This window comes from Syntrophotalea acetylenica (genome assembly GCF_001888165.1).
Lineage (GTDB): Bacteria > Desulfobacterota > Desulfuromonadia > Desulfuromonadales > Syntrophotaleaceae > Syntrophotalea > Syntrophotalea acetylenica.
This window is the reverse complement of the sequence record NZ_CP015455.1, coordinates 2,980,064-3,095,406: the sequence shown is the minus strand read 5'-3', so window position 1 is coordinate 3,095,406 and position 115,343 is coordinate 2,980,064. Positions and strand designations below refer to the sequence as shown.

Genomic DNA, 115,343 nt, shown 5'->3' with positions numbered 1-115,343 from the left:
CCGATGGAAACCAGCACAATCGGGCAGCCACAGACCTCCTCGATTTTGCGCAGGTAGTCCTGCGCCTTGGCCGGCAGGGTTTCAAAAGAAGTCGCTGTCCCCAGATCCGCCTGCCATCCGTCCATTTGTTCGTAAACCGGCTTGCATTCTTTGAGGATATCGAGATCGTGGGGGAAATCTTCCAGCAACTGGCCCTGGTAGGCGTAGGCTGTGCAGATGTGGATGTTGTCCAGATTGTTGAGCACGTCCATCTTGGTGATGGCAAGGCCCGTCATGCCGCTGATGCGTACCGCTTCCCGCAGTGCCACGGCGTCGAACCATCCGGTGCGGCGGGGGCGTCCGGTTGTTGACCCGAACTCAGAGCCTTCCCGGCGCAACTGCTCGCCCATTTCATCGTTCAGTTCGGTAGGGAAGGGCCCTTCGCCGACGCGGGTGACATACGCCTTGACGATGCCGATAACTTCGTCGATGGTGGTGGGGCCGACGCCGCTGCCGGTGCAGGCTCCGCCCGCTACCGTCGATGACGAGGTCACGTAGGGATAGGTGCCATGGTCGATGTCGAGCAGGGTGCCCTGTGCTCCCTCGAAGAGAACGTTGCGTCCCGCGGCGATGCTTCGGTTCAGCAGCAGGGATGCACGGTCCACGTATTTCTCCAACTGCCTGGCGTAGCCGTTGTATTCATCCAGAATAGCGTCCTCTGACAGAGGCTTGCCTCCCAGGTACTGCTCCAGGTAGAAGTTTTTTTCCGGCAGCATTTCCCTGACCTTGCGTGCAAAGGTGTCGGGGCGGATCAGGTCCATGACCCGGATGCCGCGCCGGGCTACCTTGTCTTCGTAGGTCGGACCGATGCCCCGGCCGGTGGTGCCGATTTTACGGGCGCCGGATTTCTGTTCGCGGGCGATGTCAATGGCCTTGTGGTAGGGCATGATGATATGGGCGTTGCCGTCGATGACCAGCTGTCGGTCATCCTTCATGTAGCCGCGTTTTTTAAGTTTGTCGATTTCCTCCAGGAACACCTTGGGGTCCAGCACGACGCCGTTGCCGATGATGCAGCGTTTGCCTTCATGCAGGATGCCCGAGGGGATGAGATGCAATATGGTTGTCTCGTCTCCCACCACAAGGGTGTGTCCGGCATTGTTGCCACCCTGGAAGCGCACCACGTCATCGGCATGCTCGGTATAGATATCGACAACCTTGCCTTTCCCTTCATCGCCCCACTGGGCACCGACAATAACAACATTTGCCATATGTATATCTCCTGATCGCTGTTACAGGCGAAAGTCTCCGGCGAGAATCGCTTGCAGTGAAATCATCTGTTCGCTGTTGTCCGCAAGCTTGATCAACCGCACCTCACCGGTTTGGGCCGTCACGATCATGACATGACGGAAATTCATTTTGCGGCCGTAATCAAGGCTGTCCTGCAGGGGGCGCTCGATGATGTCGCGGGCACAGGCGTACCCGCGGCCACGCAGGGTGCGTGCCAGCTGCTGGGCGGTTCGCTTGTCCGGCCCGCTCTGCAGGATCAGCACATCGAGCTTCTGCGTGGCGGTCTGCTCCAGGTCCCGATCGAGGGCGGTCAGCAGATTGAGCAGGTTGAAGGCGAATCCTGTTGCGGGGGCGGACATGCCGTATCGCTCCGTGAGCGTGTCGTATCTGCCGCCGGAGCAGACGTCGCTGCCCATGCCGCTGAGAAACCCCTGAAAGGTTACGCCGGTATGATAACCGAGCCCGCGCAGTTCGCCCAGGTCGAAAGTGACGTGCTGCTCGACGCCGTAGGCTTCAAGCACCGCAAGAATCTGGCGCAGGTTTTCCAGTGCCTGGCGTGAGCGGTCGTTGGCGACGATGTCCGCCGCCCGGTCCAGTACTTCCGGTCCTCCGAACAGGCGTGGCAGGGCCATGATTTCCGCGTATTTGCGCTCTTCGAGATGCAGATCGGCGAGCACCTCCGCCAGCCCCGAGGCGTCCTTGCGGGCAATGGCCTGCTGCACGGCCATGGCCCGGTCGGCGGGCAGGTCGAGGTTGCCCATTACGCCATGGAAAAATTCCACCTGTCCGATATCCACGGTGAATTCGGTGGCTCCGAGGGATTGCAGGCACTCGATGGCCATGGCAATCATTTCCGCATCGGCTTCCGGTCCCCGCAGGCCGATCAGTTCGACCCCTGCCTGAATGATCTCCCGGTCCTTGCCTGCCTGCTGCTCGGTGTGCCGCAGTACCTTGCCGCTATAGCAGAGGCGCAGAGGCAGGGGCGCGCCCTGCATCCGAGTGGCAACAATGCGGGCGACCTGCGGTGTAATGTCGGGCGTGAAAGCGACAAGTTTGCCGTTCTGCCGGTCGTCGAAGCGGAAGGTTTTCTCCCGCAGGTCCGCGCCCAGGCCGCGCTCGAGAACATCGAGATATTCCAGGGTCGGAGGGATGATGGGGCGGAAGGCCCAGCGGTGAAAAACCCGTTTGAGGGAGTGCTGCAGAAACTCTATCTTGGCAGCCTTGTTGGGCAGAAAGTCCTTGACCCCCCTCGGCAGCGTTGCATCCGGGACGGTTGATTGGCGGTTCATGGGCAATGGGCATTCCTTTCCGGGAAGATCGGGTCCGGCGACGGGTCTGGACAATTGACGAAAATCACCAAACTGTGAAACTATCAATCCCCCGGAGAAAGTCAAGATGCAGGGCAGGGTGGTTGTGAATCGGCAGGCATGAAAAAAGGGTTCCACGGCAGGCGTGGAACCCTGGAGATCGTTTTGCGAAAGGATCAGACCTTGGCGACGCTGGAAGCCTGGGGCCTTTGCTGCCTTGCGTCACTTCGAAGCTGACCCGGTCGCCTTCAGCAAGGGATTTGTAACCGTCGGCCAGGATGGCGGAGTAGTGGACAAACACGTCAGGCCCGTCATCCGGAGTGATAAAACCGTAACCTTTGGCATCGTTGAACCATTTTACCGTACCCTGCGTCATACCTGTTTACTCCTTGTGTTGTTCCGGCCCTGCCGGAGTCATGCGGACCTTCCATTGCGCGTTGGCCACGCTGCTGGCGCCACCGCCGAGGTCCTGATTCGCGGTCGCGCTCCGCTGCATAGGCGTGGCATAATCAGCCAAACCTAATAACACAGGCTCCGGGGGTGTGCAAACGGCTGGCGTCATTTTTTCGGGTTTTCCGTAAAATTTTCGCATGCGGGCCTGCTCGGTTACGCAAGGGCCCTTATCCGTTCCGCATCAAGAACGCGATCAGCAGCCGGACCCCAACCCCTGTGGCCCCCTTGGGACGTAAGGCGGTGCCTTTTTCTTCCCATGCGGTGCCGGCGATATCGATATGGGCCCAGGGACAATCGGGGACGAACTGCTGCAGGAATGCCGCGGCGGTGATGGTGCCGGCAGGGCGTCCGCCGGTGTTTTTCACGTCGGCGATATCGCTTCGGATCTGCCTGGCGTAGTCTTCCCACAGGGGCAGTTGCCAGACTCGTTCCGCGCTGTCTTCTCCGGCGGCGATCAGTTGCCGGGCCAATTCATCCCGATTGCTGAGAACGGCTGACGCTTCGTGCCCCAGGGCGATGATACAGGCACCGGTAAGGGTGGCCAGGTCGATGATGGCGCGGGGTTCGAAACGTGCGGCATAGCTCAGAGCGTCGGCGAGAATCAGCCGGCCCTCGGCGTCGGTGTTGAGTATTTCGATGGTGCGCCCGGACAGCGCGGTGACGATGTCGCCGGGTCGGTATGCCGTGGCCGACGGCAGGTTTTCCACTGCCGGAATGATGCCAACCAGATTTACCGGCAGTCGCAGCGCGGCCGCGGCATCCAGGGTGCCGAGCACGGCGGCGGCGCCGGCCATGTCCATTTTCATTTCATCCATTTTTTCTCCGGGTTTCAGGGAGATCCCTCCGGAGTCAAAGACCACGCCCTTGCCGATCAGCGCCAGAGGTTTGTCGGACGGGTTGCCGCCAGTGTATTCCATGATAATCAGGCGTGGCGGCCGGGCGCTACCCCCGGCTACGGCGAGCAGGGCGCCAAACTTCTCGCGAGACAGATCCTGCTGATCCAGCACAGTGCATCTAAGGCCGTGTTTCGCGGCCAGTTGCCGAGACTGTTCCGCAAGGAATTCCGGGGACTTGACGTTTCCCGGTTCATTGACCAGGTCGCGGGCCAGGGTCACGCCGGCGCAGATCCGCCGCGCCCTGTCGAGACCTTTTGCGGAGGGTTCCAGGAACTCCTTTTCCGCAACGAGCAGACGCAGGCTTTCCCATCGGGGCGGCAATTCATCGCGTTTTTGAGTGCGGTAGCGATCAAACCGGTAGCCTGCGAGTATCAATCCCTCCACCAGAGCCTGCATTGCCAGGTCCGCGGCGAGGTCGGCGGGCGGCGGTTCGGACAGCGCCACGCAGGCTTCGGAGAGCCGCTGCTGCTGCAGGATGAGGGCGGCTTCGGCGGTTGCCCGGCGCAAGGCTGCCGCGGATGCTTTGGCGCGAAATCCCAGGCCAACCAGCAGCACCCGTGCGGCAGGGAGCGTGTCACCAGTCGGGAACAGCAGGGTCTCGCCCTCTTTGCCGGAAAAAGCCTTGCTGTCCAGGGCTTGACGCAAGGCGCCTCGCAGAGACACGTCGAGCTCCCTGAGCGGCAGGGCATCGGTGTGTTCCTGCCAGACGCCGAGGATCAGACAGTCGGTTTCCAGGGTCAGGGCAGGAGCACAGACAGCGGCGATTTGCATGATATTTCCTTTCGTGAAAGTCGGTAATGTTTTTCCCGCCAGGGCGGAAAAGAGCCGTTTCCGGGTGAAAACGAGTCTAATGCCCTTTGCCGAAGGATGCAACGCCATGCTGAAGCAAGGTCTCCGGCAACGCCGGGTCGCCGATTTTATGCTACTGCCCCCTGGTGTTTAGCGGCGCCGTCTTCTGTGCCCCTTCATGAAAAGGCAAGTGGTTGTTGCCTCATCCGCGGGAAAAATGCTATTTTGCCTGCGCACTACAATGTATTCACGCCGCATCGAAAGGATCTTTCTGTCAGCCCGGTATGCAATTCGGGACCGGGACCGTTTCGGAGTCCATCGTGGCAAGCCCTCAAACCATGAACATTGTGCTGCTCGGCACAGGCACCAGCACCGGGGTCCCCATGCTCGGGTGCTGCTGTGATGTCTGCCGTTCGTGCGATCCCCGCGACCGGCGCACACGCTGCAGTGCCCTGATTTCCTGGGGCGATCGCAATATCCTGATCGATACCGGCGCCGACCTGTATCACCAGGCTCTGCGCGAGGGAGTTGCCCGGGTGGACGCGGTGCTTTATACCCATGCTCACGCCGACCATGTGCATGGCATCGATGATTTGCGGGCCTTCAACATGGTCAGCAGACAATCCATTCCGATTTTCGGCTCCGCCGCCACCATGGCGGTGATCCGGCGCAATTTCAGCTACATATTTGACCGCGGGATTCAGGAGGGGTTCCGTCCCCGGCTCGACCCCTGGGACATTCATGGTCCTTTCAGTCTGTTCGGCCTTCCCGTCGAGCCGATCCCGTTGCGGCACGGCTCAGGCGCATCCAGCGGCTATCGCATTGGTCCTTTCGCTTATCTGACCGATTGCAACGGGGTGCCCGAAACTTCCATGGAGCGCCTCGGAGGACTTGAGCTGCTGGTGCTTGACGGCTTGCGGTTTCGTTCCCATCCGAGCCATTTCTCCATTGGTGAAGCCATCGAAGTGGCGAGCCGTATCGGCGCCCGTCGCACCCTGCTGACTCATTTGTGTCACGAGGTCAGCCACGCACGACACAATCGGGAACTGCCCCCGGGAATCGAGCTGGCTTATGACGGCCAGTGTTTCCATCTTTTTGTCGAGGCCGCCGGGAGAACCGGCTGTCTTCCCAAACCCGAGCCGCGTTTGCCGCGCGAGGCCGCCGACCGGATCCGACTATGAAGCATCAGGAAGTGCGCCTGCACGGCCAGGCCACCGACAGCATCGAATACTACGTTACCGTCGCCTCGGCCGAAGCTTACCGCAGTTATTTTTACGAGGTGTCCGGAGCGTCTCTGCGCATCTTCTCGCCGGGCAATGAGCTGATTATCGATGCCGAGGGCCTTTCTCACCGGGGCAACGGCGGCTCCTTCTGCGAATACATGTTCGGCGTCGAGCAGCCTCTTGCCGACCTCATCAAGGAAGAGGTGCGCAACCGGCTGGTCATGTTCGGCGCCAGCAGCCGCAATGACGGATCGCTGCTGTTTTCCAACCGCACCGATGGTTATGAGGAATACGACCGCGTCTTTCTTGAAGGCAATGCGGTGCATAACTACTTCTTTTTCATTTTCGGCTCTGTGTCGGGCCCGCTGCAGGACCAGCAGGAAGAGATTCTGCGCCTCGCCGGCAAGGACCTGAAGCGCTTTCCGTTTGTTGGCGAGGGGGATGACGGCCGCCTGGTTGAGGAGCTGCTGCCACTGCTCGGACACCGCAGCGCCCTGTACCTGATCAAACTGATCAACACCAAGCACAAGCGCTACCGCGACACCTTTCGCGAGCTTTACCACGCCCACCAGAACATTCCGGATCCGGAATTCGCACGGCTGGTGCAGCTGGCCGAAGACCTCGGCATCGACAGTTACCAGCAGGAGCGCATCCGCATCGATGTCATGTACAAGCATGCCGCCAACCGTCCTATCGTCGATGAATACAAGAACATCCTTGTTGACTGCAAGCTCAAGGGCCGCATGGGCGCCACCGAAAGCGCCCGCCTGACCCGGCTCAAAACCCTGTCCGTGCGCAGCAAGATCCCCTCGGCCCTGTTCTATGCCCTTGATGAGGTGCTCAAGCCGGAATTGCTGGTCAGTACCCAGGAGCAGGACTATCTTTCGGAGACCCGCCAGATACTCGAAGGCATCTTTTTGCATGAACGGCAGATCGACGCCCGTATCGATCGTGAAGATCTGGTACAGTTGCTGAAAGCCAAGCGCCGCGCCGTGGAAAACCGGGATTACGCTTTTGAGCAGATGCTGCTGGAGGCGGCCAAAGCCTGCGACGAAAAGGTGCGCGACGGAGCCGACGTTTTTCTGGTGGAGAATTTCTCGCGCATCATTACTTATTTCGATCTGTTCGACAGCACTTCGGAGCATATCAATCAGCTTGCCTTCATGGACAAGATCCGGTTTTCCGAAGAGCTGGTGCGCAGCCTTCTCAACAACAAGAAAGAATTCGATACCCTTGGCAAGGACCTGTTTGACGACCTGTTTTTCACCGGCATCCTGCAGAACCGTTATCTCGGCCAGTTCGGCCGGCGCAAGCTCCTGGCGCTGCGCAAGGGGTTGACCGCCATCGAAGAGGGACGCTTGACCCTGCAGGGGATGCAACGTCTGATCAGCGATATCTGTCGGCAGGAAGAACAGTTCAATATGCTGCTGACCCACACTAAGGAACGCATCCGCAATTTTTATTCCCGCTACGGCACTCCCTCGGAGCAGCAGATGCTGCTGGCGGAGGTGGTGCGGGAGACGGGACTCAACGGTACCGTCGACGATGAGCTGCTGAACAAGCTTTTCCGCCGCGTTGTCCATCATGTGCAGATGGAGGAACTGTATCTGCACAATCTTCTGCCCCGCGTTGTCGCCGGAAACAACCGTGCTCTGCGCGACGATTTTCTCAACAACAGCGGCCTGGACCGCTTTTACGTTGAAGAGCTCGAGCGGGAATATTTCGAGTACAACGGCCTGGACATGGAACTTTTGTCCCGGTTAAACGAGAATTGAAACCAACTCCGCTGGCGTGAGGTGTCATGGCCCGGCAAAAACTCCAGAACCTGCGCAACATGGGAATCATCTCCCACATCGATGCCGGCAAGACCACCGTTTCCGAACGGATTCTGTTTTATACCGGTGAAAGTCATCGTCTCGGCGAAGTGCATGACGGTACGGCTATCATGGACTGGATGCAGCAGGAGCAGGAGCGCGGCATAACCATCACCGCCACCACGACCTGTTGCTACTGGCGGGATGTGCGGATCAATCTTGTCGATACTCCCGGTCATATCGACTTTACCATCGAAGTTGAACGATCGTTGCGGGTGCTCGACGGGGCATTGGTGATTTTCAGTGCCGTCGAGGGAGTGCAGGCCCAGACCGAATCGGTATGGCGCCAGGCCGACCGCTATGCGGTGCCGCGCATCTGCATGATCAACAAGATGGATCGCGTAGGCTGTGACCACCGGCGGGTGCTCGACCAGGTGCGCAAGCGTTTTGCCGCCCAGCCGGTGCTGATGCAGCTGCCTTTGGGGCTGGAGGGCGAATTCGCCGGGGTCGTCGATCTGCTGGAGGAGCGCTGTCTCATTTTCACTGAAGCCGATCTCGGGGTTACGATGGAGGTTTCCGCTATTCCCGCAGCGTTGCGCGAGGAGGCGGACAGGGCCCGCGAACGGGTTGTGGAAGCCGCCGCCGATTTCGACGAGGCAATACTGGCCGATTTCCTCGAGGGGCGGCCAATCTCCGCCGAACGCCTGCGAAGTGCCCTGCGCCTTGGCACCCTTGCCTGTCGCCTGTTTCCCGTATTCCTCGGTTCGGCACTGCGCAACAAAGGGATTCAGCCGATTCTCGATGCCGTTGTCGACTATCTACCTTCACCCCTCGATGTTCCTCCGGTGACGGCCCGCTCGCTGGATGGGGAGGATGCCGGGATACCGCTGCCCTGTGATCCCGCTGGGCCGGTCTGTGCCATGGCTTTCAAGGTCTTGTCCGACGAGGGCCGCAAGCTGACCTATGTCCGGGTTTATTCCGGGACCGTGCATGCCGGAGACGATCTGTTCAACGGCACCCGCCGGGTACCCGAGAAGGTGGCCCGGCTGTTTCGCATGCACGCCCACAAACGCGAACGGATCGAGGAGATTCAGGCCGGCGACATCGGGGCGGCGGTGGGTCTCAAGCACGCCCTGACCGGCGATACCCTGTGCCGCGCGGAACAGCCCTTGCAACTGGAGGGGCTGCGTATTCCGGAGCCGGTGGTGTCGCTGGCCGTGGAACCCTGTCGTGTTGACGATCGGGACAGGCTGCCGGCCGCTCTGGAAAAATTGCTATGGGAGGATCCGACCTTCCGGGTACGGGAGGATGCCGATACCGGCCAGACCATTCTTACCGGCATGGGACAGCTGCATCTTGAAATCATTACCGACCGCCTGCGGCGGGAATTCGGCGTCGAGGTGCGTACCGGCCGTCCGCAGGTGGTTTATCGCGAAACCGTTCGCGGCAGGGCGCGGCATCACGAAACATTTCATCGGGAAACCGAAGGGCGGGTGCAGTCGGGCGATGTCACTCTGGAAATCGCGCCGCTGCAGCGCGGCAAGGGGGCGCGGGTTGTTTTGCCGGAAGGAGGCGACGCCCTGCCCGGGCTTTTGGGGGAGGAATTGCGCAAATGTCTGCTGCAGGCCTGTGCGACAGGCCTGCGTACCGGCTATCCGTTGACCGACGTCGAGGTGACGGTGACCGAGGCGCCCTATCAGCCAGGCATCACCACCGAAATCGGCCTGCGGGCCGCCGCTCAGCGCGGTCTGAGCCTGGCTGCTGAACAGGCCCGGCTGATGTTGCTCGAACCGGTCATGGCGCTGGAGTTGACGGTGCCCGCCGAGTGCGCCGGCCAGGTCATCAGCTCCCTGCAGCAGAAGCGCGGCCGCATCGACGGCCTCGAACCGCGGGCCGAATCCGAACTGATCCAGGGCCGGGTTCCCTTGTCCGAACTGTTCGATTATATGGGCGAGTTGCGTGGCGTTACCCGGGGCGGGGCACCTTTGTCATGGAATTCTCCCATTACGATCAGGCCCCCGAGGAGATCCAGAAACTCTTCGGCCTTGGCTGAAAAGGCCCCCGGTTTTCAGGATTCGCCGTGGCCCATACCGGTCAGGGCGTGGAATCCGCCGGTTGCAGCCCCCGTCGCGCCAGTTCGAGCCGCACCCGGTTGCGCTGCTGGCGCAGGGCCTCCGTCGGATCTTCAATGTAGGTTCCCTGGCTGGCTCCCACCGAGAAGGAGCCGCTGCCCACTCCCAGCCCCACCCCAAAGCCGAAACCGCCCGCGCCGCCTTCCTGTTTCGCGATCGCGGCGTTGAGCTGGTCGTAGTAAATCAGCAATTCCTGGTTGTTCATGGCGGCGTAATCCTCCTGCAGCAAGGCGCGGGCGGAAGATCCTGCCGCGCAGGCACTTGCCAGCAATAGCAGTGCCAGCAATCCCATCGTCCATAAAAACCGTTTGTCAGGCATGGCATCCTCCTGGTCCGGGGGTTTTGATCCATTCTATCAGGTTGCGGCCATCGGACACCTGCGCTGAAATCACACAACCTTAAATTGGTGGGTCGTTAATACGGCGAGCCTGTAAACGCAAAATGATCTAAACTTAAAAAAATTTTACTTGTATTGCGTTATTCATGTTGCTATACAGCGAGAACTGGGAGATTTTTTGCGAGGGCTTGCGGTCGCTCCACCTCCCCGGGGCGGCCGCAGGTTTGCTTCCATTCTTCCACACTCATGACTTATTCAATGCTATGACGATCTGAATTCTCTCCCTTGGCTGTTAGACACCGTTGGATTTGGCATTATCGATGCTTATCGTTATGTATTGACCGTGACAACCAAAAATTAACTCCCAGGGATTTGTCGCTTGGCGCGGAGCCAGCGTTCCTCGGGATATTTCCATGTGCTGCATTTCGACTGAAAAGCGTTTGAAGCATTTTCAGCATCTTACAAGGAGGAGTTATGAGAAAAAGTCGAGTCTGGATGGCGGCTTGGGTGCTATCCGTCTGCCTGATGCCGCTTTTCCCGGCGGCGGCGGAAACGGTCGCCAGCGATGAGGTGTTTACTCTCGGTGAGGTTATTGTCAGCGGCGAGGAGCAGGTCGTCAACCTGGCGACGACGGTCACCGAAGTCACCGCGGAGGACATCAAGCAGCGCGGTGCGCAGACCGTGGCCGAGGCCCTTGAGCAGCTGCCGGGCGTGGATGTGCAAAAAGGGGGTAAATCGCAGAACTACGTGAGCATCCGCGGCTTTGACCAGAGCGACGTCAAGGTGCTGGTCGACGGCGTGCCGGTTCATGAACAGTACTACCGGACCCTCGACCTCGACCAGATTCCCGTCGATTCAATCGCTAAAATAACGGTCACCAAAGGTGCGTCCTCGGTGCTGTACGGTTCCAATACCATGGGCGGGGTTATCAACATCATCACCAAAAAAGCGGGCGCCAAGCCAAGTGCGACCGTTTCCGGGGCCTGGGGCGATTACGGAACGGAGCGTTACAGTGCCAGCGTCAGCGGGCCGGCCGGCAAGTTCAACTACTGGTTGGGCTATACCTACCGCCATTCCAACGGCTGGCGCCTGTCCGATGATTACGACGAGGACTACTGGGCGGCTCAATACAGCACCTACACCAAGGATGACGGCGGCCTGCGGGACGACAGCGGCTATCTCCAGCATACCTTCAACACCAAGTTCGGCTTTGAGCCGAACAATGATACCAAGCTGTACCTCACCTTCGATTACCACGACAACGAAAAAGGCATCCCTTCCGACGGCTGGTATTTTGACGAGTGGCGCCAATGGCAGATCAGCCTGGTCGGCGAACACCGCTTCAATGACATGCTGCGCGTCAAGGCGCGCGGCTTTTACGTCGATCACAAGGACACCCTGCTGGAAACGGAGTGGGATGACCGTGATTGGTTTTATAAATCCAGCTATGACGGCTACTCCGTTGGTGGCGAGCTGCAGGCCTTCATGGATTTCGGCAAGTGGAGCTTTCTCAAAGTCGGCGTGAGCTATCTGAGGGACAATACCAAACAGGAGGAGATTCTGGCGCCGGGTGGCTCCTGGGAAGATGCCGGTGAATACGAGTCCGACACCTACTCCTTCGGTGTGGAGGATGAAATCAGGGTCAGCGACTGGCTGGCATTCACGGTCGGCGCCAGCTACGACTATTTCGATCCCCGCAAGGCCAGCGGCCAGCCGGTACCTGACAGCGTCGACGCCTTCAACCCGCAGCTTGGCGTAATCGTCAACCTTACCGACAGCACCATGCTGCACGGCTCGGTCGGCAAAAAGATCCGTTTCCCGCATCTCAAGGAACTTTTCAGTGAATCCGTCGGCGGCAATCCGGATCTCGATCCCCAGGAAACCATCGCCTATGAAGTTGGCGTAAGTCATGCCTTCAACGATGCGGTCAGCGGCTCGGTGGCTTTTTTCTATAACGACATCAAGGACCTGATCGTGCGGGATTACGTAGCCGGGTATGACGACAGGGTCTACTACAACGTCGGCAAGGCCAACATCCTGGGCGTGGAATTCTCTCTGGGCGCCGATATCACCGAGCGCTTCTGGGTTGGGGTCAACTATACTTATCTCAATACCGAAGACGAAGAGCTGGATCGCGAACTGGCCGAACGCGCCCGTCACCGCGCCAACCTCGACATGCGTTACCGCTTCCCCTTCGGCCTGGCGGTCTCGACGCAGCTGTCCTATGTAAATCGCTACTACTATGAGAAAGAGGTCGCCCGCAGGACCTATGAATGGACCAAAGGAACCGATTTTCTGCTGTTGAATGCCCGTGCCGAGCAGTCCCTTGGCGAGCTCTGGGGAGTCAGCGGCAAGGCCTTTGTTGAAGTGACCAACCTTACCGACCGTGATTACGAAGAAAGTGGCGAATTGATGCCCGGGCGCAATTTCCTGGCGGGACTTTCTTTTACTTACTGATAAATTGCGGCAAGTTTGACTGTCCTCCGCAAGGAGTTTCTGCATGACCATTGCTACGACCTCCATCATGTCATTCAATGCGGCTGCCGGCGTTTACGCCGGCAGCCTTCTCTTTTACCTTTTAAAGCGTTACAGGTGCAGCTGCTGGCTGCTTGGCGTCGCCTTCGCCTTGCACACCGCCAGCCTGGTCGCCAGTAGCTGGCGCTGGGGGATATTTTCCCTCGACGGGGTTTTCAACGGAGCGTATTTCCTGCCCTGGTGTCTGGCTGCGCTGGGCTTGCTCCTGTGGTGGCGGGGTCGTGCGGAGGACGCGGCTTCCATGAGCTGGCTGGCGACCCTGGCGATGCTGGTCACCCTGGCGCTGCCGGTCGATCTCCCGCCGCCGGGCCCTTTTACGGCCACCTGGTCCTCCCCCATGTTTTTCTTCTTCGAGGTGCTGGCCATCGGTTGTTTTCTGGCGGCGGGCTGGTTTGCCTGGCGGCAGCTGCGCATTCGTGGCGGCGACCAGCTGTTCAACCTTCTGGCCATCTGGGGATTCATCCTTTACAGCCTGGCTCAGGTGATCGGCGCGGTCTGGAGTTATCTGGGGTGGGGCGGTCCCTTCCACTGGGGGGAACGGCATCTGCAGTCCGCCGCTATCTGGTGTCTGTACTGCGGCTATCTGCATACGCACTTCGACCGCTCTTTCCACCTGCGCAACAAGGCCCGCTGGGCCGTGACCGGCGCGCTGGTGGTGCTGGTGGTCGCCTATGCCCTGCAGATCGCGGCGCACCTGACCATACTCAATCCGGGAGCCGGCTCCGGCAAAGGCGCGGCCCGCGCTACGGCCCAGCAGCAGGTGCACGGTGCGGAGCCGAACGCCTGCCGCAATCCCGAACTGATGGAGGCTGGTCATGATTGATCGCATATGGAACGCGCTGTCGAGTATCCGGCTCACGCTGTGGTTGCTGGTGCTGCTCACCGTCAACCTGTTTATCGGCAGTTTTTACGCCAAATACATGGCCGTGTTCGGCGAACTCAACAGCACCCTGTTCCCGACCTGGTTTCTGACCCGCAGCAATCTGCACAGCTGGTGGCTTTTTACCCTGTTCGGTCTGCTGTTTCTGCTGTTTGCCAATACCCTGGCCTGTACTCTGCAGCGCGTGACTTTTCTCTGGAGCCGCCGTGGCGGTTACCGGCGTGCGATGTTCGTGTTGCTGCTGGCCCCTTCACTGATGCACTTCTGTTTTCTGTTCATTGTCGGCGGGCACGCTTTGACCGAATTTACCGGCACCAAGACGCGTCTGCCGGCGGTAGTGGGGGAAAAGATCGCGGTGGGGGATCGGCAGATCACTCTTGTCGATCGCCATTACGATTACTGGCAGGCGCCGGCCCTGCAGGGGGTCATGCGGCAATGCACGGCGATCCTGGAGCTGCAAAGCGATGCCGGAGTCGAGCAGCGCCGAATCGGCATTCTGGAACCGGTCTACTGGCAGGGCTATACCCTGCATCTGGGCATGGCGGGCAAGCCGGGTACCGATACCTTGCCGCCGCTGGAAATCATGGTCAAGAAGGATCCCGGCCTGCTTCTGATTCTGCTTGGAAACACGGTGCTGTGTCTGCTGATGCTCTGGTACTTCCCTCAGATCCGCAAGATCCGCAATGGAGGACAGAAATCATGAAATACATCCTGTCGACGGTTTTCATGCTGATGGCATTGTGCTTCGGCAACAACCCGGCTCTGGCCGACAGTATGGCCGCGCCTGCCAAGCCGGCCATGACCATTTCCGGCGAGGTGAAGCGTCCCCTCAAGTTGACCGTGGATGATCTGGCCCGTTTCCAGTCGGTGGAAATCCAGCTTAACGAGGTCAGCCGCGACGGCAGTTTTCACGGTGTTTATCTGCACAAGGCCGTGCCGTTGCGCGTCCTTCTGGACATGGCGGAAATCATCAAGCAGGATCAGGCCTTTACCAAGCAAACCGACCTGGCTATCCGGGTAACCGATGCCGCCGGCAAGCAGGTAGTCCTGTCGTGGGCGGAAGTTTACTACAGCAACGCCGCCGAAGTGGCCATCGCCTATGCCGCGCAGTCCGTAAAACCCATGATGAGCGAGGAGCGGTGCCTGAAATGCCACGGCCCGGAAATCTACCGCCAGTCCCTGGAGCAGTACGAACGGCCAGCGACGATGCCGAAACTGGTGATTCGCAGCGATTTTTATACCGACCGCTATCTGGAAAATGTGACCCGCATCGAAGTCATCGATCTTTATCCGGACATCAAGGTTGATCGCAACGTCAAACTCGAGTCCAGGCAGATTCTGGTGACCGGCGCGGTGGCCCGGGAGTTGAAGCTGTCCGACCTGAGGGACTATCCGCGCATGGAGATGTCCAAGAAAGTGGTCGGGGTGCATATGGGTTACCACGGCCTGCACCGCTATAAAGGGGTGTCCCTGGTCAGGATCCTGGAAAAAGCCGGTGTCGATGACTCCTTGACCAAGGCCGTGATGATTTCCGCGCCGGACGGGTACCGGGCACTGTTTTCCTTTGGCGAACTGTTTTTGTCCCACGCCGGCAGGCGCATCATGCTTGCCGAAAGCGACAACGGCAAACCGTTGCTGGGACAGCGCGGCGGCAGATACCGGCTGATCGTCCCCGAGGAACTGGTGGATGACCGGGACGTGCTGGCGGTGCAGCGCATCGAGGTGGTGGATCTTAAAGCAATCCCCAAAATATCCATCATCGGCGTCGGCCCCGGCGATACCGATCTTGTCACCCTCGAGGCGGTAAGCGCTTTGGCCCGAGCCGACGTGGTGGTGGCCCCGGAGGATATCGTCAAGCGCTTCGCCACCTACCTGCAGGGCAAGCCGGTCTTGTTCGATCCCCTCAAGCTCATCAAGCACATGTTCCGCAAGGAACACCCCGACCTGGCGCCGGCCGAGGCGGAGCGGCTCTGCAACCAGCAGCGCGAGGCCGGTGTGGCCAAAATCCGACAGGCTCTGGAGCGGGGCCAGACTGTGGCATTTCTCGACTGGGGCGATCCGATGGTCTACGGCAGCACCCGCTGGATCCGGGCCTTTTTCAGTGACGACCAGCTGGAAACCATTCCCGCCCTGAGCGCCTTCAATGCAGCCAACGCCATGATCCAGCGCGATGTCGGCGCCGGTGGTTCGATCGTCATCACGGTGCCGAGCGGCCTCAAGGAACATCCGCAACTGCTGGCTTCCGTGGCTAAAAGCGGCGACACCCTGGCCATTTTCATGGGATTGAAGGAATTCAGCGAAATGCGGCCCCTGTTCGATCGCTATTATCCCGGTGAGACGCCGGTCAATCTGGTCTACAGTGCCGGCATTGCCGGCAGCGAACGCCTGGTGCGCAGCACGCTCAAGGACGCGGTCACCCGGCTGAATGCCGATCCGGAAAAATTTCTCGGCCTCATCTACATGGGTCCGCGTCTGGATGTGCGCTTCGGCGAGTGTCCCTGATCCGGCAGGATTGATAAAGACTTCGGACGAACAGGATGCATAACACAGGGCAGGCTTGAGCCGTTCACGATCGAACCACGGCGGGGCCTGCCCTTTTTATCGGCACAATATCGGTGCATCGGGTGCCCGAGCCCGGCCGCCATCGAAGCGGGCTTCCTCGGGACGGAGGGTTTCCCCGCCGCGGTGCCGAAAAGGCAGGTGACCTGTGCAACTCAACCGACAACTCAGTCTGACGGATGCGGTGCTGCTGATCATCGGCAATGTTATCGGTGCCGGGATCTTTACCACCAGCGGCTTCCTGGCCGAACAGCTTTCGCACCCCTGGCTGTTTCTGGGCATCTGGGGGTTGGGCGGTCTGCTGACCCTGTGCGGAGCATTGACTTATGCCGAACTGGCGGGCATGTTTCCGCTGGCCGGCGGCGATTATCAGTTCCTCAAGGCCGCCTACGGGCCCTGGGCCGGTTTTCTTCTGGGGTGGCTGGCCGTCTGGGTGATCAATCCCGGCTCCATCGCCGCCATGTCCATCGCTCTGGCCAGCTACCTGCAGGGGTTTCTTCCCATTCTCGGCGCGATTTCCGGCAAGCTGCTGGCGGCAGCCTTCATTCTGGTGTTTTCCTGGATCAATTATCGAGGTATCCGCCCGGGGGGGACCACTCAGAATCTGTTTACCTTCGGCACCATTGTTTTGCTGGTGGTCGTGATCCTTGCCGGTCTGCTGTCCGCCAACGGCGACTGGAACCGGCTGAGCGCTCCGGGACCGATGCCGAAGATAGCCTGGAGCCATCTGTTCGGCGGTCCCATGATCGCGGTGATTTTCACCTTCAGCGGCTGGTTTGCGTCGGCCTATATCGGTGGTGAAATCCGTGATGCGCGACGCAATCTGCCCCGTTCCCTGATTCTTGGCACCTTGTGTGTGACGGTTCTTTATCTGGCTATCAATCTTGTCTATCTCTACGCCCGGCCGCTGCACGAACTGGCCGGGGCGGAGAATGTCGGGCAGCTCGCTCTTGAAGGACTGTATGGTTCAGGCGCCGCCCGCTGGATCTCCGTGCCCATCATGCTGGCGATCGCCGCCGGGATCAACGCCACCGTCATGACCGGCGCGCGCGTCGCCTGGGCGCTGGGCGAGAACGGCGGCGTCTGCCGCGCCCTGCGGCGTGTCCACGCCGGTTATCGTACCCCCGCGGTGGCTATTGCCTGCCAGGCGCTGCTGGCCATTCTGCTGGTGACGTTCGGTACCTTTGGTCAGCTGCTGAGCTGCGTGGTGTTCGTCATGGTGCTGACATCCATCGCCAGTGGCGTGGCCCTGATGTTGCTGCGCTGGCGCCGGCCGGGTCTGGCACGCTCCTACCGCACGCCGTGCTACCCCCTGGTACCACTGCTGTTCGTGGGCAGTTATCTGCTGGTACTGGTGCAGATCGGCCGCGGCCAGCCATGGTCTTCGCTATGGGGGTTCTGATGACCCTGACCGGTGTACCGTTTTATCTTTGGGGGCGCCGTCATCCCCGGCCGGCAGAGTGCTCCGGGCATGACGCCGATGGTTGTGGCGCCAAACCTGTTTCGAAATCAACTCTCTGATCCGGTCGGAAGCTGGCGGGCTGGATCCGGAGAAAAGGCATGACGAGGATACAATGAGACACCTGTTGAACCATGCGGCAATACTGTTGCTGCTTGTCATGGCGGTCGCCTGCGATTCACATTCCGCGCTGGCGGAGGATGATCTGTTGCTGTGGTGGGACCTGCAGAACCCCGGCTGGTATATCAACGGCTACAACGATCCGGATCGCGATATCTGGGAAATCCGAAACGATGCCGAACTGTTGCGGCAGCGCCTTGGCCAGCCCCGGCGTCTGGCGCTGCGCTACGGGCAATTTCCCGCCGGTACGCGGTCGCGCGGCGAAGAAGCGTTGTTGCGACTGGCCCGCGTCTGGCTGCAAAGGCCTGACGGCGGCATCGAAGAAGGGCCTTTTTGCGCGGCGCCGGGAAAAACCGTCAGCGAAGTACCCGCCGGAAACGCCCCGCAGGGCATCTACCTGCTCGGCAGCCATGTCGCGGCGGGACGCCGGGATGTGGACGGGGACGGCCGGGTCGAGTCGGTGCATCTGTACGGCAAGTTTCTGCTGCGTCACGTGCGTGACAGTCTGTCCCACGGCGGGGAGCAGAATACCTTTTTCCATTCGCCGCGCATGCCCCTTGAAATCGGGCCGGTGCAGGCAGGTCGTTACAGCGGCATTATTCAGATTGCCCACCGGCCCAGCGAGATGGCGGTCTTTTACCGCGGGAAACCGCTGGCGGGCGCGGAGGTCACGGCTCTCACCGAGCGCGGCTGGCGCAATAAGGTGCGCACCGACGCGGCGGGCCGGTTTGTGGCGGTGCCGCATGAAAGTCGCGGTGCAAAGCATAATTGGGAAATATGCCTTTACACGGTCCGTCACCTTGACCGGCAGCGTGGAGAATACCACTGTGCCAGCATGCCGATGATTGTCGATCCGCCCTGGCCCGAGTGGACCCACTGCATAACCAGTTTCGTGTTGTGGGCCTTCGCCGGAACCGCCTTCGCCGCCGGTTTTATCGCCTTGCTGGTTGCGCGCCGCCGTCGCCGCCAACGTTTGCAGCTGGCCCGTTTCGAAGCGGCAAGACAGCCGGGAGGTGCGTCATGCCCGTGAGTCGCTGGCGCTGGCTGGTATTGACCCTGTCTTTTGTGTTGCTGACTTTTGGTGGCCTTGCGGGGGTGCATCTTGGTTCCTATCTGCCGACTTTTGCCTGTTATTTCGTGGGCTCCGATACCTACGGGGGCGCCTGTTTTGTTGCAACCCTGCAGATGGCTCTGGCTGAAGGCAACCTGGCGGGGCTGTTCGCGGCCCTGACCATTCTGGTGGTGGCGGTGCTGCTGATCATCCCTTTGGGTGGCGCCTGGTGCGGCTGGATCTGTCCCTTTGCCTTTATTCAGGATGTCCTGGATGTGCTACGCCGCAAGCTGGGCATAGGCTATGTGCGTTTCCCTGAAACGCTGCGCAGAAATTTGCGGCCTTTGCGCTGGATCTTTCTTGTCATTTTGTTTGTGCTGCCTTTGTGGGCCGCTTTTCCGCTGCTGGTACCGGCGGTTGCCCGCCACCTCGGCATCCCTTTCTGCGAACTCTGCCCGGTACGGTACATAATGCCGCTGTTCACGGAAAGAGCCGGGTATATGGGGGTCTCTTTCGGCAGTATCACCACTTTTGTTCTGAGTGCTCTTGGGGTGCTGTTTGCCGGTTTCACATTGGTCGGGGCCTTTTTCAAGCGGCGCTTCTGGTGTGCCTATTGTCCGATGGTCTTGCTGCTGTCCTTTTTCAGGCGTATCAGCCTGCCGAAACTGAAGAAGGATGTGACCCGCTGTACCCGTTGCGAGATCTGCTATAACGTCTGTCCCATGGATATCGAACAGGTGTTTCTGGAGAGGCAGCGGGAGGACGTCACCTTTCCTGACTGCGTTTTGTGCATGGAGTGTGTCGAACACTGTCCGGAGAACGATGCCCTGCGCCTGACTTACGGCGGTATAACCCTGTTGCGTTCGAGTCGTGCCGCCTTTTCCCGCCGGCGCGGCATCGATGCTAGCCAAACCGGTCCCCGGGAGGAGAGCCATGAGTAAACGCAAGCAACGATTTCTGCGCGCCCTGGGGCGCTCCTCCGAGGCGGTGCTGCGCGGTATGGAAGCCGCTGCCGAACGTCCGGCGCGGCTTGGTTATTTCATCGACCTGATGCGTTCCGTTTACGTGGAGGATTGTCTGCCACAGCTTCCGGAAGAACCTGCCGGGCGCCCCGGGGTGGTCGGTTTGTACTGTGTCATGGCGCCCGAGGAGCTCGTTTATGCGGCGGGCGCCTTGCCGCTGCGTTTGTGCGGTGGCAGCTACGAGGCTTCCTGCGCGGGTGACGAGCTGGCCCCGCGCGATGCCTGCCCGGTGGTCAAGGCGTCCCTGGGAAGCACCGTCCTTGGCGCGCCATCGCTCTATGCGCTGTGCGATATGGTGGTGGTGCCGACCACCTGCGACGCCAAGCGCAAGATGGCCGAGGAACTGTCCCGCCATCAGAATGTGCGGGTGCTGGAGGTGCCTCATGTCAAGGAAAGCGAGGGGGCGCGGCGCCAGTGGCTCGAGCAGCTGTATGGCTTCAAGAGTGATCTGGAACGCCTCACCGGAAACCGCATCGGCCGCCGCGGTCTGGCGCAGGCCATCGCTCTGCTCGGCCGTGCCCGGCACCAGGCCCGGCGTCTCTACGAACTGCGCCAGGGGGATTTGCCGGCGGTGCGGGGCAGCGAAGCCGCGTTGGCGCTGCATGCTTTTGCCTACGACCGGGCCGAAAGCTGGTGCGAGGCCATGACTTTGCTGAATGATGAAATTGCGCAGCGTCAGGCCGATGGCCGCTCGGCTTTCGACCGGCGCGCGCCGCGTATCATGCTGGCTGGTGCGCCGCCGGTATTTCCCAACTGGAAACTGCCGCTTCTGATCGAAGAGATGGGCGGCATGCTGGTGACCGATGAGTCCTGTATCGGTGACCGCTATCTGTACGATCCGGTGGGGGCGGTGGAAAACACCATGGAGGACATGATGGTGGCCCTGGCGTCGCGTTATCTGATGCCCTGCACCTGTCCCAGTTTCGCTCCCAACGAGGACCGGCTGTTTCGCTTGCGCCAGGCAGTTGCCGATTTCCGTATTGAAGGGGTGCTCTACCATGTCCTGAAGGGCTGTGTCATTTACGATTTTGAACTGCTGCGGGTGGAGGCGCTGATGGCGGAACTGGGGGTGCCGGTGCTGCGCATCGAAACCGATTATAACCCCGAGGATATCGAGCAGCTGCGTACCCGGGTCGAGGCCTTTGTCGAGATGATCCGGGAAAAAAAACGGAAGGGAGTCGGCCGATGAGCCTGTTCGCAGGGATTGATGCCGGATCCACCTATCTCAAGGTGGCGCTGGTGGACGCAGGGGGCAATCTGTGTGGCACGAAAACCGCACCGACCGGAATCGATGCGCGGGAAACCGCGCGCCAGGTTCTGCAGGAGTCGTGTCGGGAGAAAGATTGTGCCGTCGAAGCCGTGACCGGCATTTTCGCCACCGGCTACAGCCGCCGGCAGATCGATATCGCCCATGACCACGTGACGGAGATTCGCGCCCATGCCGCCGGTGCGCGGTGGGCGGCACCGGCCGGAGTCGATATCCGCACGGTGATCGACGTCGGCGGCCAGGACAGCAAGGTGATTGTGCTTGAAGAGGATGGCGGTATCAAAAATTTTGTCATGAATGACAAGTGCGCCGCCGGTACGGGGCGTTTTCTGGAGGCGCTGGCGCGGGTGCTCGATTTGCCGGTGCGGGATATCGGCCCCATGGCCCTGCGTTCCAGACTGCCGTGCCAGATCAACAGCATGTGCGTGGTATTTGCTGAATCGGAGGTGATATCGCTGCTGGCAAGGCGGCAGGACCCGGTTGACATCGTGGCGGGTATTCACGTGGCCATGGCCAAACGCATTGCGGTCATGGCCCGCAAGGCCGGTTTGTACGGCGAGGTGCTGCTGACCGGCGGCGGCGGTCTCAACCCAGGACTGGTAGCCGCTTTCGAAGATGAGCTGCAGCGCGACGTGCATACTGCCGCGCATCCCCAGCTCAACGGTGCCATCGGCGCCGCCCTCATCGCCGGCGACCTGGCCTGAAACAACAGACAGGGCGGAGGTTGCGGCATCCGCCCTGTCTGTTTGTGTGAAAAAGGACCTTCAGGCCATGGCGATAGGCGGCTCTGCCTCCGCATCGATCATGACCTCAAGCACTGTCGGCCCTTGGCGTTCGGCGAGGGCCTGCCAGTCGAGCCGGTCAAAATCCTGCAGGGAGCGGATGGTGAAAGCCTCCGCGCCCGCGGCACGTCCCAGCATGGCGAAATCGACCGGCGGTATGGAGAAATCGGCGTCTTCCTTGCCGGCGATGCGGTGGCCATGCCGGATCAGTCCATAGGCCCGGTCGTTGAGGATCACGAACAGCACCGGCAGCCGCCGTTCCACCGCGACGGTGATTTCCTGGCCGCTCATAAGGTAGCAGCCGTCTCCGGCAATGCAGACCGAGGGCGCGTCCGGGTTGCCGAAAGCGCCGCCGACCGCGGCACCCACCGCCCAGGCCATGGTGGCGAACTCGATGGACAGGTGGTAATGGCGCGGACGGGGATGGAAGAAATAATGGATGGACCAGGGCACGCTGTTGCTGTTGTCGATAAAATAGCGGGTTGCCTGCGGCAACCGTCTGAGCAGTTCGGCATAGACCTGTGGCGCCTTGATCGGGGTGTCGCCTCGGTCCGTAGCGCAACAGGCCGGATCGGCGACCTCGATGCCGGCAGGAATGTAAGCGGCGGGTGCGGCCGTGCCGCTTTGTGCGGGTTTTTCCGGCACCGGCAGGCGACCTTCGCTCTGCCATTGTTCAATGCGGTTGTTGAGCTCGCGGAACAGGGTGACCAGATCGCCTTCCACCTGCAGCCGGGCCATGGGCGAACGCTCGAACCAGCGGCGCTCGCTGTGCAGGTGCACCAGCCTGTCGTTCATGAGCACCGCATCCCATTTGCCGGTTGACCATTCTCCGAGATTGCTGCCGGCAGCCAGGATCAGCTCGACTTTCGGGTCGGTCAGGGCGGCGCGGGACGAAGCGTGTCCGGACATGCCGAACACTCCCCGTGCCTGGCCATGGTAGGGATTGATGACCGACTTGCCACGGGGCGTGGTGATCAGGGTCGCGCCGGTCAGTTCGGCGAAGCGCTCGATATCGTGCCCGGCATCGGCAGCGCCGTGTCCCACCAGTACGCAGAGTCCTGCTCCGCGACCGAGCGTTGCGGAGATCTCCGCGCACAGGTTTTCCAGCCCCGCGATATCCAGTGTCGCGTGCGGCCTGGCCAGGAGTTGTGGCAGCAGGGAAAACCGGGGCGGCCAATCGGCTTCGGCGGCGAATATATCGATGGGGATGCTCAGGTGTGCGGGGCCGCCGGGGTTGCCGAGGGCCGCGGTCAAGGCCGCCGCCAGCTTTCTTTCCAACTGATCGGGATGGGTTACGGTTGCATTGTAGACCGTGCATGGTTCGAGCATGCTCACCACGTCGATGCCGTTGCGCGACGAGTCCTGAAAACATCCGGACCCGAGATCACGCAGGCGCGTCTGGGGGGTGAGGACCAGCATGGGAACCTGTTCGGCACAGGCCGACGCCACGCCGGTAATCAGGTTGGTAACGCCGGGACCGGTGGTGGCACAGCAGACGCCGAGTTTGCCGCTCTCTCGGGCATAGCCGTCGGCAATGAAGGCGGCGCCGGCCTCATGGCGGGTCAGTACCATGCGCGGCCCGCCGCGTTGCTCGCTGCGCCTGAGGGCGTCGAACAAGGGGCCCAGGGGGCTGCCCGGGATGCCGAAGACATATTCGACGCCAAGTTTTTCGAGATAATGGACGATAAGATCGCTTAAAGTCATTCGCGCCTCCTTGAAGCTTTTCGCCAGGAGGGACCGCTGCCGGTATGTCCGGGTACCAGCTATCCATCCCGCACGCAAAAACAAGCAGCCATTCTAGCACGATTTTTCATACCGCAAAGGGGATTTTTTTCCATAATAACCATTGCCGAAAGGGGCGGCGCCACGGGGCCGAAAATCCTGCTCGCGGCTCTACATGTTGGACGTTTTTTGCGATATCATCGGTAATAAACACCTGTGCCGCGGCAAGGTTTTCCAAAAAGTGATGTGATATATCAAATGCTTATGGACGCGGGGCTGGCATTGGTGCATGATGGCGTTTTTCAGGGCAGTTTCTGCGGTCTGCAGAATAAATGTGATCCCACGATGCTGTGACGGCGGGCAAAGATGCGGCAAGCAAGGCGACATGGAATCTCCGTGAAATTTGCGGCGGCCGCGGGCGGGCTGCTGTTGCTGTTTTTCGTTGTTGCGGGATGGGCCCATGCTGCCGAACCGTTGCGTTTGCAGCTAGCGGGACTTGAAGGTGCGGTGCGTGCCAATGTGGAAGCGGCGCTGGCTCTGCCGCCGGGACTGGTCCGCGATGGCCAGATCGATCGGCGCTGGATGGAACGGTATATGGCGCAAATTCCGCAGCAGGTCGCGCTGGCCATGCAGCCTTTCGGATATTTCACCCCACAGGTCGAAAGCCATCTGGAAGAAGCCGCCGACGGCCAGTTGATCAAGGTGAACATTTCTCCCGGTGAGCCGGTGCGGGTGACGAAACGGCGGGTGGCTGTTGTCGGCCCGGGTAGCGCACGGGGCGCCTTGACCAGGCTGGCGGATTCTTTTCCGCTGAAGGTTGGTGATCCTCTGGATCAGGCCGTTTATGAAGAATTCAAGAAGGAATTACTCGATAAGGCGCTGGAACTCGGCTATTTGGACGCGGCTTTTTCGGTACATGAAATTCGTGTCGATGTCGCTGCCCTTGCGACGGAAATCGCCCTGGAGATGGATACCGGGCCTCGATACTATTTCGGTGAGGGGCGTTTTGTCGGCGCGCAGGATTACCCCGAGGCTTTCTTGCGGCGGTTTCTGACATTCGAGCCCGGCGATATCTTCTCCCATGCCAGTCTTGGCGAAACGCAGCTGCAACTGCTCGATTCCGACCGTTTCAGCGACATCCGGCTGGTTGCCGATCGCGAGAATGCCAAGGATCGGCGCATCCCCGTGAATGTACTGCTTGAACCGTCGCCGTCGCGGCGGCTGCGTCCCGGTATCGGGTACGGCACCGATACCGGCGCACGCATGTCGCTGCTATATCGGGACCTGAACATTTTCAATCGCGGCCACGAACTGAATCTCAAGGCCAATCTGGCCCAAAAGGCGCAGACGGTCGGCGCTTCCTATGTCTGGCCCGATGCGGAGAGTCTCAACAGTTTTACCGCCCTGCGGCTCACCTATGAGCGGGAGGATGCCGACACCTTTCTGTCCAGCAAGCTCGGCGTTGAGGCGGAACGAATGTGGGATCTTAAAAACGGCCGAAAATTCTCCACCTATCTGCAGATTTTCCACGAAGATTACACCGTGGGTGAGGCCTCCGATGGCATGCGCATGGTGCTGCCGGGGGCGCGCTTTTCCCACCGTCACTATCGCAGCCTGATCCGGCCAAAAAACGGTTACCATTACAGCATCGAGGTGCGTGGCGGGCATCCTTATCTCGGTTCCGATATCGGGCTGCTGCAGTTTATGGCTTCCGGCAACATTCTGCTGGGACTGCCGGGGCAGTTGTCGCTGCTGTCCCGTATCAATGCCGGATGGTCCCTGCAGAACGAGCCGCTGGAAAAGATACCGGCATCGCTGCGCTTTTTCGCCGGCGGTGACCAGAGCGTGCGCGGTTATGCCTACCAGTCCCTCGGTCCCAGGGACGACAACGGCGACGTTGTCGGCGGCGAATATCTGTTGGTTGGCAGTCTTGAGCTGGAACGGGCTCTTGGTGAAAAATGGGGATTGGCGGTATTTTACGATGTCGGCAACGCTTTTGACGATCCCGGCCACATCCGGCTGGCCCAGGGTGCGGGGCTGGGGGTGCGTTATTATACGCCGGTTGGCCCGGTGCGACTGGACATCGCCCGGCAGGTCGGGGAAGACGACCCGTCCTGCCGCATTCATCTGAGTATCGGTTATGGCTGGTAAGCGGAATATCCTTTATCTTCTCGTCGGCCTGGGGTTGCTGGTTTTTCTTGGTCTGACGGCCGGAAGTTACTGGGTCATGGCCACCTCCCGGGGATCGGCGTGGCTGGTTCGTACCCTGGTGGGTCGCATGCCAGAGACGGTCGCGGTGCAGTCCATCGAGGGCCGGCTTTCTGATGCCATGGTGCTGTCGGGGGTGACGGTGCGCTGGGAGGGCGGGCAGGCCTCCATCAAGCGACTGGCATGGCGCTGGCGTGCAACCGGCCTGCTGCCCCGTCATTTGCGGATCCGTGCTTTGCATCTGGAAGAAGTACACCTTGTCACCGCCGCCGAACAGGACCAGCCGCTGCAACCGCTTAATCTGAGCTGGCCGGCGCTGCCCGACTGGTTGGGCCGGGTGCGCATAACCCTGGAAGATCTGCAAATACGGCGCCTCTCCTGGAAATTTTCGGATACGCAGAGCTTTTATCTGGAAGGCCTGGCGGCCAGGGCCAAATGGGCCCGGCGTCGGCTGCATATCCCTTTGCTTGTCGGTTTGTGCGAGGCCGGAGCCCTGACCGCCAGGGCGCGGATCGACTGGCGCGAACCCGGCCTGTGGCTGCAGGCTGCAAGCCTGGCCAGGCCGGATTCAAGGACCGACCTCCCCGTGCTGCTGGCCCTGGGGGCTCGTCCCGGAGATTTTGGAAAGCTGACCGGAAGCTTGCGGCTCGGCGGGCATGCGCCGGTAGCCGGCGGCGTGCTGCTTACAACGCCTTTCGTCCTGGCGCCGACCGCTCTGAGCTTTGACAACGTGGATTTGAGCCTGTTGTCGGCACGCGGGTCCCTGCATGGCAAGGCGACCATCGACTGGGCGGAGACCAGACCGCGAGCGGACTTTACCGGCGATTTCAAGGATATGGATCTGGCGTACATCGCGGGCCAACAAACCCGTCTGAGCGGCAGCCTCGCTTTGCACGCCGATCCGGAGGCCTTCGGCGGTAGGCTGGCGTTGAGCAATAACGGCGCCGACTGGCGCAACCTGCGCCTGGAAACGGCTTTCAGTGGTGATCGGGAAACCCTGAGCCTCACCAGCCTCCGTCTGTCCGGTCTGGAAGGCGTTATCGAAGGAAGCGGCGTCCTGCGCTGGACGCCGCAGCTGGAGGCAAGGGGTACATTCAACGGCCGGAATCTGAATCCCGAGGCGGCCGGCCTGGCCTGGCCGGGCGATATCAACCTGCAGGGGCAAGCCTCATGGAGCCGCCGCGACGCCGGGCAGGACGTCGCCGCGGTCCAGGTTCGGTTGTTGCCAAGCACGCTGCGCGGCTATCCGCTGCGAGGTCGCATCGAAGCCAGCATGCAGGATGGCGATGTCGATGTCGCGTCGCTGGAACTGAAAAGTCGCGGAGTCGATCTCGCTGCACGGGGACGGTTGCGGCAGCGCATCGATTTTCGTGCTGCCGTGGAGGACCTGGCGGGACTGCTGCCGGGTGTGAGAGGGGCGCTGCAGGGGCGGGGCTGGCTGCGCTGGCGCGACGGGCAAGTGGAAGGAAAGCTCGATGCAACGGCACGCGCGCTGCAACGCCAGGAGCTGGCGATTCAGCAGATGCAGCTTGCTGCCAGCCTTGCGCAACAGCGCGCCGGCCAGGTCGATATCCGCGTGCAGGGTTTGAACCATGGGGGCTTTCTCGTCCCCTCGCTGGCCCTGAGCGGACAGGGCAGCCTGGAGCGGCACAACCTGACGGCGCGACTGGCGCTCCCGCGTCAGGCAGAGCTGGCGCTGGCTCTGGACGGGGGCTACGCGTCATCCCGCTGGCAGGGACGGCTGACCGATCTGACTCTGCGGGACGCCGTCGGGGTCCTGCGGTTGGCCACCCCTGCGGCACTGGCCTTGTCCGGAAAGGATCTGAGCCTTGCCCCCATGCAACTGGAAGGGGGGGGGCAGGAACAGCTGTCGGCTTCGGCAAAGATCCATTTTACGCCCCTGACCGGTCAGGCCCAGCTGGATTGGCGGAACCTGCGGCTGGCCCATGCGCAGGACTGGCTTCCGGCAAGCCGGATTGCAGGCCGCACCAGCGGCAGGGCCTCCTGGCGGCAACGAAGCGCTACGGATTTCGAGGCGCGCGCCGAGCTGCAGGCCGTCGGCAGCTTCGAAGGCGAGGGTCTGCGTCTGGAATGGACCGCTGCCGAAACCAGCCTGTCCTGGACGCCCGCCCGCCTGCAAGCCGCCATGGAGGCGGTTTTCAAGCAGGGGGGGCGGCTTGAGGGAACCCTTCAGGGTGGTCCCGGCAAGGCTTTTTCCCTGCCCGGACAGGCCCGTTGGCAGGTCTCCTGGCAGGATCTGAACCTGCAGCCGTTTGCGTCCCTGCTGCCCGCCGGGACTGTCGTCAAAGGAAGGCTGACGGGCCGTTTGCAGGGGGACCTGTCCGGCGGTCGTCAGCTGGCCGCGGACGGAGAGCTGGCCATCGCCGACGGTGAGATTGTCGGTCGCGGCGACCACGGGCAGATTCGCATCCCGGTGCAGAACGCCACCATCGCCCTGCACTGGCGCGAGGCCTGGTTGCGTGGCCGCACCGATCTGCAACTGGGGGAATACGGCCGGCTGCACGGCACCTTCCGTTTGCCGGTGCCGGCACGGCTGCCGGTACGAATTTCACCGGAGGGTGAACTGGATATCGCCGTTGACGGTCGCAGCAGCGAGCTGGGGCTGCTTACGGCCTTGCTGCCGGGAGCGGTGCAGGAAAGCCGCGGCCGCCTGGAACTTGAACTGCGTGGCCGGGGGACCTGGGCACAGCCGCAGCTGAGCGGTACCGCACGTCTGCTCGATGCTGGTGCCTATCTGCCCGTCGCCGGCATCGAACTGAGGAAGGTGGCGTTGCTGGCACGACTTGACAAAGATCGTGTCCTGATCGATAACCTGGCGCTGCAGTCGGGTGAAGGAACCCTGCAGGGGCAGGGTTCCCTGCAGTTGCGCGACTGGAAGCCGGCTGATTATGACCTGACCCTGAAGGGCCACCGCGTGCAGCTGATCAATCTGCCGGAACTGCAGGTCATGGCCGATCCCGATCTGCAACTGCATGGCACCGCTTCGGGACTCCGGCTCACCGGCACGGTGAAGCTGCCCGAGGTGCTGATCCGGGACAACAAGAAACCCTCGGTCATCACCCCCAGCGATGATGTGGTGCTGGTAGGGCAGCCGGTTCCGGAAAAAACCGCCGGTGATTTTCATATCCGGAGCGATATCCGGCTGCTGCTGGGGGACCATGTGCTGGTCAAGGCCTACGGGCTCGATGCCCGTCTGACCGGCGAGCTGCGCCTGACCGATATCGGCGCCGAGGCGATGACTGCCGAAGGGCGCATCAGCGTGGCCGAGGGTCTGTATGCCGCCTACGGCACCCGTCTCGATATTACCCGCGGCAATCTGCTTTTCCATGGACCTCTCGATCAACCCGCCCTGGATATCGTTGCCTTGCGCACGGTTGGCAAGGTCAAGGCCGGCGTCCAGGTCAGCGGCACCCCCCGCGCGCCGGTGGTCAAGCTCACTTCCGATCCGGCCATGTCCGACAGCGACCGGCTGGCCTACATCATCCTCGGGCGTGCCTCGGCCCGCAACGCCGGGGAAGCCGACCTGCTGATGACCGCCGGCGGTCTGCTGCTGTCGCAGGGGGAGTCGGTGGTGATGCGCGACCGCCTCAAACGCCAGCTGGGGGTCGATGTGCTGGGATTTGAAGCCGGCGGCGGTTCCGGCGTGGACGATGTTGCCGGCTCCATGCTGACCATCGGAAAATACCTCAGTCCCAGTCTGTATGTCAGCATCGGGCAGTCGCTGTTCAGCAATACACAGGAGTTCCGCCTGCGCTACAGTCTCGGCAAGCACTGGGAACTGGAGTCGGCCACCGGTGAGGAAAGTGGTGTCGATCTGTTTTACAAGATCGAATTCCGCTGATGCGCGGCGAATCAGAAAAAGGTCCGCAACCAGCCCTCCGCACCCTGCATAATCATTTCCAGCGCAAAGGTCCCCACCACAAGGGCGGTAATCCGGCCCGCGACTTCGATATAACGCTCCAGCATCGGTTCGTTGTGGGATCGCACCACATCATGTATACGCTTGAGAAGGATCATGACCGCCGCGCTCAGCAGTACCGTGAGAAAAATGGACAACACGGCCAGCCCCGGTCCCAGGCGCTTGCCGATCAGGATGCTGGCGCCGATAGTGCCGGGACCGATCATCAGCGGCATGGCAATGGCGCCGGCAATGTACCGGGATTCACCGCGCAGTGCCTCGATGGCGGCATTGCCATGGAACACGAAGCGCAAGCCGATCAGCAAAAAAACGATCCCTCCGAAGATCTGAAACGCCGCGAAGCGGGCCTGCAGGATGTCCCGAAAAACCATCTCCCCCAGCAGTGCGGAAAATGTGAATACCCCGATGCTGATGCAACCGGCGCGCAGGATAACCCGCGCGAAAATGGCGGTGGACAATTTCTGGAACACATCGATGAGGTAAACCACCAGTAAAAACGGGTTCAGCAACATGAACAACAGTGTCGAAGCGCTTAAAAATTCGAGCATCATTCCTCTCTGGCCAGGGGCTCTGGTCTGAATTTCTTATGGTCAAGGCGGTTCCATCCGGCGCTTCCGGATGAGCACATGCCCTTGAGGCCTAACATATTTCCCCCTCCGGAATCAAGTTGAGGCCCGCAAGGCAGACACGGCCGAATGGCTTCCGGGAAAAAGCACTGTACAATTGAAAGCGGAAGGTCGAGATGCATGGGTCCGAGACTCTGATGCAAGGAGGCGGCAAATGATTCTGGTGGAACCTTTGCAGTGCCCGGCGGTGGCCGATCAGGCTTTCGAAATCGTGGAACGCAAGGGGCTGGGTCATCCCGACAGCATGTGCGATGCCATGCTGGAGGAAGTGTCCCTGCAACTGTCGCGCTATTATCTGGAAGAATTCGGGGCGGTGTTGCACCACAATATCGATAAGGGGTTGCTGACTGCCGGCAGCACCGAAAAATGGTTTGGCGGCGGCCGAATTCTCAAACCGATGGAGTTGACGATCGGTGATCGCGCCACCGTCCTGGCAAAAGGCAAGAGGATTCCCGTTAACGAAATCGCAACGACCGCGGCCAAAGACTGGCTGAGAGGCCACATGCGGTTCGTCGATCCGGAGCGGCATCTCGACTGTCGGGTGGTTCTGTCCCCGGGATCGGAAGAACTGACCGATATTTTTGCCAGGTCCGAAGCCCTAAGGTGCGCCAACGACAGCTCAGCGGCCGTCGGCTATTATCCCTTGAGCCCGACGGAACAGGCCGTGCTGGATCTGGAACGGTATGTCAACGGTGTCGATTTCAAGACCCGGTTTCCCGACACCGGCGAGGATGTCAAGGTCATGGGGGTGCGCCGCGGCCGGCAGGTCGACTTTACCGTCGCCATGCCATTGCTGGCCCTGCAGGTTGCCAGCGAGGGGAGCTATTTCGAACGCAAACGGATGCTGCTGGCGGATCTGCAACATTACGCGGCAAGGTGGCCGGGGTTCGAGGCGGTTCGCGTCCGTCTCAATGCCCTGGATGTCCCCGGCCGCGGTCTTGGGGGTGTTTATCTGAGCCTGCTCGGGACTTCAGCGGAAGATGCCGATTCCGGCCAGGTCGGCAGGGGCAATCGCGTCAACGGACTGATCCCCGTCGGCCGCCCCATCGGAACCGAAGCGGTGGCGGGCAAAAATCCGGTAAGCCATGTCGGAAAAATCTACAACGTGCTGGCGCATCAGGCGGCGCGGGCGATTTACGAACAGATTCCGGCATTGCAGGAGGTTTACGTGTTTCTGGTCAGCCGGATCGGTATGCCCGTCGATCGTCCGCAGATGATGGCGGCCCGGATCCTGCCCGCTCCGGGGCAGCCGTTTGACATGGTCAGCCGGACAGCGCGGACTATCCTGGAAGATGCGCTGGCGAAGGTGGGTAGGCTGTGCGGGGAGTTGATCGAGGGCAAGTACCCGGTGTGTTGATTGTCGTCGGCACCTGTCCGGGGGGCGACGGCCTTGACGGCCGAAGGCCCCCGGCACAAAAATGATTGCCGACGAAGAGCCGTTTCAGGACAGATACTTTTTTAACTCGTCCGGTTTGGGTATCTTGCCAGAGACCTTGACTTCGCCGTCGACGGCCAGCGCCGGCGTCATCATGACACCAAACGCGGTGATTTCCTTGATATCGGTGACTTTGACCATCTCGTATTCGATGCCGAGCGCATCGGCGACCGCCTGGGCCTGCTCGTAAAGGGTCTGGCATTTTTTGCAGCCGCTGCCGAGAATCTGAATCTTTTTCATCATGATTTCCTTTCTATAGGTAACACATCCGTTGCTTTGGCCCGATTCCGGTCAGCCCCAGAACGTGCCGAAAATCAAACCGCTTGCGGTGGCCATGATCACCACCAGCGTGACAAATGCCAGGGTTTTTTTGGTCCCCATCACGCTGCGGATTACAAGCATGTTCGGCAGGCTCAGTGCCGGACCGGCCAGCAGCAGGGCCAGGGCCGGACCCTTGCCCATGCCGGAGCCGAGCAATCCTTCCAGAATCGGGACCTCCGTCAGGGTGGCGAAATACATGAAGGCACCGGCCACGGACGCGAACAAATTGGCGCTCAGCGAGTTGCCGCCGACCGAGCGCGCAACCCATTCCGAGGGGATCAGGCCTTCGGATCCCGGTTGTCCGAGCAGCGCCCCGGCGATGACCACTCCGATCAGCAGCAGGGGCAGAATCTGCTTGGCGAATCCCCAGGAAACATCGAACCACTCCCGCATTTCCTCTCCTTCGGTCTGCAGGATGAACGATAATTCGAGGATGCCGACCACGAAGGCAATGCCCGGGGTTTCCGGAAAAGCCAGGGCCAGAAGCGCCACCGGCAATGCTGCGAGTGCGATTTTCCACCAGCGAAGCTGGAACCAGCGCACCAGGATCAGTCCCAGCAGTGCGGCAAAACCCGCCGTGATCATCCATTTGGACGCATAGATGCTATGCCACAGGCCGGTTTCGGAGGACGGTCGCCCCCAGTTTGCAAATACCAGGATACCGACCATCGCAGCGAAGTAGACTGCATTCTGCCACAGCGGCCGGGTCACTTCCGGTTCCGGCATGGCCATGTTCGCAGGGTTTTTTTCCAGTTCTTCGTGGCGGAACAGCAGATGCATGCACAGACCGATGATAATACTGAACAGCACCGCTCCGATGGCGCGGGCAATGCCGAGTTCCGGCCCAAGGATCCGCGCCGTCAGAATGACGGCCAGGATATTGATGGCGGGGCCGGAGTAGAGAAAGGCGCAGGCCGGTCCAAGCCCGGCGCCCATGCGGTAAATGCCGGCAAACAGCGGCAGGATGGTGCAGGAGCAAACCGCCAGTATTGCACCGGAGACGGAGGCGACACCATAGGCGAGCACCTTGTTGGCGCGGGCGCCGAGATATTTCATGACCGAGGCCTGGCTGACAAAAACGCCGACGGCGCCGGCGATAAAAAAAGCCGGCACCAGGCACAGCAGCACATGCTCCCGGGCATACCAGCGAACCAGGTACAGGGATTCCCATACTGCGTTCTGCAGGCGCTCAAGACCCCGCAGCCAGTCGACAGGCAGATAGTAGCAGAGCACGAACCCGCCAACGATCCAGGCCAGCGGTTTCCATTCCTTTTTCCAATCCATGGTCAGACTCCTTGTCTGCGGCCTGATGCGGGCTGTTGGCCGAGTCTGCACAGGCACTGCAGGAAATTGAGGATGCAGGGGGCGCGCAGGCGGTAAAAAACCTGATTGCCGCGTTTTTCGCAGGCGACAATACCGACATTGCGCAGTTCGCGCAGGTGGCGTGACACGGTTGAAATATCCGCGTCGATTTTCGCGGCCAGGTCGCAGACGCATTTTTCGCCTTCCGCCAGATCTTCAACAAGATGAATGCGGGTGGGATGCGCGAGGGCCTTGAAAAAATCGCTGAAAAACAGCAGCCTTTCACTTTCGCTAGGCAAATCGTTCTCCTTTCTGGAACTTGTGTATTTGTACAATTAACCAAATACCAGCTGTTGTCAAGAGTTGTTTTGTCGGAGGGCGCGTCGGGCCGGCGTGGTGCTTGTGTGAAGCCCGCCCCGAGGATATACTGGTCGGCAGAGGCTGTTTTCCGACATGACATCCAACGGAGGTGAGTCCGGTGACTCTGGAAAATCGAAAAACTTCTGGCGATCTTCGGATTCCCGGCGGCGCGCGCCGCCTGGTGCTGCACTGCTGTTGCGCGCCCTGTGCCGGGGGCATCCTGGAAACACTGACCGGGTCCGGCGTCGAGGTGTTTCTGTTTTTCTACAACCCGAACATTCATCCGCGCGACGAGTATCTCAGGCGCAAGGAGGAGATGAAGGCCTTTGCGGCCAGACTCGGCGTGGTGGTTGTGGATGCCGATTATGCTCCGGAGGCCTGGTTCGGTGCGGTGGATGGTCTTGAGGATACACCCGAGCGCGGCGAGCGCTGCCAGACCTGTTTCCGGATGCGCCTGGAGGCCACGGCCGAATATGCGGAGTTTCACGGTTTTGAGGTTTTTGCCACAACCCTGGGCATTTCCCGCTGGAAGGATCTGGAGCAGGTCAATGCCGCCGGCCATGCGGTTGCCGCCCGGCATGCCGGAGTGAGCTTCTGGCCGGTGAATTGGCGAAAACAGGGTGGCGCGCAGCGCATGCTCGAAGTGACGCGCCGTGAAGGATTTTACCAGCAGCCATACTGCGGATGTGTCTTCAGCCTGCGCGACGCCAACCGCCGACGCGTGGAAAAGGGTCAGGAGATTATCGACCGCGATATCAGCGAATGCGATGCCTGACAAAAACAATAAGCTGTGATTTGCTGTTTCCCTGAAAAAACCGCCTGGATGTATTTAGGCGGTTTTTTTTGAAAGGTGAAACCGAAAAGGGGTTCAGCCCAGGATTTCCCGGACTTTCAGCCCGAGGGAAACGGGCGTGAAGGGCTTGGCCAGAAAGGCGCCCTTTTGCGTGTCGAGATCCCGGATGGCATGGGTATCCTGGGGGTAGCCGGAAACATAGAGCACCTTTAGGTCCTGCTGGCGGTTGCGCAGTTCCTCGGCCAGGGTGGGGCCGCTCCCGCCGGGCATGACCACGTCGGTCAGCAGCAGGTGAACGTGACCGTCGTGACCGTCGAAGACTTTCAGGGCTTCCTGGGGGCCGGATGCCTCGAGGATTCTGTAGCCGTTGCCTTTCAGTACCATGTGGGCGAGATCGCGCACCGATTCGTTGTCTTCCACCAGCAGGATGGTTTCGGTGCCCCTCTGAACCGGGCTTGCGGCCGTTTCGCGGGTCGTGTCATGTAAGGGGCTGTCGATGCGGGGCAGGTAGATCTTGAAGGTGGTGCCCAGTCCCGGCTCGCTGTAGACATGAATATGCCCGCCGCTCTGCTGCACAATGCCGTAGACCGTGGACAAACCCAGTCCGGTGCCTTTGCCCGTTTCCTTGGTGGTAAAGAACGGCTCGAAGATCTGGTTTATGGTTTCGGTATCCATGCCGCAGCCGGTATCGGTAACCGACATCATGACGTAATAGCCCGGAGCCAGTCCGGCATGCCAGCTGGAGTAGATTTCATCGAGTTCGATATTGATGGTCTCGATGGTCAGTTTACCGCCGTTGGGCATGGCATCCCTTGCATTGACGGCCAGGTTGACAATCACCTGCTCGATCTGGCCGCGGTCGGCATTGATCAGCCCGAGCCGAGGGTCGCGCATCACCACCAGTTCGACATCCGCCCCGAGGATGCGGCGCAGCATTTTCTGCATGTCGGCGGTGACCGCATTGAGATCCATTTCCCTGGTCTGCATCACCTGCCGGCGGCTGAAAGCCAGCAGTTGGCTGGTCAGGGAGGCTGCCTGTTCCCCGGCCTTGACAATCTGCTCCAGACAGCCCTGCAGGGTTTCATCGGGGTATTTCTGAAGCAGGTACTGGCTGTAGCCGCTGATCACCGTCAGCAGATTGTTGAAGTCATGCGCCACACCGCCGGCAAGTCGGCCCATGGCTTCCATCTTCTGGGCATGCAGAAACTGCTTCTGCAGGTTTTTGAGATCGGTGTTGTCGAAAAGAAACCCCTCGACGGCTTTAAGTTGTCCATCCCCGTCGTACTCACCGACCAGATTGGCAATCAGGTGCAAAGGGGTTCCATCGCATTTGCAGGTGGTAATATCGATGTATTCCATTTTTCCCTGCTGCTGCAGCGTGTCGAAAAATTCGGCAGGCCTGTCATCCTGAAAAAACAGTTCCAGCAGGTTTTTTTTCATCGCCTGTTCACGGGAGGGGAAGCCGAAGATGCGCAAAAAGGCGGGATTGCAGTCGACGAGATAGCCGTCGGTGGTTGCGATGAAATCTCCGGTCAGGTCGTTTTCGAAAAAATTTCGGTACCGGGTCTGACTTTCACGCACGCGCTCAAGGGCGTGTTTTTCCTGGGTGATGTCCCTTCCCACCGACTGAAACTCCAGGAGTTGGCCCTGTTCGTCAAAAATGGGGCAGTCGGTCCAGCTCTGCCAGCGCACCTCGCCCTCGGGGTTGCAGATTTCGATCTCGACCGTTGTCACACGCGGGTTTTCCATCTGCGACACGGCATGAGCCTCGACGGGAGGGCGCATCTTCGGGGGGGTGATATCCAGAAATTTTGCGCCAATCAGCTGCTCGCGAGTTTTCCCGAAAAAACGGCAATAGGCGGCGTTGACGAAGGTCAGGGTGGTGTCGGGTCGCCAGCGGCAGATCAGATCGACCTGGCTTTCCACCAGGGTGCGGTACTGCGCTTCACGGGTGGCCAGGTTTTCCAGCGCGGCTTTGCGTTGGTTGATATCGCAGAGTTGTTCCGCCACCATGGTCAGCTTGCCGTGCTCATCGTGGATCGGAAAGCAGCGTACTTCAAGGTGGCCGACACGGGCGTTGTATTTTTCGGTGACCAGCGGCTTGCCGCTGCGGAACACCTCCATGGCATGGCAAGGATCACAGGGCCTGCCCTGGCCGGGGTAAAAAACTTCATAGCAGCGCGGCCGCCCCTGCCGCTGTTCTTCGGGGACATAATCGTAGCCGCTGCGCCAATTGCACATGATCAGGCGATGATCGCGGTCGATGACGGCCAGCATGTCGGGAAGATGGCAAAAGAGCCGTTGAAAAATGGATGGTTTGGTCATGGTAATAAGTCATCCCTTTGTCGGCGGATCAGGCGGAAGGTGTCGGCGGCAAACGATTTATTACTTATACGCCTGATTTCCGACATTAGAAAGACATAAAAATCTACCATTTGTGGTAAAGGGTACTTGCTCGTTCGTCTCTGGTATTTTATAGGCAGCCAAAGCGGCTGGAGGGGCGGCGGAACCGGCAGGAAAGAGCCTTCGGAGTCCGGCGGGACACGTTTAAACGGATCCCGCCGGGGTACTGTTTGCCATCAACCGACGGCAGGGGGCTCAGTCAGAGGGGGGCACCACTGCTCCGACAGGCGCGCTTCGAGAAATGCGCGCAACAGGCTGTCAAACAGTTGCAGGCCTTCTTCCAGGACATACATGCGTTCAAAAAAGACCGCCAGGCGTTCACTGCTTTCGTCTGTCAACGCATCCTTTTCCAGTTTGACCGCAGGGCAGCGGTAGCCGCCGAACTGGAACAATTCTCCCTTGAGAGTCAGTTTCCATTGCAGTTCGCCTTTTTCGAGGTACAGGGTTCCCTCTCCGATGTCCTTGCCCGTTTCGAGCGCCGCCAGGGTTTCGTCAAAATGGTCCTGGGGGCCGGCGACGGTAATTTTCTGGGTGCCTTCATCGTTGCCGCCGCTCAGGACCAGCCGGTCGTTGAGATAGGCGGTGAAACCCTCTCCGTCGAGGGCCGGTCCCGGCTGGCTGACGCGGTATTCGGACCCGGAGTGGAGGGTGCGGTCGACCAGCCAGCGAAGAAAATCCCACCCCAGCCACAGGTTGTCCCTGATCTGGTCGAGCACGGCATCGTTCACTGCCCGGTTGAGGTTCTGGAATGCCGGCTTGAGGCTTTCGTCAAGCACCGCTTCTGCCCGGGCCATGGGATGTACCGCGACCAGGCGCAAGCCTTCGAAGGAGGTTTTGAACAAATTTTCGAACAGTTCGATGACCTGACCATTGAGGGTGGTCAGCGTCAGGCGGCCGTTGCGTGTATCCCAGACCGCGTCGAAGGTGGCCGGCGACGGCAGGGTGCGGGAAAGCAGGGTGCCGCGTACCGCTTCGCGCAATTCCTCGCGCTTGTTTTTGGGAACCCGCTGCAGGCCGGGATGGTCGGCAAGAAATTTCTGCTCGGCCCGTTCCAGGTGGGCCTTGAGCAGCCCGCCGGGAATGCGCCGGCGATCGCGTCGCAGACTGAAGGTGAGATAGTGGTCCCGCGCATACGCCTCGGGGGAAGTGAAATCGCAGGATTCGAAGTCGTCCAGATGGACCCATCCCACGGATTGCTCCTCGCTGCTGCCCTCGATACTCTGGAAAGCCTGTCCGGCCAGGCAGCGGCCGGCCCACTCGATGAAATCCTCCGGCGGTGTTTCGCCGACCACATTGAACTGACAGATACTTACCGTATTGGATAACAGACCCATGGGATCCTCCTTTGTCGATGAATCGTGTGCCATTTTCCGGCCAGGATGTCGAAAAAGATCCTCCATGACCGAACCGGGCTATAGGGAATACAATGTTTACCTGTCCGGAGCAAGGCTTTTCTGTCCGATGCGGGAGCTCCGGGCGGTTACCGTCCGCGCCGCGTCTTTGCAATGAGGCTTTTGACACGGAGATGCTCGAAAAGATATACTCCCCGAGTAAAAACCTTACTCAATCGCTGCCGGAGATATCATGGACCCCTTTGTAAACGCCCAGTTGAAGCTGCTCACCGATAAAATTCTCATCTACGGCAAGGAGGACCTTGACGATATCCTGCATGCGCTGGCCAAGGCGGTGCACCTTGTTACGGGCCGCAATACCATTCGCATCTATCTCGAAGACCTTACCAGGGGGGCGCTGAGTTGCGCCATGGCCACCGGCCGCCAGGCCGAGCGTATCCGGGCAAGGTTTTTCCCCATCAACAATACCGAGTTTCCCGTATCCCTGGTCTACCACACCCACGAAGAGCTGCACATGCCGGATATGTCCGCAGCCGACAACATTACGGTCCGCGAGTTGGGTGACCTGTTCGATATTCGCGCCACCTTTCACCTGCCTCTGATGCATCACGGTCGCGCCGTAGGCGTTCTGGCGGTCGACTCCAGCCGCCCCGGAGCGGTGCTCAATGACGCTCAGGCCCGTCAGCTGCGCGGTTTTCTTGACGGTGCGGTGGCGGCCGCCATCGACCAGGCCCGCCTTTATCATCAACAACTGGCGCTGTCGCGCTGGGTCGACGAAGCGAAAAAGAAAGAAGCGGCATTGTGCATGGTCAAATCGGCCGTCAAGCTCATCGACAAGCTGGCCCTTGCCGCGGTGCTGGTGCCGACCCCCCTTGGCCCCGACAGCAGCGAGGAATGTCTTCAGATTCTGGCTTCCTACGCCGATGTTCTGGAGGACAAGCGGGCCTATGAAAACCAGCCGATGGTCAACCTCGGTCCCGGCACTTCCCTGTTGTCCCGCTACATCAGCAGTGCCGGCGTTATCGTGGACGAAACTCTTCTTGAACCACTCTATTTCCCGACCCTGTCTTCGGAAATGCTGCAGAAGCGCTATCTGACCGAACAGCTCGGACTAAAATCGCTTTACGTGGTGCCGCGTTATGATGCCCGTACCCGCCGTGTCATTTGCCTGGTCAACTACTATACCCGCGGAGCCCACCGTTTCAGCGATTTTGAGAAGGGACTGCTCGAAGCCCACGCGGAGATGGCCCAGCGGGTCATCCAGGAAATCGGCGACGAGCATGTGGAAATCAAGGTTCTGTCGGAAATCAACGATCTGCTGCACGAGAAGTTCCAGGGTCTGCCTTCCTTCCTGAATCGGGTGCTGTCCAAGGCGACCGAGCTTATCGGCGCCGATACCGGCAGCATCGCCCTGGTGCGAAAGGATCAGAGCCAGCGCTGGCTTGTGGTGGAAGACCCGGATGGCAAGCTGATAGGCGCCAAGAGCAAACAACGCCTCAAAAAATACATTCCGCCGCTGCGCATCGGCAGCACCGATCTGCCCCCGGAGCAGCGCAGCCTGACAGGCTATGTCGCCCATAGCGGCCGGCCGTACATGGTCGCCGATACCATGGAGGAAAAACATGCCGGCGGCTTCTACCACGAGGTCACCAACATCATCAAAAGCGAACTTGGCGTTCCGGTGGTGTGTGACGACGAGGTCATTGCCGTCATCTGCATGGACAGCCTGCGCCCGTATTATTTCACCGACGAGCACAAGCGTATTCTGCAGATCATCAGTCGCATGATCGCGCGCCATGTTTCGGATCTGCTCTACATCGAAAAACTGACCGGGGAAGTCAGCCGCCTGGGCGGGGATTACGGCTATCGGGATCCCAATGTGTCATCCTACAAGCTTGGCAATATTATCGGCAATTCTGCCAAGGCGAGCGATATCGTCGAATTCATCCAGAAGGTTACGCCACCACTGTTCAATCGTATCACCATGTGGTTCAACAGCGAAGTGCAGGAGGCGACCCTGGGGCTGCCTTCCATCCTCATCACCGGGGACACCGGCAGTGGCAAGGAGTTTCTGTTCAACAATATCTATTCTCGCCTCAACCAGATGTATCAGCAGAATATCGGCGGCAAGAATGAGCTGCCGGTAAAAAAGACCAATATCGCCGCCTACAGCGGGGAGTTGACCTATTCCGAGCTGTTCGGGCACAAACGCGGCGCTTTTACCGGCGCCCACGCCGACCGCAGGGGGATCCTCGAAGAAGCGCATGGCGGCCTGGTATTTCTCGATGAGATCGGCGACGCCGACCCCAAAACCCAGGTGCAGCTGCTGCGCTTTCTGGACAATGGCGGTTTTGTGCGCCTTGGGGAGAATCATACCCGTTATGCGCGGGTACTGCTGGTGGCGGCCACCAACAAGGATCTCGGCCAGCTGATTCGGGAAGGGCGGTTCCGCGAGGATCTTTATCACCGGCTTTCGGAGCTATCCGTGGAGGTGCCCTCCCTCAACGAGCGCCGCGAGGATATTCCCGACCTGGCCCTGCACTTTCTGGGCAAATTGCACCAGGTTTACAAAAAAACCGACGAGTCCGAACAGGAAACTCCGGCGCTGAGCCGCGCCGCCCAGCAGTTGCTGGCACGGCATCACTTTGTCGGCAACATCCGCGAACTGCGCACCATCCTGGTGCGGGCCCTGTTTTTCCGCAAGGGGCGCAACATCGAAGAGGCGGATATCGCCCGCGTGCTGGCTTCGTTGGGACGGCATGTTGACGAACCAGCCGCCCGCAAGCTGACCAGTCAGGTGGCACAGGATGTTTTCGACCGCATCAAAAGTGGCAAGGAGGACTTCTGGACCGGTCTGCACGGCCCTTTTACGGAAAAACGCATTTCCCGCGACGTTGTCACCGAGGTTGTCGAACTGGCGAAAAAACAAGGCGCCGCCAGCATGCCGCAAATCGCGGAAATGCTAGGAGCCTGTGAGCATGCCAACGGCGAGGGTGATGACCGCCGGCTGTTCTACAAGTTCAAGAACTTTTTGTACAAGACCATCAAGATCGCCTGACCTGCCTAATCCATTCCGGCCATGCCGACCCCCGCCACGGTTTCGCCGCAGGCCGGGCAACACCCATTCCGCGGGATGGCGTTTTCCGCTACCTGGAACCCGAGGCGGCGGATCAGCTCCCTGCCGCAGCCGGGGCACAAGGTGTCGGCGCTTTCCGCCACGTTGCCCAGGTAGATGTAGCGCAGGCCCGCGGTGCGGCCGATTTCCTCCGCCTGGCGCAAGGTGGCGACCGGCGTTGGCGGTACATCGCGCATCCGGTATCCGGGGAAAAAGCGGCTGATGTGCCAGGGAGTGTCGCAACCCAGCTCCCGGACAATGTACTCGACCAGCTCCCTGAGTTCCGCCGGATCGTCGTTAAGCCCCGGCATGACCAGGGTAGTCACTTCGAGCCAGATGCCGAGATCCTTCATTTTTTTCAGACTGTCGAGTACCGGCTGCAGTCTGGCGCCGATGTGGCGGCGGTAGGTCGCGTCCCGGAACGCTTTCAGGTCAACATTGGCGGCATCGAGCCAGGAGGCGGCGATATCCAGTGTTTCGCAGGTCATGTAGCCATTGGTGACAAAAACATTGCCCAGGCCGGCGGCCCTGGCCAGGCGGGCGGTATCCTGGGCGTACTCGAAGAAGACCGTCGGTTCGGTGTAGGTATAGGCGATGGAACGGCAGCCGGTGCGCCTGGCTTCTTCGACGAGTTGGTCCGGCGTGGCGGGATGTCCACCGATGAGGTGCCGTTCGCGGGGCATCTGGGAGATCTCCCAGTTCTGGCACCAGGCGCAGCGGAAATTGCACCCCGGGGTAGCGATGGAAAAAGACCGGGACCCCGGATAAAAGTGAAACAGCGGTTTTTTTTCTATCGGGTCGACCGACTGACTGATGGTGCGGCCGTACACCAGGGTGCAGAGAACTCCTTCGCGATTTTCCCGGACCTGGCAGATTCCCCGGTGGCCGTCGTCTATGATGCAGCGGTGCGCGCACAGGCGGCAGCGTACCCGGTTATCCGGCATTTTGTCGTAAAGCATCGCCTCATGCATCGTTAAGCCTCCTTCCGTGGATTCAGGGGTGCCGGTTTGGCGTTCAGCCGGAAAATTCCAATGGGCACAACGCAATTTTCGTATGGAAAAAGAACCGTTTCCGGATAAAAACCAGTTTAGCAGTTGAACGCCGGTTTGGGAAAGGCGCGCCGCCATTCCGAAGGATAAAGCGCCGCATGATGGTCGGCGGCTTTTTGGTCTTGACAATTGTTTGCGGCTGCCACAGGAAAAAATTGACAATTTTCATGGTTGCGCGGAATAATTGGCCGGCAGCGGGTCTGATCAGGATTGATATGTCATATTCAGGGAGGGTGTAATGCAAGTAGTTTTTATAGCTGTTTTCGGTGCGTGTGGCTGCATATCGCGGTATCTGGTTTCCGGCTGGGTTTATGCGCTGGTGGGGAGGGGGCTGCCCTACGGAACGCTGGCTGTCAATATGATCGGTTCGCTGCTGCTTGGCCTGATCATGGAGGGTGGCTTGCGCAGTGCGGTGCTTCCGGCTGAGCTGCGCATGGGCATTACCACGGGCTTTATGGGCGGATTCACAACTTTTTCAACCTTTTCCTACGAAACAGTGCGTTTGCTCGAAGATGGCAGTGTTATTGCCGCCGGTGCGAATATCCTGTTGAATGTTATTGTATCTGTGCTGTTTGCCGCGCTCGGAATATGGCTGGCGCGGCAGATATGATGCTTACGAAAAGCAATGAGGGGAGATTGGCATATGAAGCTCGAAGGAGAACAGACGTTAATGCGGGTTTTCATCGGTGAGAGTGATCGCTGGAAATCCCAGCCCCTGCATGAGGCGCTTGTCGAGATGTTGCGCCGCGAGGGTTTTGCCGGCGCGACGGTGATCAAGGGCATTATGGGGTTTGGCTGCCACAGCGTAACCCATACCGACAAGCTGCTGCGCTTTTCCGCCGATCTTCCGGTGATTGTCGAGGTGGTCGACACCCCGGAGAAAATCAAGGCTATCATGCCTCGTATCGACGATATGATGTCCGGCGGCATGGTCACCCTGGAGAATGTGCACGTGATCCGTTACCGCAAAAATGAAAATTCCTGTAGCTGATCAGACAAACCCCCTGGTTTGCCGTCGAATACCTTACGCTGTTTGGTTTTGGAACGGGCCTCGGTAATAAAGGGCTGTCTGGAGTTTGTCTGCCGGTTAAAACGGGCGGAAGAGGGCTGACCTCTCCGCCCGTTTTTTTGTCGGGGATTGTAAACCGATCGGTGGAAAATGCGTCTTAAAGAAAAGAGCAAAGCATCAGGGGCGTTTTTCGCGAACCGGGACAGGCCCTGCGCGGGAAATCACCCGTCATCAACAGGCTCGGGCAAGGTTGGATAGTTCAGGGGCGCCGGGGAGGTCGGTTATGTTAAGGAAGGCATCACTATTGGCTATTGTGCTGGCGATTGCAGGCAGCGCCACCGCAAGTTTCGGCCAGCCCGCCGAAGGTCTTCACCAGTCGGAGCAGCTGGCCATGTCGGACACTCTGCAGTATTCTCTGGAAAACAATCCCGCCAACGAGGTCGCGCAGTGGGTCAACCCGGATACGGGGCATTCCGGTTCGGTGGTGCCGTTGCAGACTTATACCAACGAAGCAGGACAGCCGTGCCGTGAATTCGTTACCACCATCGTGATTGGGGGCCGAGAGGAGCAGGGCTTCGGAACAGCTTGCCGCCAGGCCGACGGTTCATGGCAGATTGTCGCGGACAGCAATGACGGTGTTCAGGACCCGCCCCCGCAAACCGACGTTTATGTAGTTTCGCCTCCGGCGTCTTATGCCTATGGGTACTATCCTTATTACCCGAGTGCCTATTACTACTATCCGTCGAGTTTTTACTATCCCTTCAATATCTATCTGAGCTTCAGTTACATTTATCGAAGCGGACATCTGCACTACGGGCTCTATTATCTGGATGGTCCACGCTTCCGCTATCGTCACCCGGTGCATATCCGTTCCCGGGTTTATATGGGGTCGCGTTTTTTCGAGCGTCACCGCTGGTATTACCGGCCGACCGAACATTACCGTCATCGCGTTTCCGTGCCGGCGCCGGCGCACAGGGAACGCTATGACCGGCGCCGGACATACCACAGGCAGGAGCCTGTAAGGCAGGCACCCCGCAGGTCCCCGGAGTTACGCCAGCCTGTTCAGCGTCGTGAGCCGAACATATACCGCTCGCCGGAGAGGCAGCAACGATCCGAGCAGCACCGCACTTCTTACCGCCGACCGGTCATCGCCCCGGATCAGGCGGGCACGGATAGGCATTATCGTACCCCGGTCAGGCAGCAGAACCAGGGCTCCCGCCAGAGCGGAATCGAGCAGCGTCAGCAAGGTTTCAAAGCCGAGCGGCGCAGCCCCCGAACCGATCAGCGTTCCCCTTCTGCCGGGCAGGAGCGCGCAACCCGGCAGGCAGAGCGTTCCGTCAACCGGACGCGTCAGCAGGGATCGGGCTCTCAGCCTGGTGGGTTTGGCGCCCGGCAGCGCAGCCGCTGAGAAAAAGGGGATGTCCCAGGATTTTTGCTTGTCATTTGTTGCGGCCGGCTGACCATCAGCCGGCCGTGCCGGTTTTTGTGCTTGTGTTGACATGCGATGGATAGATCAACATCAAAAAATCATCACCCCGTTTTTGCACGCTTTATCTGCCTGAAAAAACGTCACGGCCTGTCATTTTATCCGCATTTTATCTCTTTTGTTCATTGGTAACGGCCTGAATGTGGGGGTTTCATGCTGGCAGGGATATTGCTGTTTGCTTCCCTGAAGACGTCCAACGACCCCTTCCGGTTTTTTCTGTGTTACGAAAAGGAATCAGGCCTTGGCAACCAAACCCAAAATTCGTGAACTGCTCGACGAGAGCGCCTGCGCGCATAACAGCACCAGAAAGGCCGGTTGCCATGTGACGGTGCCCGGCGCCACCAGCGGCGGCTGCGCTTTTGAAGGGGCGCAGATAACGCTATTCCCCTATGCCGACGCCGCCCATCTGGTGCACGGCCCGATAACCTGCATCGGCGCTTCCTGGCAGACCCGCCTCAGCCATACGAGCTGGCCGGGGCGGGACATGACGCAGATGGGTCTCACCACCGGTGTCTGCAGCAACGACGTGGTTTTCGGCGGCGAGGCGAAGCTGCGGGCATCGATCGATTACATCGTAGCGCAGTACGCGCCTCAGGCGGTGTTTGTCTACAGTACCTGCGTTACGGCGATGATCGGCGACGACATTGACGCGGTCTGCCGACAGGCGCAGCAGGACCATGGCATACCCATGATACCGGTGCATGCTCCGGGCTTTGTCGGCAGCAAGAACCTTGGCAGCCGGCTGGCCGGCGAAGCGGTGCTGACCCATCTTGTCGGCACCCTTGAACCGGCGGAAATCACCCCTTTCGATATCAACCTGATCGGCGAATACAACGTCACCGGCGATATGTGGCAATATACTCCGCTGCTCGAAAAGCTCGGGATCCGGGTGCTTTCCACCCTCAGCGGTGACGGGCGGATAGCCCGTATCCGCACCGCCCATCGTGCTCGCCTCAATGTGCTGGTGTGTGCCAAGTCGCTGGTTTCGATGCCGCGCAAGATGCAGGAGCGTTACGGCATTCCTTTTATCTCCGTTTCGTTTTACGGCAAGCGCGACACAAGCGCCGCGATCCTGGCCATAGCCGAAGCGCTGGGGGATGCGGATCTGATCACCCGTACCAGGCAGCTCATTGCATGCGAAGAGGCCCGGTTGCAGGCGCGGCTGGCGCCCTTCCGGAAGATTTTTCATGGCAGAAAGGCTGTGTTGAATACCGGTGGCAACAAATCCTGGTCTATCGCTTCGGCTCTGCAGGACCTGGGTTTCGAAGTAGTGGCGACCTCGGTTCGCAAATCCACCGAGGCGGACAAGGAAAAGGCACGTCGGTATCTGGGAGAACAGGCGGTGCTGATGACTGATCCGGGCTCTCAGCAGGCCAGGATCATCGACGAAACCGGTGCCGACCTGCTGCTGGCCGGCGGGCGCAGCCTTTATACGGCTATCAAGAAAAAAATTGCCTTCGCCGATGTCAACCAGGAGAAAAAGAAAAGTTACGGCGGTTACCAAGGCTTGCTCAACCTTGCCGAGGATCTGAAGAACGCACTGGAAAATCCAGTGTTTAAAAATGTCGCACGGAGGGCCCCATGGGAGAACTGAACCGCCACAGAGAAAAACCGTTGGAAATCAACCCGATCCGCCTGTCACAGCCCATGGGTGCCGCCCTCGCGTTTCTCGGGGTCGACCGTTGCATGCCGCTGATGCACGGTGGCATGGGTTGCACTTCTTTTACGAAGGTGTTCTTTACACGCCATTTCTGTGAGCCGATCGCTATTCAGACCACCGCCGTCACCGACGTTGCCGCGGTGCTCGATGGCGGTGATGGCAGCATCGTCGAGGCGGTGCACAATATCACCAGAAAGGTCACCCCCAGCCTCATCGGGCTGCATTCCACCGGCATCACCGAAACCAAGGGGGACGATATCCGTGGCGCCGCCAAGCAGATCAAATTCCCCATCGTTCATGTGCACACTGCCGACTTTGAAGGCGGACTGGAGAGTGGATGGGGTAAAACCGTCACAGCCATGATCGAGCAGCTGGTGGAAGACCGGTCGGAGCTCCGGTCCGACAAAGTGGTATTGTTGCCGCATATTTCCATGCAGCCGATCGAGGTGGAAAAACTCAAGGAGTTTATCGGATCGTTCGGCCTGCAGGTCGTCGCTCTGCCGGATCTGTCCACCGCCCTGGATGGCCACCTGGGCCATAAACAGGGCGCCTTGAGCAGCGGCGGTGTCACCGTCGACGAGATCTTCTCCCTGGCGGAGGCCGGGGCGGTTATCTCTATCGGCGAGTCAGTGAAATTCAGCGCCGCGGCCCTGTTGAAGAAAAACCCCGCTATGCGGCATATGCACCTCGATCATGTGCAGGGGCTGGTGGCAACAGATAACCTGGTGGAAAAATTGATGGATTATGCCGGATTGCAACAGCCGTCACCAACGGTGGTACGCTGGCGCAAGCGTCTGCAGGACGTCATGCTCGACAGCCATTTTGCCCTGGGGCAGACCCGGATCATGGTCACTGGAGAACCTGATTTTCTGGCCGGTGCCTGTCAGTCCCTGACCGAGGCCGGGGCGCGTATCGGCCTCGTTCTGTCAAGCGTCGATTCGCCGCAGCTTGGTCGCATCGAAGCGGAACGGGTCGTGGTCGGAGATCTGGAGGACGCGGAAAAACTGCAGTCCGAATACGATCTTATCATCGGCAACTTCCACGCCGAAGCCCTTGCTCGCCGGTACGGCAAGGCTCTGGTGCCGCGGGGTTTCCCCTGCTGGGAGATGATCGGCAATCAATTGAAAAACGATCTTCTGTACGAAGGAGGTGCCTATTTTCTCTGCGAGGCGGCCAATGCCGCCGAGGCGATGCGAATGCAGCATCATGCCGTTTAGCTGATGTAATAATCGGCGTGCAGGTAATCGATAAGTGCCCGCGTTTGTTTGTTGACGTCTGTATCTGAAGCGCTTGCCCCTTGCCCTTTATCTTTCCCCTCCTGCGGGGTATAATCCGCTCCTCGAGTCATGATATCCGTCCGGAGGGGGGCGCTGCTTGCAAATTTTCCGAAAAAAACTGGGTTATATCCATGCCCTGCTGGAAATGATCGCATTTTCCCACTCGGTTTTTGCCTTTCCCTTTGCGTTGCTGGGCGCTCTGCTGGCGGTATTGGCCAGCGATCAATGGCCGACTCCCGGGCAACTGGGCTGGATTTGCGTGGCCATGGTCGGGGCCCGCTCCGGCGCCATGGGTCTCAACCGCATCATCGATGCCCGGCTCGATGCCGAAAACCCGCGCACCCGCGGACGCCATATCCCTGCCGGAAGGGTTTCGCGCCGCAGCGCCTGGTTGTTGGTCGCGGGATCCTTCGCCGCGTTTTTGGTAGCGGCCGGCATGCTCAATCCACTCTGTCTGACGCTGGCTCCGGCTGTTATCGCCCTGTTCGTTCTTTACCCCTACTGCAAACGATTTACCAGTCTGTGCCATGCGGTGCTGGGGATGTGCCTCGGCGCGGCCCCGGTCGGGGCGTGGATCGCCTTGCGTGGCGATGTGCGCTGGCCGGTAGTGCTGTTGGGGGGCGCCGTTTTGCTGTGGGTGGCGGGTTTCGATATTCTTTACGCGTTGCAGGACGAAGGGCACGATCGCCAGGTTGGTCTGCATTCGCTGCCGGTGCGCCTCGGCACGCGCCGCGCCCTGCAGCTGGCGCGTCTGCTCCATGCCCTGGTGCTGCCGCTGTTGCTCGGAGTCGCTGCCGGTGGCGGTTTGGGGGGATTTTTCTGTGCGGTGTGCTGGTGACGGCCGTTCTGCTGGCATGGGAACATTGTCTGGTGCGGGCGGATGATCTGAGCCGATTGAATCAGGCTTTTTTCACCATGAACGGGCTGATCAGCGTGTTGTTGTTTGTTTTTGCTCTTGGGGATGTTTTGATGCAGGTATGGAGGGCATAAGCCTCAATGTGGGGGCGCTGCCCGCGGTTTTTTCAGGGGCGCTGGGCGAGTGCCGGGGGCTTCTTGTGTCAGCCGGGCAGACAGGCCGTAAAATTGTTGGCAATCACAGGCCGCAGATGAGATGCGTGGTCGTTATTAAGGATTTTTGGCAGCACGGATGTTTCCATGGAAGGGGTTGTTTATATGCGGCAGATCCTTGTGGCCATAACCGGTGCTTCCGGCGCAGTGTACGGACTGCGGCTGGTTGAAGAACTGCTGGCGTCGCAATACCGTGTAACCCTGCTTTTGAGCCGCTCGGGAAGGCAGGTGGTGAAGCATGAAACCGGTCTCGATTGGCAGGGCAGCGTTGAAGAACGGCGGGAAAAAATGCGCAGGCATTTCGGTTGCGGCGAAGCCCTTGAGCATTACGATGAAAACGACATGTTCGCACCGCCTGCCAGCGGCTCCGCCGCACCGATGGCGATGGTGGTCATGCCCTGTTCCATGGGGACGGTCGGACGCCTGGCGGCCGGTATCAGCGGCAACCTCATCGAGCGTTCTGCCGACGTCGCTCTCAAGGAGGGGCACACGCTGCTGCTGGTGCCTCGCGAAACGCCGCTGTCGACCATCCATCTGCGTAACCTGCTGCACCTGTCCCGTGCCGGGGCGCGTATTGTGCCGGCGATGCCGGCCTTTTACGGGCAACCGCAAAGTATGGCGGAGCTGATCGATTTTATGGTCGGCAAGGTGCTCGACGGTCTCGGCATCGGTCACCGGTTGTTCCGGCGCTGGGGGATGACGCATCATGATGTCTCTGCCCGAAATCGCGGCAAAAGTCGATGCCGGCATGCGTCTCGGTGAAGCCGAGGCCGGTTTTTTGTTGCAGTGCCCGGATTTGCTGGCCGTTGGCCGATTGGCGGCTCTGGCCAACCATCGAATGCACGGCAACAGGGTGTACTTCAATGTCAACCGGCATATCAATTACACCAACCTGTGCGTGAACCGCTGTGCTTTCTGTGCCTTCCGGCGCGATGAAGGGGACGTGGACGGTTATAGTCTTGACCTCGAGGAAGTTGCGGCGCGGGCCGCAGCCGCAGCGGCCGCAGGAGCGACCGAGGTGCACGTGGTGGGAGGGCTGCATCCGCACCTGCCGCTGGAATTTTACGAAGAGATGCTGCGTACCATTCACAAGTCCGGCCCGGGTCTGCATATCAAGGCCTTTACCGCTGTGGAACTCGCGCATTTCGCTACCGTTGCGCAATTGCCGCTGGAAGAGGTTATCGACCGTCTGCGGGCGGCGGGGCTGCAATCCCTGCCCGGCGGCGGTGCCGAGATCTTTGCCGAACGGGCCAGGTTGCAACTCTGTCCGGAAAAAATTTCAGGCGATCGCTGGCTGGAGGTTATGGGCATGGTCCATCGGTCCGGCCTGCGTTCCAATGCCACCATGCTGTTTGGTCACCTGGAGACACCCGCCGAACGCATCGGGCATATGGCCCGCCTGCGCGCCCTGCAGGACGAAACGGGCGGATTCCAGGCCTTTGTGGCTTTGCCGTTTCAGGACAGGGCGACGCGGCTCGACGGGGTGCGGGGTCCGGGCGGGGTGGATATCCTCAAAACCCTGGCGGTGGCACGGCTGTTTCTCGACAATATTCCTCATATCAAGGCGTACTGGGTGATGCTTGGTGTCAAACTGGCCCAGGTGTCCCTCGCGTTTGGCGTCAACGATCTGGACGGCACGGTAGTGGAGGAGCAGATCGGCCACCGGGCCGGCGCCGTTTCGCCCCAGGCCTTGAGCCGGGAGGGCCTGGTGCGGCTGATCCGCAAAGCCGGCCGTATCCCGGTGGAGCGCGACAGCCTGTACCGGGAACTGAAGCGGGAGCCGGACGCATGTTGAAGACCATTGCCGGGAAGCTCGAAAGCGGCCGGGAACTCAATTGCCAGGACGCCCTGTTTCTGTTGCGCCGGGCCGACTTGTTGGAGGCAGGGCGGCTGGCCGCCGCCATGCGCCGCCGGTTGCATCCGCAGGGTCGCGTAACTTTTGTTGTCGACCGCAATGTCAATTACACCAACATTTGCGTGACCGGCTGCCGCTTCTGCGCCTTTTACCGGAAACCGGATCATGCCGATGCCTATCTGCTTTCCCACCAGGAGATACTCGACAAGGTTGCCGAACTGGCGGCCTCTGGCGGTACCCAGTTGCTGTTGCAGGGCGGCCTGCATCCCGAGTTGCGTATCGCGTGGTTCGAGGAGCTGTTTCGCAGCCTGCGGCGACATTTTCCGCAGGTGCAGATCCATTCCCTGTCCCCCGCGGAGGTAGTTCACCTGGCGGCGCAGTCGGAGTTGTCGGTGGAGACCTGCCTGCTGCGGCTGAAGGCGGCTGGCCTGGCCTCTCTGCCGGGCGGCGGCGCCGAGATTCTGGTCGACCGGGTGCGCCGGCGCGTCTCGCCGGACAAGATCAGCTGGCGCGTCTGGGTCGGGGTTATGGAAACGGCCCACCGTCTGGGCCTGCCGGGAACCGCGACCATGGTGTTCGGTATTGGAGAAACGGATGAAGACCTTGTTACTCACCTGTTGCGGGTTCGCGCTCTGCAGCAGCGTACCGGCGGCTTCAGCGCTTTTATCCCCTGGTCCTACCAGCCCGGCAATACCGAGCTCGGCGGCGAGCAAGCCACCGGCATGGACTACCTGCGGGTGCTGGCCGTTTCCCGTCTGGTGCTGCACAACATCCCCAATCTCCAGGCCAGCTGGGTCACCCAGGGCGGCAAAATGGCGCAGGTGGCGCTGTTCTTCGGCGCCAACGACCTGGGCGGCACCATGCTTGAGGAGAACGTCGTTGCCGCCGCTGGCGCCCGTTTTCGCCTCGACCGGGAGGAATTGCTCGCCCTGATACGGGAGGCCGGATTTATCCCGGCCCGGCGCACCACGGGCTACGACATTCTCGAAGAATACTTCTGAGGTCCGAGGTCCGAGGCCCGAGGCCCGAGGCCTGAGGTTCAAGGTTCAAGGTTCGAGGTTCGAGGTTCAAGGTTCAAGGTTCAAGGTTCAAGGTTCAAGGTTCAAGGTTCAAGGTTCAAGGTTCGAGGTTCGAGGTTCGAGGTTCGAGGTTCGAGGTTCGAGGTTCGAGGTTCGAGGTTCGAGGTTCGCGTAATGCGGGAGTGCAAAGTGGAAGGTTGAAAACTATCCTGATCTGCAAGTGACGGATGACAACGTCATTCTTGCACCCTCCCGCATTTTCCTATAGGTTATCGGTTTCGGATACTCATCTTACCCGGCAGGAGACCTCATGATTCCCTTGCGCAGAAATATCGCTGAAATGGCCGGCTACGTGCCCGGGTTTCAGCCCCGTGACGAGCATCGGTATATCAAGCTCAATACCAATGAAAATCCTTATCCGCCGTCGCCGAAGGTCATCGAAGCGATTCTCGCCGAAGTCGGCGACAATCTGCGCAAGTACCCCGATGCGGCCAGCCGCGCCGGTTGCGAGCAGGCTGCGCGCCTGTATGGTTTTGACCCCGATTGGGTCATCATGGCCAACGGTTCGGATGAGGTGCTCAATAATCTGATTCGTGCGTTTGCCAGCGAGGGAGACGAGATAGCCTACGTTCATCCGTCTTATTCCTATTACAGCACGCTGGCTGAAGTGCAGGGCGCCAGGGTGCGGACTTTTTTGCTCGATGAGGGATGGGCGCTGAAGGATTTCCCCGCGCGCTATGCCGGCAAACTGTTCTTTCTGGCCAATCCAAACGCGCCGCTGGGTTTCTGTTACCCTCAGGAGTTCATCGAGGCGTTGGCCGGGCGGATCGACGGGGTTCTGGTGATCGATGAAGCTTATGCCGATTTTGCCAGAGAGAATTCTCTGGACCTGGTGCGGCGTCTGCCCAACGTGGTGGTGACGCGTACCTTTTCCAAGAGCTATTCGCTGGCCGGCATGCGGCTGGGGATGGCCATCGCCCGACCGGAAGTGATCGCCGCACTGAACAAGATCCGCGACCACTACAATCTCGACCGGCTGGCGCAGGCGGCCTGTGTGGCGGCCCTCGCCGACCAGGACTATTTCCGCCAGTGTGTAACCAGAATCCGCGAAACCCGCGATTGGTTCTCCGCCGAGCTGCGGGTGCTGGGCTGGGAAGTGATTCCGTCCCATGGCAACTTCGTCTTTGCCACGCCGCCGGACCGCGATGCCAAGCGGATTTATGACAGCCTGTTCGAGCGGCGCATTCTGGTGCGTTATTTCAGCGATCCGATACTGTCCCACGGGCTGCGTATTTCCATCGGAACCCGCGAGGATATGGAAAAGACCCTGACGGCACTGGCCGAAATCGGTTGAGAAGGGCCGCTATGCAGCAATTGCCCTGGGCCGCGGAGGAGGTGGGCCAGCGTCTGCTGGCCTGGTACGGGACCCATGGCCGCCATCTGCCATGGCGCAGCACCCGCGATCCGTACCGCATCTGGCTGTCGGAAATCATGCTGCAGCAGACCGGGGTGACGACGGTAGTTCCCTACTACGAGAAATTTCTGGCGGCTTTCCCGGAGGTGCAGGCACTGGCTGCCGCATCCTTCGATCAGGTGCTGGAACTGTGGGCCGGGCTTGGCTATTACCGTCGCGCCCGGCACCTGCACGAGGCCGCGCGCAAGGTGGTCGCCGATTTCGGTGGACGGTTTCCGGAACAGCTCGAAGCCGTCATGGCTTTGCCAGGCGTTGGGCGCTCGACCGCTGGTGCCATCGTTTCCATCGCTTTTGATCGCAAGGCGCCGATTCTGGATGGCAATGTGCGGCGCGTGCTGTGCCGGTTGCTGGCCCTGCGGGGAAATCCCCGCTCCGGCCCGGTGGAAAAACAGCTCTGGCACTGGGCCGAAGTCTTCACCCCCGAGCACCATCCCCATGATTACGCTCAGGCCATCATGGACCTGGGGGCAACGGTCTGCATGCCGCGTTATCCCCGTTGCGAGACCTGCCCGCTGTCCGGCTTGTGCCAGGCTTTCTGGCGGGGTGAGCAGGATAACTTCCCCGAACGGGGAGAACGCAGAACCGTGCCGCTGGTGCAACAGGTGGCCCTGCTGATCGATTGCGGCGGGCGCTATCTGGTGCAGAAACGCCCCCTTGACGGAATGCTCGGCGGATTGTGGGAATTTCCGTCGGCCGCCGTGCCCGAGGGACGCACGGCCGACGAGGCGGCCCGACGGCTGATGGCTACTGAGGGGCTGGCTGGCGAGCCGGAACCGGCGGGAGCGATACGCCATGCCTACAGTCACTTTCGCGTGGAATTGTCTGTGTTTGCCTGTCGGGGGAGCGTCGGGACAATGGTTGCCGATGCGGAGCGCCGTTGGGTTACGCCGCGGCAACTTGCCGACCTGCCGCTGCACGGTTCACATAAAAAGGCCCTTGGTTTGCTTTGAGGGAAAAGCCTCTGGCATTATCGATTTCGCAGGATCCCCATGCCGCGCAAGTTTTGCCGGGCATCTGACCCATGGGGCCGGCAGGGCCGTCTGGCGCACAGCGCTGATTCACACAAACTACCAAGGAGTTTTCATGTCGTTGCCCCCCATCCTGACGGATGACGCGGCCATAGTCCGGCTGGTGCGGGACCTGCGGTCGGAACCTGTCATAGCCGTCGATCTCGAAGCGGACTCCCTGCATTCCTACCAGGAAAAGGTCTGTCTGCTGCAGATCTCCACCCCGACGCGGACGGTGCTGGTCGACCCGTTGGCCGTAAAAGACCTGTCGCCTTTGGCGCCGGTTCTTGCCGATCCCGCCATTGGCAAGATTTTCCACGCCGCGGATTACGATATTCGCTGCCTGTACCGCGATTTCGGCATGGAGGTTCGCGGTCTCTTCGACACCATGATCGCCAGCCAGATGCTCGGCGAGGAGCGTGTCGGCCTGGCCGACGTGCTGGCCAAACACCTCGACATTCATCTGGACAAGCGTTATCAGCGTGCCGACTGGTCCCAGCGCCCTCTCGAGGAAGGCATGGTCCGCTATGCCATGGAGGATACCTGTCATCTGCATCGTTTGGCGGCAATCCTCGAACAGCGGCTGCGGCAGATGGGGCGACTGAACTGGGCCGAGGAGGAATTTGCCCTGCTCGAACAGGTACGCCCTTCCGAAAACAGCGGCCCGCTGTTTTTACGGGTCAAGGGGGCGGGGTTGCTGGATCGCAGGCAACTCGCCGCGCTGGAGGAGCTGCTGCAGTGGCGCGACGGGGAAGCCTGCCGCCGCGACCGTCCCCCATTCAAAATCATCGGCAACAAGACACTGCTCGGATTTGCCCAGCGGCTGCCGCGCAATCTGCAGGATGCGGAAGGAATCGAAGGCTTTTCGGCCCGGCTGGCGGAGCGTTACGGTCGGGTGCTGCTGGGGGCGGTAGGCAAGGCCCTGGATATGCCCAGGGAACAGTGGCCGGTTTATCCGCGGGGCGAGCGCCGTGAGCGTGACCCTGCCCTGGAGGAGCGGCTCAAAAAACTGAAAACCGTGCGTGCCGACATGGCCGGCCAGCTTGCCATGGATCCCGGCATTCTGGTTAACAATGCACAGCTGGAAGCCCTGGCAAAAGAATGCCCGGTCAATGCGGCGCAGCTCGGTGAGTTGGGGATTCTCAAAAACTGGCAGCGGGAAGCTCTCGGCGATCAGCTTCTGGGAGCACTGATCACGACATGACAGGGGGGCAGGCGGCCGCTCTTGCCGCGGCGCTGTCCACAGCTGTTGAAAAGCCTGATGTGCCGGATTGAAGGCGTTTGGCGGGTTTTTCGAAGGTCGCGCGCGCGACGATTCACAGGCAATCCACAGGTTGCGGCGCGGCGTCGAGAACGGCCGGACAGGAAAGCCGCGGCCGCCCTCGACGTGGGGTCGAAAAGACCGGTCAGCGGGTCTTGCCCGGGATGCCTGCCTCGGTCATGGGGCGCGGGTCGAGGATGCGGGCCAGTTTCTCTTCTGGCAGCACCTGCTGCTCCATGGCGATTTCCCGCACCGTGCGGCCGCTGGCATAAGCCTGCTTGGCGATGTCCGCCGCCCGGTCGTAGCCGATGACCGGGGCCAGCGCCGTGCACATGGCCAGGCTCTGCTCCACCAGCGATTCGCAACGCCCGCGGTCGGCTTCCAGTCCGGTCAGGCAGCGCTTCGTGAACTCGGTGGCGGCGGCGGCCAGCAGGGCAATGGATTGCAGCAGGTTGTGGGCCATGAGGGGCATCATGACATTCAGCTCGAAGTTGCCGGACAAACCTCCCAGGGTGATGGCCGCATCGTTGCCGACCACCTGACCGCAGACCTGCATCAGGCTTTCGGCCATGACCGGGTTGACCTTGCCCGGCATGATCGAGCTGCCCGGCTGCACCGGTGGCAGCAACAGCTCACCGATGCCGCAGCGCGGTCCGCTGCCGAGCAGGCGGATGTCGTTGGCGATCTTGAACAGGGCGCAGGCGGTGCGTTTCAGGGCGCCGCTGGCTTCAACCAGCGCATCCTTGGCTGCCTGAGCCTCGAAGTGGTTGCTAGCTTCACGGAAGGCAAGTCCGGTTTCGTCCGCGATAGCCGCGATGACGCGAGAGGCGAATCGCGGGTGCGTGTTGAGGCCGGTGCCGACGGCGGTGCCGCCCAGGGCCAGCTCCAGCAGGTTCTCTGCGGCGTTTTCGATGCTGCGGATGGCCAGCGCCAGTTGCCGGGCATAGCCTGAAAAGACCTGGCCCAGCCGCACCGGCGTGGCATCCTGCAGGTGGGTGCGGCCGATTTTGATAATGTCGTTGAAGGCCAGGGCTTTTTCACCGAGGGCTTCCTGCATGCTGAACAGTGCCTTGACCAGGGTGGCGCGGGTTTCCAGCGCCGTGGCAATGTGGATGGCGGTCGGGATGACGTCATTGCTCGACTGGCCGAGGTTAACATGATCGTTGGGGTGTACCGCCCTTGATCCGACCGCCTTGCCCAGAATCTGCGCGGCGCGGTTGGCAATGACTTCGTTGGCATTCATGTTGGTGCTGGTGCCCGATCCGGTCTGAAAGATATCCAGCACGAAGTGTTCATCCAGTTCGCCGTTTATGACCTCGTCGGCGGCCTGCATGATGGCTTTGGCGCGTTGTTCGTCGAGCATGCCCAGTTCCAGATTGGCCTGGGCGGCATAGCGTTTGATGAGGCCCAGGGCGCGGATAAAAGGGCGCGAAAAACGCTGGCCGGAAATGGGGAAATTCACCAGTGCCCGTGCCGTCTGCGCACCGTAGAGGGCCGACGCGGGAACTTCCATGGTGCCCATGGAATCCTTTTCAATTCTCGTCGCAGTCATTATTATTGTCTCCATTGCAAGGCAGTCGTAACCGTAGCAGAACGGGATAGTGGCAATTTTGATGTTGAGAATAGACAACCGTTCGCAGTCTGTCAACGCTTGCGCCGCATCGCACACGGCTGCGTCCCGGTACCTGAAAAGCCATTTCAAGACAGGACCCCTATGAAGAATCTGGCACATTTCTTTTTTGAAGTCGGCATGCTCAAACGAACCCCCCGCACCGGATTTCAGTTTCTCGGTTCCGGCGCCGAATCGGTTGCAGAACATTCCTTTCGCACCGCGGTGATCGGATTCAGTCTGGCGCGTCTCGACGGACAGGCGGATGTCGGGCGGGTATTGCAGTTGTGCCTGTTTCACGATGTCCCCGAAGCGCGCCTCGGTGATCTCAATTATGTAAACAAGAAATATGTCCAGGCCAACGAGCAGGCCGCTGTCGATGATCTGGCGGCGAACCTGCCTTTTGGTGAAGAATACCGCCGGACCCTGGCGGAATTTTCCAATTGCCAGACGCGCGAGGCCCTTCTGGCTCATGATGCCGATCAGCTAGAAATGATCCTGGCCCTCAAAGAGTACAAGGATCTCGGCAATCGATACGCCGATGAATGGTACCCGTTTGCCGTGCGGCGCCTCAAAACCGACCTGGCGCGCAAACTGGCCGGGGATATCTGGTGCACCGATTCGACGCGCTGGTGGTTCGACGGCGATAGCGACTGGTGGGTCAATGGCCGCCACGGCGCAAATGCGGTTGACTGCCCTGATGATAAGTGCTAGATAAAAAGGCCCTTGCCGGGTGTTTTATCCGGAGCCTCCGGATGCACACTACCTTCGCCGATAGCGGGAGAGTCCCATGCTGGATCTGAAATTTGTGCGTGAAAATTTTGCTGAAGCCGAAACTCGGCTCGCAACCCGGGGCGGTGCCGTCGATCTGTCCACCTTTTCCGATCTGGATGCCCGTCGGCGCAATCTGCTGGGAGAGAGCGAAGCCCTCAAGGCCGAGAAGAACCAGGTATCGGCTCTTATCGGCAAAACCAGGGACAAGAGCCAGGTGCAGGGCGAGATCGCGCGCATGAAGGACGTGTCGGTGCGCATCAAGGATCTGGATGACGAGCTCAAACAGGTCGAAGACGAGTTGCGCAATCTGCTCATGACCCTGCCCAACCTGCCCCATGAGGAATGTCCCGTAGGGGCTTCCGAGGATGACAACGTCGAGGTCAGACGCTGGGGACAGTTGCCCGTATTCGATTTCGAGCCCCAGGCTCACTGGGATATCGGCGAACGGCTCGGCATTCTCGATTTCGAGCGGGCCGGCAAACTGACCGGCGCCCGCTTTGCTCTGTACAAAGGAGCCGGAGCGCGCCTGGAACGGGCGCTGATCAATTTCATGCTCGACCTGCACACCTGCGAGCACAAATATGTTGAAATTCTGCCGCCCTTTATGGTAAACAGGGACACCATGACGGGGACGGGACAACTCCCCAAGTTTGAGAGCGATCTTTTTCATCTGGACGATCCCGATTTTTTCCTGATCCCGACCGCCGAAGTGCCGGTGACCAATATTCACCGCGACGAGATTCTGGCGGATGGCGAACTGCCCCTGTGCTACGCGGCCTACACGCCCTGTTTCCGCAAGGAGGCCGGTTCCCACGGTCGCGATACCCGCGGACTGATCCGCCAGCACCAGTTCAACAAGGTCGAGCTGGTCAAGTTTGTACGCCCCGAAGACTCGGATCGGGAGCTGCTCAAGTTGCTGGACAATGCCGAAGAAGTCTTGCGCCGTCTGAATCTGCCCTATCGGGTGGTTGACCTGTGCACTGGCGATATCGGATTCTCTGCAGCGCGGACCTTCGATATCGAAGTGTGGTTGCCGGGCCAGCAGACTTACAGGGAGATATCTTCCTGTTCGAATTTTCGTGAATTTCAGGCCCGTCGCGCGGCAATTCGCTTCCGTCGCGAAGAAAAGGGCAAGCCTGAGTTGGTGCACACCCTCAACGGTTCCGGCTTGGCCGTGGGTCGCACGGTGGTAGCGATACTGGAAAATTACCAGCAACAGGACGGTTCGGTGCTTATACCCGAGGCGTTGCGCCCCTACATGGGCGGCATGGAAAGAATTGCCGGATAAGGTTGGACTCGATCCACGGAGGAGTGGCCGAGTGGTTTAAGGCGGCGGTCTTGAAAACCGTTGTGCGAAAGCACCGTGGGTTCGAATCCTACCTCCTCCGCCAAAACAATACCGCAAAGAATTACAAGGATTCGAAGCGGAGCGAGCGCTGACCCAATGTCAGAAAAGCGGACAGGACGTCCGCGTCAGCGAGTGCAGGGGAGCCTACGCAGGAGCCCGCGTGATGTGGGTGACAGAGTGGGCGAATCCTACCTCCTCCGCCATATAAACATAGTATAAGATCGTTGTATGGGATGGCATATCCCACACGGCAGCTCAATAGAGCGTAATCGAAGAAGCAATACGGAGAGGTGGCCGAGTCGGCTGAAGGCGCTCGCCTGCTAAGCGAGTGTACGGGGTAAACCCGTACCGAGGGTTCGAATCCCTCCCTCTCCGCCATTTAATATGCCAAAAAAATAATGCCGACATGGTAAAAAAAGTTGACAAACAAAGCCAAATCGGCGATAAAAGCACCTCTTGAACACGCGCCACTAGCTCAGCTGGATAGAGCGTCTGACTACGGATCAGAAGGCCGGGAGTTCGAATCTCTCGTGGCGCGCCATTTAACAAATACCGACCCCGTGGATCTTGATCACGAGCAAGACAGGGGCTTTATGCAAGAGGCCCTGGTGGAGGCCTCAACCGCCGCAAGGCTGGGTGAGGTTCCCGTCGGGGCTGTTGTCGTTAAGGACGGCGAAATTATCGGGCGCGGGCACAACCTGCGGGAAACCAGCAACGATCCCACCACCCACGCCGAGATGATCGCCATCCGGCAGGCGGCCGCGGCGCTCGGCTCCTGGCGGCTGATTGGTTGTACCATGTATGTAACACTGGAACCCTGTGTTATGTGCATGGGAGCCATCATCCTGGCCCGCATTCCGCGATTGGTGTTCGGCTGTCGCGACCCGCGCGTCGGCGCCGTCGGTTCGGTTTTCGATTTTTCGCAGGACGAGCGTTTCAATCATCGGGTCGCGGTTACCGAAGGCGTACTTAAACAGCAATGCGGCGAGATGCTGAGCGGTTTTTTTCGGCAATTGCGGGCCGAAAAAAAGCAGCGCAGGCAACAGGACGCCGAAGGCGATCCGTTCAATCCCGAAAAGTAGCAACAAATAGCGGAGGGGTGTCCGAGAGGTCGAAGGTGACAGACTCGAAATCTGTTGTACCGCAAGGTACCGTGGGTTCGAATCCCACCCCCTCCGCCATTTTTATAGCAAAGGCCCGGCCGTTAACGGCTGGGCCTTTGCTTTTTTTGTTCCTGGAATTGCCGCTCAAGCTTTACGACAATCTGCACTTCTTCCTCACTCTGGTCAAGCACGGGGTGGCCGACAAACTCAACCCTCATCCATCCCGCTTCGCAGCTTTTTCCGCATAAACCCGTCTACAAGTGATAATCCCCCGCTGCTTCCGGCTGATAAATTATCTCCTCGATTCGAATGGTTTTATTGCCGGCACGAACTTTCCATTCAATAACATCTCCCACGGTGTAGCCGAGCAACGCTGTTCCTATTTGCGAGGTTACTGAAATTCGGCCTTCGGAAAAATTGGCCTTATTGGGAAAAACCAGGGTTGTAATCGTCTCCTGGCCGGTGTCCAGGTCCCTGAATCTGATCCGGGAGTTGAGGGTGACGACATTGGACGGGACCTCCCTTTGGTCGACGATTTTGCATTTGTCCAACTCCTCCTCAAGGCTGTTCAAATCGTCTCGGTCACGGACGCCACTGCGTTTCATGCCATCGATCAGTTCTTCGAGTTTCTCGTAGTCTGTTTCGGTGATATAGATCATTCTCTTTTTCATGATGGTTTCTCCATAAGTAAAAGTGTTTTGCTGGTTACTGAAAATTTGATTGGAGGCCAGGATCCAGATGAACGATTCGACAAAACCTGAAGGGACTTCAGTCCCCGGAGACGAAAATAATCCGCAGGATGCCGATGCTGGCCGCGAGAATGCGAGCAAGAAAAACCAGAATTGGAGCCACCAACATGGACAGAAGCCCCTGTTCCGGCGTTGGTTCGGCCAACATTGCGCTTTCCTTTATAAAGTGCAGACACAAAGAAAAAGGCCACAGACTGTGAAAGTCTGTGGCCTGGCGAAAATGAGTCTTGGGAAAAATGAACGCTAGATCAAAATAATGCAGCGCGCCCCAAGTTGCCCACTGCCGGCCTGCAGTGCGCTAAGGGGGTGGATGTAAATATAAGTTTCTTTTTCCGCATAATATTCAGTTTCATGCTACAATGATATCAGAACCGCATGGTGTTTTCAATATGATTAAAATGAAGGAAAGGGGGTCCGTTTAATACAGGACCTTCCGAGTTTACATCGCACGGTACCGTGGGAATCCTCCCGCTCTGTTTTTTCCGATCTTCTTTTCTGGAACGGATTTCGAAGACGCATCGAGACTCGATTTCGAGATGGCACTGGACCGGTTGCTTATCGCTTTTATTCTGATAGTTTTAATGGCAGCAAGCCCCTGTCAACCGTTGACTGTCAACAGTCCCTTGTCTTCTCTTCGCGGCGGATTCCGACCACCGGCAGAGTGAGAGTGGTGGTTGACTGGTGATGTTTATAGCGGCGAATGATTGCCCGGGGCGCGGGATGGTGTTGATGACGTCTTGGAAATATTGAAGATAAATTCTGCCAGCACCACACTGCATAAACTCAAAGGAGAATGCCATGAAAATTAATGGAACGGTTATTTTTCTTGTCTTTGGTTTTTTAATTGTAACGACTGCATTGGCAGCGCAATCCAGCGACTCTCAAGCCACGGCAAAAAAAGAAGAGACCCCCTTGACCTTGATAACAAAAACACCTGAAGAAGGATTTCAACTTGCTGTGAAACTTTCCAGGAAAGGAGTAACCACAACACAAAAAGACAAAAATGTTCTATTTATGCTTAGAGAGGTCTATTCACGAGATCCTGATGCCTTGATCGCATGTTCGCAGGTAATAGCTATCAATTTTCAGACGGTTGCGGCAGCAAACAACTATTGGCGTGATCAAAAATAAAGAATATTTACAAAAAATAACTTTTTTAGTCCGCTTCAGGTCATCTTGAATCTTGGGGCGTAGTTTATGAAAAGAGATAGACTCGTATCCATCCGGAAACTCCGGATGGATACATCGTGGTTTTCATATGGGAAACGAGCTATTTTTCGTTGTGGCAAGGAAATCAAGGGGTTGCGAGGAGGCGTACATCGGTACGCCGCACAAGCAAGCCTGCGGATTGACGCCGCCACGGCGGAAAAAAGCCGTTTCCGGATGAAAACTAGACTCGATAAACTTTTTCCAGTTTATCAGGGGAATGGCTGCTGGCGGGATGCAGGCATTCTGCACTGACATCGGTCGTAGCAGCTCAACAAAGGAGAAAAGGCATGTTTTGTTTTCAATGTCAGGAAACGGCAAAAAATCAGGGCTGCACCATAAAGGGTGTTTGCGGCAAGCCTGAAACAACTGCCGATCTTCAGGACCTGCTTATTTTTGTCTGTAAAGGCATTGCGGTTTATGCGGAGGCGTTGAAACAGCAGGGCCCTGTGGATAAGGATGCGGGACGTTTTTTGTGTCAGGCTCTTTTCACGACCATTACCAATGTAGCCTGGGCCGATGACGCCATTATTGCTCGCATCGAGGAAGCGCTAGAGGTTCGAGGCCGTCTCAAGTCCAGGCTCGGTGACAACGTGCCCGACAATCTGCCTGAATGTGCCACCTGGACGCCGCGGGACCGGTCCGACCTGCAGTCCAAGGCTCAATCCGAAACGGTACGGATCACCGCGGCGCAGAACCAGGATGTGCGCTCCTTGCGGGAACTGTTAATCATCGGCTGTAAAGGCATTGCAGCCTATGCCGATCATGCGGCTGTTCTGGGTCATGAAAAGGAAGAGATTTACGGTTTTTTGATGGAGGCTCTGGCCTCTACCACCAGCGACCTTTCCACCGATGACATGGTGGCCATGGTCCTGAAAGCAGGGGAATTCGCTGTTACCACCATGGCGCTTCTGGACGAGGCCAATACCAAAGCCTACGGCAATCCGGAAATTACCGAGGTCAACATCGGAGTTCGAGGCAACCCCGGGATTCTCATCTCAGGGCATGATCTGAAGGATATGGAGGAGTTGCTAAAGCAGACGGAAGGCACTGGTGTGGATGTCTACACCCATGGCGAAATGCTTCCCGCCAATTACTATCCTGCCTTCAAGAAATACGAACATTTCGTGGGCAATTATGGTGGTTCCTGGTGGCAGCAGGCCAGCGAATTCGAATCCTTCAATGGCCCCATTCTGATGACTACCAACTGTTTGGTACCCCTGAAAGCCGACAGCACCTATCTGGGGCGGCTTTATACCACCGGCGTTGTCAGTTATCCGGGTGCGGCGCATATCCCGGAGCGTGTCGCAGGGGGCGCCAAGGATTTTTCCGCCCTGGTTGCACAGGCGAAGAATTGCTCGGCTCCGGTTGAAATCGAAACCGGCTCCATTGTCGGCGGCTTCGCTCACAATCAGGTGCTGGCTCTTGCCGACAAGGTGGTGGAGGCTGTCAAGTCGGGCGCCATCAAGCGATTTGTGGTTATGGCCGGCTGTGACGGTCGCCAGAAGTCGCGTAGCTACTACACGGAAGTAGCGGAGAATTTGCCGAAGGATACCATCATTCTCACCGCTGGCTGCGCCAAATACCGTTACAATAAACTCAATCTTGGTGACATTGGTGGTATTCCACGCGTTCTGGATGCCGGGCAGTGCAACGACTCTTACTCTCTGGCGGTGATCGCGCTGAAACTCAAGGAGGTTTTCGGCCTGGACGATATCAATGAACTGCCTGTCTCCTACGATATCGCCTGGTACGAGCAGAAGGCTGTCGCGGTGCTGTTGGCTTTGCTGGCGCTTGGTGTGAAGGGGATTCGTCTCGGACCGACGTTGCCGGCCTTCCTTTCACCCAACGTCGCCAAGGTGTTGGTGGAGAATTTTGGCATTAAACCCATTGGCACTGTTGAGGACGATATCAATGCCATGCTGGCAGGTCAATAAGCCTCTGCAGGTAGCGCCGGGGGCGGCCCTAGCTCCGCGGGCCGCCCCCGGCGCGAAAAGGCGCATCACACAGGCGCTGCAATCGATCGAAACGGTGTGCTTTTTCGAAAAACCCGGCCTTTCTTGTTCCCCATATCGATAGCTATTCGGTAGCACCAAAATTGGTAAGCGCATTCAGTCAGGAGACGGGAAATGTCCGAATCGCAAGATGTTTTCGAGCAGAGTTTGTTGTCTGAAACCATAGGCAGCATCGTCGCTGATGATTATCGTGCCGCCAACATTTTTGACAGGTACAGGATCGATTTCTGTTGCGGTGGCAATGTGCCCCTGGCGGAAGCCTGCCGGAACCAGGGGATTGATCCGGATTTAATCATTAAGGAAATTGCCGCACTGGGGAAATCTATGGCCGACCGTGGTAAAAACCATGGTCAATGGCCCCTTCCCCTGCTCATCGACTATATTGTGAATATCCATCATGTCTACATCAATGAGCATGGTCCGCAGCTTCTCGTCCACACACAAAAAATTGTTGAAGTCCACGGTGAGCGTCATCCGGAATTAAAGCAGATCGCCACTATTTTCAAAGGATTAATGGACGACCTGAAGAAGCACCTGCGCGATGAGGAAGAACGTTTTTTCCCGGCTTTCAAAAACCTTTACGGAGCACAAAAGGACGAGATCGCCTCCTTAAAGCTGAATGATGTTCGCACCGGTCTTGCGAGATTGCGCAGCGAACATGAAACCGCCGGCGATGCAATCCATGCCATTCGCCGTCTTTCGGGCGATTTTCTACTGCCGGGCGACGCTTGCAATACCTACGCCGTCGCCTATCAGGGGCTGGAAGCCTTCGAGAAGGACCTCCACCAGCATGTGCATCTGGAAAACAATATAGTTTTTCCGAAAGTGGATCAGTTTCTTAAGGACAGCGGTTGAAAAACGACCGCCAGAAAATGTTTTTGATTGCGCATAACGAAAAATCCGCGTCCAGATGACGATAACCGTGATTTAAGGGAGGCATCATCATGCAAAAGAGAAGGATCAAAGATCGGATTTTCTGGCTGGGGGCCGTGGATTGGGACCGGCGCCTGTTCGATTCTCTCATCCCCCTCCCGGACGGCACCAGTTATAACGCCTACCTCATTGAAGGAAGTGAGAAAACCGTCCTTCTGGACACGGTCGATCCGCCCATGGCCGACGAACTCATGGCGCAGCTTGAAGGGGTTGCCAGAATCGACTACATCATCTCCCACCACGCGGAGCAGGATCATTCCGGAACGATCCCCCGGGTTCTCGAAAAGTATCCCGAGGCCAGGCTCGTCTCGACGCCAAAGGCCAAAGAGCTGCTTAGCGATCTTCTGCAGATATCCGATGCCTCCTTCAAGACGGTCGAAGACGGTGAGACCCTGTCCCTCGGCGACAAGACGCTGAAGTTTATGCATACCCCCTGGGTCCACTGGCCGGAGACGATGGTCACTTATCTGGAAGAGGACAGGATCCTGTTCAGTTGCGATTTCCTGGGGTCCCACATCGCCACGAACGAGCTTTTTGTGACGGATGAATGCCGTGTCTACGAGGCTGCCAAGCGGTATTTCGCCGAGATCATGATGCCTTTCAGGAGCATGATCCAGAAAAACCTGGAAAAACTCGCCCCTCTCGACATCGAGATGATCGCTCCCAGCCATGGTCAGATCTACTCGCGCCCGGCATTCATTATGGATGCCTACCATGATTGGGTATCGGGGGCTCCCAAAAATATGGTGGTTCTGCCTTATGTATCCATGCACGAGAGCACCAGGCGGATGGCAGAACATCTTACCGCGGCACTTTCGGAGCAAGGCGTCAAGGTCGAACTGTTCAACCTGGCGATTGCGGACATCGGAAAGCTGGCCATGACGCTGGTGGATGCAGGCACCATTGTGGTCGGAACCCCGACCGTTCTGGCCGGACCGCATCCTTATGCAGCGTATGCCACGTTTTTGGCCAACGCCCTGAAACCCAGGGCAAAGCTTCTGTCCATCATCGGATCCTACAGCTGGGGAGGGAAGACCGTGGAGGTTCTTGCGGGGATGATTCCCAATCTCAAGGTCGAAGTGCTGGATCCTGTCCTCTGCAAGGGGCTTCCGACACCTGCCACTTTCAAGGCGCTGGATGAAATGGCCGTCACGATTGCCCGGAAACATAAAGACCTCGGCTTTGCCTGACGGCAAAAGGGGGGGAGCTTTCGCCGGATGGCATGGTTGCCGCTCCAGGTCTGGCGGATATGGTTCCGCACAACATCCGCCCGTCCCGGGGGGATAACAGGCCAGGGTTTTTCCCGAAAGGGGTCGCCTCCTTTTGGCCCATGATTTGTTCTGAAGAAGCAAAAAGGCTCCTCGAAGAAAGGAGCCTTTTTGCTCGAAACTGGAAATAAGGGAGATGCCATCCGGAAATTCCGGATCAAACCAGGATTATCTGGCGAGTTCCGGCTCCATTCTGGCCCAGTTCTCATTGGCCTTGCGGAGGTTTTCGGCCTTGTTCTCCTCGAACATCTGTTTGACCTCATTGGTGTATTGGAGCACCAGTCGGCCGTCGATAATTTCCCAGGTGTCGATTTCCACGGGAAACAGAACACCGATGGAAACGCCGAAAGCGCAGTAGCCACCGAAGGCGGGCATATATTTTTCCGGCTGTTTTTCGAACGCCGTCCTGTTTTCTTCCGAGGAGAAGGCGAATTTGTAGCCGCTGTTCTCGGCCAGGATCGCGGGATTGCCTTTCACGGCTTTGCCGGCCGTATGAAAGGCTACCGGATCGTAACCCTGAAGCGCGATTTTGCCATGGGGGTCAGCGTTGAGAATTCGGGACATAGCACAATCCTTTCCTTGCGAAATAGAACGTCCGGGAACATTTCCTCCCGCCACGTCAGTGGATGAGGCGTGGGTGGGGAGCCGACTTTGCCAGCATTGTGGCAGAATGCGTTATGTTGTTCAATAAATTTCGGGTCGCGTAAAATAGGGTCGTGGCCCCATTTTATTCGGCGGGTCGTTGTCGGGGACTGGCCAGCGACGGCAAACCGGTTAAAATTAAAGCCAGCAGGTGATTCATGAAAAGTATGCCCCGTGTTTTCCTTTTGTCGAGGTCGCGATGAATATCCTGATGGTCACCAATACCTTTACCCCCCATGTCGGCGGTGTGGCTCGCAGCGTGCAGAGTTATTGCGACGCTTTCCGTCAGCAGGGACACCGGGTTCTCGTCATCGCGCCGCAATTTGCAGGCGCCCCGGCAGAGGAAACGGATGTGTTGCGATTCCCCGCAGTCGAACATTTTCATGGCAGCGATTTTTCGGTTCCCCTGCCGGCACCGGTCGGCCTGCAACGTACCCTCGACGCCTTCGCTCCCGACATCGTTCATTCGCATCATCCGTTCCTGCTGGGCGATACGGCCCTGCGCACAGCTGCCCAGCGGCACTTGCCGATTCTGTTTACCCACCACACCATGTATGAACGCTATACCCATTATCTGCCCCTCGACTCCGAGCGGGTGCGCCGCTTTGTCATGGAACTGGCGGTCGGCTATTGCAATCTGTGCGACGCCGTGGTGGCGCCAAGCACCACCCTGGCCGACTGCCTGCGCCATCGAGGAGTGCAGCGTCCTGTCGAGGTTATTCCAACCGGCATCGACCCCGAACCCTTTGCCGCCGCCGATGGCATGGCATTTCGCCGTGCCGTGGGGATCCCGGAGGATGCCTTTGTCGTCGGGTATGTGGGGCGGCTGTCCGCGGAAAAGAACCTCGGTTTTCTGGCGCAGGCGGTTGCCCGTTTTTTGCGGAAGCACCATCGGGCCAGGTTTCTTATAGCCGGTGAAGGGGCTTGCAAGCAGCAGATCGAAGGGATGTTCTCCGAGCAAGGCCTGCGCGATCGGCTGCACATGCTCGGTGTGCTGGATCGTTCGCAGCTGACTGCTGCCTACCGGGCTTTGGATGTTTTCGTATTCGCCTCCCAGAGCGAGACGCAGGGCATGGTTCTGGCGGAAGCGATGGCGGCCGCCACGCCGGTGGTTGCCGTGGCCGCATCCGGCGTGCGGGATATCGTGCGGGATGGTTTCAATGGACGGTTGCTGCCCAGGGAGAATCTCGGGGATTTTGTCGGGGCATTACAGGGGGTGCTGGAGCTTTCCGCGGTGGAGCGGCTAGAACTGCAGCAGGGGGCACTTGAGACCTCCCGGGAATTCAGCATGGCCCGCAGCGCCGACCGCATGCTGGCTCTTTACCAACGCCTGCTGCAACATCACGGCAAGGCTTCGCCGGAGCAAAGTCGCTGGGGCGCCGCCTGTCATCGCCTGGAAGAGGAATGGAAGATCCTGTCGAATATTACCCGTGCCCTGGGCGAGGCTCTGAGCGCGGAGGCCGAATTGCAGGTAAGAGAAACCAGCGAATGATGCCATCTGCTACCTGGCGGGCTCGCCTGCTGGGCGCCGCCGGTGCTGTGTTGCTGCGCCTCTGGTGTTGTACCTGGCGGCGCCGCGCCATCGGCGTGGAGCATCTCGATGGCTGCATCGTCGGCAGGCGGCGCACGCTGGTGCTGTTCTGGCACGGCAGTTATGTTCCGCTGTTCGCCCTGTTGCGGGGCAAAAATGCCTGCATTCTGACCAATCGTTCGCTGCGTGGTCAGGTGATAGCGCAGATAAGCCGCAGGTTCGGTTTCGCCACCGTGGAGTTGCCTGATGAGCATGGCCGGCGTTTCCTGGCGGCATTGCGCAACGCCCTGGAAGAACATGCCGTATGGGGAACGGCCGCCGATGGTCCGCTGGGTCCCCTGTATCAGATCAAGCCGGCATTGCTGAGTCTGGCGGCGCACTTCGGCTTTTCTATTCAGCTGGTCGGAGTGGCCGCCCGCCCGGCATGGTGCCTTAACCATCGCTGGGACCGCATGCTGCTGCCGCTGCCCTTTGCCCGGATCGGCCTGGTGATCAGTGAACCGATGTGTCTGCCGGCGACGCTCGACAAGGACGGCGCGGCACGTCAGGCCGCATTGCTGGATGAGGCCATGCAAAGGTACGCACGACAGGCCATGGACCTGATCGGATGAGGTATGAACCCGACAGCATCTGCCTGGAGGAGTCAAGATGGAAACCCAGCCGAAAACCGTCAGCGAGTATCTGATCCGCCGGTTGGCCGATTACGGCGTTGAGCACATCTTCGGCGTACCGGGTGATTACGTTCTGCAGTTTTTCCAGCAACTTGAAAACAGCCCATTGCGGGTGATCAATACCTGTGACGAGCAGGGGGCCGGCTTTGCCGCCGATGCCTATGCCCGCCTGCGCGGTCTCGGTGTGGTCTGCGTTACTTATTGCGTTGGCGGGCTCAAGATCGTCAACAGTACCGCCCAGGCATTTGCCGAGAAGTCACCATTGGTGGTGATCAGCGGCGCGCCAGGGCTCAGTGAACGCTGGCGCAACCCCTTGCTGCACCACAAGGTGCGCGATTTCGATACGCAACTGCAGATTTTCCGGCAACTCACCGTGGCCGCAACCGATCTTACCGAGGTGGAGAACGGCTGTTGCGAGATCGATCGGGTGCTGGCCGCCGCAGTGCGCTACAAGCGGCCGGTCTACATCGAGTTGCCACGCGACCTCACCACGGCGACTTGCAGTTGCCCGCGAGACCCGATGCCGCCACCAGAAGCAAGTGACCCGCAGGCATTGCGCGAAGCTCTTGACGAAGCCGTCAGGCGCATAACCCGGGCTTGCCGTCCGGTTCTGATTGCCGGCATCGAGATTCAGCGTTTTGGCCTGCAGCAGTCTTTTTTAGAGTTTGTCCATAAGACAGGCATCCCCTTTGCCACCACTCCCCTGAGCAAATCGACTTTGTCCGAAGACCATCCTCTGTTTCTCGGGGTCTATGCAGGGGCCGTCGGCAAGGAAGAGACCCGCCAGGCGGTGGAAAACAGCGACTGCCTGATCATGCTCGGCGCCTTCATGACCGATGTAAACCTGGGCATCTTCACTGCCAGGCTCGATCAGGCCCTGACAATTTCCTCTGCCAGTGACGGCAGTTGCATGGCGTTTCATCGCTATCCGGATGTTTTTCTGACAGATTTTCTACAGGGACTGTGCGATGCCGACATTGTTGCGCTGAGCGGGAGAGTGCCGGTCGATCGGCCGAAACTGGAGCCTTCGCCGGCATTCGAAACGCGGGATGAGCCCATCACCATCCGTCGTCTGTTCGTCTGCCTGGAAACCGTTATCGACGGCCGCATGGTGTTGCTGGCCGATCCCGGTGAGGCGATGTTCGCGGCCATCGACCTGACCATTCGCCATCCGGCCGTTTTTCTCGCTCCGGCCTACTACACCTCCATGGGATTCGCCGTGCCGGGTGCCATCGGTGCACAGTTGGCCCGACCCGATCTGCGACCGCTGGTGCTGGTTGGCGACGGCGCTTTCCAGATGACTGGCATGGAGATCTCCACCGCCGCCCGCTTCGGCCTGTCGCCTATCGTGGTGGTGCTGAACAATAGCGGCTACGGCACCGAGCGGCCGATGACCGATGGCGGATTCAACGACATCCCCGCCTGGCGTTACAGCCGGCTTCCAGAAGCGATCGGATCCGGGCTGGGTTTTGAGGTTTTCACCGAAACCCAATTTGCAGAGGCTCTCAAAGCGGCTCTGGACAACAGTCTGGTGCCTACTGTCATTGATGTGCATCTCGATGCAAACGATCACTCGCCGGCGTTAAAACGCCTGACCGATGCCTTGGGTGCGAAGGTCAGGGCTTCGGCGAAGCTTTCAGAATAGCCTTATTGCGGCGTGTCGCGGGTGAAGCGCAACAAAGGGGCAACCGGCGCTGCCGGGTTGCCCCTTTGTTCAGCATGATGTGCCGGGTATGACGGGCGGGGGTTACAGGCCCTTTTTTTCGAACCAGCGGAACAGGGCCAGCGCGCCGAGCGCCAGCACCACGATAATGACCCAGGGATGGATGCCGGTTACATCGGCAAGGGTGATCTTACCCAGGTCGCCCCAGCTCAGGACGGTTTTTTTCATGGCAGGGTAGGCTTCGGCGTAAAGTCCGGCGCCGGCCAGCATGCCGAGAATGCCCCACAGGGCATCCCAGCGGCCTTCGCCCAGGGCCCCCAGCGAGGTGCCGGGACAATAGCCGACCATCCCCCAGCCGATGCCGAAGATCAGGCCGCCAATGATGTTGGCGCCCAGCACGGCGCCCTTGATGTTGAAGGCTACCAGGCCGAAATCGTTAAGCAGGTGAATGCCGACCATGCCGACGATGACGGTGGACAGCATGAACTTGACGATGGTCATATCCTGCAGCCGCAGGGCGCCAAGCTGCTTGTCGTAGCGCAGCACCCGCCCTTTTTGCAGCAGGAAGCCAAACAGAATACCGGTTATCAGGCCGATGATAAGGGTTTTCATGACTTGCCACCTCCTTTGAAGATCTGTCTGGCCGTAAACAGCCCGCCAATGAAAAAACAGACCAGAGAGATGTAGCCACTCACTGCCAGTTGCATGGTGCCGCTCAGGCCATGTCCGCTTGGACAGCCGCCGGCCATGCGGGCCCCGAACATCAGGATCGCGCCGCCGATAAAGGCGACAGCGGCACGCTTGCCGCCGCTTCTGGCGCCGAAGTGCGCGGCCCACATGTCCGGTACCGCCTGCAGACGGAAGGAGCCGGAACTGAGCGCCGCAATCAGGGCGCCGATGAAAATGCCGACAACGAACATCCACTGCCAGTCGACGACAGGTGCTGTCTTGATGAAATACGCCGTGTTCTCAACCCGTTCAGGCATAAACAGCTTCTCGATCATGCCGGCGGCGCGGACGAAGGTTGTCGAGGCACCAAAGTACTTTCCCGCCACCCATACCGAAAGAACACTGACGACACCGGTCAGCGCCCCCGCGACGTAAGGGTTCCAACTGCCCTGATCCATCTGTTTCATTCGCTTTTCCTCCTTGTGGTGGGGTGAAGGTCATCGTGCTTGTTTACCGGAAGCCGCGCTTGCGGAGAAGTGCTCTTTTTTATCTTTCAGCAGCGCGTGCCAGCCGCCCACGATGTCGGGGCGGGGCGGGGCTTCCCCGGTGTGGCCGGCCAGTTGCGCCACCATCGCCGGAGGCACCAGCTCTCCCCGGCAGACAAAGGCGGCCCGCGCCAGGGATACGGCGTGCAGGGTGCCGGGTGTTTCAAACCGTTGCTCCATATAGAGATATTTGTCATCCCAGGTGATGATGCGGGTCGCGATGTCAAATCTGGACAATGGAGCGACAGGCCGGATAAAGGTGATTTCCGTGGCATTGAGCACCGGCAGCCAACGTCGTTTCAGCAGCGGTCCGATCATCTTCATGCGCGCCAGATGTTCGATCCGGGCGATGTCGAGCAGGCTGAAATAGCGGCCGTTGGTCAGGTGCAGGTTGATATCGCAGTCCGTCGGCAAGGCGCGGAAGGGCCGGCGGAAGGTTTCCGTAAGGGCCGTTTTGCGGCGAAGAAACCATACCCGCAGGATCATCCAGATCAGGCGAAAATAGAGGTTCATAAATTATTTTCCGTTGGTTGTGTATCCCGGATCGGTTGAACGATGTAGGTAAAGCATAACCAGCCCAGGGGCTTCAGGCAAGTTCATTATATGCTTGCAATGGCCTGTGAAAGCCTGATTTTTTACTTCAGTTGCTTATCGGGTTTACTCTATCATGGAATCGTCATCGTTTCAGACAGGCCATCCCCCCTGGCGGGGAGCGCGTCGGTCGGGTGTTTTAACAAGACATGGAGTTGACCATGGTCCGGTCCAGAAATCCGCAAGGCCCCGCAGAAAAAGGTTGTCAACCTTCACTTGACGGCACTGCCAGCAGCCCGGGCGGGCAGCAATTGTTCGATGAACTCATTCGTCTGGCACCGGATCCGGTTTTCTTCAAATACGCCGATGGCACCTATCAGCGATGCAATGCCGCCTTCGAGCGCTTGCTTGGTCTGGAATATAAACAGATCGTCGGCAAAACCGACAGGGATTTATTTTTACCCCCCATCGCTCATGTCAACCGCCACAACGACACCCTCCTGCTTCGGGAAAAGATCCCCTGTCATCAGTACGAAACCAGCATCGTCAGTTATGAAGGCCGCCGCCGCGAGGTCATCATTCAGATTGCACCGTTGCGACTGGAGGACAACACGGCCGGAATTCTCGGCATCATCAGGGATGTGACCGAGCGCCGGCGGGCCGAAGCGGCGCTGCATGAACGCCAGGACCTGTTGCACCGCATCACCGACAACATGCTCGATCTGGTCAGTGAAGCCGATGAACACGGGTTTTTTCGGTATCTTTCGCCGTCTCACGGCCCGGTTTTGGGGGTTGTCCCGGAAAAACTGGTCGGCACCTGGCTGTACGATCTGATGCATCCCGACGATCTGGAGCGCATGCGGATCACCTTTCAGGTGACTTTGCCGGCGCTGAAAAGCGTGCGTGCGGAGTTTCGCTACCGGCATGCCGATGGCCACTACATCTGGCTGGAAACCATCGCCAAATGCACCACCGACAAGCTGAACCGCATCAACGGTGCGGTGTTCGCCAGCCGCGACGTCACCGATCGCATTCACACGGAGCAAGCCCTGCGCCACAACGAAGAGCAACTGCGGCGCATTACCGACAACATGCCGGCCCTGGTGAGCACCGCCGATACGGACGGGATTTTCACCTACCTCAGCCCTTCCCATCGAGGAATGCTCGGCTTCGATTATGAAGGTTTGGTCGGTACCTGCTTGTGGGACTGGATGCATCCCGACGACATGGAACGCATGCGGGAGGCTTTCCAGGTCACTCTGCCCGAAAAGAAAAGGGTGCATGAAGAGTTCCGCTACCGCCATGTGGACGGGCATTACATCTGGCTGGAAACGGTAGCCAAGTGCACCATGGCGGGGTTGCGGGTAACCGGCTCGATTTTCGCCAGTCGCGATATTACCGAGCAGCGCCGGGCGGAGATCGCCCTGCGGGAAGTCAACCAGACCCTGCAGGCGACCATCCAGGCGTCGCCGCTGGCAATTTTCGTGCTGGACCGGCAAGGCTGCATTGAGCTCTGGAACCCCGCCGCCCAGCAGATGTTCGGCTGGACCGAAAAGGAGGTGCTGGGCCAGCGTTACCGTCTGGTCCCCGAAGGGCAGGAATCCGAGTTTCTGGAAAACCTGGCCCGCATGAACCGGGGCGAGAAATTTCACGGTCAGGAAACCCGCCGCCGCCGCAAGGACGGCACCCTGCTGGATATCAGCTTTTCCACCGCGCCCCTGTACGATCAAAAAGGCAGAATCATCGGGACCGTCGGCATCCTTGCCGACATAACCGAGCGCAAGCGTACCGAAGTCGCCCTGCGGGAAAGCGAGGAGCTTTTCCGGCAGATTTTCGAACAGAATGAAGATGCGGCGTTCCTGCTCGATCCGCACAGCCTGTCGATTCTCGATGCCAATGCGGCGGCGGTGAGGCTTTATGGTTATGGAAAGGAGCATTTACGCTCCGGTGGCCTCGCACTGCTCATGAAGCCGGCAGTGCTGGCCTCATTTTCCCAAAAGCTCGCCGGCAAGCAGGGTGTCTGCCGCGATGATGCCCCCTGGAGCCAGATTTCCCCCCTGGGCACCGTGGACCGTCGCGGCAATACGGTAATGGCCGCGTTTCGCGGCCGGCTGCTGCGCTCCAGGGGGCAGGTCTATCTTTACGGCACCTTTCGCGATATCACCGAAAAACTGCGCATCCGTAAGGAGCGTAGTGAGATGCAGGCCAAACTGATCCAGGCCAACAAGATGACCGCCATTGGCACCCTGGCCTCGGGGATCGCCCACGAAATCAACAATCCCAACAATTATTTGCTGGCAAATGCCCAGTTTCTGGAGGAGGCCTGGCCCGATATCCGCCGCAGCCTGCAGGAGCATGCCGAGCATCGTCCCGATCTTACCATCGGTGGTTTGCCCGTCGGGGAGGCTCTCAGGGATATTCCCCAATTGCTGGGGAGTCTCATTGAAGGTTCCCGGCGCATTCAGAATATTGTCAGCAGCCTCAAGGATTTTTCCCGCCAGGACGATGAGGCGATGCGGCGCCCCTTCGACATAAACCGGGTCATAAACGCCGCGCTGGTGATTCTGGCCAACAAGATCAAGCAGAGTACCGATCATTTCAGCTGTGACCTGAAAGAGGGGCTGCCGCGGATCATGGGGCATTACCAGAAGATCGAGCAGGTTGTCATCAACCTGCTCATCAATGCCCTGCAGGCCCTTCCGGATCGTCAGTCCGGCGTTTTCCTCTCGACGTCCCTGCAACAGGCACCCCGCGCCGTGGTGATCAGGATCCGCGATCAGGGTATCGGCATCCCCGAGGAAATCCGTGGCCGCATCCTCGATCCGTTTTTCACCACCAGGCACAAATCCGGCGGAACCGGGCTGGGTCTGTCGATCTGCTACGCCATCATCAACGATCACAAGGGTACCATCGATTTTGAATCGACGGTTGGAGTCGGGACCACGGTTACGGTGACGCTACCGGTACTTTGAAACTGCCCGGCAAGAGAGAGACGTTCGAAGCGCTTTGGCAGAAAAATACAGGTTGGGCTCAGCCGTAAGTGACGTCCGGGATGGCGGCCATGCCTGCAAGATTTATTGCTATTGCAGAGCCTTTCCATGGCCCTGGTCGATCCTGATACGACCGCCTTTCTCAACCGCTCTTCTCTTGTATGCCTCCGCCACCGCGTTGCATCCCCATGGGGCGTGAACATCCTGCTTTAAACCATATAATTATATTAAATTACGAATAGTTGCACCATCGCACAGGACTGGCATCGGGCTTGCTGATTGTACATCTTCACCTTCCGGAAAATCCGGATGGAAAAGCTGCCTGCCAGGTATTCATGTCAACCCGGTTGCCAAGGATAAAGCCATGTCGACACATGCCAACTATCGGATTCTCGCCATCAATCCGGGATCCACATCGACCAAGGTCGCCCTGTTTGAAAACGACACCCTGCTGTTGCAGGAAACCCTGCGCTACGACACGGATGCCCTGGCGCCCTTCGCCCATGTGCCGGACCAGTATTCCTTCCGGCGCGATTCGGTGCTGCATTGGCTTGAAAAGCACGGCGTCGCTGTGAACGGGCTGGATGCCGTCGTCGGCCGGGGCGGCCTTTTCGGTCCCCTCGAAAGCGGTACCTACGCCGTCAATCAATCCATGCTGGAGGAAATGCGGGCCATCGGTCCCCGTGAGCACGCCTCCAACCTGGGCGTGCTGATTGCCAGGGAGATCGCCGGTCTCGCCGGCGCGCCGGCCTTTACCGTCGACCCGGTGACGGTGGACGAAATGGACGACATCGCCCGGTATTCCGGCCTGGCCGGTATCGAGCGGCACAGCATTGGCCATGCCCTGAATATCAAGGCGGTGGCCCGTCGCGCCGCCGCCGACCATTTTGCGGATTACGCAGAACTCAATCTGATCATCGCGCATCTCGGCGGGGGCGTCTCCGTCACCGCCCATCGGCATGGCCGCATGGTCGATGTCAGCGGCGCTCTCGATGCCGGGCCCTTTTCCCCGGAGCGCAGCGGCACCCTGCCGCTGCTCGATGTGGTCGAGCTTTGCTTCGGCGGTACCTGTACGAAGGCGGAAATCAAGAAAAAGCTCATCGGGCAAGGGGGCCTGGTTTCCTATCTGGGGACCAATTCGGCCATCGAGGTAGGCCGCCGCATCGCCGCCGGAGATAGCCAAGCCCTGGCAGTGGCCCGGGCCATGGCTTACCAGATCGCCAAGGAAATCGGCGCCATGGCTACCGTGCTGAACGGCGATGTCGATGCCATCGTGCTGACCGGCGGGGTGGCGCACTGGAGTGAACTGGTCGAATGGATCCGCGAAAGGGTCGGGTGGATCGCCACCGTCTGGGCCTATCCGGGCGAGGACGAAATGCTCGCTCTTGCACAGGGCGCCCTGCGCGTGTTGCGGAACGAGGAATTTGCGCGAGTTTATGCTCCGCGCTGAGGGGATTGCAAGCGCTGTTTCGTGCAATATTTTTTGCACATGAATATTTCGTTGCAGCCCCTTGAGGGAGCATGGATGGCTTGCTGGTGGTTGTAAGGCTTTAAAAAATAGAGGGTTTTTGAGAATTATCAGACTGGCACGGTCGCTGCTTTACCCAAGGCATGACCTGGTGGCAGGCGACTGGCCAAACCGGATGTTATCGGGGGATGACAATGGATGTTATATCGCAGATCAAGCAAAACGCGCGGCGCCAACCGCAGACCATCGTGTTGCCGGAAAGTTACGATGACCGTATGCTGCTGGCTGCCGGCCGTATTGCCGGGGAAGGGCTGGCCCGCATCGTGCTGCTCGGCGACCCCGAGTCTCTTCTGAACCGGGCCGAGACGGTCGGTGCGGATCTGAGCCGGGTAACGCTGCTGGCACCGGCTGCCAGCGCCCTGCTGCAGGATTATGCTGAAGAACTGGCGGATCTGCGCAAGCACAAGGGGCTTACCGTCGGCGAAGCCTGCAAACAGTTGCTGGCCCTGGATCAACTGCACTTCGCGGCCATGATGGTACGCAAAGGAGATGCCGACGGCGCGGTGGCCGGAGCCTTTAACAGTACCGGCGATGTACTGCGCGCGGCTTTGCAGGTGGTCGGCACCGCCCCCGGCATCCGTACCGTTTCTTCGGTGATGCTGATGGTGACTCCCCGGCCGGAGCTCGGTGAAAACGGCACCCTGCTATTCGCCGATTGCGTGGTCAATCCCCGTCCCGATGCGCAGGCACTGGCCGAAATCGCCGTAACCACCGCGCGCAGCTGCCGCAGCCTGCTGGGGGTGGAGGCGCGGGCGGCCATGCTGTCCTTTTCCACCATGGGCAGCGCCGACCATGAGGAGGTGCGCCGCGTGCGGCAGGCGGTCCAGATCGCCCGAAGTCTGGCGCCGGAACTGCTGATCGACGGCGAAATGCAGCTGGATGCCGCCATCGTCCCCCAGGTCGCCAGCCAGAAAGCGCCGGGATCGCCGGTTGCCGGCCGGGCCAATACCCTCATTTTCCCCGATCTGAATGCCGGCAATATCGGTTACAAGCTGACCGAGCGCATTGCCGGGGCCCAGGCGGCGGGGCTGATGGTACAGGGTCTGGCGCGGCCGTTCAACGACATGTCCCGCGGCTGCACGGTGGAGGACATTGTCAGTACGGTGGCGATGACCGCCGTGCAGAGCCTGGGGTAAGCGGCCTTCCGGTCCGGCGCTAACGCAGGTCTGGCAATATTTTCGCCCGGCGGGTAGAATGTCCTGGTCGCCGGGCGCAGCCCCGGTGCAACCCATGCGGCGGGCTAAGCTTCAGGCCCGTCGCCATCCACCGCAAGGAGGCTGGATACCATGGTGCCTGGCTGTGACACTCTCCCGGTTCTGCTGGTCGACGACGAGCCCAACATCCTTTTCAGTTCCCGTACCATTCTGCGCAGCGCCGGGATTCGCGAGGTCGAGACCTGCGATGACAGCCGTCTGGTCATGCCCCTGCTGGCCAAACGCAATTTCGGTGTCATCGTACTTGACCTGTTCATGCCCCATGTTTCCGGCCAGGAATTGCTGATCGATATCTGCCGCAAATATCCCCACATTCCGGTGCTGATCATGACCGCCAGCGACGAACTGGAGCTGGCGGTGCAGTGCATGAAGAGCGGCGCCCACGATTATCTGGTCAAACCGGTCGATAAAACCCGCTTCGTGACCAGCGTGCAGCGCATCCTGGAATTGTGCAACCTGCGCAACGAAGTGCATCTGCTCAAGGAACAGCTGCTTTCGGATCAGCTCGAACACCCCGAAGTGTTCGCCCCGATCATTACCTGCAGCAAGAAGATGACCGCCATCTTCCGCTACATGGAGGTCATCGCCTGCTCCCGCCAGCCGATTCTCATAACCGGCGAAACCGGTGTTGGCAAGGAACTGTTCGCTACCGCCATCCATCAGCTCAGCAGACTTGCCGGCAAGCTGGTATGCGTCAATGTCGCCGGGTTGGATGACAACCTGTTTTCCGATACCCTGTTCGGCCACGAGCGCGGCGCGTTTACCGGCGCCGACCGGCCGCGGGCAGGACTGATATCCCAGGCTGCCGGTGGCACCCTGTTTCTCGACGAAATCGGTGATCTCGGGGAAGCCTCTCAGGTCAAACTGCTGCGCCTGTTGCAGGAGGGGGAGTACTACCCCATCGGTTCCGATGTGCCGCGCAAGAGCGACGCCCGCGTGGTGGTGGCTACCAACAAGAATCTGCAGCAGATGATGAGCAAAGAGCAGTTCCGCAGCGACCTGTATTACCGGCTCTGCGCCCATCATGTGCATATCCCGCCGCTGCGCGAGCGGCTCGAGGACATCCCCGTTCTGCTCGATTATTTCGTCACCAGGGCGGCCAGGGAATTTCACAAGAAGCCGCCGGTTTCCAATCCGGAACTGTCGCGTTTGCTCGGCAGCTATGCCTTCCCGGGCAATGTGCGGGAGCTGCAGGCCATGGTTTATGATGCCGTGGCCCGGCATCAGTCCGGCGTGCTGTCCATGGACAGCTTCAAAAGCGTGATCTGCCGCGAAAAAACCGTGCAATTACCCTCTCCGGATCGGGATCGGCCCGCCGCCGAACGGTTGCGCACTCTGTTCGGGCGGTTTCCCACCCTGAGGGAGATGGACAGGCTGCTGATTATGGCCGCCATGGATCTGGCCAGAGGCAATCAAGGGGTCGCCTCGACCCTGTTGGGGATCTCGCGGCAGGCTCTCAACCAGCGCCTCAAACGTCAGGAGCCGCCTGACGGGCGTTGAATTTCGTCGTGAGTCCGTGCCGTGGCATCGCTGCGGCATAAAGCTGAGAAGGCGTTTTATCCGAGGATTATAGTTCCTCAATTTATCTTTCTGTTCTGTCAATCTTTCTTGCATCCCCTTGCGCATCCCTTTGCTGGCCGCTGACAAATCTGCTTTATTCTGGTTTTCATCTGGCAATTCCCTAAAAACATCGTTCTAAATTTGCAGGATTCGTTGCACCCCAAAAGGTTGCGCAAGGCCTGCGAATTTTATTCAACATATTGAAAGTAAAACATAATTTCCGTTTACGATACTTGGTATGTTCTCTGCTCTGGTGTGTTGCGGATTCACCGTTGGCTTTGTGGAGGAGGATGCAGCCGCGGTTCGTTGTTATGTGCATGCCGGCACCGTCCGCATGCTCTCTTTAACCCGTTACACAACAGAAGGAGAAATGCATCATGGGAGCAATGGCAGAAAAGGTTTACGGATTCTATATGCCTACGGTCAGTCTCCTGGGGCTGGGAGCGGTCAAGCAGGTTGGTCAGCAGGCCAAGGTGCTGGGCGGCACCAAGGCCCTGATCGTCACCGACGCCGGTCTGGCCAGGATCGGGGTCGCCGACCAGATCAAGGGCTACCTGGAGGAAGCCGGCCTGAGCGTAACCGTCTTCGACGGAGCCGAGCCGAATCCCACCGATCTCAACGTGCGCGACTGCCTCAAGGTGTGGCAGGACAACGGCTGTGACCTGCTCGTCACCCTGGGCGGCGGCAGCTCCCACGACTGCGGCAAGGGCATGGCCATCATGGCCACCAGCGGCGGCGACATCCGCGATTGGGCCGGCATCGATACCCTGCAGGCCGACCTGCCGCCCTACATCGCCATCAACACCACCGCCGGTACCGGCAGCGAGATGACCCGCTTTGCGGTGGTCACCAACACCGACACCAAGGTCAAAATGGTGTTCTGCGATGCCCGTCTGACCGCCGACGTGGCTGTCAACGATCCGGGCCTGATGGTCGGTCTGCCATCATCGCTGACCGCCGCCACCGGCATGGACGCCCTGACCCACGCCGTGGAAGCCTATGTCACCACCTTGCTGTCCAACCCGGTCACGGACTGCCTGGCCATGCAGGCCATAAGACTGATCGGCAAGTGGCTGCGCAAGGCCGTGGCCAATGGCACCGACCTGGAAGCGCGCGACGCCATGGCCTACGCCGAATACCTGGCCGGCATGGCTTTCAACAGCGCCGGTCTGGGCATCGTACATTCCATGGCTCATCAGCCGGGCAGTCTGCTGGGCAAGCCGCACGGGGTGTGCAACGCCATCTGCCTGCCGGTGGTATGTGAATTCAACCTTATCGCCAACGCCGAAAAATACGCCAAAGTTGCCGAACTTCTGGGCGAAAACATCGAGGGTCTCACCACCATGGAAGCGGCCGAACAGGCCGTCGCCGCTATCCGTCGCCTGTCCAGGGACATCGGTATTCCCAAAGGTCTGGCCGCCATCGGCGTGACCGAAAAGGATATTCCCGTCATGGCCGAAAACGCCATGAAAGACGTCTGCACCCTGTTCAATCCCCGCACTGTGAAGGTTGCAGACATTATCGAGTTGTACAAAAAGGCGATGTAAATATTCCCGTTGCGATTTCAGGAAAGAGAGGAAGATATGAGGGCTCTTGCAGAACAGACGTTCGTTTTCAATATTCCCACGGTCAGCCTGCTGGGCGTAGGCGCCGCCAAACAGGCCGGCGCCGAAGCGAAAAAGGCCGGCGGCAAAAAGGCCCTGCTGGTCACCGACAAGGGGCTGGTCAAGCTCGGCATGGCGGGCGACATCCAGGCCAACCTGGAAGAAGCCGGTCTGCAGGTGGTCGTGTTCGATGGTGCCGAACCCAACCCGACCGACAAAAATGTGGAAGCCGGCCTCAAAGTCTACCGGGACAACGGCTGCGATCTGATCGTATCCCTGGGCGGCGGCAGCTCCCATGACTGCGCCAAGGCCATCGGCGTGGTGGCCACCAACGGTGGCTCGATCCGCGATTACGAGGGCGTCGGCAAGATCGCCAAACCGACCCCGCCCAAGATCGCCATCAACACCACGGCCGGCACCGGCAGCGAGATGACCTTTTTCTGCGTCATCACCAATACCGACAACCACGTCAAGATGGCCATTGGCGGCGCCCAGATCACTCCCACGGTCGCCATCAACGACCCCCTGCTCATGGTCGGTCTGCCCCCGGCATTGACCGCCGCCACGGGCATGGACGCCCTGACCCACGCCGTGGAGGCCTATGTTTCGATCATGGCCACTCCGGCCACCGACGCCTGCGGTCTGCAGGCCATCGAACTGATCGCCAAGTGGCTGCGCAAGGCCGTGGCCAACGGCCAGGACCTCGAAGCCCGCGAAGGCATGGCCTTTGCCGAATACCTGGCCGGCATGGCCTTCAACAACGCCTTCATCGGCCACGTGCATGCCATGGCGCATCAGCTTGGCGGCTTTTACAATCTGCCACACGGGGTATGCAATGCCGTGCTGCTGCCGGTGGTCGAACAGTACAATCTCATCGCCTGTCCCGAGCGGTTCCGGGACATCGCCGTCGCCATGGGCGAGAACGTGACCGGCCTGTCCGTCATGGATGCCGGCCAAAAGGCCATCGCGGCCATGCGGCGGCTGTCGGCGGATGTCGGCATTCCCGCCGGCCTGGGTGAGCTGGGTGTCAAGGAAGACGATATCCCGATTCTGGCGCAAAACGCTTCGAAGGATGTCTGCTGTCTGACCAATCCGCGCTTGATCAGCATCGATGAAATCATGGCCCTGTACCGGGCGGCCATGTAATCACCCGTGCTTCGGGGGCGACAGGGGTCGCCCCCGGAATTTCATTTTCATCCAGGAGGCAGGGACATGAAAAGATTGTTGATCATCAGCGTTCTGCTGAGCGCTTTTTTGGTGCCGGATCTGGCCCGATCGGCCGATCCCCGTGACTACATCCCGCTGCCGGCCGGCAGTATGCTGTTCTGCACCTACCTGCAGCACATCACCGGCCACCGCCTCAAGAACGATGACCAGGTCGTTTCCACCGATTTCAATCTCAGCCAGAATATCGTCATCTTCCGTCCGGTGTACTACACCAATCTCGGGCCGTTCGTGGTCGATCCGCAGGCCCTTATCATCGCCGGCGAAGCCAGTCTCGATGGCGATCTGGTCAACGATACATCCAGTTCCGGCATCGCCGACCCGGTATTTCTCATGACCACCTGGTTCGTCAACAACCCGGAAAAACAGCTGTGGCTCGGCTATACGCCCTACTTCACCATTCCTATCGGCGAATACAGCAAGAAACGGGCGCTGAACCTTGGCGCCAACCGCTGGGCGCTCAAGAATGAAATCGGCCTGGTCAAGGGCTTCGGGCCGCTTTACATCGACCTGATCGGCAATGTCACGATTTTCGGCGACAACGACGACTGCTGGAATGGGGAGGAAACGGTTACCAAAAAGCAGGACCCGCTCTACGGCGCCGAAGTGCACGTGAGCTATGATGTCACCAAGCGCTGGTGGCTCGGCCTGAGCTATTTCTACGCCAACGGCGGCGAAACCGAAATCGACGGCATCGACCAGCAGGACGATCAGGACAATCATGCCCTGATGTTCACCTCCGCCTTCAATATCGGCGACAATTACCAGCTGCTGCTGCAGTATCGGGACGACTTCGGGGTCAAGAGCGGCGTCGAGACCAAGTCGATTCAGGCTCGCTTTGCCTTTTTCTACTGAGATTCAGGCTGTTCTGTCATTCTCGATTTTTCTGCGAGATTTTCCCCTCCTGGGCAGAGGGGATTTTTTTTGCGCCGGGGCCAAGGTCTTGCCCTCGCTTAAGAAATCTGGCAGACTCCGACACGGAATCCACCCGTTTCCCCGGAGTTTGTCAATGACCCAACCAGGCAGATCTCCCTTCCAGCTCGGGCAGACCGTCCGCTTCATGCATCAGGGCCGCGAACTTTCCGGCACCGTGGCGCGTGCCGATCGGCGGCAGGTGTATGTCCTCGGCGACGACCGCCGCGTTTACCGGCTTGACCACGAACAGCTGGTGCCGCCTACCCGGGCACCCGTGGTGCAGCCTCCTCCTGTTGAGCTTCCGGTCCCCGCGGTTTCCCCCCTGCAGTTTCAGGTCGGCGACCGGGTGTGTTTCCGGTTCCGCGAGAAAACCGTCGCCGGCTGTATTGCGCGGCTCAATCCCAAACGGGCGCTGGTGGTGTGCGACAACCGCGACGAATACCGCGTTTGCTATGCGCTGCTGGCGCGCGAGGCAACGGAAGGAGCGGCGCAACCAACCCCTTCGGACGATGTCTCGCGGCTGGAGGCTGTCGAACAGCAGGCTGGAGAGATGCTCCAGCGCCACGGCCTGAAGAACTGGCGTTTTGTTTTTGACGACGCCACGCGTCGCGCCGGCAGCTGCCGGTACGGCAGCAGGACCATCACCCTGTCGCGGCATCTGGCGCGCAATGCCCCCGAGGCTGAAATTCTCGATACCCTGCTGCACGAAATCGCCCACGCCCTGGTCGGGCCCGGGCACAACCACGATGCCGTATGGCGTGCCATGGCCAAACGGCTTGGCGGCAGCGGGGAGCGTTGCCATGGTCTGCGCTTCGCGCCGCCACGTTACATCGTAAGCTGCCGCAACGGCTGCTGGGTCGCCACCGCCGAACGCCGCCGGCGTCATGTAGTGTGCAAGCGCTGCAAGGGAGAGGTGGTGTTCGAGACCTTTACGCAAGAGCGCTGGCAGCAATGTTGTCCCGACCGCTAGACCGACTGAGTCCGTTGCCATCCATTCCCTTTGCATGAACACGGTTGCGCCTAAATCCCTGCCTTCGCATGTCGCTTCATGGTGACGCCCCATTCTCCAAAAAAGGCGCGGTTCTGCAAAAATTTCCCGGAACCCGGTAAACCTTGCGCCTGACAAACCGTCTCAATTGCCAAAGCCATCGACCGGGGTTTCATTCATCCCCGGCGGCATGAATCGTGCTCTTCCGGTAGAAGTTCATTTTTATCCTGCATTGCAAAGGAGATCCGAAAATGAGACACATGCTTTTTCTGTTGCTGGCCGTTGCCCTGATGGGAACGTCCGTCGCCCAGGCCTCCGACGTGGACTTCGGCCTCGATGTGCACATCGGAAGCCACGGCGCCCGTCCCGTCGTCGTGCACGAGCCCCCCGTGTTCCTGGCGCCCGCCGAACTTGGCTTTCATGTTGCCGTAGGGGTGCCTTATGACATGTTCTATGTCGGCGGCAGCTACTATGTCTGCAAGGATCGCCGCTGGTATCGGGGCGCGAGCTACAATGGCCCCTGGCAGGGTGTCGGTCCCCGGCATCTGCCGCCCGGGCTGGCCAAAAAACGTTATCGGGACATCATCCGTGCAAGGGATGCGGAATATGCCCATTACAGAAGGGACAGACATCATTACAAGGGCAGGGCTCATTATCCGCAGGACGATGGGCGTGGCCATGGCAAGGGCAATGGGAAGGGGCATAAACATAAAGGTTGATAAGGAAACGGGGAAGGGCGGCAGTGCTCTTCCCCGTTGGTTTTGGTGCTGAAGGATATGGATTTCTTTCCTTGTTTCCCTTTGTGACGCGGCCGGAGTGCAGCGCCGGGCGGGGGCGCCACCCCGCGGTATTGAAGTTAAAGGTTTAGAACTGAGAGCTGTAAGTTGTAAGCTGTAAGCTGCGAGCTCAGGTCAAAATCTTTTACTTCAACTTCGCCGGTCCCGGCCGGCAGCCGGCATACTTTCTTTACTCGTCTAAAGAAAGTATGGAAAGAAAGGACGTAGGGTCGGCTATCGCCATTATGATAGGCTCCGGCTCCAAGGGTGCTGCCTTGTGTCAGCGGCGCTGCCCGTTTGGTGGGGTTGCGCTGCGTAGGGCTTTTGCGTATCGGTAGTGCGTCGCCAGTTTTCAGTTGGGCTGTTGCGGAAACCGGCGCTGCGAGATTGGTTTACGGCAAACCCGGTTTGCCGTCTTTTCCCCCTTGTGACGCCGTTGCAGGCGGGCCAGGAGCCGGGGGGGGAGGTGAGTAAAGCGCCGGCCGGGGAAAATTACCAACATCAAAAAAGGAGCGGACTGTTGGAGTCCGCTCCTTGCAATTTCCTTTTTATTTCAAAAACGCTGTTGCGCCGAATTCAGAACGATCCCTGCATCCCCGCGGCAATCTGCCAGCCATTGAAATCATCCCGCAACTCGACGTCGCCGTTGACGAACATGGACAGATGGTCGGTGAAATTGTTGGCCACGCCCAGGCCGATGATGGCGGCATCCCGTTCCGGTTCGATGCCGTCTACCGTGAAGGTTTCCACGCCGGCGAAGTTGGCGCTGACCTGGCGGTTGATTTCACCGAATTCATGAGCCCATTCCACGCGCACTTCGGTGGTAATGTGCTGTTTTTCGTAGCTGAAGGCGCTGCTCAGGCGCAAACCCAGGCGCGAGGCGATGGAGTGGGCATCGGTGCCCCGGACATGCAGATTGAAGGTGTCGGCGCCCTTTTCGTCAAAGCTTTCGCCGTCGTAGTAGGCGTACTGCAAGGAGGCCATGGGCTGCAGTTCGAAGGCGCCGAGGCGCAGCCAGTGGTAGGCGCCGCCGAGCCACGCGGAAATTTCATCCCCATCATGGCTGGAGGTGGCTTTGCGGGTGCCGTCGGCGAGCTGGATGGCGCGTTCGGTGCCATAGCGGTTGCGCGTCCAGGAGGCGCCGCCATCGACATCGAAACGGCCGAGCTTCCAGCCGCTGTAGAGGCCGCCGCAATAGCTGTCCAGGTCCGTATCGGCGTTGACCGTGTCGTAACGCACATCACCGTTGCCATAGCCGAAGAAGGCTCCTGCCAGGCCGTTGGAGCCGATGCGGCGGTCAAACCCGAGCACGAAACCGTAGGCGTTGTGCCGGTAGCCGAAACGGCCACCGCTGCCGTCCTGGTCCGCTCTGAGCAGGAACGGCTGTGCCCACAGTCCGTTACTGTCTTCGCCAGCGATGTAATCCACATCACTCATCACGCTGTTGGCAGCGGCATAATGGCGCGGCATGCCGGCCAGGGTGCGGGCGCTGTCGCCAAGACGTTCGGTGCGGCTTCGGGCGATGCCGGCAAAACGCCGGGTCAACTGCAGGCTGACATCGCGCAGCGCGGCGTAAGGCTCGGGCGAAAGGGCGTCCAGACCGCGTTGAAACGCGCCATCGCCGAGATCGGCCAGGGCCTGCAGGTCATCGAGCGTCTGCCCTTCGGCACCCTCGGTCAGCCCTGTAAGGCTGGCGAGAATCGCCGCCTGGTTGGCGGTGGCGGGTGCAAACGGAAACTCGACCCCCAGCATGGCGTACACCAGGATGTTATCCAGGTACCAGAACCACTCCCAGGTGCCGCCGGTGACATAGCGCCAGCGCAGTTGTACCGTCTGCCCCAGATAGTCGTTCAGAAAAAATTCTTGAAGAAGCCCGCCGGCAGGGTCGTCGCTGTTTTTGGTTGCCAGATTGGTCCAGGTGGCGCCGCTGTCGGTGCTGATATCAAGAAATGCTCTATCTGATAGAGCAAAAGTCTGAAAATTCCCGGCAAACCTCAGGATGACCTCGCGCGCGGCGCCAAGGTCGATGGCGGGCGAAACAAGCGCCGCATCCCAGTAATAGTTGTAATGAACGTCGGAATCGGCCCCAACCACGCCACCGGAGCTGATGTCGCTCGACAGGCGGAATGTTGAAACTGAGCTGTACCAGCTCCAGGTCATGCCGCTGCCCTGCAGATCCTGGGTGGTCCAGCCCCGGTCGACGAAGGGACTGTCGTCAAAACTCTCCGAAAAAATGGTCGTGTAGTTTCCGACGGCCGCCGCCGGAGCGGCCCACAGCAGGCAGGCCGATAAGACCAGCCCCCACTTTTTCAAAACGGTGGTTTTCATGTCTGTACCTCCTCACAATAAAAACTGCCTTAATCTTGGGAAAAACCAAGAAAGCTCATTAGATATATGGTCAGAAATTTAGCATAACATCATCAAAAAAAACACGGTTATTTTAAGCTAATAGCCATCCGAAAACCCCGGATGGATACTAACGTGAAATAAACACGCCGGGCAGATCCATTCCCACGTTGTTGAAAACCCGCATTTCATTTACACTTTCTGTCAAACAAAGGTCCGCACAGCATTGCGTCGGTGCGGTTTGAGACCAACAAGGCTATGCCGGGAGAAAATCCTTATGGCGGAGGACAAAGTCGGCCGTAACGATCCCTGCCCCTGCGGCAGTGGACTGAAGTACAAGAAATGCTGCCTGGGCCAGCGCCGGGATGCCCCCTCTGGTCAGACCCCGGCGGACATGTTTGCTGAAATCCGTCAGGCGTTGCAAGGGCGCGATTTCGAATCGCTCGAAGAGGCCAACGCCTTCCTCAAGACCCATATGCAGCAGCGCAACCAGCAGTCTGTGGCCGATTTTGCCGGCCTGTCGGCGCAGCAGATGCATCAGCTGCTCTACGACCCTTATGATTCGCCGGGCCTGGTGCGTTTTTCCGAAATCCTGTCCGCGGAGCCCGTGGCACCGATCCTGACCCTGTTCCGGTTGCTGGCGGAGGCCGTCGGCGAGCAGGGGCTGAAGCCCACCGCCAAAGGCAACCTGCCGCGTCATTTCTGCCGGGAGGCGGCCCTCGCTTACTTCGGCGAAGAGGCCTGCCGCGAGCGGACGCGGTATGGCAATATCAACAAGGAAGAGGATTTCTTCGACCTGCACGTCACCCGTCTGGTGGCCGAGGCGGCGGGACTGCTGCGCAAATACAAAGGCCGTTTCATCCTCAGCCGCAACTGCCGCAACCTTCTTTCCCACAACGGATACGCCGCCATCCATCCGCTCCTGCTGCGGGCTTACACGCAAAAGTTCAACTGGGCCTACCGGGACCGCTACCCGGAGATTCCCTTTTTGCAGCAGGCCTTCCTTTTCACCCTGTTTCTGCTGCACCGCCACGGCGATCAATGGCGCGATGCGGCTTTTTACGAAGACCACTTTCTGCAGGCATTCCCCATGCTGCTTGACGAGATGGCACCCGCATCGGCATACGATCCGGAGCAGGAGCTGCGCACCTGCTACACTCTGCGCACTCTCGAATGTTTCGCCCAATTTCTGGGTCTTGCCGAATTGGAATCGATCCCTCGGGAAAAATCGCTTCTGCATGATTACCGGGTGAGAAAAACGGTTCTTCTTGACGAGGCGGTACGGTTTCAGGGGGGTAGGCGCCGACGGGCCACTGACAATGAATACGAGACAGGGTCCATCCGGAAGCTCCGGATAAAAACGAGATGGACAAATCGGCATTGGTCTCAGAAAGGGCCACTCTCGATGGTAAAAATTCAGTCACTTGAGCCGGTACGCTGCGCCGCGTTGATCCGGCAGGCCCGCTGTGTGGTTGCTCTTACCGGTGCCGGCATCTCCACGGCAGCGGGCATCCCGGATTTCCGGGGACCGCAGGGGCTGTATGTAACCCGGCGGTACGATCCCGAGAAGGTCTTCGAGATCGGCTGGTTTCGGCGCAGCCCGCAGTATTTTTACGAATTCTCGCGGGATTTCGTCGACACCGTGAAGGATATCCGGCCGACCTTTACCCACCGCTGGCTGGCTGAACGGGAACAGACGGGTTGCCTGGCCGGGGTGATCACCCAGAATATCGACATCCTCCACCAACAGGCCGGCAGCCGCAAGGTTATCGAACTGCACGGCTCCTACCGCAGTGCCACCTGCACTGCTTGTGGCACACAGTATGCGGACCTCAGCTACGCCTGGTGGCAGCAGGCCATGGCCGCCAGTCCCACACCCCCGCTGGCTCTGTGCTCCCGCTGCAACGGCGTACTCAAGCCCGACATCGTGTTTTTCGGCGAACTGGTCGACCATTACTCACCGGCCGAGCAGCTGGTAAGGCAGTGCGATCTGCTGCTGGTGCTCGGTTCCTCCCTCAAGGTCACCCCCGCCTCGTTCCTCCCGCATCAGACGCAAGCCACCACCATCGTCGTCAACCGTGGACCGGTGCTGCTGCCACCAGCACCCCACCGTTATTTTGTAGATCGCGACCTCGACGCCTATTTCCGGGAAGTGGCGGAGTCCTTGCGAGGATAAATCATGCAGAGACTTCATTTGTCCATGAGTAGTATTCCGGCATCGATGCCAGGATTGCCCGGGATGCCGTGCGGATGGAACGCTTCCGATCCCCAGTTACCCAACGACCTCTGACAAGGGACGTTCTAACATCATTAGAATTGTTGACCCAAGAAAAACCTGGCGTTATTTTAATCCTTGTTTATGGAGTTTTGTTGCCTCTGGTATTTGTAATGTTCGGAGGATGGAATGATTGTTCGGGGGATTATCGTATAGTTTTAAAAACCGCTCGGCGCTGGTGAGGCGCGGGCGGTTTTTGTTTTTTTGGAGGTCCATGAACAGTCTACTTTTTTTGCTGGCTATCTTCGCTGTCCTGGCGGTGATAGCTGCACTTTTCAAGAAGCAGTCCAAGGGCCCATCGGAAGAAGCGACATATGAAGCCCGGCAGAAATTATTCAGTCCGGCGGAACGTTCCTTCTTCGGGGTCTTGGAACAGGCGGTTGCGGGGCAATTCCGCGTTATGGGCAAAGTCCGCCTGGGGGATCTGATCCAGCCGGCCAAAGGCCTCACTCGCAGTCAACGAACCGGAGCCTGGAATCGCATTCACCAGAAACACGTCGATTTTGTTCTTTGTCAGCCGGACACCCTGGCTGTGGCGGGGGTGGTGGAACTGGACGATGCCTCCCATCGGCGCAAGGACCGGAGCGCAAGGGATGCGTTTGTCGACAAGGCTCTGAGCACCGCAGGTATTCCCATCGCGCACTTTGCCGTCTGCAAGGGGTATTCGGTGCAGGAGGTCACGACGAAGCTGGCGGAGGTCCTTTCTTTGGGTTCGGTGGTTTCTGAACCTGTGGCCTTGTCGGGTGTTGTGCAGGAGGGGCAGGGGGTGTTGGAAGAGATGTCTGCCGAAAATGTGGCTGTTGGATTAGCACAAGAGCAAGCAAGTGAGCAGGTACCGCCCATCTGTTTGGCTTGCAGTGCCCCGATGGTGAAACGGCTGGCTAAGAAAGGACCGAATGCCGGCAAGTGGTTTTGGGCGTGTTCGGCGTTTCCGAAGTGCCGGAAGATTCAGATCATTGGCTAATGTTTCTTGATTGAGCTGCCGGATAAGCTTTTGCATGATCAGTGATTTTTTAAGGAGCACAGAGAAGGGATTATTCGGCTGCCACCTGTTAGCGGTGTATAGCCGGTTCAATAGGCTTTAGAGGAGATAGGGTTGGTGAAACAAGTATCAACAACGGCACTAGCAAAAATACTCAATATCCCCACAAAAGAGTTATTTGCAAATTTGTTGGCCCTCGGCCTCATTGAAAAGGACGAGGAAAAGTGGATTTTGACAAAAGAGGGAGAAAAAGCAGGCGGGGATTATAAAGAATCTCCACAATATGGAAAGTACATAGTTTGGCCGGAAGATCTCAACCTCAACCCTCCAAATACCACCGAGAACAAACCTTCCCCAAATTTGCTCACGGCGACAGCCATCGGGCAAGCCTTTGAATTATCGGCAAACAAGATCAACTTTATCCTTTCGGAACTCGGCTGGCTGAATAAAGGCCTTAAAGGTTGGATTGTCACGGAGCAAGGGAAAAAACAAGGTGGCATTCAGGCAGAGGATAGAAAATCTGGGATACCCTACGTTCGTTGGCCTGATTTGATTATTGAATCCAAGTCGCTCATTGAAACGATTGGTCAGGTCAAAGGGACAGATGATACCCAACCCGCCCAAGCTGTCGACAATGGCACTGACTCTGAAACGGAACCAGTGGGATTTAGAGATAAATTTGAGGCAAAGCACCGAAGCGCTGATGGCCATTTTGTTCGGTCCAAGGCAGAAATGCTTATCGATAATTGGTTATACATGGCGGAAATCGTCCATGCATATGAAAGAAAATTGCCGATAGAGGAAGATGTTTATTCAGATTTTTATATCCCGACAGGAAAAGTTTACATTGAATATTGGGGGTATGAGAACGACCAAAAGTACATCGCCAGAAAGGCAAAGAAAATTGAGATCTATAAAAAATATGGATTCAACCTTATCGAGCTTCAGGATAAGGAAGTGCAAAATATAGACGATATATTGCCCCGGTTATTGTTGAAGTATGGTGTTCAAGCGTATTGATTATCTTCGTGAAGCGTTGGTTGATTTGGAATAAAAATCAAGACGATATCAATAGGTAAAATTGGATATGAAACACATTCACGTAACCTGCGCCATCATCGAACGTGACGGCCTTGTCCTTGCCGCCCAACGGAGCGAGGGCATGAGTATGCCGCTCAAATGGGAGTTCCCCGGTGGAAAGATCGATCCGGGAGAGTCTCCTGAGGAATGCCTTCGGCGGGAATTGCTTGAAGAGATGAGCATTCAGGTTGGCATCGAAGAGAGCCTTCCTGCCAGCACCCACAATTATCAGAAGTTTGCGATTACGCTTTATCCGTTTATCTGTTCGCTCAAGACGGAGGAGATTGTTCTTCACGAGCACGCAGCCCTGGCTTGGTTGCCAGCGGGAGAACTTCACTGTCTCGACTGGGCTGAAGCAGATTTGCCCGTCGTTGATTCCTATCTTGTAGCTTGTGGGGTTCAGTCGTGAGTGGACAGTTTCCCCATGGCATCTACGACGCACTTATTGATGAGTATTTAAGTGATGCTTTAGCTAAACACCCGGAGCTAAGGTCTGTTTTCGGGAAAATTGTCCCAGAAGAGCAGCCTGGTCGTTACTCCGCATTTGTTGCAAAGGTGTTGGAACAAGCACTAAGAGAGGAATCCGACCCGGAGAAACGGCTTGCGCTTTGCAACAGGATTCTAGCCCAAGTTGCTCAAGATCCGGGGAAAGAACACCTTGAAAAACATCGACTTGCCCCAAGAGAAAAGCCTCTCCTGCTAGAAATCACCCCGCCCAATTATGGAAAATCAGGAATCCCTCGTCCCCACACCCCGTTAGCTGAAAGCAGCCTTTTTACCGGCTCCCCTCAAGAACCTCAATTAGCCCATGAACTGCTTCAAGAGATGGGCTCCGCCGATGGGGTGGATATCCTCGTTTCATTCATCAAGTGGTCGGGACTGCGCCTGCTGCTGCCGGCCTTCGAGGACCTGCGTGACCGGCAGGTGCCGGTGCGCCTGATCACGACCTCTTACATGGGGGCCTCCGATGCCCCGGCCGTGGAGTGGCTGGCCCGGTTGCCGAATGTCGAGGTGCGCGTTTCCTACGATACCGAGCGCACCCGGCTCCATGCCAAGGCGTATCACTTCAAACGCAACAGCGGTTTCTCTACAGCCTACATTGGCTCAGCCAACATGTCCCAGGCGGCCATCACCAGCGGCCTGGAATGGAACCTCAAGGTCACGGCGCAGGACATGGCGCATATCCTGGAGAAGTTCTCCGTCGAATTCGAGACCTATTGGAACAGCCGCGAGTTCGTCTCCTTCGATCCAGCGCGGCCGGAGCTATTTCGTGCAGCCATTGCTCGCGGCAAGAATGGGAACACCAATGGCCCGGCAGTTTTCTTCGATTTGCGCCCGCACCCCTTTCAGGAACGCATCCTGGAGGCGCTGGAACGTGAGCGCACTTCCCATGGTCGCTGGCGCAACCTGGTCATCGCCGCCACTGGTACGGGCAAAACGGTGGTCGCCGCCTTCGATTTCAAGCGCTTCTTCGATCAGAAGCAGAAGCAGGCCCGGCTGCTCTTCGTGGCCCATCGCCAGGAGATTCTCCAGCAGGCCCGCACCACTTTTGCCCATGTCCTGCGTGACCAGAATTTCGGAGAACTGCAGGTCGGTCAGTTTCAGGCCACTCGCCTGGAGCACCTCTTCTGCTCCGTCGGCATGCTGAACAGCCGACGGCTCTGGGAACAGGTGGGGAGCGGCTTTTACGATTACATCGTGGCCGACGAGGCCCACCACGGCACCGCCAGCAGTTATCGGGCGCTCTTCGACCACTTTGCCCCGCAGATTCTCCTCGGCCTAACCGCCACCCCGGAACGGATGGACGGTGATAACGTGGCCGCCGATTTCGGCAATCGTTTCGCCGCCGAGATCCGCCTTCCGGAAGCTCTGGAGGAAAAGCTCCTCTGTCCCTTCCATTATTTCGGCGTGGCCGACCCGATCGCCATCAACGGCGAGCAGTTCTGGCGCAACGGCAAGTACGATGCCTCGGCCCTGGAAAACGTCTATGTGCTCGATAGCGTCCGCGCCAAACAGCGCGTCGATGCCATCATTGCAGCGCTCCATCGCTACGAGCCCGATCTGACCGCCCTCAAGGGGATCGGTTTCTGTGTCACCATCAAGCATGCCGAGTTCATGGCAGAGTCCTTCACGAGCCTGGGAATCCCTGCCGCTGCCTTTGTTTCCGGGGTGGACGGTGATCGTTGCCGGGAGCTGCTGGCTGACTTGAAAAGCGGCCGCCTCACCTTCCTCTTTACCGTGGACAAACTCAGTGAAGGGGTGGACGTGCCGGAGGTCAACACGGTGCTGTTCCTCCGCCCTACGGAGAGTTTGACCGTCTTTCTCCAGCAGCTCGGGCGCGGCCTGCGCCATGCTCCGGGCAAGGACTGCCTCACCGTGCTCGACTTCGTCGGTCAGGCCCACCGCCGCTACCGGGTCGACACCAAGCTGAAAGCGCTCCTCCCCCGGCATCGGTTTTCCATCGACAAGGAAGTGGAGCAGGATTTCCCCCACCTCCCGGCCGGCTGCTCCATTCAGCTCGACCGCCTCTCCCGGCAGTACGTGCTGGAGAACATCAAGGAGAACCTCGGCCGCCTGGCCGTGCAGGTGCCCGATCGGCTGCAGACCTTCAGTAGCGAAAGCGGCCAGGAGCTGACCTTCGGCAACTTCATCCGCTACCACGATTACGAACCGGAAGTGCTCCTGGCCAGGGAATCCTGGTCGGGATGGAAGGCCAAGGCTCAGTTGGCGCCGATCCCCGCCGATCCAGATTTGGCACGGCTGAAAAAGACTCTGTTGCGCGCCTCCTTCATCAATGGTCCAGCGGAGCTTACCCGGTTGCGGCAGGTGCTTGCCAAGGTTGCCCAGGGTGCCATTGACGAGGCGCTGGCCGTGGCAGGGGATGCGGTCATGTCGGTGTACTATCGGCTGTGGGGAGACAAGGGGAGCAAGCTCGGCATCGCCTCTCTGGACGATGCGTTCCGCCGTTTGGCACGCAATCCTTCGATCCTGGCTGACCTGGACGAAATCCTTGCCTGGTCGCAGGACACCACCGAGGTCAGCGGCCTGATTCCGCAACTCCCCATCGCTTGTCCGCTGGAGCTGCACGCCCACTACGGCGGCAAGGAGATTCAGGCGGTCTTCGGCCGGGCAAATCTGGATACAGCCGGGCAGACCGGTGTCGGCTCGTTCCACTTTGCTGACGTAAAGACCTATGTGCTGCTGGTCACCTTTCAGAAGACCGAGAAGGAGTTCTCACCGAGTACCATGTACGCCGATTACCCCATCAGCAGGGAGCTTATGCACTGGGAGTCACAGGCGAATACCGCGCAGCATCACACGGACGGGCAGAACCTGATTCACCATCGGGAGCGGGGTTACACGATCCTGGTCTTTGCCCGTGACCAGAAGAGACGCAATGGCGTCACGGTGCCGTTTACCTATCTGGGGCCGGTGGATATGGTGCGTTACGAGAGCGACCGGCCGATCAAAATGGTGTGGCGGTTGCGGTATCCGATGCCGGTGGAGATGTTTGAGGATAATCGGCGGGGTGGTTAAGTTATCAAATCAATAACGTTGAATCCTAGGAAAATAGGCCACTATGATCATTACCTACCATGAACAAGTTAAGGTCGAGTGCGTTCCAAGGGGACGTTCTTGATAAATATAAATTCCTATGGTAATCTCCCCTCATGCCCAGACAATCCCGCATAGATTTCCCCGGCCTTTTACACCATGTCATCGTCAGAGGAATTGAGAAACGCTCGATTTTTCTCGATGATCAAGATCGCGAGGAGCTCCTCTCCCGCCTTTCACGGTTGCTGGCCGAGACGGAGACGGATTGCTTTGCCTGGGCGCTGCTTGATTCCCATTTTCATCTCTTGTTGCAGCCGAGTGCCACCAAGCTTTCCCAATTCATGCGTCGCCTGCTGACCGGCTACGCCGTGGTTTTCAACCTGCGGCACGGCCGTGTCGGGCATCTGTTTCAGAATCGGTATAAATCGATTGTCTGCGACGGGGATGTCTATCTTCTGGAATTGGTGAGGTACATCCACCTGAATCCGCTGCGGGCCGGCATCGTGAAATCGGTTGAGTCCCTTGAAGATTATCCCTGGTGCGGGCATCGCGAACTGCTGGGCAAAACTTTTCGGTCGGTGATTAACGACAGGCAGGTTCTGCCGCTTTTCGCCAAGCGCCTCAGGGCAGCCAGGCAACAGTATACCCGTTTTATCGCCGACGGAGTAGACGCCCCTTCGGCCAACCTCTCCGCTGGCGGTAAACGGGCCAGCCTGGATCTCGATCCTGATCTCGACGACGATAGCCTTTTCGATGATCGCGTTCTGGGGGGCGGAGATTTTGTTGAACGGGTTTTGCGGCATGCCGACCAGTTCCCTGTCGGAGAGAAACGCTCTCTTAGAGAGCTCATGGATCTGGTCGCGAGCCATTATGGCGTCGAACCCGCAGCCCTGAGTCAGTCGGGTAAAAATCGAAATCTTGCCGGGGCAAAAGCGGTCATTTGCTATGTGGCGATCAGGAAATGGGGTTTAAAAGGGGTCGATGTTGGCCCGGTCTTGGCTTATACCCCCGCCGCTGTTTCGCATGCCGCCAACAGAGGGGAGTCTATTTTTCAGGAAGGGACGGAATTGAGAAAAAAATTAAAGACGATTTTATAATTTTCAAGAACGTCCCCTTAGGCATAGGAGCGATTGATCGAACATCAATGGCGAAGCCATGCGCGAACAGGCGCGGAGTGCTGAGCGTCCGAGTGAGCCGCAGGCGAACGGCTTGACCTCCTTGTTAGCTGTTGACATGCTTCAACAACAACCAGACTCGTTTTCGGATGTTTTGGACACGCGTGGGCCAGCGATACTTGGAATTGTTTTTCACGTGCGGATACCTGATCTTAAGATCGTTGATCTTCTCGTAAATTGATTCAACGAGATCTTGCGTCTCTTTCCCCGGCCACGATGCTAAATCAGTGCTTGCAAGAGATGGGTACTGTTTGACCTTTGTTCTTTTTAGCGCATTGAAGTCAAATCCCTCTTTGCTTAATCGCTTGTATTCCGCAACGGAGATCTTTTCGATGACTTCTGAAAGTTCGACCTCGTCTTGCGCCACTAGATCAAGGTAGATGAGATTATCCTTGAGCTCCCCAATTAGGGCTCGTGAGTTCCCGTTGGCTTTTTTCAACCAAGTATTCAGCGCTTTTACAGCTGCGCCCGCTTTGGCGAGTGATTCAAGTACAACCGGGACTGATAGATCCATCGGACTGATCCTTTTTCAGCTAACGTAGAAGGGAGGGGCTGCGCGCTTTTGCGAAGTCCCTCTCGACTGACGGGTTAGCGGCCATCAGTCTTTTTGTAGCGTGACTGTGATTATGTCGTCTTTATGCCCAGCGAAAAATGCGAACGGAGCGCAGATTAAGAATAGACAGCAAGCATTCCCACCCTTAAGTTTACCGGGCGCAATGGTTTCCGAGACAACTAGCCACCCTTGATTGGTCTCTCGCCCCAGTACATTGTTTTTTTCCGCTTGCCCTGCGGGAGTGTTTGGAAACTGAAGTGTTTTAAATTGCGCCATTTAGAAGCCCCCGACCTGAATCAGTGAGTTTGTAATCGTAATTTCTTGTTTGGTCTTTGACAATCAGCTGATTTTGTTGGGCTTTTCTGCTACTATCGAACCGCTTCGAAATTCACCCAAGGAGATTTTTTCATGACGTTTCCGCGGTTCACTATCGAGCAGTCCGACAGCGAATTCTACACCTCCCAGTCCGGCATGGCCCTGGTCGGACTGGCCGTCAACCGCTACACCACGCTCGCTTCTCGGGTGGCCAAGGCCGCGCCCTGCCAAGGGATCGCCACCGCCGACGTGCTGCGCTGCTATCTCGGGCTGCTCTGTCAGGGCAAGAGCGACTTCGAGGCCATCCGCCCCTTCTGGGAGGATGATGAATTCTTTGCTGCGGCCTTGGGAGTGCAGAACGTGCCCTCCCCCGAAACCCTGCGCCAGCGCATGGACAAGGTCGCCGAAGCGGTGCGCCCCATCGTCAACCTCTGCACCGTCGAGTTGCTGAAGAAGGCCAAGGCCGCGCTGTCCACGCTGCCAGCGGGTCACATGCCGCTGGATTTGGACGTCTTCACACAGGACAACTCCAACACCAAGAAAGAGGGTGTCTCCTGGACCTACCGCAAGTTCAACGGTTTTGCACCGATTGCAGCCTGGCTTGGCCTGGAGGGGTGGTGCTTGGAGATCGAGCAGCGCCCCGGCTCCCAGCATGCCCAGGAAGGTTTCGTCCCTTTTCTGTTGCGGGCCATCCACAAGAGCCGGCTATTGACCGAGGCCCCCTTGCTGGTGCGGCTGGACAGCGCCCACGATGCGATCATGACGTTGGTGACCTTGGTCAGTGAGCGGGTCGACTTCATCGTCAAGTGGAATCCCCGGGGAACCGACGTGCCGGCCAGAGCCAGCGAGGTCTTCGCCAAGGGCAAGATGATCAAACAGGACAAAAAGGGCCGCATCGCCATCATGACGGAAATCGTCGAGCGCACCTACAAGGACGAGGATGGCAAGGAAAAAACCATCAAAGTCCGCCGTGTGCTGCGGGCCACGGAGCGCTACTTTGAGAAGGATGGCACGCCGCTGCTGGTCCCCGACGTCATGATCGAGGGCTGGTGGACCAACCTGACCGTCGCCAAGGACAAGGTGATCGAGTTTTACAAGGGGCATGCGCTGTGCGAGCAGTACCATTCCGAACTCAAGAGCGACATGGACCTGGAGCGGTTGCCGTCAGGCAAGTTCGCCACCAATGCCCTGGTCATGAGTTGTTCGGCCCTGGCCTACAATATCCTGCGGGCCGTGGGCCAGGTCGGCCTGATGGGCAAGGCCCAGGCGAAACGCGCCAAGCAGCGGCGGCGGATCAAGACGGTGATTCAGGACCTGATCTACTGCGCCGCTCGGTTGATCCGCCATTGTCGTGGCCTGACCCTGCGGTTCAGTTGTCATGCCCACGATCAGGCCGCGTCGTTTGCAACAACCTACGCCCGGTTTGCGTACGGCTAAGGCTCCAGCCGGCACAGCATAGCTTCTGAAAAACCGCAACCGAGGGTGTGGCCAATGCCGCTCGCCCAGAAACAGGAGAACCCGCTCAACATCGCCTTAGAATCAGCTGAATTGTCAAAGAACGGCCCCGCCTGACCGGAAAAACGGTTCAAGGCGGTGGCGTCACAGGCAAAGTGTCTCGCGAAAATGGCTACGCGAGCATTACCCGAGAGGTGCAGACTGGCTTCTCACTGATTCAGGCCCGATTGATAGTACTGTTGGAAAAAAAGTAACTGCTGTGCCGAAACCGGTGAAGAAACGAAGTCTGTTATTACTAACTCGCCAGCGGATGAACTGTGTAAGGCCGTCAGCGACTAATAAGCACGCGAACACACCAAATACATAAGCCAAATCTTCACGCCATGGCAACAGTAGAAGCGAACATGGCAAGCCCACAAATAGACCCGTACATCGTGCGCAGATGTGAAATTGACGACCTAGGACAAAAAAAGAACGGTCGGCCATCCGATGACACCCCCAATATTTATGCAGCCACACACTGTCAACGAATAAAAAAATGGCAATTTTTTGAAATATATGATGTAGCAATGGCATGTGTTTTATGGCCGCTAACGTGATGGTAACCGGTTGCTTCGCGCCGGTACGATTTAGTAGCGCCTTCTTCGGGAAGCAGCCAGTCCGGTTGACCTTTTGGTTAGCGCTGCCAGATGCTCAGGTAAAGACGCCGCCGTCCTTATTGAACCCAATAATGACTTCTTTCAAACCCACACAATTATTCGTGACAACTTCTGGAGGATTCTTATCAATTAAATCCTTGAACCACCTGTGCACGCGGTGGGTAGTCCCTAAAATCGAGGTATTGAGTACAACAGGAAACCCCCGGCTTTGCCGGGGGACCTCAGAAGTTTGACAGTTCCGGGAGTAAATGAAAGCCTCCCGTCTGTGAACCGCTCAAAGTTCTCAGAGAAGGAGGCTTTCGATGAAACACACCCAAAGCCTAAGTCATTCGGTTTGGGACTGCAAGTACCACGTTGTTTGGATACCCAAGTATCGCCGAAAGGTGCTGTATGGTCGGATTCGGCGACATCTTGGGGAGGTCATCCGAGAGTTGGCCCGGCAACGAGAGAGTCAGGTGTTGGAAGGACATTTGTGCGCTGATCACGTCCATGTGTATATCTCGATCCCGCCAAAGTATGCGGTAGCTCAGGTTGATCTGTCAACACTTTTCCGGACACATGATTACGCAGCTTTTTTCATGGCCTCAAAGACCAGCGGAGCTTCGTTTCCGTTGGCGGAGTGACGCCGCTGGCGATTGTAAAACACTTCGATGTACTCGAAGATCGACGCTCTGGCTTCGACGCGGCTTTCGTAGTCGCAATGATGGACCAGTTCAGTTTTCAGAGTATGGAAAAAACTCTCAGCGACAGCATTGTCCCAGCAATCACCCTTTTTGCTCATGCTGGCCAAAATGCCGTGGGTGAGGTGAATTTTCCGATGGCTCTCAGAAGCATATTGACTGCCGCGATCACTGTGAAAAATCAGGCCCCGGGCTGGCTTGCGAAGTCGAAGGGGACGTTCTTGATAAATATAAATTCCTATGGTAATCTCCCCTCATGCCCAGACAATCCCGCATAGATTTCCCCGGCCTTTTACACCATGTCATCGTCAGAGGAATTGAAAAACGTTCGATTTTTCTCGATGATCAAGATCGCGAGGAGCTCCTCTCCCGCCTTTCACGGTTGCTGGCCGAGACGGAGACGGATTGCTTTGCCTGGGCGCTGCTTGATTCCCATTTTCATCTCTTGTTGCAGCCGAGTGCCACCAAGCTTTCCCAATTCATGCGTCGCCTGCTGACCGGCTACGCCGTGGTTTTCAACCTGCGGCACGGCCGTGTCGGGCATCTGTTTCAGAATCGGTATAAATCGATTGTCTGCGACGGGGATGTCTATCTTCTGGAATTGGTGAGGTACATCCACCTGAATCCGCTGCGGGCCGGCATCGTGAAATCGGTTGAGTCCCTTGAAGATTATCCCTGGTGCGGGCATCGCGAACTGCTGGGCAAAACTTTTCGGTCGGTGATTAACGACAGGCAGGTTCTGCCGCTTTTCGCCAAGCGCCTCAGGGCAGCCAGGCAACAGTATACCCGTTTTATCGCCGACGGAGTAGACGCCCCTTCGGCCAACCTCTCCGCTGGCGGTAAACGGGCCAGCCTGGATCTCGATCCTGATCTCGACGACGATAGCCTTTTCGATGATCGCGTTCTGGGGGGCGGAGATTTTGTTGAACGGGTTTTGCGGCATGCCGACCAGTTCCCTGTCGGAGAGAAACGCTCTCTTAGAGAGCTCATGGATCTGGTCGCGAGCCATTATGGCGTCGAACCCGCAGCCCTGAGTCAGTCGGGTAAAAATCGAAATCTTGCCGGGGCAAAAGCGGTCATTTGCTATGTGGCGATCAGGAAATGGGGTTTAAAAGGGGTCGATGTTGGCCCGATCTTGGCTTATACCCCCGCCGCTGTTTCGCATGCCGCCAACAGAGGGGAGTCTATTTTTCAGGAAGGGACGGAATTGAGAAAAAAATTAAAGACGATTTTATAATTTTCAAGAACGTCCCCTTAGGCATACAGGTGGTGGGGCTGCCGTTTGGTCAACTTCGTCATGGGAACCTTTTGGTTGTTGCGGTGGCAGCAAAGCTCGGACGAACGCCAAGCAGCCTTTCCATGAAGCTCTGTAACCTTGCATCACTGGCTCCCTATCATCAGGAACGGGGGAACGTCAACTGGCCATGCATACACCTTAGGGTAGAATTGATGAAAAATAAGATTATCATCCTCTTCAGCCTACTTGTTTTGATACCAGGCTCCTCTTATGCAGAGATGTCTGAATTTGAAACGAAATTTCTTAGTATCGCAGGAGAGAGCTGGATTGAAGAAACGACAAATATGGCTATTCAACGATATGCAACATGCGTTCAATGCATGGGCACGTTAAAAGACATGTATTGTGTAGCTCCAGAGATATTTGAGGGGATTTCACCTGAGCACAAAAATTGGAAAATACTCGAAGAGGAGTTTAATCAATTCACAGGAAGTGCTTGCAAGCCATTTGAATTAAATAAAAAATTCGATTTTTTACTTGAAATTATTGCAAAATACATCACCTTAAAAGATATCGATGAAGCAATAGCAAGAAAAGATAAGTCTTTACTACAACCGAAATTAACACTTGCGAGGAAAGAATACGTAAAACTGCTCATTGAACAATTCGATTCCACCTCAAAAAAAGAAATCGATTTTTTTGAGAAAAAGTTTTCACAACTAGTCAACGAACTGAAATAGTACCTGTCACGAAACGGTCCCGTTCTGTCAAGTGCTGTAAGATGTGTCAGGCGCGTAAGTTTCTGCGAAAACATCCGGACCTGAAACCGCCTTTGGCCCAGGTGTTGTCCGACCTGCAGCAAGATCCCTTTCAATCCTACCTGGAACTCCATTCACCGACCGGCAAGCTCGCGGGTTGCCATGCCGGCAGCCTGACCTACGGTTACCGCATCACCCTGACACTGATCTTCTTCCATCAGGAGATTGTGCTTCTCGATATCGGCAGTCATGACGAAGTTTACCGCTAAAGGGGAAACCCTGCCGGTACGTTCTTGCCAGTGTACAGATGAGGGCGGATTGAAGCAAATGCCCGATTTCTTAGCGAAAACCTTGAGTTTCCTCGCCAAAAACAGGCTTGCAATTCCCGTTTGAGACTGATTTGCAAGGAGCAGGTCTTTTCGCTTCATCTGTCAGCCCTTATGGCTAGATAGAATCGCGGGTGTTCTTAACCAGAAAGCGGAGACAGGAGGCCTCCTGTTCCAATTTGTCGCGCTGCTGTATTTCCTGAACGAGGCGCAGGTTTTCCAATCCCATTTCGGTGATCATTTTTACCAGTGAGAGAAGGTCGGTCATGGCGTTGTGGATATGGTCACGGCTTACGATCGGTACCTTATCCAGGGCTGCCAGGTATTTCTTCTCGTCGAAACCGTACCGGGCTGCCTGGGCGCGGAAAAATTCGCGGTCAGGGGGGTGTCGTCGTAGAAGAGCTGGCCGGTGAAGAAGGTCGCAAAATGCCGGTTTTCGATAAAAATCGGCATGGCAATATCCCATAACCCGTTTAGGCAGGGGTAGGTGAGATACCCGTTCGGGCAGTTATTGATATGGGCCTCGACGTGGGCGTCACTTTCCCGGCAAAGGGCGCAGGTCTCGGGATGGCGGCGATGAAAGTGCGTACAGATCTCTTGCCAACCGACGGAGGCGAGCATCGTTCCTTTGTTGTTGAAGATAGCGCAGGGTAGCCTGAGCATCCGACACTGCGTTTCCAAAAATTGTTGCAGTCGGTCTTCTGGAATTATTTGGGAAAAAACAAGATCGCTCATGGGTTTTTTCGAGCTGTTCGGTACAGCCGGTGGCAATGCTTTGGAAATATCTTTAAGTCTTTGAAACAATTGCATAAAAGCATTGGCAACTGAAACGGGGTAAGTTGTCGCCAAACAACCTGTTACTACCAAGGAGATGATGCTTTGGGCCAGATTGTAGCAGAAACTGTTTCATACCAGAACCAAAAAATGGGTGATTGGCCGGTCGATGAAGCCATCAGTGCAGCTGTTTTGAGTAAAAACGGGCTGTCGGTCGGTGAAGGTTGACGGTCCCGATAGCAAGAACTGGAGGTAAGTCGATAAGAAGAGGTTTAAGGCGATAGATTGCAGACGATAATCGGGGGGATGTTTATACGGAATTGTTTGCAGGTTCAGATCTTGTCGACAGTGATTGGGCGTTAACGTTTGTTTGGCGGCACAATGTCGTACTTTTCTATTTTTCGATACAAGGTTGATCGACCGATGCCGATTTCTTTTGCCGCTTTAACAACTTGCCATTGGTGCTTTTTTAAAGACTCCAGGATAATCGTTCTCTCGGCCTGTTCCATCGGGCTCCACGACTGCTCTCTTTGTGGCACGGGCTGCATTTTTTTAGGTGCGGATGTTTCAATATGCGATAGCAAAGCGGGCCGTTCTTGATTCGCAACCTCCTCGGGCAAATTGGTCGAGGTGATGCGGTCACCGTCGGACATGGCCAGAGCATAGCGTAAAACGTTACGCAACTGGCGGATATTTCCTGGCCAGTCATAGCGGGTCAGCAGATTCAGTGCTTCCTTGTCGATGGAGATCGCGCCGATTTCCGTTTTTGCCTCAATCGCCAGGGCCATCTGAATAAGCTGAGCGAGGTCGGTTCGCTGACGCAGCGGCGGCAGGACAAAGGATATGCCTTTAAGTCGGTAGAAGAGATCTTCCCGAAAACTACCCTCGATCACCATGTCCTGGATGTTGCGGTGGGTGGCGCAGATCACATTTAAATGAACAGGTACGGGACTGGTGCTTCCCAGGGGAGTGATTTCTTTTTCTGCGAGAACACGCAGCAACCGGGGCTGCAAGCTGGTCGGCATATCACCGATTTCGTCGAGAAACAAGGTGCCACCGTTCGATTGCACAATCTTGCCCTGCATGCCTTTGTTGAGCGCCCCGGTGAAGGCTCCTGGCTTGTAACCAAACAGTTCGCTTTCGATAAGCGACTCGGGAATCGACGCGCAGTTGATCGCGACAAACGGTTTGTTGGCCCGACTGCTGGCATTATGAATCGCGCGCGCGAATACCTCCTTGCCCGTACCGGTTTCACCGTTAAGTAGTATGGGGATGTTTTTGTCCAGGACCCGCTTGATACGGGTAACAATCTCTTTCAATCGGTGGTCGGCTCCGGCCAAAAGGTCAAGGCTCAGGGGCTCGGCAGCGGAAAGTTCCTTGGGTGGCGTGACCTTGGTTTTTTGGGAGGGGCGAATCTGAATCGACTTGAGGGCAATAGCTTGAGGTGAGCGCAACGTGGCGAAGTAATAGGCACCATTGGTAATGGTCCGGATGGGCCATACCATTTCTGATTTACCAGCAAGGTCGATCAATTGGTCAAATTTTATGTCGAAGATGTCTTCGATATCGCGGCCGATCATCGTTTTGTAAATTCCACCGCCAAATTGTTGCCGTGCCGTTTGGTCGGCAGCGAGCACGATCCCGTCGCCGCCAAGGGCCAATAGGCAGGTCCTGTTTACCACGGCCATTTCTCGATTATTGCAGATACATAACACCCACTGATCTTCAAATTGGTGATAAAAATAAGCCGCCTCGATGAGGCGGGCAGTTTGTTTGACCAGTTGCAATGCAAAATACTGGCTATCCTTGGAGGCAGGCGAATGGAGGGCCGAAATATCAACCAAACCCAGCATCTCGCCAAAGGGGTTGAGAATCGGTGCCGCAGAGCATGTTAGTTCGGCGTTGATGACCCGGTAGTGTTCGCCTTTGTGGATGGTTATGGGTCGCTTTTCGACTAAGCAGGTACCGACGGCACAGGTTCCTTCTTCTTCTTCGGCCCAGATCGAGCCAAGGTAGAGGCCGGCTTTCTTCCATTCCCGGACCTGTTGATCATCACCGAGCCAATCAAGTGTCGTGACGTTATGATCGCACAACAGGGCGCAATAGCCGTGGGCCGAGACCTGATGGAAGAGATCCCTGACTCCAGGCCGTGCGATGCGCAAAAAGTCCTCGGCTGCCTCCGCTTGTTCCTTAAACTCACGTTCGGTAAGTATTCTGACCTGAGCTGCATCGGCGGGATCGATGCCGTGCTGATTCATGCTGCGCTGCCAGGAACAGAGCACCGGTGCGTCAACAGAGTCAGTCATGGCGCAGTTGGTTTGGGCGACCGCTGAGTAGACTTTCTCAATATGATGTTTTTTATTTAAGAGAGTCATGGCTGCCGAAAAGTACGCGTCAGTAACAACCTGTCATGAGGGGTTGCCGATGCTTGCTTTGGGCTAAGGCGTGATGTAAGTACTATAAATTTAGGGGTATATTATTGTCAAACGCTATTTGGCAAGGCGTTGTTCTGCAGAGATGTGACCTGACATTGCCATCGGTATTTCATATTCAGTGATTATTATTTTCATCATCCCGCCGCTGACTTTGCCGTCTCGCAGTAAATGCGCAGGCCCAATCGAGTGCAAGGGTCCCGTTGCTTGTGCTGGAGATGCGGAAGAGGTCCCCCTCCCCTCTATTGGCAGTTAGAGGAGGAGGGGGACTACTCGCCCCGCCCCGAAAGCAGCAAAGGGGGGGAGACGAGAAATATTTAGACCAGGATAATTCCGCCATCGATCATGACCGACTGGCCGGTCATGTAATCGCCATCATCGGAAGCGACAAAGGATACGTAACCGGCAACCTGCTCCGGTTTTCCGACTTCTTTTGCAAGGATGGCGCTGTTAACATAGGCCTTGAGGGTTTCCCCTTTGGCCGCACCGGTGTAGGCACCGATTTTTTCATCGATGAGATCCCACATATCGGTACCGACGATGCCGGGGCAGTAGGCATTGACCGTAATTTTGTGTTCCGCCATTTCCTTGGCAAAGGCTTGCGTGTAGCCCCTGACGGCGAACTTGGAAGCACTGTAGACAGGCAGGAAGGCAAACCCGGCGTGACCGGCGATGCTGGCGCAGTTGATGATTTTGCCGCCGCTGCCCAGATATCCTTTGTTGCCCTGCTTGATCATCTGCCGGGCGGCGGCGTTGTCACAAAGAATGAGGCCCTTCACGTTGACTGCAAGCTGCTTGTCGATATCCTCGGGGGTATGGTCAAGACCGACCTTGACGATGCCGATGCCGGCGTTGGCCACCATGATGTCCAGCTTGCCGAATTTTGCCACGGCCTTTTCCACCAGGGCATTGACTTGCTGCTCGTTGGTCACATCGCAGGCAACCGCCAGCGATTTGCCGCCGGCAGCTTCAATCTCGGCCGCAACCTTGTTCATGTTGTCCGCCATGACATCGCTAACCACCACGGCAGCCCCATCGGCCGCCAGCCGCATGGCGATGGCCCTGCCGATGCCACGGCCCGATCCCGTTACAATTGCAACCTTGCCTGCTAGTTTCTTGTCTGCCATTTGGTGAATCCTTTCCATGTTGTTGGTTGACACAGTGGGCATCATTGCCCCTTAAAAAGACTAAAAAATTTAATTATCAATAATTTAATAAGTTACAGCGTAGAAGATATGTTATTTTAAATAATTTTTTTCTATTGGTTTTTGTTTTTATGATATTTGAAGTTGGTTAATATGAACAATTATTGTGTTTATCAGCGAACAATTTAATGTCTATCAGTGGTGTCCCAACGTTAAATCAAAAATTGTTCATAACTAACTGATATAAATAAACTATCGAGAAAAAATGGCTGTTATCGACTTGAAACAAAATCTGCTTCAGCATCATCCTGCGTGTGGTTGCATTACCTCACGACAGGAGCTGTGCTATGGCCACCGGCAAGCTGGTTTTCTCTCAAGTCATCGACCATCTTCCCTTGCACACGTTTCGGCAATGCGTGAAACGCTACCAGGGAAACCGCAAGGTCAAGTCATTCACCTGTCTCGACCAGTTTCTCTGTATGGCCTTCGCCCAACTGACGTATCGCGAAAGCTTGCGCGATATCGAAGCCTGTCTTCGTGCACAGAGCAACAAGCTCTATCACATGGGCATCCGCAGCCAGGTATCGAGGAACACTCTGGCCAACGCCAACAAGGTCCGCGACTGGCGAATTTATGCCGACTTGGCTCACAGCCTCATTCCGGTGGCGCGCAGCCTCTACCTGGACGAGGATTTTGGCATCGAACTCGACCAGGCCGCCTATGCCTTGGACGCAACGACAATCGATTTGTGTCTGACGCTGTTTCCATGGGCCGAGTTTCGGCAGACTGATGTGGCTACACTATCCCGGACACACAAAATGAGGCAAAATACCTGACCATGGAGGTGTGTCCGATGCCATCGAAGTACTCGCCAGAATTTAAGCAAGACGCCGTGAAGTTGGCCGTCGATTCTGATCAGCCGATTTCCCAGACGGCCAGAGCGCTGGGGGTCAATCCGAACACTCTGTATACCTGGGTTGCAAAGTATCATCAGCCCCAAACCGTGGACGAAGAAGGCGCGGGGGACAAGCATCCCTACGAAGAGCTTAAGCGCTTGCGGCGCGAAATTGCCCAACTCAAAGAGGAGCGTGACATCCTAAAAAAAGCGGCGGCGTACTTTGCAAAGAACAGTCGGTAAAGTACGCCTGGATGAGACAGCAGACTGAATTCGGCGTCCAGGCCATGTGTCGTGTTCTGCAAGTTTCCCGAAGCGGCTACTATGAGAGCTTGAGCCGAGCGCCCAGCAACCGCAGCCTTGCCGATGACGCGCTTCGCCCCCAAATCAAAGGGGTATTCGAAAAAGGCCGAAAAACCTATGGCACCCGGCGAATCAAAGACGATCTGGACAAGCAAGGTACGGTCATCAGCCGCCGGCGCATCGCCCGGCTCATGCAGGAAGAAGGTTTGGCGGTCAAAACCAAGCGCAAATTTAAGCCGACAACCAATTCCAAACATGACAAGCCCATTGCGCCTAATCTGCTTGAGCGCGAATTTAACGTCGAAACGCCCGACACCGCTTATGTCGGCGATATCACCTATATTCCGACGCGTGAAGGCTGGCTGTACCTGGCCGTTGTCATAGATCTCTTCTCTCGGGCCGTGGTCGGCTGGGCCATGGGTTCACGGATCAACGCCGCGCTGGTCAATGATGCCCTGCGAATGGCGATCTGGAAGCGCAAGCCAGCCCGGGGCCTGATTTTTCACAGTGATCGCGGCAGTCAATATGCTTCTGAGAGCCATCGGAAAATTCACCTCACCCACGGCATTTTGGCCAGCATGAGCAAAAAGGGTGATTGCTGGGACAATGCTGTCGCTGAGAGTTTTTTCCATACTCTGAAAACTGAACTGGTCCATCATTGCGACTACGAAAGCCGCGTCGAAGCCAGAGCGTCGATCTTCGAGTACATCGAAGTGTTTTACAATCGCCAGCGGCGTCACTCCGCCAACGGAAACGAAGCTCCGCTGGTCTTTGAGGCCATGAAAAAAGCTGCGTAATCATGTGTCCGGAAAAGTGTTGACAGATCAGACCAAGAGCGCAATCAAGCTACACACCCTTCTGGATCTGCGCGGCAGCATTCCTACGTTCATTTACATCTCAGACGGCAAAGAGCACGAGGTCGCAGTTCTCGACGATCTGCCTTTGGAAGCCGGAGCCACCTATGTGATGGATCGTGGCTACCTCGACTATTTTCGTCTTTATCGGATGACCAAGGCCCATGCCTTCTTTGTCATTCGGGCCAAGAAGAACATGGCCTTCCGGCGACTCTATTCCGCTCCCGTAAACCGAGAAACCGGGTTGCTTTGCGATCAAACATTCAAGTTAACCGGGCATTACGCGACACGCGATTATCCGGAGAAACTACGTCGCGTCAGAGTGCGCGACCTGGAGACCGACAAAACCATCGTCATTCTGAGCAACAACTTCACGCTCCCGGCGGAATCGATTGCTTTGCTTTATCGTCGCCGGTGGTACATCGAGCAGTTCTTCCGCTGGATCAAACAGAACCTGCGGATTAAGAGTTTTTACGGCACCAGCGAAAATGCGGTCAAAACCCAGATCTGGATCGCAGTAACCGTTTATCTGCTGGTGGCCATTATGAAAAAACGGCTCAAGATCGAGGCCAGTCTCTACACAATTTTACAGATATTAAGCGTAACCTCGTTCGAGAGAATTCAGTTAAATCAGCTACTTGTTGACGCGGATTACACAGCCGCATCAATGGAAAACGATAACCAGTTGTTTTTATTCAACTAAACGTTGGGACACTACTGAATGTCTATTACATAAAAAAGTATAAATAAATATTATTATTTATTGTAAAGCAAAGACCAAGAAAAACTTTTGTCCTAAAACCATTGATGCGTTAATTTCGGTGATTATGGCAAAGGGTTTTCAATAATAATTAAATAAGCGTTCAAAATTTCAAAAACAATTTCCTAAAATTCTTGCGAAAATATAAAGCTAAGAAAATTGATTTACGATAGTATAGATAATTTTCAATCAAAAGGTTTTCAAATAAAGATCATTTTCTTAACAATAAAGAATATCTAAATAGTGTTCTGCGAATTATATTATCGACATTAGCAATCGATATGCCGATCGGGAAAAATTTTGTCAATACAAGTCGTCTTAGTCAAAAATGATTCGTATAAATATTTGTTGTTAAATAGATTTTTGAGTTTTTTATTTTTTTTGATGTAAACGCCATTTAAATGGATTCGCTTAGCTCACTTGTCGGTTTTGTCCCATTGTGGGAGGTCCATCCCACTCCGGGACGAATATCCCAGCCCCATGACACCGTCTTTTGTTTTTGTAGGTATCCCCAACCTGGAAGAGTATTGTCTTTGTTTTATCTTGAAATGTTTTCCCGTGGGGGCCGCAGGGTCGGACCAAGGGTACTCCTTGATTTCCTTGCCACAACGAAAAATTGCTCGTTTCCCATATGAAAACTACGCTGTATCCATCCAGAGTTTCCGGATGGATACAAACCATTAGCGCCCTTAGGCCAGGGCTTTTAATGCCAGACTCTTAAAATGGAGCCTTTCTGAAATTTCACTTGAAAACAAACCTGAATTCGGATCAAAGAAAGGATATGTTTTTGGGTGATGCCGACAGGAAGAGAGGTTTCGGATGAAAGATATTCGTATTTCCGAAGGTGTAGTCCCGCTTGGGGAGTTCAAGGCTCATGCACCCGGTACCTGAAACAATTGGACGGCCCCGTTGTGATTACTCAACATGGGCGTCCTCCGGCGGTGCTGATCTCCTCTGGTGAATATGATCAGATCAGGGAGCAGTGGCGGTTCATCGAATCGTTGACGGCGGGTCTCGATGATTCACAGAGCGGGCGCGTTATGGACACCGAGGAGTTGAAGGCGAGACTGGCCTCGGCTCGTGAGCAGAGGCGCTCTCGATGACAATTTTCTGGGCAGAGCATGCGTTGGCTTGCCTGTCCGAGATCGAAGATTTTATTGCGCAGGTCCCATCGGCTCTACTGTGATTTTAAAGGATAAGGGGCAAATCTTTGCTTGCCTGATCAAAAACCGGGACAGACCTATTTAGTTTTCATCCGGAAACGGCTCTTTTTCCGCCGTGGCGGCGTCAATCCGCAGGCTTGCTTGTGCGGCGTACCGATGTACGCCTCCACGCAACCCCTTGATTTCCTTGCCACAACGAAAAATTGCTCGTTTCACATATGAAAAGTACGCTGTATCCATGCGGAGTTTCCGGATGGATACTAACTGATTCATATCAAGAAAATGCACTGATAATCCGCATCCGCCATTATCCTTCGAGAGGGTTGCCGGTCGTGCGGGAGCGGTTGTTCAGTGGATAAAGCTGAAGAAGGTTTTAGGCTCCCGTTCCGGTGGGGTAATTGCACCTTTGCCATGTTCCACCAGCTTCATCACCCAGGCCATGTTCTTCCCCAGAACCCGCATGATCTGTTCTCCCTCGATGTCCTGGATCACTTCTCCCGGCGTTCGGCCATGGATCACGTTCCAATAATTTGAAGCGGGAATCAGCATCTCGGCATAGTTCAGGAAGTTGTTCAGTTGATCAAACGCCGGCAAGCCACCGGAACGCCGCACGGCAACCACCGCTGCTCCAACCTTGTGGCGGAGCATGCCGTCATTGACACTGGTCACGAAGAACGCGCGATCCAGAAACGATTTCATGGTTCCGGCAATAGCTGAAAAATACACCGGCGAGCCGAGAATGATCCCGTCCGCATGCTTCATCTTCTGAATCCACTCGTTGACCTCGTCACCAGGCAGCACGCATTGTTCATTTTTGTTTTTTGCGCAACGGTAACAGGCGGTGCAACCCCTGATGGTTTTGTTGCCGAGATGGACGATCTCTGTTTCGATTCCGATCTTTTCAAGCTCGGCAGTCACCATCCTTATGGCATGCCAGGTGTTTCCTTCCTTGTTCGGGCTGCCGTTAAACGCTACGACTTTCATGGCTTTCTCCTTTGGTATTGCAGTTCGACGTATCCTGGATGGAATCGCCTTGCAGGAGACGGAATTGCAACAAAACCGCCCAGAAATTAAGCAATTACCGTCTCTGTGGGCCACCCTTCGTCGCACTTGACGATCAATCGTCAGGATCGGGGGCAACCCTGGTGGGGTTTTTGATCAACACGCCCCACGCGCCGGGGCCGAGATCCGCCGCGTTGGCTTCGTCGGTGTCGAGGTGCATATCGAGGGCGTAGCTCTCTTTGACCCGTACGAGCACGTCATCAAAAATGATCCCCCGCTTGCCGCCCACGCGCACCATGACCCATTGCCGGTCTTCGACACCCAGGCGCTCGGCATCGGCCGGGGTCATGTGGATATGCCGTGCCGCCTGGATCACACCTCTTTTCAGCTCCACGACGCCTTGAGGGCCTTCGAGACGAATGCCAGGCGTATCCTCGATCTTTCCCGAAGCGCGGATCGGCGCGTCGACACCGAGCTTGAACTCGTCGGTACGCGATATTTCAAGCTGCGTCTCCTGGCGCTCCGGGCCAAGGACGCGGACGCGCTCGATACAACCTTTGGGCCCGCAGATGGTGACCGTCTCTTCGCAGGCGAATTGTCCGGGCTGACTTAACGCTTTGGCGGGTGTAAGTTGATGGCCGGCGCCAAAAAGTGCCTCGACATCCTGTCGGCAAAGATGAACATGGCGCATGCTGGCGCTGATGGGGATGCGGAGTTCTTTATTCATCGATGGCTTTTCTCCCAGATTCGCAAAAGGGGGGTGGCGGACCGGTCAACAAGGATTCCCCGTGCACGGCACCGCCGAAACTCTTCAAACGCCCTGGTTCCGTCCATTCGTTCCCCTCACTCCAGTCTGGATGATCGGACCAGGATGAGAAATATTGGCAAAACCCGACCTGACTATGTCGGCCCGCCACTCGTTATTTTAACCTTTACCATGTTTCCGCCGATAAGCCATTATTCATTCAGCAGAAACAAATGGATGACCCCTTTTCGCCTTTCGCCCTCGATTGGACCGAAGTTCCCGTGCCGCGTATAATGAAGTGATACTTCTCAGCAAGCAGGAGGGGACTCCATGATAATTGACTGGTTCAGGACTCTTCTTTTCACCACGTTGATATTTATGGCCGGCGTAGCTGCAGCGGCGACGGGGCCCGATCAAGGAGCACACATGACGGATAAAGGTAAAAAGCAAATGGTGGCGACCTTTGCCGGGGGTTGTTTCTGGTGCGTGGAATCCGATTTTGCGAAAGAGCCCGGCGTCATCAAGGTTATATCGGGCTTTACCGGCGGCAACGTCGCGAACCCGACCTACAAGCAGGTATCGGCCGGCGGCACCGGTCATGTTGAAGCGGTGCAGGTTACCTACGACCCTGCAAGGATCAGCTATGAGCAATTACTGGATGTGCTGTGGCGGCATATCGACCCGACGGATTCCGGAGGCCAGTTCGTCGACCGCGGCTCCCAGTACCGTTCGGCCATCTTCTACCATGATCAAGAGCAGCACGATCTGGCAGAGAAATCCAAACAGGCACTGCAGCAATCGGGACGTTTCGACAAACCGATCGTGACACAGATTCTGCCCTTCAAAACCTTCTATGTCGCCGAAGATTACCACCAGGACTACTACAAGGAAAATCCGCTCCGCTACAAATGCTACCGCCGGAATTCGGGGCGCGACGAGTTTCTGGAAAAGATCTGGAGCAAGGAAATAAAAAAGGCGGCTCCCATGACCGGCAACACCCGTTATCATAAACCGGATGATGCCACCCTGCGCAAAACCCTGACCCCTCTGCAGTACAAGGTCACTCAGAAGGAAGGCACCGAGCCGCCGTTTAAAAACGCATACTGGGACAACAAACAGGCCGGGATCTATGTCGACATCGTCTCGGGCGAACCACTGTTCAGTTCACTCGACAAGTACACATCAGGTACTGGCTGGCCGAGCTTCGTGCGGCCGCTGGTAAAGGAGAATATCGTCGAGCGTGAAGACCACAAACTCTTTTCGGTGCGCACCGAAATACGTAGCCGCCACGGTGATTCGCACCTGGGCCACGTGTTTAGCGACGGCCCGCCACCGACTGGCTTGCGCTATTGCATGAACTCGGCCGCCCTGCGCTTCATCCCCGTGGATCAACTGGAGAAGGAAGGCTACGGAGAATTCCTCGCAAGCTTTAAATAAGCGAATCCGGCCTCTTTCGTCATACGGAGGGGCTTTTTTTGGAGAAACGGTTCAGCTATGATTAACCGCGGAGCACACAAAGTACGCAGGTTAAACACGACAGCATAAAGCAAGCTGCACTTTTCTGGAGCATCTTGACGAGCTCAGCGTTCTCCGCGGTTGCCCCTTTGCTTTTCGCGTTTGTTGGACGATCCGGGCCTTATGCGTGAAAGAATGGGTGACCCCGTTGGAGGGGGAGTCTGTCCAGGTCGCAATCTGAAACTTCTATCCCCTTACGGAAGGGAATCATGTTTTTTGTCGATAAGCCGTACGTTTCGGAGTTTGTCAAAGAGACACTCTTGGAGAATGCCCTGCCCGTGGTTGCCACGACCGTGGCGAAAAGTCTGGGGCTGAAGGATGGCACGCGGTTTCTCGCCGAGGACGAGGCGGTTGAGCAGGCGCGACAGGGCCGGGTTCCGCTCCTTTATGCCACTTCGGAAAACTGCATCGGCTGGATCGCCGAACATCTTTCGTTTACCGGCATCCCGGCCAAAATCGAGCTGTTCAAAAACAAGCTGAAATTTCGCGAGATGACCCGGCCGTTTTTCCCCGAGTTTTATTTTCGCGAAGTCCTCATCGAGGATCTGGCAACCGTCCGTTTTGACGATTTGCCCGTGCCCTTCATCATCAAACCCGCCGTCGGGTTTTTCAGCATGGGGGTGCACAAGGTCGCCAGCCGAGAGGAATGGACGGCTGCGGTCGCAGCTA

General features: G+C 57.9%; 90 protein-coding genes, 4 tRNA genes and 7 pseudogenes (2 of these 101 running past the window's edge). 72 read left to right on the top strand and 29 right to left on the bottom strand.

From position 1 onward, the window contains the following. The 4 genes and pseudogenes from A6070_RS14465 to A6070_RS14445 all read right to left on the bottom strand — a co-directional run. Positions 1-1,247 carry the 5' portion of an adenylosuccinate synthase gene (locus A6070_RS14465; RefSeq protein WP_072286418.1) on the bottom strand. Its footprint begins 64 nt before the window's first position, so only the first 1,247 of its 1,311 coding nucleotides appear in the window; its start codon is at positions 1,245-1,247; its stop codon lies beyond the left edge, outside the window. Between the two features lie 21 nt (positions 1,248-1,268). Continuing rightward, the gene (locus tag A6070_RS14460; RefSeq protein ID WP_072286417.1) at positions 1,269-2,555 is read right to left on the bottom strand and encodes an ATP phosphoribosyltransferase regulatory subunit; all 1,287 of its coding nucleotides are present in this window, start codon (positions 2,553-2,555) and stop codon (positions 1,269-1,271) included. A 217-nt stretch (positions 2,556-2,772) separates the two neighbouring features. After that, positions 2,773-2,949, bottom strand: a pseudogene (locus tag A6070_RS16200) (cold-shock protein); the annotation flags it as partial. 244 nt (positions 2,950-3,193) lie between these two features. Beyond that, positions 3,194-4,693, bottom strand: coding sequence for a leucyl aminopeptidase (locus A6070_RS14445; protein ID WP_072286414.1), 1,500 nt, complete (start codon positions 4,691-4,693; stop codon positions 3,194-3,196). 338 nt (positions 4,694-5,031) lie between these two features. Between A6070_RS14445 and A6070_RS14440 the strand changes: the two genes are divergently transcribed. The 3 genes and pseudogenes from A6070_RS14440 to fusA all read left to right on the top strand — a co-directional run bounded on the left by A6070_RS14440 (position 5,032) and on the right by fusA (position 9,801). Further along, positions 5,032-5,892, top strand: a complete 861-nt coding sequence (locus A6070_RS14440; RefSeq protein ID WP_320361363.1) for a GPMC system MBL fold metallohydrolase — start codon at positions 5,032-5,034, stop codon at positions 5,890-5,892. Continuing rightward, positions 5,889-7,709 carry a TIGR04442 family protein gene (locus A6070_RS14435; protein ID WP_072286413.1) on the top strand — a complete coding sequence of 607 codons (1,821 nt, stop codon included), beginning with the start codon at positions 5,889-5,891 and terminating at the stop codon, positions 7,707-7,709. Before A6070_RS14440 ends, A6070_RS14435 begins: the two co-directional genes overlap by 4 nt. A gap of 26 nt (positions 7,710-7,735) precedes the next feature. Beyond that, positions 7,736-9,801 (top strand): annotated as a pseudogene (gene fusA, locus A6070_RS14430) (elongation factor G). 41 nt (positions 9,802-9,842) lie between these two features. Here the strand turns inward: fusA and A6070_RS16785 are convergent. Next, the gene (locus A6070_RS16785; protein WP_072286411.1) at positions 9,843-10,199 is read right to left on the bottom strand and encodes a hypothetical protein; all 357 of its coding nucleotides are present in this window, start codon (positions 10,197-10,199) and stop codon (positions 9,843-9,845) included. A gap of 492 nt (positions 10,200-10,691) precedes the next feature. Here A6070_RS16785 and A6070_RS14420 point away from each other — a divergent pair, with 492 nt between their 5' ends. The 9 genes from A6070_RS14420 (at position 10,692) to A6070_RS14380 (ending at position 21,814) form a co-directional block, all read left to right on the top strand. Further along, a complete protein-coding gene (locus A6070_RS14420; RefSeq protein WP_072286410.1) occupies positions 10,692-12,674 on the top strand; it encodes a TonB-dependent receptor plug domain-containing protein in 1,983 nt (660 codons plus the stop codon). A gap of 43 nt (positions 12,675-12,717) precedes the next feature. Beyond that, complete coding sequence (gene ccsA, locus A6070_RS14415) at positions 12,718-13,575, top strand: cytochrome c biogenesis protein CcsA (protein ID WP_072286409.1); 858 nt, start codon at positions 12,718-12,720, stop codon at positions 13,573-13,575. Beyond that, positions 13,568-14,335, top strand: coding sequence for a hypothetical protein (locus tag A6070_RS15665; protein ID WP_072286408.1), 768 nt, complete (start codon positions 13,568-13,570; stop codon positions 14,333-14,335). Before ccsA ends, A6070_RS15665 begins: the two co-directional genes overlap by 8 nt. Next, entirely contained in the window at positions 14,332-16,134 is a 1,803-nt protein-coding gene (locus A6070_RS14405) for an SAM-dependent methyltransferase (protein WP_072286407.1), read from the top strand. The genes A6070_RS15665 and A6070_RS14405 overlap by 4 nt, the downstream gene beginning before the upstream one ends. Positions 16,135-16,339: 205 nt before the next feature. After that, on the top strand, positions 16,340-17,593 hold the full coding sequence (locus tag A6070_RS14400) for an APC family permease (protein WP_072502113.1): 1,254 nt from the start codon (positions 16,340-16,342) through the stop codon (positions 17,591-17,593). A 172-nt stretch (positions 17,594-17,765) separates the two neighbouring features. Next, entirely contained in the window at positions 17,766-18,800 is a 1,035-nt protein-coding gene (locus tag A6070_RS14395; RefSeq protein WP_072286405.1) for a hypothetical protein, read from the top strand. After that, positions 18,791-19,762 carry a 4Fe-4S binding protein gene (locus A6070_RS14390; RefSeq protein WP_072286404.1) on the top strand — a complete coding sequence of 324 codons (972 nt, stop codon included), beginning with the start codon at positions 18,791-18,793 and terminating at the stop codon, positions 19,760-19,762. The genes A6070_RS14395 and A6070_RS14390 overlap by 10 nt, the downstream gene beginning before the upstream one ends. Then, the gene (locus A6070_RS14385) at positions 19,755-21,032 is read left to right on the top strand and encodes a 2-hydroxyacyl-CoA dehydratase family protein (protein ID WP_072286403.1); all 1,278 of its coding nucleotides are present in this window, start codon (positions 19,755-19,757) and stop codon (positions 21,030-21,032) included. The genes A6070_RS14390 and A6070_RS14385 overlap by 8 nt, the downstream gene beginning before the upstream one ends. Further along, complete coding sequence (locus A6070_RS14380) at positions 21,029-21,814, top strand: acyl-CoA dehydratase activase (RefSeq protein WP_072286402.1); 786 nt, start codon at positions 21,029-21,031, stop codon at positions 21,812-21,814. Before A6070_RS14385 ends, A6070_RS14380 begins: the two co-directional genes overlap by 4 nt. 60 nt (positions 21,815-21,874) lie before the next feature. Here A6070_RS14380 and A6070_RS14375 read toward each other — a convergent pair whose 3' ends face one another. Then, positions 21,875-23,596 carry a thiamine pyrophosphate-binding protein gene (locus tag A6070_RS14375; protein WP_072286401.1) on the bottom strand — a complete coding sequence of 574 codons (1,722 nt, stop codon included), beginning with the start codon at positions 23,594-23,596 and terminating at the stop codon, positions 21,875-21,877. A gap of 414 nt (positions 23,597-24,010) precedes the next feature. Here A6070_RS14375 and A6070_RS14370 point away from each other — a divergent pair, with 414 nt between their 5' ends. Further along, positions 24,011-25,765: an autotransporter assembly complex protein TamA gene (locus tag A6070_RS14370; protein WP_072286400.1), complete on the top strand. Its 1,755-nt coding sequence runs from the start codon at positions 24,011-24,013 to the stop codon at positions 25,763-25,765. After that, complete coding sequence (locus A6070_RS14365) at positions 25,755-29,684, top strand: translocation/assembly module TamB domain-containing protein (RefSeq protein ID WP_072502111.1); 3,930 nt, start codon at positions 25,755-25,757, stop codon at positions 29,682-29,684. Before A6070_RS14370 ends, A6070_RS14365 begins: the two co-directional genes overlap by 11 nt. 11 nt (positions 29,685-29,695) lie before the next feature. Here the strand turns inward: A6070_RS14365 and A6070_RS14360 are convergent, their stop codons facing one another. Further along, positions 29,696-30,313 (bottom strand): MarC family protein, encoded by a 618-nt coding sequence (locus A6070_RS14360; protein ID WP_083558547.1) that lies wholly within the window; start codon positions 30,311-30,313, stop codon positions 29,696-29,698. 229 nt (positions 30,314-30,542) lie between these two features. On the opposite strand from A6070_RS14360, the gene A6070_RS14355 reads away from it, so the two are divergent. Continuing rightward, positions 30,543-31,745 carry a methionine adenosyltransferase gene (locus tag A6070_RS14355; protein WP_072286396.1) on the top strand — a complete coding sequence of 401 codons (1,203 nt, stop codon included), beginning with the start codon at positions 30,543-30,545 and terminating at the stop codon, positions 31,743-31,745. 84 nt (positions 31,746-31,829) lie between these two features. Here the strand turns inward: A6070_RS14355 and A6070_RS14350 are convergent, their stop codons facing one another. The 3 genes from A6070_RS14350 to A6070_RS14340 are packed head-to-tail and all read right to left on the bottom strand — an operon-like array spanning position 31,830 to position 33,745. After that, a complete protein-coding gene (locus A6070_RS14350) occupies positions 31,830-32,063 on the bottom strand; it encodes a thioredoxin family protein (protein ID WP_072286395.1) in 234 nt (77 codons plus the stop codon). A 51-nt stretch (positions 32,064-32,114) separates the two neighbouring features. Then, entirely contained in the window at positions 32,115-33,428 is a 1,314-nt protein-coding gene (locus A6070_RS14345) for a permease (protein ID WP_072286394.1), read from the bottom strand. A gap of 2 nt (positions 33,429-33,430) precedes the next feature. Next, positions 33,431-33,745, bottom strand: a complete 315-nt coding sequence (locus A6070_RS14340; RefSeq protein WP_072286393.1) for an ArsR/SmtB family transcription factor — start codon at positions 33,743-33,745, stop codon at positions 33,431-33,433. A gap of 179 nt (positions 33,746-33,924) precedes the next feature. Between A6070_RS14340 and A6070_RS14335 the strand changes: the two genes are divergently transcribed. Further along, positions 33,925-34,581, top strand: a complete 657-nt coding sequence (locus A6070_RS14335; protein ID WP_235605475.1) for an epoxyqueuosine reductase QueH — start codon at positions 33,925-33,927, stop codon at positions 34,579-34,581. Positions 34,582-34,674: 93 nt separating this feature from the next. Here A6070_RS14335 and A6070_RS14330 read toward each other — a convergent pair whose 3' ends face one another. Both A6070_RS14330 and rdgC read right to left on the bottom strand, forming a co-directional pair. Then, entirely contained in the window at positions 34,675-36,924 is a 2,250-nt protein-coding gene (locus tag A6070_RS14330; protein ID WP_072502110.1) for a hybrid sensor histidine kinase/response regulator, read from the bottom strand. A gap of 254 nt (positions 36,925-37,178) precedes the next feature. Further along, positions 37,179-38,336, bottom strand: a complete 1,158-nt coding sequence (rdgC, locus tag A6070_RS14325; protein ID WP_072286390.1) for a recombination-associated protein RdgC — start codon at positions 38,334-38,336, stop codon at positions 37,179-37,181. 250 nt (positions 38,337-38,586) lie between these two features. Between rdgC and A6070_RS14320 the strand changes: the two genes are divergently transcribed. Then, positions 38,587-41,412, top strand: coding sequence for a GPMC system transcriptional regulator (locus A6070_RS14320; protein WP_072286389.1), 2,826 nt, complete (start codon positions 38,587-38,589; stop codon positions 41,410-41,412). Positions 41,413-41,417: 5 nt separating this feature from the next. Here A6070_RS14320 and amrS read toward each other — a convergent pair whose 3' ends face one another. After that, complete coding sequence (gene amrS / locus A6070_RS14315; protein ID WP_072286388.1) at positions 41,418-42,440, bottom strand: AmmeMemoRadiSam system radical SAM enzyme; 1,023 nt, start codon at positions 42,438-42,440, stop codon at positions 41,418-41,420. Between the two features lie 316 nt (positions 42,441-42,756). Between amrS and crcB the strand changes: the two genes are divergently transcribed. The 13 genes from crcB to A6070_RS14250 all read left to right on the top strand — a co-directional run bounded on the left by crcB (position 42,757) and on the right by A6070_RS14250 (position 55,577). Further along, complete coding sequence (gene crcB / locus A6070_RS14310) at positions 42,757-43,128, top strand: fluoride efflux transporter CrcB (RefSeq protein WP_072286387.1); 372 nt, start codon at positions 42,757-42,759, stop codon at positions 43,126-43,128. Positions 43,129-43,161: 33 nt separating this feature from the next. Continuing rightward, complete coding sequence (locus A6070_RS14305; protein ID WP_072286386.1) at positions 43,162-43,509, top strand: DUF190 domain-containing protein; 348 nt, start codon at positions 43,162-43,164, stop codon at positions 43,507-43,509. A gap of 301 nt (positions 43,510-43,810) precedes the next feature. Beyond that, positions 43,811-44,935 (top strand): RT0821/Lpp0805 family surface protein, encoded by a 1,125-nt coding sequence (locus tag A6070_RS14300; RefSeq protein ID WP_083558544.1) that lies wholly within the window; start codon positions 43,811-43,813, stop codon positions 44,933-44,935. A 319-nt stretch (positions 44,936-45,254) separates the two neighbouring features. After that, on the top strand, positions 45,255-46,607 hold the full coding sequence (gene nifE / locus A6070_RS14295) for a nitrogenase iron-molybdenum cofactor biosynthesis protein NifE (RefSeq protein ID WP_072286384.1): 1,353 nt from the start codon (positions 45,255-45,257) through the stop codon (positions 46,605-46,607). Further along, positions 46,595-47,890, top strand: coding sequence for a nitrogenase iron-molybdenum cofactor biosynthesis protein NifN (gene nifN / locus A6070_RS14290; protein WP_072286383.1), 1,296 nt, complete (start codon positions 46,595-46,597; stop codon positions 47,888-47,890). Before nifE ends, nifN begins: the two co-directional genes overlap by 13 nt. Before the next feature lie 157 nt (positions 47,891-48,047). Continuing rightward, entirely contained in the window at positions 48,048-48,788 is a 741-nt protein-coding gene (locus A6070_RS14285; RefSeq protein ID WP_330220587.1) for a UbiA-like polyprenyltransferase, read from the top strand. Beyond that, on the top strand, positions 48,779-48,940 hold the full coding sequence (locus A6070_RS16595) for a hypothetical protein (protein WP_330220586.1): 162 nt from the start codon (positions 48,779-48,781) through the stop codon (positions 48,938-48,940). The genes A6070_RS14285 and A6070_RS16595 overlap by 10 nt, the downstream gene beginning before the upstream one ends. Positions 48,941-49,105: 165 nt before the next feature. After that, complete coding sequence (locus A6070_RS14280; RefSeq protein WP_072502109.1) at positions 49,106-49,780, top strand: UbiX family flavin prenyltransferase; 675 nt, start codon at positions 49,106-49,108, stop codon at positions 49,778-49,780. Further along, entirely contained in the window at positions 49,725-50,813 is a 1,089-nt protein-coding gene (mqnE, locus tag A6070_RS14275; protein WP_145926378.1) for an aminofutalosine synthase MqnE, read from the top strand. The genes A6070_RS14280 and mqnE overlap by 56 nt, the downstream gene beginning before the upstream one ends. Beyond that, entirely contained in the window at positions 50,807-51,874 is a 1,068-nt protein-coding gene (gene mqnC / locus A6070_RS14270; protein WP_083558543.1) for a cyclic dehypoxanthinyl futalosine synthase, read from the top strand. The genes mqnE and mqnC overlap by 7 nt, the downstream gene beginning before the upstream one ends. Positions 51,875-52,202: 328 nt before the next feature. Beyond that, positions 52,203-53,246 carry a histidinol-phosphate transaminase gene (hisC, locus tag A6070_RS14260; protein ID WP_072286380.1) on the top strand — a complete coding sequence of 348 codons (1,044 nt, stop codon included), beginning with the start codon at positions 52,203-52,205 and terminating at the stop codon, positions 53,244-53,246. 11 nt (positions 53,247-53,257) lie between these two features. Continuing rightward, positions 53,258-54,316 carry an A/G-specific adenine glycosylase gene (mutY, locus tag A6070_RS14255; protein ID WP_072286379.1) on the top strand — a complete coding sequence of 353 codons (1,059 nt, stop codon included), beginning with the start codon at positions 53,258-53,260 and terminating at the stop codon, positions 54,314-54,316. A gap of 133 nt (positions 54,317-54,449) precedes the next feature. Further along, positions 54,450-55,577 (top strand): ribonuclease D, encoded by a 1,128-nt coding sequence (locus tag A6070_RS14250; RefSeq protein ID WP_072286378.1) that lies wholly within the window; start codon positions 54,450-54,452, stop codon positions 55,575-55,577. Between the two features lie 202 nt (positions 55,578-55,779). On the opposite strand, the gene A6070_RS14245 is transcribed toward A6070_RS14250, so the two are convergent. Further along, a complete protein-coding gene (locus A6070_RS14245) occupies positions 55,780-57,186 on the bottom strand; it encodes a class II fumarate hydratase (RefSeq protein WP_072286377.1) in 1,407 nt (468 codons plus the stop codon). Between the two features lie 162 nt (positions 57,187-57,348). On the opposite strand from A6070_RS14245, the gene A6070_RS14240 reads away from it, so the two are divergent. From A6070_RS14240 to A6070_RS16365, 8 genes are all read left to right on the top strand, one after another. Then, the gene (locus A6070_RS14240) at positions 57,349-57,957 is read left to right on the top strand and encodes an HD domain-containing protein (RefSeq protein ID WP_072286376.1); all 609 of its coding nucleotides are present in this window, start codon (positions 57,349-57,351) and stop codon (positions 57,955-57,957) included. 76 nt (positions 57,958-58,033) lie between these two features. Next, entirely contained in the window at positions 58,034-59,305 is a 1,272-nt protein-coding gene (gene serS, locus A6070_RS14235) for a serine--tRNA ligase (protein WP_072286375.1), read from the top strand. 17 nt (positions 59,306-59,322) lie between these two features. After that, positions 59,323-59,408: transfer RNA gene (locus A6070_RS14230), tRNA-Ser, on the top strand. A gap of 241 nt (positions 59,409-59,649) precedes the next feature. Next, a tRNA-Ser gene (locus A6070_RS14225) sits at positions 59,650-59,743 on the top strand. An 86-nt stretch (positions 59,744-59,829) separates the two neighbouring features. Next, positions 59,830-59,906: transfer RNA gene (locus A6070_RS14220), tRNA-Arg, on the top strand. Continuing rightward, a complete protein-coding gene (tadA, locus tag A6070_RS14215) occupies positions 59,896-60,447 on the top strand; it encodes a tRNA adenosine(34) deaminase TadA (RefSeq protein WP_327191997.1) in 552 nt (183 codons plus the stop codon). Before A6070_RS14220 ends, tadA begins: the two co-directional genes overlap by 11 nt. Positions 60,448-60,458: 11 nt before the next feature. Further along, a tRNA-Ser gene (locus tag A6070_RS14210) sits at positions 60,459-60,546 on the top strand. A 38-nt stretch (positions 60,547-60,584) separates the two neighbouring features. Next, the gene (locus A6070_RS16365) at positions 60,585-60,716 is read left to right on the top strand and encodes a hypothetical protein (RefSeq protein WP_268807512.1); all 132 of its coding nucleotides are present in this window, start codon (positions 60,585-60,587) and stop codon (positions 60,714-60,716) included. A 6-nt stretch (positions 60,717-60,722) separates the two neighbouring features. On the opposite strand, the gene rnk is transcribed toward A6070_RS16365, so the two are convergent. Both rnk and A6070_RS16360 read right to left on the bottom strand, forming a co-directional pair. After that, positions 60,723-61,139: a nucleoside diphosphate kinase regulator gene (gene rnk, locus A6070_RS14205; protein ID WP_072286373.1), complete on the bottom strand. Its 417-nt coding sequence runs from the start codon at positions 61,137-61,139 to the stop codon at positions 60,723-60,725. A gap of 97 nt (positions 61,140-61,236) precedes the next feature. Continuing rightward, the gene (locus A6070_RS16360; protein ID WP_268807511.1) at positions 61,237-61,365 is read right to left on the bottom strand and encodes a hypothetical protein; all 129 of its coding nucleotides are present in this window, start codon (positions 61,363-61,365) and stop codon (positions 61,237-61,239) included. Positions 61,366-62,129: 764 nt separating this feature from the next. Between A6070_RS16360 and A6070_RS14200 the strand changes: the two genes are divergently transcribed. From A6070_RS14200 to A6070_RS14185, 4 genes are all read left to right on the top strand, one after another. Continuing rightward, entirely contained in the window at positions 62,130-62,348 is a 219-nt protein-coding gene (locus A6070_RS14200) for a hexameric tyrosine-coordinated heme protein (RefSeq protein WP_407058572.1), read from the top strand. 365 nt (positions 62,349-62,713) lie between these two features. Then, positions 62,714-64,360 (top strand): hydroxylamine reductase, encoded by a 1,647-nt coding sequence (hcp, locus tag A6070_RS14195; RefSeq protein ID WP_072286372.1) that lies wholly within the window; start codon positions 62,714-62,716, stop codon positions 64,358-64,360. A 192-nt stretch (positions 64,361-64,552) separates the two neighbouring features. Further along, complete coding sequence (ric, locus tag A6070_RS14190) at positions 64,553-65,293, top strand: iron-sulfur cluster repair di-iron protein (protein ID WP_072286371.1); 741 nt, start codon at positions 64,553-64,555, stop codon at positions 65,291-65,293. Positions 65,294-65,382: 89 nt separating this feature from the next. After that, complete coding sequence (locus A6070_RS14185; RefSeq protein ID WP_072286370.1) at positions 65,383-66,561, top strand: FprA family A-type flavoprotein; 1,179 nt, start codon at positions 65,383-65,385, stop codon at positions 66,559-66,561. Positions 66,562-66,807: 246 nt separating this feature from the next. Here A6070_RS14185 and A6070_RS14180 read toward each other — a convergent pair whose 3' ends face one another. After that, a complete protein-coding gene (locus A6070_RS14180) occupies positions 66,808-67,203 on the bottom strand; it encodes a YHS domain-containing (seleno)protein (protein WP_072286369.1) in 396 nt (131 codons plus the stop codon). Positions 67,204-67,480: 277 nt separating this feature from the next. On the opposite strand from A6070_RS14180, the gene A6070_RS14175 reads away from it, so the two are divergent. Genes A6070_RS14175 through A6070_RS14165 form a run of 3 tightly spaced genes read left to right on the top strand, consistent with a single transcriptional unit; the run spans position 67,481 to position 71,128 of the window. Beyond that, positions 67,481-68,773 (top strand): glycosyltransferase, encoded by a 1,293-nt coding sequence (locus A6070_RS14175; protein WP_072288032.1) that lies wholly within the window; start codon positions 67,481-67,483, stop codon positions 68,771-68,773. Next, a complete protein-coding gene (locus A6070_RS14170) occupies positions 68,770-69,423 on the top strand; it encodes a lysophospholipid acyltransferase family protein (protein ID WP_072286368.1) in 654 nt (217 codons plus the stop codon). Before A6070_RS14175 ends, A6070_RS14170 begins: the two co-directional genes overlap by 4 nt. A 37-nt stretch (positions 69,424-69,460) precedes the next feature. Next, on the top strand, positions 69,461-71,128 hold the full coding sequence (locus A6070_RS14165; RefSeq protein WP_072286367.1) for an alpha-keto acid decarboxylase family protein: 1,668 nt from the start codon (positions 69,461-69,463) through the stop codon (positions 71,126-71,128). A 102-nt stretch (positions 71,129-71,230) separates the two neighbouring features. On the opposite strand, the gene A6070_RS14160 is transcribed toward A6070_RS14165, so the two are convergent. The 3 genes from A6070_RS14160 to A6070_RS14150 are packed head-to-tail and all read right to left on the bottom strand — an operon-like array spanning position 71,231 to position 72,873. After that, positions 71,231-71,758: a DUF6691 family protein gene (locus tag A6070_RS14160; RefSeq protein ID WP_072286366.1), complete on the bottom strand. Its 528-nt coding sequence runs from the start codon at positions 71,756-71,758 to the stop codon at positions 71,231-71,233. Beyond that, positions 71,755-72,282, bottom strand: a complete 528-nt coding sequence (locus A6070_RS14155; protein ID WP_072286365.1) for a YeeE/YedE thiosulfate transporter family protein — start codon at positions 72,280-72,282, stop codon at positions 71,755-71,757. Before A6070_RS14155 ends, A6070_RS14160 begins: the two co-directional genes overlap by 4 nt. Positions 72,283-72,312: 30 nt before the next feature. Then, a complete protein-coding gene (locus A6070_RS14150; RefSeq protein ID WP_072286364.1) occupies positions 72,313-72,873 on the bottom strand; it encodes a thioesterase family protein in 561 nt (186 codons plus the stop codon). A gap of 239 nt (positions 72,874-73,112) precedes the next feature. On the opposite strand from A6070_RS14150, the gene A6070_RS15220 reads away from it, so the two are divergent. From A6070_RS15220 to A6070_RS14090, 9 genes are all read left to right on the top strand, one after another. Next, the gene (locus A6070_RS15220; RefSeq protein WP_158513986.1) at positions 73,113-75,863 is read left to right on the top strand and encodes a PAS domain-containing sensor histidine kinase; all 2,751 of its coding nucleotides are present in this window, start codon (positions 73,113-73,115) and stop codon (positions 75,861-75,863) included. 382 nt (positions 75,864-76,245) lie between these two features. Continuing rightward, positions 76,246-77,331: a butyrate kinase gene (gene buk / locus A6070_RS14125; protein WP_072286363.1), complete on the top strand. Its 1,086-nt coding sequence runs from the start codon at positions 76,246-76,248 to the stop codon at positions 77,329-77,331. A gap of 212 nt (positions 77,332-77,543) precedes the next feature. Then, positions 77,544-78,545, top strand: coding sequence for a phosphate acetyltransferase (gene pta / locus A6070_RS14120; protein ID WP_072286362.1), 1,002 nt, complete (start codon positions 77,544-77,546; stop codon positions 78,543-78,545). 150 nt (positions 78,546-78,695) lie between these two features. After that, positions 78,696-80,123 carry a sigma-54-dependent transcriptional regulator gene (locus A6070_RS14115; RefSeq protein ID WP_072286361.1) on the top strand — a complete coding sequence of 476 codons (1,428 nt, stop codon included), beginning with the start codon at positions 78,696-78,698 and terminating at the stop codon, positions 80,121-80,123. A 437-nt stretch (positions 80,124-80,560) separates the two neighbouring features. Next, positions 80,561-81,730, top strand: coding sequence for an iron-containing alcohol dehydrogenase (locus A6070_RS14110; protein ID WP_072286360.1), 1,170 nt, complete (start codon positions 80,561-80,563; stop codon positions 81,728-81,730). Between the two features lie 36 nt (positions 81,731-81,766). Next, positions 81,767-82,933, top strand: a complete 1,167-nt coding sequence (locus tag A6070_RS14105; RefSeq protein WP_072286359.1) for an iron-containing alcohol dehydrogenase — start codon at positions 81,767-81,769, stop codon at positions 82,931-82,933. A gap of 66 nt (positions 82,934-82,999) precedes the next feature. After that, positions 83,000-83,866, top strand: coding sequence for a transporter (locus tag A6070_RS14100; RefSeq protein ID WP_072286358.1), 867 nt, complete (start codon positions 83,000-83,002; stop codon positions 83,864-83,866). A gap of 154 nt (positions 83,867-84,020) precedes the next feature. Then, positions 84,021-84,896, top strand: coding sequence for a SprT family zinc-dependent metalloprotease (locus A6070_RS15840; RefSeq protein WP_083558537.1), 876 nt, complete (start codon positions 84,021-84,023; stop codon positions 84,894-84,896). 269 nt (positions 84,897-85,165) lie between these two features. Beyond that, the gene (locus A6070_RS14090) at positions 85,166-85,633 is read left to right on the top strand and encodes a hypothetical protein (protein ID WP_072286357.1); all 468 of its coding nucleotides are present in this window, start codon (positions 85,166-85,168) and stop codon (positions 85,631-85,633) included. 633 nt (positions 85,634-86,266) lie between these two features. Here A6070_RS14090 and A6070_RS14085 read toward each other — a convergent pair. After that, positions 86,267-88,018: an autotransporter outer membrane beta-barrel domain-containing protein gene (locus tag A6070_RS14085; RefSeq protein WP_072286356.1), complete on the bottom strand. Its 1,752-nt coding sequence runs from the start codon at positions 88,016-88,018 to the stop codon at positions 86,267-86,269. A 295-nt stretch (positions 88,019-88,313) separates the two neighbouring features. On the opposite strand from A6070_RS14085, the gene A6070_RS16195 reads away from it, so the two are divergent. From A6070_RS16195 to A6070_RS14050, 6 genes are all read left to right on the top strand, one after another. Further along, positions 88,314-90,212, top strand: a complete 1,899-nt coding sequence (locus A6070_RS16195) for a Sir2 family NAD-dependent protein deacetylase (RefSeq protein ID WP_083568971.1) — start codon at positions 88,314-88,316, stop codon at positions 90,210-90,212. Positions 90,213-90,444: 232 nt separating this feature from the next. Further along, complete coding sequence (locus A6070_RS14070; RefSeq protein WP_072286353.1) at positions 90,445-91,275, top strand: DUF2726 domain-containing protein; 831 nt, start codon at positions 90,445-90,447, stop codon at positions 91,273-91,275. Between the two features lie 126 nt (positions 91,276-91,401). Continuing rightward, the gene (locus A6070_RS14065) at positions 91,402-92,313 is read left to right on the top strand and encodes a glycerol kinase (RefSeq protein ID WP_413788365.1); all 912 of its coding nucleotides are present in this window, start codon (positions 91,402-91,404) and stop codon (positions 92,311-92,313) included. 67 nt (positions 92,314-92,380) lie between these two features. After that, entirely contained in the window at positions 92,381-92,782 is a 402-nt protein-coding gene (locus A6070_RS14060; RefSeq protein WP_072286352.1) for a (deoxy)nucleoside triphosphate pyrophosphohydrolase, read from the top strand. Beyond that, positions 92,779-95,910, top strand: a complete 3,132-nt coding sequence (locus A6070_RS14055; RefSeq protein ID WP_145926376.1) for a DUF3427 domain-containing protein — start codon at positions 92,779-92,781, stop codon at positions 95,908-95,910. Before A6070_RS14060 ends, A6070_RS14055 begins: the two co-directional genes overlap by 4 nt. A gap of 134 nt (positions 95,911-96,044) precedes the next feature. Further along, the gene (locus A6070_RS14050; protein ID WP_072286350.1) at positions 96,045-97,025 is read left to right on the top strand and encodes a transposase; all 981 of its coding nucleotides are present in this window, start codon (positions 96,045-96,047) and stop codon (positions 97,023-97,025) included. Between the two features lie 124 nt (positions 97,026-97,149). Here A6070_RS14050 and A6070_RS14045 read toward each other — a convergent pair whose 3' ends face one another. Further along, complete coding sequence (locus tag A6070_RS14045) at positions 97,150-97,617, bottom strand: hypothetical protein (RefSeq protein ID WP_072286349.1); 468 nt, start codon at positions 97,615-97,617, stop codon at positions 97,150-97,152. 447 nt (positions 97,618-98,064) lie between these two features. Here A6070_RS14045 and A6070_RS14035 point away from each other — a divergent pair, with 447 nt between their 5' ends. Then, positions 98,065-99,408 carry an IS1380 family transposase gene (locus A6070_RS14035; RefSeq protein WP_072285697.1) on the top strand — a complete coding sequence of 448 codons (1,344 nt, stop codon included), beginning with the start codon at positions 98,065-98,067 and terminating at the stop codon, positions 99,406-99,408. A gap of 201 nt (positions 99,409-99,609) precedes the next feature. Here A6070_RS14035 and A6070_RS16780 read toward each other — a convergent pair whose 3' ends face one another. Then, entirely contained in the window at positions 99,610-99,912 is a 303-nt protein-coding gene (locus A6070_RS16780; RefSeq protein ID WP_072286347.1) for a DUF2085 domain-containing protein, read from the bottom strand. Between the two features lie 475 nt (positions 99,913-100,387). Here A6070_RS16780 and tnpA point away from each other — a divergent pair. After that, positions 100,388-100,618 (top strand): annotated as a pseudogene (tnpA, locus tag A6070_RS14025) (IS200/IS605 family transposase); the annotation flags it as partial. 29 nt (positions 100,619-100,647) lie between these two features. On the opposite strand, the pseudogene A6070_RS15655 reads toward tnpA, so the two are convergent. Next, a pseudogene (locus A6070_RS15655) lies at positions 100,648-100,968 on the bottom strand (IS3 family transposase); the annotation flags it as partial. Between the two features lie 53 nt (positions 100,969-101,021). Here A6070_RS15655 and A6070_RS14015 point away from each other — a divergent pair. The 3 genes from A6070_RS14015 to A6070_RS14005 are packed head-to-tail and all read left to right on the top strand — an operon-like array spanning position 101,022 to position 103,029. Next, positions 101,022-102,002: a transposase gene (locus A6070_RS14015; protein ID WP_072286345.1), complete on the top strand. Its 981-nt coding sequence runs from the start codon at positions 101,022-101,024 to the stop codon at positions 102,000-102,002. Positions 102,003-102,031: 29 nt separating this feature from the next. After that, complete coding sequence (locus A6070_RS14010; RefSeq protein ID WP_145926375.1) at positions 102,032-102,742, top strand: hypothetical protein; 711 nt, start codon at positions 102,032-102,034, stop codon at positions 102,740-102,742. Positions 102,743-102,783: 41 nt separating this feature from the next. Beyond that, entirely contained in the window at positions 102,784-103,029 is a 246-nt protein-coding gene (locus A6070_RS14005) for a type II toxin-antitoxin system RelE/ParE family toxin (RefSeq protein ID WP_072286343.1), read from the top strand. A gap of 175 nt (positions 103,030-103,204) precedes the next feature. On the opposite strand, the pseudogene A6070_RS13995 reads toward A6070_RS14005, so the two are convergent. Continuing rightward, positions 103,205-103,749: pseudogene (locus A6070_RS13995) on the bottom strand (PocR ligand-binding domain-containing protein). 216 nt (positions 103,750-103,965) lie between these two features. On the opposite strand from A6070_RS13995, the gene A6070_RS16355 reads away from it, so the two are divergent. After that, complete coding sequence (locus A6070_RS16355; RefSeq protein WP_268807510.1) at positions 103,966-104,088, top strand: hypothetical protein; 123 nt, start codon at positions 103,966-103,968, stop codon at positions 104,086-104,088. 131 nt (positions 104,089-104,219) lie between these two features. On the opposite strand, the gene A6070_RS13990 is transcribed toward A6070_RS16355, so the two are convergent. Next, complete coding sequence (locus A6070_RS13990) at positions 104,220-106,118, bottom strand: sigma-54-dependent Fis family transcriptional regulator (RefSeq protein WP_235605473.1); 1,899 nt, start codon at positions 106,116-106,118, stop codon at positions 104,220-104,222. A 491-nt stretch (positions 106,119-106,609) separates the two neighbouring features. Continuing rightward, entirely contained in the window at positions 106,610-107,419 is an 810-nt protein-coding gene (locus tag A6070_RS13985; RefSeq protein ID WP_072286340.1) for an SDR family NAD(P)-dependent oxidoreductase, read from the bottom strand. 365 nt (positions 107,420-107,784) lie between these two features. Between A6070_RS13985 and A6070_RS13980 the strand changes: the two are divergent. The 4 genes and pseudogenes from A6070_RS13980 to A6070_RS15650 all read left to right on the top strand — a co-directional run. Continuing rightward, a pseudogene (locus tag A6070_RS13980) lies at positions 107,785-108,249 on the top strand (DUF4372 domain-containing protein); the annotation flags it as partial. Between the two features lie 41 nt (positions 108,250-108,290). Beyond that, a protein-coding gene (locus A6070_RS13970) for an IS3 family transposase (RefSeq protein ID WP_235605421.1) occupies positions 108,291-109,432 on the top strand; the annotation gives its coding sequence in 2 pieces (ribosomal slippage) (positions 108,291-108,549 and positions 108,549-109,432; 1,143 coding nt in all). 31 nt (positions 109,433-109,463) lie between these two features. After that, a pseudogene (locus tag A6070_RS13965) lies at positions 109,464-110,192 on the top strand (IS4 family transposase); the annotation flags it as partial. A gap of 968 nt (positions 110,193-111,160) precedes the next feature. Continuing rightward, positions 111,161-111,352 (top strand): type II toxin-antitoxin system prevent-host-death family antitoxin, encoded by a 192-nt coding sequence (locus A6070_RS15650; protein WP_158513983.1) that lies wholly within the window; start codon positions 111,161-111,163, stop codon positions 111,350-111,352. Between the two features lie 408 nt (positions 111,353-111,760). On the opposite strand, the gene A6070_RS13955 is transcribed toward A6070_RS15650, so the two are convergent. After that, positions 111,761-112,396 carry a flavodoxin family protein gene (locus A6070_RS13955; protein ID WP_072286336.1) on the bottom strand — a complete coding sequence of 212 codons (636 nt, stop codon included), beginning with the start codon at positions 112,394-112,396 and terminating at the stop codon, positions 111,761-111,763. Between the two features lie 133 nt (positions 112,397-112,529). Further along, complete coding sequence (pduL, locus tag A6070_RS13950) at positions 112,530-113,141, bottom strand: phosphate propanoyltransferase (protein ID WP_072286335.1); 612 nt, start codon at positions 113,139-113,141, stop codon at positions 112,530-112,532. A 444-nt stretch (positions 113,142-113,585) separates the two neighbouring features. On the opposite strand from pduL, the gene msrA reads away from it, so the two are divergent. After that, complete coding sequence (msrA, locus tag A6070_RS13945; RefSeq protein ID WP_201257969.1) at positions 113,586-114,596, top strand: peptide-methionine (S)-S-oxide reductase MsrA; 1,011 nt, start codon at positions 113,586-113,588, stop codon at positions 114,594-114,596. A gap of 287 nt (positions 114,597-114,883) precedes the next feature. Next, a protein-coding gene (locus tag A6070_RS13940; RefSeq protein WP_072286333.1) for an ATP-grasp domain-containing protein crosses the window boundary here: on the top strand, positions 114,884-115,343 show its beginning. 758 nt of this gene lie beyond the right edge of the window; the window shows 460 of its 1,218 coding nt (coding positions 1-460); it begins with the start codon at positions 114,884-114,886; the stop codon falls past the right edge of the window.

Excerpts from the sequence above, each read along its gene's own strand:
- A6070_RS14330 (WP_072502110.1), bottom strand. The coding sequence starts at position 36,924 with ATGACCAAACCATCCATTTTTCAACGGCTCTTTTGCCATCTTCCCGAC.
- A6070_RS14175 (WP_072288032.1), top strand. The coding sequence starts at position 67,481 with ATGAATATCCTGATGGTCACCAATACCTTTACCCCCCATGTCGGCGGT.
- A6070_RS14345 (WP_072286394.1), bottom strand. The coding sequence starts at position 33,428 with ATGGATTGGAAAAAGGAATGGAAACCGCTGGCCTGGATCGTTGGCGGG.
- A6070_RS14365 (WP_072502111.1), top strand. The coding sequence starts at position 25,755 with ATGGCTGGTAAGCGGAATATCCTTTATCTTCTCGTCGGCCTGGGGTTG.
- A6070_RS14280 (WP_072502109.1), top strand. The coding sequence starts at position 49,106 with ATGGAAGGGGTTGTTTATATGCGGCAGATCCTTGTGGCCATAACCGGT.
- A6070_RS14355 (WP_072286396.1), top strand. The coding sequence starts at position 30,543 with ATGATTCTGGTGGAACCTTTGCAGTGCCCGGCGGTGGCCGATCAGGCT.
- A6070_RS14445 (WP_072286414.1), bottom strand. The coding sequence starts at position 4,693 with ATGCAAATCGCCGCTGTCTGTGCTCCTGCCCTGACCCTGGAAACCGAC.
- A6070_RS14090 (WP_072286357.1), top strand. The coding sequence starts at position 85,166 with ATGAGACACATGCTTTTTCTGTTGCTGGCCGTTGCCCTGATGGGAACG.
- A6070_RS14385 (WP_072286403.1), top strand. The coding sequence starts at position 19,755 with ATGAGTAAACGCAAGCAACGATTTCTGCGCGCCCTGGGGCGCTCCTCC.
- mqnE (WP_145926378.1), top strand. The coding sequence starts at position 49,725 with ATGATGTCTCTGCCCGAAATCGCGGCAAAAGTCGATGCCGGCATGCGT.
- mutY (WP_072286379.1), top strand. The coding sequence starts at position 53,258 with ATGCAGCAATTGCCCTGGGCCGCGGAGGAGGTGGGCCAGCGTCTGCTG.
- ric (WP_072286371.1), top strand. The coding sequence starts at position 64,553 with ATGTCCGAATCGCAAGATGTTTTCGAGCAGAGTTTGTTGTCTGAAACC.
- A6070_RS14150 (WP_072286364.1), bottom strand. The coding sequence starts at position 72,873 with ATGAACCTCTATTTTCGCCTGATCTGGATGATCCTGCGGGTATGGTTT.
- A6070_RS14155 (WP_072286365.1), bottom strand. The coding sequence starts at position 72,282 with ATGAAACAGATGGATCAGGGCAGTTGGAACCCTTACGTCGCGGGGGCG.
- A6070_RS14420 (WP_072286410.1), top strand. The coding sequence starts at position 10,692 with ATGAGAAAAAGTCGAGTCTGGATGGCGGCTTGGGTGCTATCCGTCTGC.
- A6070_RS14460 (WP_072286417.1), bottom strand. The coding sequence starts at position 2,555 with ATGAACCGCCAATCAACCGTCCCGGATGCAACGCTGCCGAGGGGGGTC.
- serS (WP_072286375.1), top strand. The coding sequence starts at position 58,034 with ATGCTGGATCTGAAATTTGTGCGTGAAAATTTTGCTGAAGCCGAAACT.
- A6070_RS14105 (WP_072286359.1), top strand. The coding sequence starts at position 81,767 with ATGAGGGCTCTTGCAGAACAGACGTTCGTTTTCAATATTCCCACGGTC.
- nifN (WP_072286383.1), top strand. The coding sequence starts at position 46,595 with ATGGGAGAACTGAACCGCCACAGAGAAAAACCGTTGGAAATCAACCCG.
- A6070_RS14050 (WP_072286350.1), top strand. The coding sequence starts at position 96,045 with ATGCCCAGACAATCCCGCATAGATTTCCCCGGCCTTTTACACCATGTC.
- A6070_RS14240 (WP_072286376.1), top strand. The coding sequence starts at position 57,349 with ATGAAGAATCTGGCACATTTCTTTTTTGAAGTCGGCATGCTCAAACGA.
- ccsA (WP_072286409.1), top strand. The coding sequence starts at position 12,718 with ATGACCATTGCTACGACCTCCATCATGTCATTCAATGCGGCTGCCGGC.
- A6070_RS14115 (WP_072286361.1), top strand. The coding sequence starts at position 78,696 with ATGGTGCCTGGCTGTGACACTCTCCCGGTTCTGCTGGTCGACGACGAG.
- A6070_RS14160 (WP_072286366.1), bottom strand. The coding sequence starts at position 71,758 with ATGAAAACCCTTATCATCGGCCTGATAACCGGTATTCTGTTTGGCTTC.
- A6070_RS14165 (WP_072286367.1), top strand. The coding sequence starts at position 69,461 with ATGGAAACCCAGCCGAAAACCGTCAGCGAGTATCTGATCCGCCGGTTG.
- A6070_RS14300 (WP_083558544.1), top strand. The coding sequence starts at position 43,811 with ATGTTAAGGAAGGCATCACTATTGGCTATTGTGCTGGCGATTGCAGGC.
- A6070_RS13990 (WP_235605473.1), bottom strand. The coding sequence starts at position 106,118 with ATGAATCAGCACGGCATCGATCCCGCCGATGCAGCTCAGGTCAGAATA.
- A6070_RS14435 (WP_072286413.1), top strand. The coding sequence starts at position 5,889 with ATGAAGCATCAGGAAGTGCGCCTGCACGGCCAGGCCACCGACAGCATC.
- hisC (WP_072286380.1), top strand. The coding sequence starts at position 52,203 with ATGATTCCCTTGCGCAGAAATATCGCTGAAATGGCCGGCTACGTGCCC.
- buk (WP_072286363.1), top strand. The coding sequence starts at position 76,246 with ATGTCGACACATGCCAACTATCGGATTCTCGCCATCAATCCGGGATCC.
- A6070_RS14360 (WP_083558547.1), bottom strand. The coding sequence starts at position 30,313 with ATGATGCTCGAATTTTTAAGCGCTTCGACACTGTTGTTCATGTTGCTG.
- A6070_RS15220 (WP_158513986.1), top strand. The coding sequence starts at position 73,113 with ATGGTCCGGTCCAGAAATCCGCAAGGCCCCGCAGAAAAAGGTTGTCAA.
- A6070_RS14085 (WP_072286356.1), bottom strand. The coding sequence starts at position 88,018 with ATGAAAACCACCGTTTTGAAAAAGTGGGGGCTGGTCTTATCGGCCTGC.
- A6070_RS16360 (WP_268807511.1), bottom strand. The coding sequence starts at position 61,365 with ATGTTGGCCGAACCAACGCCGGAACAGGGGCTTCTGTCCATGTTGGTG.
- A6070_RS14060 (WP_072286352.1), top strand. The coding sequence starts at position 92,381 with ATGAAACACATTCACGTAACCTGCGCCATCATCGAACGTGACGGCCTT.
- A6070_RS14380 (WP_072286402.1), top strand. The coding sequence starts at position 21,029 with ATGAGCCTGTTCGCAGGGATTGATGCCGGATCCACCTATCTCAAGGTG.
- A6070_RS14180 (WP_072286369.1), bottom strand. The coding sequence starts at position 67,203 with ATGTCCCGAATTCTCAACGCTGACCCCCATGGCAAAATCGCGCTTCAG.
- A6070_RS14045 (WP_072286349.1), bottom strand. The coding sequence starts at position 97,617 with ATGGATCTATCAGTCCCGGTTGTACTTGAATCACTCGCCAAAGCGGGC.
- rdgC (WP_072286390.1), bottom strand. The coding sequence starts at position 38,336 with ATGGGTCTGTTATCCAATACGGTAAGTATCTGTCAGTTCAATGTGGTC.
- A6070_RS14390 (WP_072286404.1), top strand. The coding sequence starts at position 18,791 with ATGCCCGTGAGTCGCTGGCGCTGGCTGGTATTGACCCTGTCTTTTGTG.
- A6070_RS14405 (WP_072286407.1), top strand. The coding sequence starts at position 14,332 with ATGAAATACATCCTGTCGACGGTTTTCATGCTGATGGCATTGTGCTTC.
- A6070_RS14305 (WP_072286386.1), top strand. The coding sequence starts at position 43,162 with ATGAAGCTCGAAGGAGAACAGACGTTAATGCGGGTTTTCATCGGTGAG.
- A6070_RS15665 (WP_072286408.1), top strand. The coding sequence starts at position 13,568 with ATGATTGATCGCATATGGAACGCGCTGTCGAGTATCCGGCTCACGCTG.
- hcp (WP_072286372.1), top strand. The coding sequence starts at position 62,714 with ATGTTTTGTTTTCAATGTCAGGAAACGGCAAAAAATCAGGGCTGCACC.
- A6070_RS14005 (WP_072286343.1), top strand. The coding sequence starts at position 102,784 with ATGTGTCAGGCGCGTAAGTTTCTGCGAAAACATCCGGACCTGAAACCG.
- A6070_RS14185 (WP_072286370.1), top strand. The coding sequence starts at position 65,383 with ATGCAAAAGAGAAGGATCAAAGATCGGATTTTCTGGCTGGGGGCCGTG.
- A6070_RS14375 (WP_072286401.1), bottom strand. The coding sequence starts at position 23,596 with ATGACTTTAAGCGATCTTATCGTCCATTATCTCGAAAAACTTGGCGTC.
- amrS (WP_072286388.1), bottom strand. The coding sequence starts at position 42,440 with ATGCATGAGGCGATGCTTTACGACAAAATGCCGGATAACCGGGTACGC.
- A6070_RS14395 (WP_072286405.1), top strand. The coding sequence starts at position 17,766 with ATGAGACACCTGTTGAACCATGCGGCAATACTGTTGCTGCTTGTCATG.
- mqnC (WP_083558543.1), top strand. The coding sequence starts at position 50,807 with ATGTTGAAGACCATTGCCGGGAAGCTCGAAAGCGGCCGGGAACTCAAT.
- pduL (WP_072286335.1), bottom strand. The coding sequence starts at position 113,141 with ATGAATAAAGAACTCCGCATCCCCATCAGCGCCAGCATGCGCCATGTT.
- A6070_RS14170 (WP_072286368.1), top strand. The coding sequence starts at position 68,770 with ATGATGCCATCTGCTACCTGGCGGGCTCGCCTGCTGGGCGCCGCCGGT.
- rnk (WP_072286373.1), bottom strand. The coding sequence starts at position 61,139 with ATGAAAAAGAGAATGATCTATATCACCGAAACAGACTACGAGAAACTC.
- A6070_RS16195 (WP_083568971.1), top strand. The coding sequence starts at position 88,314 with ATGGCGGAGGACAAAGTCGGCCGTAACGATCCCTGCCCCTGCGGCAGT.
- A6070_RS16785 (WP_072286411.1), bottom strand. The coding sequence starts at position 10,199 with ATGCCTGACAAACGGTTTTTATGGACGATGGGATTGCTGGCACTGCTA.
- A6070_RS13985 (WP_072286340.1), bottom strand. The coding sequence starts at position 107,419 with ATGGCAGACAAGAAACTAGCAGGCAAGGTTGCAATTGTAACGGGATCG.
- A6070_RS14245 (WP_072286377.1), bottom strand. The coding sequence starts at position 57,186 with ATGACTGCGACGAGAATTGAAAAGGATTCCATGGGCACCATGGAAGTT.
- A6070_RS14035 (WP_072285697.1), top strand. The coding sequence starts at position 98,065 with ATGACGTTTCCGCGGTTCACTATCGAGCAGTCCGACAGCGAATTCTAC.
- A6070_RS16780 (WP_072286347.1), bottom strand. The coding sequence starts at position 99,912 with ATGGCCGACCGTTCTTTTTTTGTCCTAGGTCGTCAATTTCACATCTGC.
- A6070_RS14350 (WP_072286395.1), bottom strand. The coding sequence starts at position 32,063 with ATGAAAAAGATTCAGATTCTCGGCAGCGGCTGCAAAAAATGCCAGACC.
- A6070_RS13955 (WP_072286336.1), bottom strand. The coding sequence starts at position 112,396 with ATGAAAGTCGTAGCGTTTAACGGCAGCCCGAACAAGGAAGGAAACACC.
- crcB (WP_072286387.1), top strand. The coding sequence starts at position 42,757 with ATGCAAGTAGTTTTTATAGCTGTTTTCGGTGCGTGTGGCTGCATATCG.
- A6070_RS15840 (WP_083558537.1), top strand. The coding sequence starts at position 84,021 with ATGACCCAACCAGGCAGATCTCCCTTCCAGCTCGGGCAGACCGTCCGC.
- A6070_RS14100 (WP_072286358.1), top strand. The coding sequence starts at position 83,000 with ATGAAAAGATTGTTGATCATCAGCGTTCTGCTGAGCGCTTTTTTGGTG.
- pta (WP_072286362.1), top strand. The coding sequence starts at position 77,544 with ATGGATGTTATATCGCAGATCAAGCAAAACGCGCGGCGCCAACCGCAG.
- A6070_RS14320 (WP_072286389.1), top strand. The coding sequence starts at position 38,587 with ATGGACCCCTTTGTAAACGCCCAGTTGAAGCTGCTCACCGATAAAATT.
- A6070_RS14250 (WP_072286378.1), top strand. The coding sequence starts at position 54,450 with ATGTCGTTGCCCCCCATCCTGACGGATGACGCGGCCATAGTCCGGCTG.
- A6070_RS14015 (WP_072286345.1), top strand. The coding sequence starts at position 101,022 with ATGCCCAGACAATCCCGCATAGATTTCCCCGGCCTTTTACACCATGTC.
- A6070_RS14110 (WP_072286360.1), top strand. The coding sequence starts at position 80,561 with ATGGGAGCAATGGCAGAAAAGGTTTACGGATTCTATATGCCTACGGTC.
- msrA (WP_201257969.1), top strand. The coding sequence starts at position 113,586 with ATGACGGATAAAGGTAAAAAGCAAATGGTGGCGACCTTTGCCGGGGGT.